The organism is Allobosea sp. P2_B12 (assembly GCF_056404835.1).
Genome location: NZ_JBFUDG010000006.1, coordinates 226189 through 335715, shown reverse-complemented (window position 1 = coordinate 335715; position 109527 = coordinate 226189). Strand labels below are relative to the sequence as shown.

The following is a 109527-nucleotide window of genomic DNA, read 5'->3' as shown; positions in this document are numbered from 1 at the left end:
GGGGCCCGAAGCCCAGCGAATTGCTGACCGAAACCGCCTTCCGCAATGCGCTGACCGTGCTGCAGGCGATCGGCGGCTCGACCAATGGGCTGGTGCATCTGGCGGCAATCGCGCGCCGTGCCGGGCTCTCGATCGATCTCGAGGAATTCGATGCGATCGGCCGCAAGGTGCCGGTGCTGATCGACCTCAAGCCCTCCGGCGACCATTACATGGAGCATTTCCACTGGGCCGGCGGCGTGCCCAAGCTGATGAAGGAGCTCGGCGACCATCTCGATCGCTCGGCCCCGACCATCGACGGCCGCACCATCGGCGAGGTCGCCGACGCTGCCGAGGACGTCCCCAACCAGACGATCATCCGCACCGCCGCGAGCCCGGTGAAGCCGACCGGCGGCATGGCGGTTCTGCGCGGCAATCTCGCTCCGGGCGGCGCGGTCATCAAGCATTCGGCCGCCTCCCCTGCCCTGCTGAGCCATACCGGACGCGCCGTGGTCTTCAGCTCGGTCGAGGACATGGTCAACCGCATGGACGATGCCGATCTCGACGTGAAGGCGGACGACGTGCTGGTCCTGACCAACGCCGGCCCGCGCGGCGCGCCCGGCATGCCGGAGGCCGGCTACATCCCGATCCCGAAGAAGCTGGCGCAGGCCGGCGTCAAGGACATGGTCCGGATCTCCGATGCCCGGATGAGCGGCACGGCCTTCGGCACCATCGTCCTGCACATCACGCCGGAATCGGCCGTCGGGGGCCCGCTCGGGCTGGTCCGCAATGGCGACATGATCCGGCTCGATGTCGAGGCGCGCGAGATCGCACTCTTGGTCGAGGATGCCGAACTGGAGCGGCGCAAGGGCGAATGGCAGCCGCCGGCCCATCTGGCGGAACCCTCGCGCGGCTACCGTCATCTCTATCTCACGACCGTGCTGCAGGCCGATGAGGGCTGCGACTTCGACTTCTGCTGACAAGGCTGCCGCGCGCGGCCCCTGAACCGTCGAGGCCGGATGAACCGGCCCGCCAACCCATCGGAGGAATTTCGTCCATGCTCAATTGCTCTGTCCTGACGGGCGCGCTCGCCGCGTTTTCGCTCGCGCTGGCCGGCCCTGCCTTGGCGCAGGCCTACCCGACCAAGCCGATCACGCTCCTCGTGCCCTATGCGCCGGGCGGCGCGACCGACATCATCGGTCGCGTCATCGCCGAGGAACTCTCGCAGATACTTCCGCAGCGCGTCGTGGTCGAGAACCGTGCCGGTGCGGCCGGCAGCGTCGGAGCCGCAGCCGTCGCCCGCGCCCCGGCGGATGGCTACTTCCTGCTGATGGGCGCACTCACCAGCCATTCGATCAATATGGGGCTACAGGCCAAACCCGGCTTCGACCTCAAGAAGGACTTTTCGCCGGTCACCATCGCCGGCACGGTCGGCCTCGCGCTCGTCGTGCATCCATCCGTCCAAGCCAAAACGATTCCGGAACTGATCGCGCTGGCCAAGGCCAAGCCCGACGAGTTCAACTACGCCTCTTCGGGCAACGGATCGCCGCAGCATCTGGCCGGGGAGATGTTCAACGCCAAGGCCGGCACCAAGCTCGGCCATGTGCCCTATCGCGGCTCGGGTCCGGCCATGACCGACATGATCGGTGGTCAGGTCAAGGTGATGTTCGACACGATTCCCTCGGTTTTGCAGCACGTCAATGCCGGCACTCTGAAGGCGCTCGCCACCACCGGCCGCGAACCCTCGCCCTTCATGCCGACCTATACAACCGCGATTTCGCAAGGGCTCGCCGATTTTGAGATCGGCTCCTGGTTCGGCGTGCTGGCGCCCGCCGGTACGCCCCAGCCCATCATCGACAAGCTCAATGCCGAGATCGGAAAGGCCCTGCAAAGCCCCAAGGCGCTCGAGGCGATGAAGCTCCAGGGCGTCACGCCCAAGCCGGGCACGCCGGCCGAAGCCGCAACCCTGATCGATAACGAGATGAAGAAGTGGAGCGACCTGATCAAGGCCACTGGTCTGAAGCCGGAATGAAAAGGCCGCGTAGCGCAGAGCCAGCGATGACCAACTCCGTCAGGCGCCTCGCCATCGTCGGCGCCGGCATGATCGGCGCCAGCTGGGCGGCGCTCGCCAGCGCGCATGGCGTCAGCGTCTGCGCCTATGATCCCAACACGGAAGCCGAGGCGCGCTTCCTCTCCCATGTCGAACGGGCGCGGGCGCAACTGGCCGAACTCGGTCTGACCGGGGATGGCGCCGTGTCCTTCTCCAGCAGCCTTGAGATCGCGCTGGATGGCGCCGGTTTCGTCCAGGAGAACGGGCCGGAGAACGAGGCGGTGAAGCGCGGGCTTCTCGCCGAGATCGACGCACTTCTCCCCGCCGACGCAATCATCGCCAGCTCGACCTCGGCGCTGGTCCGCAGTGCCATCGTCGCCGATTGCGCGAGGCCGGAGCGCATCATCGTGGCGCATCCGTTCAACCCGCCGCATCTCGTGCCGCTGGTCGAGATCGTCGGGGTGGATACCGAGGTTGTGGCGCGGGCGGCGGATTTCTATCGTTCGCTCGGGCGGCGCCCCGTGTTGCTGAACCGCGAGATGCCCGGCCATATCGCCAACCGGCTTGCCTCGGCGCTCTATCGCGAGGCCGTCCATCTCGTCGAACAGGGCGTGGCGAGCGTCGCCGACATCGATGCGGCTTTGTGCAACGGGCCCGGCCTGCGCTGGGCCCTGATGGGTCCGCACATGACCTATCATCTCGGCGGCGGCGAAGGCGGAATCGCCGGCTATCTCGCCCATCTCGGCCCGAGCCAGGTCCGGCGTTGGCAATCGCTCGGCAATCCGTCGCTGGACGCGGATGTCCAGGCGAAGATCGTCGCCGGCGTTGCTGAAGAAGCCGCCGGCCGCTCGATCGCTGAACTGGAAGCGCGCCGCGACGAAGGCTTGCTCGCCCTGCTCAAGGCGCGCAGGCTCGTCAGCGACTGACAAGGTTTTGCCTATGACTGACCCGATCGAACTTGCCCCGCGCATCGCGCTGATTCATGCGCTCGAAGAATCGGTGCTGCCGGCGCGGGCGGCTTTCGCCGCGCAGTGGCCGCAGGCGAAAGCCTTCGACCTGCTCGACACTTCGCTGGCCACCGATCTCGCCGCGCGCGGCAGCCTCGACCAGGCGATGACCAAGCGCTTCCTGACGCTGGGACGCTATGCGGCAGCGACTGAAGGCACGGAAGGGCCGGCGCAGGCGATCCTGTTCACCTGCTCGGCCTTCGGACCGGCGATCGACGCGGTCAAGCGTGGCTTGCCGATCCCGGTGCTTCGCCCCAACGAGTCGGCCTTTGCCGAGGCGCTGGCGCTCGGCGGACGAATCGGCCTGATCGTGACCTTCGCACCCTCCCTGCCTTCGCTGACACAGGAGCTCGCCGAGATGGCGGGCAAGCCGGTCGATGTGACCGGCATCGTGGTGGACGGCGCGCTGGCTGCGCTGAAGGCGGGCGACGGCGCGACCCATGACCGACTGGTGGCCGAGGCGGCGGCGCGCCTTACGGGGATCGATACGCTGATCCTCGGCCAGTTCTCGCTCGCCCGTGCCAAGTCGGCGATCGAGGCTGCGACGGGCCTGCGCGTCGTGACGACACCGGAGGCGGCGATCAGAGGGCTGAAGCGCGCTTTGCTGACAGAAGGTTCTGCTTCTCCGCAATAGAACATGATGGTGTGGAAACGCTACGTCATCCTGGACAAGCGGCGCAGCCGCGTAGCTCCGGGATCCATCATAGGGTGATGACGTTGCCTTATGATGGATCCCGGGACGACCTACGGTCGCCCAGGATGACGCGTGGTTCCGAGTCCCATCGTCTCGTCCCCTCAATCCTCGTCTTCGCGTGCTCGTCCGGTCTCGACGAGGATGTCGCGTTTTCCGGCGTGGTTTGCGGGTCCGACGATGCCTTCGTTCTCCATGCGCTCCATGATCGAGGCGGCGCGGTTGTAGCCGATCTGGAGGCGGCGCTGGATGTAGGAGGTCGAGGCCTTCTTGTCGCGCAACACCACCGCAACCGCCTGGTCGTAAGGGTCGTCGCTCTCGGCCTGGCCCATGCCGGTCTTGTCGAAGACGGCGCCGTCCTCGCCCTCGGCTCCGGCCTCTTCCTCCTCGGAGGTGACCGCCTCGAGATATTGCGGCCGGCCTTGCGTCTTGAGATGGGCCACGACCTTCTCGACCTCGCCATCGCTGACGAAGGGGCCGTGCACGCGGGTGATGCGGCCGCCGCCGGCCATGTAGAGCATGTCGCCCTGGCCGAGCAGCTGCTCGGCGCCCATCTCGCCGAGAATCGTGCGGCTGTCGATCTTGCTGGTGACCTGGAAGGAGATCCGCGTCGGGAAGTTCGCCTTGATCGTGCCGGTGATGACGTCGACGGACGGACGCTGCGTCGCCAGCACGACATGGATGCCGGCCGCGCGCGCCATCTGGGCAAGGCGCTGGATCGTGCCCTCGATCTCCTTGCCGGCGACCATCATCAGGTCGGCCATCTCGTCGACGATCACGACGATGTAAGGAAGAGGCTCGAGGTCCATGACCTCTTCCTCATAGATCGCCTCGCCGGAATGCCGGTCGAAGCCGGTCTGGACGGTCCGCGTGATGACCTCGCCGGCAGCCTTGGCCTCGACCACGCGCGCATTGAAGCCGTCGATGTTGCGCACCGAGAGCTTCGACATCTTCTTGTAGCGCTCCTCCATCTCGCGCACCGCCCATTTGAGCGCCACGACCGCCTTCTTCGGGTCGGTGACGACAGGGGTGAGCAGATGGGGAATGCCGTCATAGACGGAGAGCTCGAGCATCTTGGGATCAACCATGATCAATCGGCACTGCTCGGGGGTCAGCCGGTAGAGCAGCGACAGGATCATGGTGTTGATCGCCACCGACTTGCCCGAGCCGGTGGTGCCGGCGACGAGCAGATGCGGCATCTTGGCGAGATCGACGATCACCGGCTCGCCGCCGATGGTCTTGCCCAGCCCCAGCGCGAGCTTGTGCTTGGAGCTCTCGAAATCCTGGCTGGCCAGCAATTCGCGCAGGAAGACCGTCTCGCGGCGGGCATTGGGCAGTTCGATGCCGATGGCGTTCTTGCCGGGGATCACCGCCACGCGCGCCGAAATCGCGCTCATCGACCGCGCGATGTCGTCGGCCAGCGAAATCACGCGCGAGGACTTCGTGCCCGGCGCAGGCTCAAGCTCGTAGAGCGTCACCACAGGGCCGGGGCAAGCCTGGACGATTTCGCCCCGGACGTTGAAGTCTTCCAGAACACCTTCGAGGACGCCGGCATTCTGCTGGAGGATATCGACCGGGATCGCGGCATCGGCCTGTTTCACCGGCTCGGCGAGGATCGTGATGGGAGGCAGCTCGAACCCGGCCTGCAGTTGCGGTTCGGTAACGACGGCGGCGGGCGCGGCAATGCGGCGGCGCGGCTTCTCCGGTCTCGGAGCAAGTTCCGGACGGGTTCGTCGGGTGACATCGATGCCACTTCTGGCGACAGAACCATCGGCCGGTACGGCGCCAACCGCGACCGGCTGCGACACCGGACGTGCCGTCTGCGCGACAGCGTCGGGCCGAGGAGGCGCCGCGAGCCGCAGATCGACGCGATAGGCCGGCGCCCAGGAAAAACTCGGCTGAGTCAGCATCGTCGTGACGGGAACCGAGACCGGGATGGACATGGGCATCGCCGTCGCGAAACCATGCGACTTGACCGAAGGAGAGACTTCATCGTCGCCCGGCAGGTCGCGTTCGTCGGGCCCAGCCGCGCTTCGTTCGGCCTGGGACCCGAACTCCCAAAAGGCGGAATCGGACAGGAAGGCGAACGGCGTCGCAGGCGTCTCGGCGGCGGGTTCGACCGCGCTGACCACATCGACAGCCTTTGCCTCGGGCCAGGCGCCCTCTCCTGTCTCCTGAGCGAAATCGTCCTCTGGCTCGCCCGATGCCAGGGCGATCGGAGCCGGCGCATCGGTCGTGTCCGGCGCGACCCAGATCTGCTTCAGCAGATGGTTGGGCGTGCGGCCATAGCGGACGCGGCTCCCCGGTGAGGGCAACGCTGGAGACGGCACGGGCTCGGATGCGACGGGGGCGGCCGCCGCGTTTCGCAGCGCTTCCATCTGGGCCTGTCGAACCTTGTCGGGCGTGCGGACGAAGCGAACATCGGGCGGAAAGGACGGCGCCGACAGAGCCTCGGCCGGGGCAAGGGATCGACCATCCCGGGCCGTTGCCGGCTCGCCCGTTGCAGGACCGTCGACGAGGAAGGGTACGCTGAGCTTACGCATGGATTCGGACAGCACTGCAATCTGTTGGCCAGTGTCCGAGACCTATGGCGACAGGGTTAAGGCTCCCTGAATTCGCGAGCGGTTTCGCGCGCCGTGGCGCTTTCCCTGCAACGGCTTTTGAAGCGGGATCGCTACAGGGAGCCAACCCAGAGCACGCGGGTCTCGCCTTCGGCCGCATTGGCGAAACGATGCGGTCGCGAGGACAAAAAGCGGAAGCTGTCGCCCTCCTGCAGGGTCCAGCTTTCGCTTTCGACGCTGAGCGCCATCGCACCGCTCATCACCAGCCCGGCCTCCTCACCATCATGGGTGTAGAGTTCGTCCCCCGTGCTGGCTCCCGGCTCCATCTCGACGATATAGAGACTGAGCTTCGAGCCCTCGCTGTGCGGCGTCAGCAACTGCTTGCGAATCCCTGAGCGCCACAGCTGGAGTTCGCTGCGAGCCGCGCTGCGCACGATCGTCGCCGTCTGGTCGCCGGCAACGCCGGTCGGGGGAAAGAGATCGGCAAGGCCGACACCGAGCGCATCGGCCATGGTGACGAGCGCACGCAGCGTCGGCGAGGACTTGCCGCGTTCGATCTGGCTGAGGAAGCCGATCGAGAGGTTGGTACGGGCCGCCAGATCGACCAGCGACAGGCTGCGCTCCCGCCGCAGACGGCGCAGGCCCGCTCCAATCTCCCGATCGACCTCTGGCTGGGACGTCGTGGCCGCAGGGCTGCTCATGAAGGCTCCATTCGTCGCTTCTATTTCATGCACATGAAATCGCTTGCCGGCAAGATCGTCCTATGCTGGTATCTTCATGCTCATGAAAATCATGGTGGCCGCGCAGAGCGCGCGCAATAAGCAGGGGATCATTGCGATGGAACGTCGGACCTTTCTGTCCATGCTGGCGGGCAGCGCCGTGGCTGCCGGCATCCTGCCCGCCCAGGCGCAAGGCGTGCTCAAGGTCGGCTCGACGCCGACGGGCAGCCCGTTCACCTTCCTCGACACCAAGACCAACACGATCGAAGGCGTGATGGTCGATTTGATCAAGGCTATCGCCGCATCCTCCGACTTCAAGGTCGAGGTCGAGGGCATGCCGTTCGCGACGCTGATCCCGTCCCTGACCGGCAACAAGGTCGATATCGTCGCCGCCGCGATGTACATCACGGCTCCGCGCAAGGAGGTGATCGATTTTTCCGACCCGATCTACACCTATGGCGAAGGCCTGATCGTCCCGGCGACCGACACCAAGGACTATGTCTCCTTCGAGGACATGAAGGGCATGTCGATCGGCGTGCAGATCGGCACGGCCTATGTCGACGTGCTGCAGAAATCCGGCCTGTTTTCCGAGGTCAAACTCTACAAGACCCTGCCCGACATCCTCGCCGACGTGAACGCCGCCCGTGTTCAGGCCGCCGTTTTCGACCTGCCGATCATCGGCTACAACCTCTCACAGGGGCAGTTCCCGAAGGTCCGCATCGTCAAGTCCTACAAGCCGGTCATCTCGGGTTCGGTCGGCATCGGCGTGCGCAAGAGCGACGGCGAATTGCTGAAGAAGATCAACGTCGGTCTCGCCAAGCTCAAGGCCGACGGCACGGTCGACAAGATCCTGGCGAAGTGGGGCCTGGTCTGATCTCGCCTCGACGATCGATCACTCATGCCGTCATTCCGGGCGGAGCGAAGCGGAGGCCCGGAATCCATCGTAGGAAACTGAACTCCACGATGGATTCCGGATCGGCGCCGCTTCGCGGCTTGTCCCGGATGACGGCCTGGGGTTCGCAAGCCTCTTCCGAGACCCCTTTGACCGCCGGAGTTCCATGCAGACCTTCCTGAGGGATGCCACGCAGTTCCTGCCGCTGCTGCTGCAGGGCGTGAAGTTCACGCTGATCGTGGCGCTGGGCTCGCTGGCGCTGTCGACCGTGCTCGGCCTCGTCTGGGCACTGATGCGGGTATCGAGCATCGGTTGGCTCGGGACGATCGCCAAGGTGATCGTCAACACGCTGCGCGGCATCCCGATCCTGGTGCAGCTGTTCTACATCTACTTCGTGCTGCCCGAATTCGGCATCGCGCTGACCGCCCTGCAGGCGGCGATCATCGGGCTCGGCGTCGCCTATTCGGCCTACCAGTCCGAGAACTTCCGCGCCGGCATCGAGGCGATCGACCATGGTCAGGTCGAGGCGGCGCAATCGATCGGCATGGGCTGGGGCCTGACGATGCGCCGGGTGATCCTGCCGCAGGCGATCCGGCTGGTCCTGCCGCCCTATGGCAACATCATGGTGATGATGCTGAAGGATTCCTCCCAGGCTTCCACGATCACGGTCGCAGAGTTGACGCTGCAGGGCACGCTGATCGCCTCCTCGACCTTCAAGAACATGACGGTCTATTCGCTCGTCGCCCTGCTCTATCTGGCGATGTGCCTGCCGCTGATGGGCCTGGTGAGCTGGCTCGAACGGCGCTTCGGCAAGGGGACACGCCGATGAGCCAGGTCGAGCGCCACTCCATGATCGAGATTGCCGGTGTCACCAAGAGCTTCGGCGCCTTCCCGGTGCTCAAGGGCATCACGGCCAATGTCGACAAGGGCGAGGTGGTCTGCCTGATTGGGCCGTCGGGCTCGGGCAAGTCGACCATCCTGCGCTGCATCAACGGGCTCGAATCCTATGATGGCGGCGCCATCACCATCGACGGTGCCCGTGTCGAGCGCGACAAGCCCTCGATCATCGGCATCCGCACCGCGATGGCGATGGTGTTCCAGCGCTTCAACCTGTTCCCGCATCGCACCGCGCTGGAGAACGTCGTCGAGGGTCCAATCTTCGTGAAGAAGGAGCCCCCGGCGCAGGCGATGGCGCGCGGCCGCGAACTGCTGGCCCGCGTCGGCCTCGCCGACAAGGTCGATGCCTATCCGGGCCAGCTGTCGGGCGGGCAGATGCAGCGCGTCGCGATCGCACGCGCGCTTGCCATGCAGCCCAAGGCTATCCTGTTCGACGAGCCGACCTCGGCGCTCGACCCCGAACTCGTCGGAGAGGTGCTGCAGGTGATGAAGAGCCTCGCCGATGACGGCATGACCATGCTCGTCGTCACCCATGAGATGGGCTTTGCCCGCGAGGTCGCCGACCGCGTCCTGTTCCTCGACGGCGGCGTCATCGTCGAGCAGGGTCCGGCCCGTGAGGTTCTCAGCGCGCCCAGCCATCCGCGCACCCAGGATTTCCTGCGACGCGTGCTGCGCCCGATCTAAGCATCGGATTGATCCGATGCTGCACATGAGGAGGCCGCGATGGCCGAACCGTTCCCGCTCAACCCGTCGCTGTGGTATGCGACCGCGCCTGCCGCCGCCCCGACGCCGCCGCTGGCAACTGACGCCAGCGCCGATGTCTGCGTGATCGGCGCGGGCTTCGCCGGGCTCTCGACGGCGCTGCATCTGGCGCAGGCCGGTGTTTCCGTCGTCGTACTTGAAGCCCATGAACCCGGCTGGGGCGGCTCCGGTCGCAATGGCGGCCAGGTTATTCCCGGCATCAAATATGATCCCAGCGAAATCGTCGCGAAATTCGGCCCCGCCGCCGGCGAGGCGCTGATCCGCTTCGCCGGCTCGACGGCCGATCTCGTCTTCGACCTGATCGAGCGGCACGGCATGGATGTGCCGCACAAGCGCGCCGGCTGGATTCAAGGCGCGCACACGCCGGCCATGGTCGAGACGGTGAAGCGGCGCGCGGGGGAATGGCAGGCGCGCGGCATCGATGCGGCCTTCCTCGACAAGGATGCGATCGCAAGGCTGCTCGGCACCGATCGCTATCTCGCGGGCTGGATCGACCGGCGCGCCGGTGGCGTGCAGCCGCTGGCCTATGCGCGCGGGCTGGCCAAGGCCGCGCTGGATGCGGGCGCCACCATCCACGGCCAGAGCAAGGTCGTCTCGCTGAAGCGCAATGGGACGAATTGGACGGTCCGCACGGCGCAGGGCGCGAGCGTCTCCGCCCCGCGCGTCGTGGTCGCGACCAATGGCTATACCGGCGACCTGATCCCGAAGCTGCGCCAGACCGTGATCCGTCCGAACTCCTTCATCTTGGCGACGGAAGCCCTCTCGGACAACATCGCCGGTACGATCCTGCCCGAGGGCCAGGTCACCTCCGATACGCGGCAATTGCTGCTGTATTTCCGCAAGGATCATCAGAACCGGCTGCTGATGGGCGGGCGCGGCCCGTTTCGCGAGCCGAAGGATGCCTCCGACTGGGCCCATCTCGAGCGTGTCGTCGGCAAGATGTATCCCCAAGTGAAGGGCGTGCCCTTCGATTTCCGCTGGTGCGGGCGCGTCGCGCTGACCCGCGATTTCCTGCCGCATCTGCACGAGCCGGAGCCAGGTCTGCTCGTCGATATCGGCTGCATGGGGCGCGGCGTCGGCCTGCAGAGCGCCATGGGCAAGGCGATGGCCGAGTATCTCGTCAGCGGCGACAAAAGCCGCCTGCCCTTCCCGGTCGTGCCGATCACGCCGCTGCCGCTGCATGCGCTCAACGAGCTCTACGTTTCGGCGATCATCGCCTGGTACCGGCTGACCGATGGCGGCATGAAGGGCAAGGCGGCGTGAGGCTCGCGGCCGCACATACAAGCTTCGACCATGCAATCTATGATCGGAAACACACCGTCATCCTGGGCGACCAAAGGTCGACCGGGATCCATCCTAGAGCGCGACGGAGCCCTACGATGGATCCCGGATCTGCGCCGCTACGCGGCTTGTCCAGGATGACGCGGTGTCTCCGCGCGAAAACAGCGTGCTCGAAAAATTAGCGCGACCACGCGGACTATGGCAGGTCGATGATCTCGACCCAGTTCGGGTTCTTGCCGAGCGGATAGCGCTTCAGGTCCTTCAATGCACCGCTCGCGGCATCGATCGCGTAGAGCGTCGCGTGATCGGATTTCTGCCCGGCCGCCACCAGGAAGCGTCCGCTCGGGTCGATGTTGAAGCCGCGCGGCTGGGTTTCGGTGGCGAAATTGCCCGCCGGCGTCAGCGCGCCCGTCGCGCCATCGACGCGGAACGCCGCGATCGTGTTCGAGGTCCGCTCCGAGGCATAGAGGAAGCGGCCATCAGGCGTGATCCGCAATTCGGCGCTGGCTGGCGCCCCGCCCTGGAAGCCGGCCGGCACGACGCTGACGCTGCCGATTTCGGTCATCGTGCCCTTGCCGGCATCGTAACGGTAAGAATTCACCGTGCCGTCGAGCTCGTTGACGAGATAGGCGAATTTGTCGTCGGGGCTGAAGACGAAATGGCGGGGGCCTGCGCCCTTTTTGGTCTCGACGAAGGCGGGGTCATTGGGCGTGACCTTGCCCGTCGCGGCATCGAATTTGTACTGCAGCAGGATGTCGCCGCCGAGATTGCTGGCAAAAACATGCGCGTTGGCGCGGTCGGTCAGGATCGCATGCGCGTTCTTGCGGGTCGCGACAACCTGAACGGGCTCGGCCCCGACGATGCCCCCCGGCCCGATCGGATTGATCGCGATCTTGTCGCCGGAATAGGAGGCGCTGAGCAGGAAGCGGCCCGACCTGTCGGTCGCGACATAGGCCATGTTGTCGGGCAAGGGCACGGTTGCGAGCAGCGAAAGCCGGCCGGTCTTCGGGTCGATCGCGAAGGAGCTGACCGAGAAGGGCTGCGAGCGCAGCGAGACATGGAGGTGGCGCTTGTCGGGCGAGACCGCCATCGGCATCGCGTTACCGCTGACAGCGACCGTCTCGATCGGCTTCAGTTCCTTCGATTGCGCGTCGAGCTCCAGCACGCTGATCTCGCGGCTGTCGGCATTCGAGACATAGACGATGGTTTTCGCGGCGGCAGGCATGGCGGCCATCATGCCCGCAAGCAGCGCTGCCGCGCCAGTGGTCTTCGCAGGCGTCATGGTCGTCTCCCCCGATGGTCTTTTGGCCGCCGTTTGCCGGCGGCTCGACCTTTTGCTGAGGAGGCAGGTTAGAGGATCGGCATCGGCAGCGGACAGCTCAAAGGCCGTATCGACCGATCCAATCGACGCATCGCTGTCGCGTGCGGCTTCAACGAAAACGCTGCCGCACCGGGCGGGTGCGACAGCGTCGAGGTTCTCGCGGAGATCAGGCTCAGGCGGCAGCGCGCTCTCGGGTCGCGAACTCGCCCTTGTCGAGCTTGGCGACGAGGGCTGCGAGTTCCGCGATTTCGCTCTCGCCGAGATCGGTCAGGGGCGTCCGCACCGGGCCGGAATCGCGGCCGATGACCTTCATCCCCGCCTTGATGATCGAGACTGCATAGCCGCGCTTGCGGTTGCGGATCGCGATCAGCGGCAGGATGAAATCGCGCAAGCCGGCCTGGACCATCTCGCGGTCGCGGCGGCGCACGGCGGCGTAGAATGTGGTCGCGAACTGCGGAACGAAGTTGAACACCGCCGAGGAATAGGTGGTGACGCCCATTTCGAGATAAGGCAGCGCGAAGGTCTCGGCCGTCGGCAGGCCGCCGATATAGGTCAGGCGGTCGCCCATGCGCAGATGGATGCGGGTCATCAGCTCGATGTCGCCGATGCCGTCCTTGTAGCCGACGAGATTGGGATTGCGTTCACAGAGCTTCGCCAGCGTCTCCTCGGTGATGATGGCGTTGTCGCGGTTGTAGACGATGACGCCGAGCTTGGTCGCCTTGCAGACGGCCTCGATATGGGCGGCCAGCCCCTCCTGCTCGGAGAAGACAAGATAGGGCGGCAGCAGCAGGACGCCGTCTGCGCCGGCCTGCTCGACCCCGGCTGCAAGCTCGGTCGCGATCTGTGTGCCATGGCCGACGCCGGCGAGCACCGGCACGCGGCCCTTGGTCTCGGCCACTGCCGTTGCGACCACCTTCACAACCTCGGTGGGCGAGAGCGAGAAGAATTCGCCGGTGCCGCCGGCAGCGAAGAGGCCGGCGACGTCGTAACCGCAGAGCCAGTCGAGATTCGAGCGATACCGCGTCTCGTCGAAGAGATTTCCGGCTGCGAAGGGTGTCACCGGGAACGACAGCAATCCGTTGCCGATATGCCGTGCCATCTCCTGGGGGGTCATCTTGCTCATGATCGGCTCCTTCTCTGAATTGGGTTGAGCAGTAGACCAGGAACGATACCGGTGGAGACCAATCACTGTATCGGGCGATCCATTGATTGGATCGTTGCGTCCGATTTCGTCAGGTCCTGGGCCAGCCCCTTGGCCAGCGCCGCAACGATCGGCACGAGCGGATTGTCGTTGTCCTCGCGGCTGACGAAGAACAGCTCCGCCGGCCTTTGCCTCGGGAGGTCCACGGGGCGAAGCGCGACGCCGCTGAAATGCAGGTTCAGCGCGGCTTGCGGCACCAGCGCGACGCCGACGCCGGAATGGACCATGGCAAGGATCGAGTGAATCTGGGCGAGATGCTGGACATAGTTCGGCACGAGGCCTGCCCGTGAGAACAGCTCGACGAGCAGGTCGTGGAAATAGCGCGCCTCATAGGGCGCGTACATGACGAAGGGCTCGGCGGCGAGGTCGTCGATCGCGATCGTCTCGCGGCGTGCCAGCGCATGGCCGGCGTTCACCGCCGCGATCAACGGCTCGGCCGTCACGCGGAAGGCGCTGAGACCGGTGCGCGGGATCGGCGGGCGTAGCAGGCCGATGTCGATCTCGCCCGAATCGAGCCGCTTGAGCTGGTCGCCGCTGACCATCTCCTTGAGCGAGATCTCGACATCGGGCAGTTCGCGGCGACAGGCGGCGACGAGTTCCGGCACATAGGAATAGGCCGAGGTCGCGGTGAAGCCGATGTTGATCGAGCCGGCTTTGCCGTTGGCGACGCGCTTGGCCAGCAGAGCCGCGCTCTCGGCGAGCTTGAGCAGGCGACGCGCCTCGGCAAGGAAGCTCTGCCCCGCTGGCGTGAGCTTCACCGTCCGGTTGCTGCGCTCCAGCAGCACGACGTCGAGGACACGCTCGAGAATCTGGATCTGCCGGCTGAGCGGCGGCTGCGTCATGTTGAGACGCACCGCCGCCCGGCCGAAATGCAGTTCCTCCGCAACGGCGACGAAGCAGCGCAGCTGGCTCAGTTCGAACATCCCCAGCCTTCCCTCATGCCGTCTTTGTCTCGGGTATGGTCGTCTCGGGTATGGTCTTGGCCCGGCGCACCCGAGACGCGGCGTCAGTTCTGGATGGTGATACCGGCCTTGTCGATGATGCTCTTGAACTTGGCGATCTCGCTTTGCGCCTTGTCCTTCGCCTGCGCAGCGGTGGAGGGCGTCGCCGCCGCGCCCAGCTCCTCGAAGCGCGAGACCACCGTCGGGTCCTTCAGCACGGCCTGCATCTCGCCGACCAGCCTGTCGCAGATCTCCTTGGGCGTGCCCTTGGGCGCAATGAAGCCGTTCCAGGAGCTGATGTCGAAGCCCGGCAGCGTCTCGGCGAGCGTCGGCACCTCCGGCGCGATCTTCGCCCGCTCTGTCGTGGTGACGGCGAGTCCGCGCAGCGTGCCGGCCTTGTAGTGCGGATAAGGCGAGGTGAAGTTGTCGAACGAGACCTTGACGTTGCCCGCGATCAGATCCTGCACCAGCGCTCCGGACGAGCGGTAGGTCACATGCTGCATCTTCACCCCGGCGAGCTGCATGAACAGCTCGCCTGAAAGATGGATCGAGGTGCCGATGCCTGAGGAGCCGAAATTCTCCTTGCCCGGATTGGCCTTGAGATAGGCGATGAACTCAGGGACGTTCTGCGCCGGAATCGAGGGATGCACGCAGAGGAAATTCGGCTGCGACGAGGCCAGCGAGAGGAACTCGAAATCCTCGAACGGCTTGAAGGGCAGCTTCTCCTTGTAGAGGTTGGGATTGATTCCGTGCGTCGAGGGCGTCGTCATGCCGATGGTGTAGCCATCGGGCGTGGCGTGGGAGAGCGCGGCGACACCGGTGTTGCCACCGGCCCCGGCCCGATTCTCGATGATAAAGGACTTCCCCATCCGCTGGGTCAGCTTCTCGCAGATGATGCGGCCGACAAGATCGGTGGTGCCACCCGCACCGAAGGGCACGATCACCGTGACGGGCTTGGCCGGGTAGGCCTGGCCGAAGCCGCTGCGCGAAACCAGAGGCGCGGCAAGCGCGCCGCCGGCAAGACTGAGCGCCGCACGGCGCGTGATCGATCGGCTCATCGTTTCCCTCCCAGGAGCAGTCGCGGCTTATGCCGTCTGTCCGCCTAGATTAGGCGGCGGTGACGCTCGGGCAAGGTCCCAAGCGCTATCGTGCGATCCAAAAAAGATATCGTTCCATTGCCTTTCTAACTCACCAGCGCATCGTGCCTGACCTATCCTGCGGGGGACAAAGCAGCTTCCAAGACTGCCTGCGACCTCGGCTCACCGGCTGGTCCGCGCCCCACAGGAGGACATCATGACCCCAACCAAATTCCCGATCCGACTTTCCGCGACGCTCCTGAAAGGCCTCGCCGTCGCGGCGCTGGCAGGCGTCGCGCTCGCCGCCCCGCCCGCCGCCGCCCAGACTTTCGAGCGGCCCGTCCGGCTCGTCATACCCTTCGCGCCGGGGGGCACTTCGGACATCCTCGCCCGCCTGATCGGCCCCAAGCTGTCGGCCGCGATCGGCCAGCCCGTCGTGATCGAGAACAAGCCCGGCGCCGCCGGCAATCTCGGCGCCGACGCCGTCGCCAAGGCGCCGCCCGACGGCCATACGCTGCTGCTGATGGATGTCGGCTCGCTGGCGACGGCGCCCAGCCTTTTCTCCGACCTGACCTATGATCCCGTGAAGGATCTGGCGCCGGTCTCGATGGTGATGTTTGGCCCCTATGTGCTGGCCGTACATGAATCCGTCCCGGCCAAGACGGCCCAGGAGCTGATCGCCTACGCCAAGGCCAACCCGAACAAGCTCGCAATCGCCAATTCCGGCGTCGGCGCGGCCAACCACATCACCGCCGTGCAGATGGCCAAGGAACTCGGCATCACCTGGAAGAACGTGCCCTATAAGGGCGGCGCGGCCGCCTCGCGGGCCGTCGTCTCGGGTGAGAGCGGGGTCATCATCAACGGCTCGACCGCGACGCTGCCCTTCGTCTCCAACAAGCAGCTCGTCGGCCTGGCCGTCACCGGCGAGGAGCGCATCGCGGGCCTGCCGACCTTCAAGGAAGCCGGCCTGCCCGGTGGCGACGCCGGCACCTGGCAGGGCATCCTGACCCGCGCCGGCACGCCGCCCGCCATGATCGCCCGCCTCAACGCCGAGGTCGGCAAGATCCTGCAGGATCCGGAGATGAAGGCCAAGATCGCCGAGCAGGGCGGCGTGGTGAAAGCCGGCTCGCCGGCCGAGTTCTCGACCTGGCTCAAGGACGCCACCACGCGCTGGGGCGGCATCATCCGCGAAGCCGGCATCAAGGGCAGCTAGGGTGCAAAGCCCCGTGACCCGCTCCGGGATCGATTGGCGGGACCTGCTCTTCGGCCTCTTCCTCGTCGCTGTGGCGGCGGGCGCGCTGATTGCGACCCACAAGCTCAATGTCGGCAGCGCCGCCGATATGGGCGCGGGCTACATGCCCCGCGCCGTCTCGCTCGGACTGCTCGCCTTCGGCCTGTTCTTCTGCGTGCGGGGTGCCAGGCGGGCCGGCCTGGCGGAAGCCGCGCAGGCGATCGAGCCGGTGCAACCACGACCGCTGCTGGCGGTGCTCGCCGCGGTCGGCATCTTCGCATTGACTGCGGACCGTCTGGGGCTCGCCATCGCCTCGGTCGTCACCGTCGTCCTTGCGAGCTTTGCCACCCGCGAGGGACGGCTTCGCGAGACGGTGCCCTTCGCGCTGCTGCTCTCGGCCGCGGCCGTCCTTCTCTTCATCAAGGTTCTGGCGCTGCCGGTGCCTGTCTGGCCGCGCTGAAAGCTGTCCGCCATGGACTTGTTCGACAATCTGCTGCTGGGGCTCTCGACCGCCCTCGAGCTCAACAATCTCGGCCTGTGCCTGATCGGCGTGCTGATCGGCACCGCCATCGGCGTGCTGCCCGGTATCGGGCCGATCCCGACGGTGGCGCTGCTGCTGCCCTTCACCTTCGGGCTCTCGCCGCCGGGTGCCATGATCATGCTCGCCGGCATCTTCTACGGCGCGCAATATGGCGGCTCGACCACGGCCATCCTCGTCAATGTGCCCGGCGAGACATCGTCGGTTGTGACCTGCATCGACGGCCACGAAATGGCCAAGCAGGGCAAGGCCGGGACGGCACTGGCGATCGCAGCGCTGGCCTCCTTCTTCGCCGGCACGATGGCGACCGTCGTCATTGCAGTGCTGAGCGTGCCGCTCTCGGTGCTGGCGCTGAAGTTCACGGCGGTGGAGTATTTCAGCCTGCTCGTGCTCGGCCTGATCGCCGCCGTCGTGCTGGCGCATGGCTCGGTCGCCAAGTCGCTGGCGATGGTGCTGCTGGGCCTGCTGCTGGGCCTGATCGGCATCGATGTCTCGTCTGGCGCCGCGCGCATGACGTTTGGCGTCGCTGAGCTCTCGGACGGGCTCGACTTCGTCCCTGTCGCGATGGGCCTGTTCGGGCTCGGCGAAATCATCGCCAATCTTGAGCGGCCGGCAGAGCGGCGTGTGGTCAGCCAGTCCGTGCGCGACCTGATCCCGAGCCGTGCCGATCTGCGCGCTGCCTTCCCTGCGATGGTGCGCGGCACGATGCTGGGTTCCGTGCTCGGCGTGCTGCCGGGCGGTGGCGCGGCGCTGCCGCCCTTCTCCTCCTATGCGCTGGAGAAGAAGCTGGCGAAGGACCCCTCCCGCTTCGGCAAGGGCGCGATCGAGGGCGTCGCCGGTCCCGAGGCCGCCAACAATGCCGGCGCGCAAACGAGCTTCATCCCGCTGCTGACGCTCGGCATCCCCGCCAACGCGCTGATGGCGCTGATGATCGGCGCGCTGATGATGCAGGGCATCCAGCCCGGTCCGCAGATCATGACCGAACAGCCGAAGCTCGTCTGGGGCGTGATCGCCTCGATGTGGGTCGGCAACCTCATGCTGCTGGTGATCAACCTGCCGCTGATAGGGCTCTGGGTCTCGATGCTGAAGATCCCCTATCGCCTGCTCTTCCCGGCGATCGTGCTGTTCTGCTGCATCGGCACCTATGGCATCGCCAACAGCCTGTTCAATGTCTGGCTGATGATGGGCTGCGCGGCCATCGGCTACTTCTTTATCAAGATCGGCGTCGAGCCGGCGCCGCTGCTGCTGGGGCTGGTGCTCGGCCCGCAGCTCGAAGAGAATTTCCGCCGCGCGATGCTGCTGTCGGATGGCGATTTCCTGGTCTTCCTGTCACGCCCGATCAGCGCCGTGTTGCTGGGAGTCGTGGCGTTGCTCTTTTTGGCCATGCTGTCGCCGACGATCCTGCGCAACCGCAAAGCCGCACTCGCCGAGTCGAACTGACCGGCTGAACGCGGCCTTCCTGCCGGCCGCCATGGGAGGCCCTCATCCGGCCGGAGAGAATTTCACTCCGCCGGCGCTGATCTTTGAAAAGTCACTCTCTTGACCGGAAAGGGCGTCCGGAACAGTTAGAAGAACGATACGTCCCTTTAAAAGAACGACCTGAATGAGCGTCCGGTAGACCGCATCGATTGCGGCGATGGCCACGTCAGCCATGGCCAACGTCCGTGCTCGCGGGTTTTGATGGAATCCGGGTTTCCTCTCGCAGTCGGTCCATGTTGAGAGCAAGTCCGATGGCCGCACGGCACGGCTCCGATGCCAATCGACAGCATGAGCAGGACGTCGAGACGCGCCTGATCGCGGCGCGTGCGGCGTGTGGCGGCAGCATCGTGTTCACCACCAGCCTCGGGCTGGAGGATCAGGTGCTGACGCATGTCATCGCGCGGTTGGGCCTGGCGCGGGAGATCCTGTTCGCGACGCTCGATACCGGCCGGCTCTTTCCCGAGGTCTATGATCTGTGGGCTCTCACGGAAGAGCGCTACGGCATCGCCATTGCCGGCTATGCTCCCGAGGCTGGCGAGATCGAGCAGCTGGTGCTCGAGCAGGGCATCAACGGCTTCCGCAATTCGACCGACGCCCGCAAGCGCTGCTGCGCGGTGCGCAAGCTCGCGCCGCTCGATCGCGCCCTGCGCGGCGCCTCGGGCTGGATCACCGGCCTGCGGGCCGACCAGTCGCAGGCCCGCGCCGAGACCTCCTTCATGCAGCAGGATGCCGAGCGCGGGCTTCTCAAGATCAGCCCGCTGCATGACTGGTCCCGCGACCAGGCGCTCGATTTCGCGCGCCGCCACGACGTTCCCCTGAACCCGCTGCACGAGCGCGGTTTCGTCTCGATCGGCTGCGCGCCCTGCACGCGGGCGATCGCGCCCGGCGAGCCGGAGCGTGCCGGCCGCTGGTGGTGGGAACAGGACGCGGCAAAGGAATGCGGCCTGCATGTCGGGAGCGACGGGCGGCTCGTCCGCGCGGCTGCTGCGGAGGTCTCGCCATGATCGCGCTCAGCCATCTCCAGAAGCTCGAAGCCGAGGCGATCTTCATCCTGCGCGAGGTCGCGGCGACCTGCGATAATCCGGTGCTGCTGTATTCGATCGGCAAGGACTCGGCTGTTCTGCTGCATCTGGCGATGAAGGCATTCAGCCCCGGCAAGCCGCCCTTCCCGCTGCTCCATGTCGATACGACCTGGAAATTCCGCGAGATGATCGCGTTTCGCGACGAGACCGCGCGCCGGCTCGGGCTGGAGCTCATCGTCCACATCAACCAGGACGGGGTGAAGGCCGGGATCAATCCAGTCACATCGGGATCGCGCATCCATACCGATGTGATGAAGACGCAAGGGCTGAAGCAGGCCCTGGACACATACGGTTTCGACGCCGCTTTCGGGGGCGCCAGGCGCGACGAGGAGAAGAGCCGCGCCAAGGAGCGCGTCTTCTCGCTGCGCAGCGCCGATCACCGCTGGGACCCGAAGAACCAGCGCCCCGAACCCTGGTCGCTGTTCAACACCGCCAAGAAGCAGGGCGAGAGCTTCCGCGTCTTCCCGCTCTCGAACTGGACCGAGCGCGACGTCTGGGACTACATCGCGCTCGAAAGCATCCCGGTCGTGCCGCTCTATTTCGCCGCGCCCCGTCCTGTCCTGCGCCGTGGCGACGCACTGATCATGCGCGACGACGAGCGCCTGCCGCTGCTGCCGGGCGAGGTCGTCGAGACCCGCATGGTGCGCTTCCGCACGCTCGGCTGCTATCCGCTGACCGGCGCGATCGAGAGCGACGCGACCAACCTCACCGACATCATCGCCGAAATGCGAGCCTCCCAGAGTTCGGAGCGCCAGGGCCGGATCATCGACCATGACGGCACCGGCTCGATGGAGCAGAAGAAGCAGGAAGGCTATTTCTGATGACTGCCCTCAACGTCCGGCAGCGCGCCAGCGAGACGGCGCTGCCGGGAGACGGCCCGGCCAATGACGACGGCCTGCATGCGCGTTCCCTGCTGCGTTTCATCACCTGCGGCTCGGTCGACGACGGCAAGTCGACGCTGATCGGCCGCATCCTGTTCGAGACCGGCGCCGTCTTCGACGACCAGCTCGGGGCGCTGCAGCGCGATTCCCGCAAATTCGGCACGCAAGGCACCAAGGTCGACTACGCCCTGCTCGTCGACGGGCTCTCGGCCGAACGCGAACAGGGCATCACCATCGACGTCGCCTATCGCTATTTCTCGACGCCGCAACGTGCCTTCATCGTCGCCGACACGCCCGGCCATGAGCAGTACACCCGCAACATGGCGACCGGCGCCTCGACGGCCGATCTCGCCGTCATCCTGATCGATGCGCGGCTGGGCCTGCTGACGCAGACGCTACGGCATTCCTTCATCGTCTCGCTGGTCGGCGTCCGCCATGTCGTCGTGGCGGTCAACAAGATGGATCTGGTCGGCTACGACCGTGCGGTCTTCGACAGGATCTGCGCCGATTACCGGCGCGCCTCGGCCAATCTCGGCTTCACGCAAATCAGCTTCATCCCGATCTCGGCCCGCGATGGCGACAATGTCACCAGTCCCTCGGATGCGATGGAATGGTATCGGGGCGAGCCCCTGCTGGCCCATCTCGAAACGGTTTCGATCGAGGCCGGGCCCGATCTCCATCAGGGTACGGTGCTGCCGGTGCAATGGGTCAACCGGCCCGATTCCGGCTTTCGCGGCTATTCCGGCAATCTGGCGCTGGGGCATCTCAGGACGGGCGACGAGGTTGCCGTCCTTCCCTCCGGCAAAACCAGCCGCGTCGAGCGCATCCTGACGCCAGCCGGAGACACCAGCCACGCCGCCGTCGGCCAGGCCCTGACCGTCACGCTGACCGACAAGATCGACATCTCGCGCGGCGACCTGATCGTCAGCGCGGCACAGCGCCCGAATCTGCGGCGCAGCCTGCGCGCGCGGCTGCTCTGGACCGGCGAGACGCCGCTCGCACTGGGCGACCGCTACGGCCTGAAGCTTGCCAGCAGCCAGGTCAACGCCGTCGTCACGACCCTGCATCACAGCGTCGACGTCACGACCTTCGCGGAGATTGCGGCAACGAGTCTGGCGACGAACGATATCGGCGCGGTGACGCTCGAGCTCGACAAGGCAATCGGCACCCTGCCCTTCGCGGCCAGTACGGAACTGGGCGGCTTCATCCTGATCGACCGCATCAGCCATGAGACGGTTGCGTTCGGTTTCGTCGACGAGGACGCCCCGCCGCCGGCCGTCACGACCAGCAGCACGGCCGGCACGGTCGCCGTCCTGATGGCTGGCCTGCGCCGCCGCATCGGACCCGCCGGATCGCTGGCGCGGAGCGAGGTCGCGGGCCTTCTCCTTGGCAACCTGCTCGCCAGCCTGATCCCGGCAGGGCTCGTTTATGGCTTGACCGGAAGCCTGTCCTGGGCGCTGCTTGTCGTGGCAGCCGATCTGCTGCTTCGCCCGCTGGTTCTGGGCGGGGCATGGGCCGGGGCCCGCAGATTGTGGCGCCGGCGCCAAAGCCGGAACCAACTGGCTTCGGAAAATGTTCTGGGTGACGGAATTTGATGGTCCGCGACAACCGGAATCGGTCGGATTGACGGGAAAAGACAAGCTTTTCGAAACCGAGCCAAGCAGCAGCAGGGCCTTCTCCGGAACCGGCCAAGTTTGAAACACAGTGCTGCCTCAAACTGTTGTCCGCCGCGTTGCCACAGCATACGATTTGTTCTGTAAAAAGAACGCCCGATGATCCTGCCGGGCTGTTGGTCACAACGGAGAGCATGATGACTCGCCCCACCATTCGACGACTGGTCCAGGCCGGCCTCATCCTAGGAGCGTTCTCGGTGTGCTTCGGCGTCGTCGCCGGCGCGCGCGCGCAGACCGAACTGCTCAACGTCTCCTATGATCCGACCCGCGAGCTCTATCGCGAGATCAATGCCGCCTTCATCGCGGAATGGAACGCCAAGAACGCGAAAAAGATCACGACGATCCGCCAGTCCCATGGCGGCTCCGGCGCGCAGGCGCGCACCGTCATCGATGGGCTCAACGCCGACGTGCTGACGCTGGCGCTCGCGGGCGACATCGATGCCGTCGCCGAGCGCTCGAAGAAGCTGCCGCTCGACTGGCAGAAGCGCCTGCCGCAGAACTCCTCGCCCTATACCTCGACGATCGTGTTCCTCGTCCGCAAGGGCAACCCCAAGGCGATCAAGGATTGGGGCGATCTGGTCAAGCCCGGCGTGCAGATCATCACACCGAACCCAAAGACATCCGGCGGGGCGCGCTGGAACTACCTCGCCGCCTGGGCCTATGCCGAAAAGGCCTTCAACAAGGACGACGCCAAGGTCCGCGACTATATCGGCAAGCTGCTGGCCAACGTCCCGGTGCTCGACACCGGCGCGCGCGGCGCCACGACGACCTTCACCCAGCGCGGCATCGGCGACGTCTTCCTGTCCTGGGAGAACGAGGCCTTCCTGGCGCTGAAGGAGTTCGGCGAGGACAAGTTCGACATCGTGGTGCCGAGCCTCTCGATCCTGGCCGAACCGCCGGTCACGATCGTCGACGGCAATGTCGATGCCAAGGGCACGCGGTCCGAGGCGCAGGCCTATCTCGAATTCCTGTACTCGCCCAAGGGCCAGGCGATCATCGCCAAGAACTTCTATCGTCCGCGCAATCCGGAAGCCGCCGATCCGAAGGACATCGCCAACTTCCCCAAGGTCGACCTCGTCACCATCGACGCCGTCTTCGGCGGCTGGGCCAAGGCACAGCCGACGCATTTCGGCGATGGCGGCACCTTCGACCAACTCTACAAGCCGGCACGCTGAGCGATGGCAGCCAGCGCGGCCTCATCTAGCTGGCGGCAGCCGAGCGTCCTGCCGGGTCTCGGCCTGTCGCTCGGCATCACGCTGACCGCGCTGTCGCTGGTCGTCCTGATTCCGCTCGCAGCCCTGTTCATCAAGGCCGCGAGCGCCGGCCCCGCCGAGATCTGGGCCATCGCGACCTCGTCGCGCACCCTGGCGGCGCTGCGCCTCTCCTTCCTCGGCGCGCTCTTCGCCGCATCGGTGAACGCCGTGTTCGGCCTGATCCTGGCCTGGGTCCTGGTGCGCTATGAGTTCCCAGGCCGGCGTCTGGTCGATGCCGCGGTCGATCTGCCTTTCGCGCTGCCGACGGCCGTGGCCGGCATCGCGCTGGCTGCGATCTATGCCCCCAATGGCTGGGTCGGCAGCCTCCTCGCACCATACGGGATCAAGATCGCCTATACGCCGCTCGGCGTGATGGTGGCGCTGATCTTCATCGGCCTGCCCTTCGTCGTGCGGATGGTACAGCCGGTTCTCGAGGAATCGCAGGGCGACATCGAGGAGGCGGCAGCCCTGCTCGGCGCCAGCCGCCTGCGCACGATCTTCAAGGTGGTGCTGCCGCCGGTGATGCCGGCGCTGCTGACCGGTTTCGTGCTCGCCTTCGCGCGGGCCGTCGGCGAGTACGGCTCGGTGATCTTCATCGCCGGCAATGTGCCCATGGTCTCGGAGATCGCGCCGCTCCTGATCGTGATCAAGCTCGAGCAGTTCGACTATGCCGGCGCAGCCGTCATCGCGACGATGATGCTGCTGATTTCGTTTGCACTCATCCTGCTGGTGAACCTGATCCAGGCGCGCACGCGACGGAAGCTCGGCGATGTCTGAAGCCACCCTGCCCGATCGCGCCACCAACCTGGCCGCACCGGCGGCGCGGCCGCGCACAGCCCGCCGCACCGGTGCCGAGGGACCCGTCGTTCAGCTTCTGCTGATCACGGTCTCGCTCGCCTTCCTGCTGCTCTTCCTGCTGCTGCCGCTGATCTCCGTCTTCGTCGAGGCCGGGGCGCGCGGCTGGGCCGCCTATCGCGAGGCCATCACCGAGCCGGACGCGGTCGCCGCGATCCGCCTGACGCTGCTGGTCGCAGCCATCGCCGTGCCGTTCAACGTCGTGGTCGGCATCGCGGCTGCCTGGGCAATCGCCAAGTTCGAGTTCACCGGCAAGAACCTGCTGATCAGCCTGATCGATCTGCCCTTTTCGGTGTCACCGGTAATCTCGGGACTGGTCTATGTGCTGCTCTTCGGAGCGCAGGGCTATCTCGGCCCGTTCCTCAAGGCCAACGGCATCGAGGTCATCTTCGCGCTGCCGGGGCTCGTCCTCGCCACCGTTTTCGTCACCTTTCCCTTCGTGGCCCGCGAACTCATTCCGCATATGCAGGCGCTGGGCTCGGCCGATGAGGAGGCGGCGCTGACGCTCGGCGCCTCGCCTTGGCGCGTCTTCTTCTCGATCACGCTGCCGAACGTGAAATGGAGCCTGTTCTACGGCATCCTGCTCTGCAACGCCCGGGCGATGGGCGAATTCGGCGCCGTCGCGGTCGTCTCCGGCAAGATCCGGGGCCTGACCAACACCATGCCGCTGCATGTCGAGATTCTCTACAACGAGTACATGGGCGCCGCGGCCTTCGCTGTCGCCTCTTTGCTGGCGGGACTCGCGCTGGTGACGCTCGCCCTCAAATCCCTTCTGGAATGGCGCTATGGCGATGCGATCGCTGCCGCGCGCCGCCACTGATCGCGGGAACCGCTGATGTCCGTCGCTGTGACGATCGAAGCCATCGACAAACGTTTCCTCGCCTTCCAGGCGCTGCGGAACGTCTCGCTCGATATCCAGCCTGGCGAACTCGTCGCCTTGCTCGGCCCCTCCGGCTCAGGCAAGACCACTCTGCTGCGGCTGATCGCGGGCCTCGAGCAGGCGGATGCCGGCCGGGTCCTGTTCGGCGATGTCGATACCCGCGACCTGTCGCTGCGCGACCGGCGCATCGGCTTCGTCTTCCAGCACTACGCCCTGTTCAAGACGATGACGGTGGCCGAGAACATCGCCTTCGGCCTGCGCTCGCGACCGCGCGCGGAGCGGCCGGACGGCGCAGAAATCACAAGGCGCGTCAAGGCGTTGCTCGAACTCGTTCAACTGCCCGACCTGGAGCGGCGCTATCCGAGCCAGCTCTCCGGCGGCCAGCGCCAGCGCGTCGCTTTGGCGCGGGCGCTCGCCATCGAACCGCAGGTCCTGCTGCTCGACGAGCCATTCGGGGCGCTCGACGCCAAGATCCGCAAGGATCTGCGCGCCTGGCTGCGCGACCTGCACAGCCGGACCGGCCACACCACCGTCTTCGTGACGCATGACCAGGAGGAGGCGCTCGAACTCGCCGACCGGGTCGCGATCCTCAATGAGGGCAAGCTCGAACAGGTCGGCACGCCCGACGATGTCTACGACCATCCGGCGACGCCCTTCGTCTGCGAGTTCCTCGGCGAGGCGAACCGGCTGCCGGTCAAGATCGTCGGCAGCCAGGCCTTCCTCGGCGACAGGCCGGTTCTCGGCGGGCTGACCCAGAACCAGAGCGGCCCAGCGGCGCTCTATGTCCGGCCCCATCACCTCAAATTCGTCGATGAGACGCCGCTCTCGATCCCCGGCGTGGTCGAGCAATTGCGCCGGACCGGCGCGCTGCGGCGCGCGGAAATCGCCGTCGCCGGGCTGACCAAGCGGCTCGATCTCGATCTGACCAGCCAGGTCGCGCCTGCGATCGGCGAGCGGGTGCGGGTCAAGATCACCCATGCCACGGCTTTCGCCACCGCCTGAAATCCGGGGATGAGAAACGCGCGCTCAGGAGATCGGCCGAGAAATTCCTTTCACCGTGACAAAGCACGGGCTGGACGTGGAGTTTATTCTACTTCCAGGCTGTGAAAATTTGGCAAATCCATCCATTGGATGTGAATTGAACCGAAAGGCGCGATAGCCTAAATTCCGTTCGGAATACAGAACGGGAGCGCGATCCTTTGGCGACTCAGCATGTCATCGACAGCCCAGGCCCGGCGCCTGAGCGCAGGCCCGTCGCGGGCCGGCGAGTCGTCGGGCTCGCGTGATGGCAAGCTCAGCCACCCGCCCGCCCCTGCCGGCGATTCTGCTCGCCAACGACCTGCTCGATGGCGATGTCGTCTTCGCCATCGGCGAGGCCGATGGTTCGCTCGGCTGGACGCGCGATCCGGGCCTTGCGCTGGTCGCGACGGATGACGCCGCAGCGGTCCGGCTGGAAGGGTTCGCCACCGCCGAACTCGCGGCCCAGCATGTGGTCGACGCCTATCTGGTCGATGTGGAACTGGGCGCTGCCGGACCCGTACCCCGGCATTTCCGCGAGCGTTTCAAGACGCTGGGCCCAAGCAACCGCCCTGATCTGGGCAAGCAGGCCGGCGAAGGCATCGCCGCCCGCCGGAGCGTATGATTCATGTATCGCTATGATGAGTTCGACGAGCGTTTCGTGCGCGAGCGCGTCGGCCAGTTTCGCGACCAAGTTGCCCGACGCCTGGACGGCTCGCTGACCGAGGACGAGTTCAAGCCGCTGCGGTTGAAGAACGGCGTCTATCTGCAGCTGCACGCCTATATGCTGCGCATCGCCATTCCCTACGGCACGCTCTCGGCCCGGCAATTGCGCCAGCTTGCCCTGATCGGCGAGCGCTACGACCGCGGCTACGGCCATTTCACCACGCGGCAGAACCTGCAGTTCAACTGGCCGAAGCTGCGCGACGTGCCCGCCATCCTCGACCTGCTCGCCGATGTCGAGATGCACTGCATCCAAACCTCGGGCAACTGCATCCGCAACGTCACGGCCGATCATTTCGCCGGTGTCGCGCAGGACGAGATCGAGGATCCGCGCGCCGTCTGCGAGCTGATCCGGCAGTGGTCGACGGCCCATCCCGAATTCAGCTACCTGCCGCGCAAGTTCAAGATCGCCGCCACAGGCGCGCAGCATGACCGCGCCGTGATCAAGGCGCACGACATCGGCATCCGGATCCTGAAGCATCCGAAAACCGACGAGATCGGCTACGAAATCAGCGTCGGCGGCGGGCTCGGCCGCACGCCGATGATCGGCAAGGTGGTGCGCGACTTCCTGCCCAAACCCGATCTGCTCGCCTATCTCGAGGCGGTCATGCGGGTCTACAATCTCGAGGGCCGGCGCGACAACAAGTACAAGGCGCGGGTCAAGATCCTGGTCCACGAGATCGGTACGGATGAGTTTCGCTGCCGGGTCGAGGCCGAGTTCGCCCGGCTCGACGGCCCCTCGGTCAATGCCGACCCCGAGGAACTGGCCCGGATCGAGAGCTATTTCACGCCGCCGGCCTATCAGTCCCTGCCGGACGACAGCCAGGCGCTGGCCGTGGCGAAGGCAGCGAACCCCGATTTCGCCCGCTGGGTCGATACCAACCTGACCCCGCACCGCGTGCCCGGCTACAGCGCCGTGACGATCTCGCTGAAGCCGGTCGGTCTGGCCCCGGGCGATGCGACCTCCGAGCAGATGCGGCTCGTCGCCGATCTCGCGGAGCGCTACTCCTTCGACGAACTGCGCGTCACCCATGCGCAGAATCTCGTCCTACCGCATGTCCGCAAGGATGATCTCTTTGCGATCTGGCAGGCGCTGGTTCCGGTTGGGCTCGCCACCGCCAATCTCGGCCTGATCACCGACATCATCGCCTGCCCCGGGCTCGACTATTGCGCGCTCGCCACGGCCCGCTCGATCCCGATCGCACAGGCCATCGCGCAGCGCTTCGCCGATGTCGAGCGTCAGGCGTCGATCGGCGAACTCAACATCAAGATCTCCGGCTGCATCAATGCCTGCGGCCATCACCATGTCGGCCATATCGGCGTTCTCGGCCTGGAGAAGCGCGGCATCGAATCCTACCAGATCACGCTCGGCGGCGAGGCGACCGAGAACGCTTCGATCGGCGAGATCCTGGGCCCCGGCCTGCCGGCCGAAGAGGTGCCCAACGCGATCGAGGCGATCGTGGGCGTCTATGAGCGCCATCGCCATGACGGCGAACGCTTCATCGAGACCGTGAAGCGCGTCGGGCTGGTTCCCTTCAAGACTGCGTTCAAGGAACTGGCCGATGCTGCTGCTTGATCGCGACGGGGCCGCCACCGATGGCCGGACACGCACCGAGGGAGCCGCGATCGGCAACCTGTCGCGGGCGCTGGTCGGCTTCGACGCGCTGCCGGAGGCATTGGCCCAGCTTGCGCCGGATCAGCAGATCGGGGTGCTGATCTCCAATGCGCTGGCCGTCTCCGAGCTCGAACCCTTCCTGCCCCGGCTGTCGCTGATCGCCATCGGCTTTCCCGCCTTTGCGGATGGCCGCGGTTTCAGCCAGGCCAAGGCGATCCGGCGGGCGGGCTTCACGGGATCGCTGCGTGCGTCGGGGCCTCTGATCCCCGACCAGTTCGACTATGCCCTCGCCTGCGGTTTCGACGAGATCGAACTGCCGGACACCAGCGCCGACCGGCAGACCGTGCTGCAATGGCAGCAGGCGCGCGGGCGCCTGAGCCAGACCTACCAGCGCGGCTACCGCCGCGACGGCAACATCCTGGACCGTCGCAGGCTCGCCCGGAACGCTTCCGGCAGCACGGCACGCTGACGCGATGAGCGAGCGCGCCAGCGACAAGGAGACAGTCGAGATGGGCAAGGCGACAACCTGGGACGACGACACCTCACCGCGCGAGATCGCGGATTTCCTGCCGCGCAAGCCCGGCGAGCGTTGGCTCGACCTCGGCTTCCGGCTGCTGGTCGTCGCGCTGCTTTGCGGCTGGTTCTTCATGCCGCGACCGGCCGCCGATCCGACGCGATCGACGCCTCAGGCGACGACCCGGTAAGGGCTTTCGTCCAGACAAGCGACCTCGCAGAAGCGCGCGCCGGCCTGGTCCTTGGGCCCCGCGCGCCCTCGGCGGCATGGAGCTTGCTAGGCCTTCTTCGATTCCAGAATCGAGAGATCGTTTTTTATAAAGAACGACAGCGTTTGACCCATTGATCGGAACGTTTGGCGCGTCGCTGGCCGCCACCGCTCACGCTAGGCCCAGCTCATACGCAGGAGCCGGAGATAAATATTCCACTCTAGCCCCCGCCCTCAAAGGCTATCTACTCTTTAGATTGTTCTTTTAAAAGAACGTTTCATTGACGCGGTGCGTTTTGGAGGCGCACTGTCTCGGCCAATCGAAGCGACATCACCGCCGGAACGGCGCCGATGTAGCCACCGTCGATGCAACCATTCGGGAGCAGGATCATGATCAGCCGTCGCACGCTACTTCGGTCGGGGACAGCCGCCCTCCTGGCGAATTCCGTCGGCCGCTCGATCGCCGCCGAGCCTACCGGCGAGCCGATCTATCTCGGCGTCAGCGGGCCGTTGACCGGGCCCAATGCCCAATACGGCGCTCAGTGGAAGCAGGGCTTCGACCTGGCGCTCGACCAGATCAACGGCTCGGGCGGCATCAAGGGCCGGCCGCTGCGCTACATCTTCGAGGACACGCAGAGCGACCCGAAGCAGACGGTCGCCGTGGCGCAGAAATTCGTCGCCGACAAGCGCATCGTCGCCGAACTCGGCGATTTCGCCAGCCCCGCTTCGATGGCCGCCTCGCCGATCTATCAGCGCGCCGGGCTCGTCCAGTTCGGCTTCACGAACTCGCACCCCGCCTTCACCAAGCCCGGCGACTTCATCTGGAGCAATTCGGTCAGCCAGGCCGACGAGCAGCCGCTGAACGCGACATATGTCGTCAACAAGCTCGGCTTCAAGCGCATCGCAGTGCTTTACCTGAACACCGACTGGGGCCGCACTAGCAAGGACCACTTCGCCGCCAAGGCCAAGGAACTGGGCGCCGAAGTGGTAGCGTCCGAGGGCTACCAGCCCGACGAGAAGGATTTCCGCTCGACGCTGGTGCGGGTGCGCGACGCCAAGCCCGACGGGCTCTTCCTGGTGTCCTACTATGCCGACGGCGCCCTAATCGTGCGCCAGGCACGGCAGACCGGCGTCACCGTGCCGATCGCGGCATCGAGCTCGATCTATTCGCCCAAATTCATCGAGCTGGGCGCCGAGGCTTCGGAGGGCGTCTTCACCAATGCGCGCTTCTTCCCCGAGGATCCGCGCCCGGAGGTGCAGATTTTCGTTACGGAGTTCAAAGCCAAATACGGCAAGGAGCCCGACGCCTTCAACGCCTATGCCTATGACACGGTCGTCCTCTTCGGGCAGGTGCTGCGCGAGGCGCCGAACCTCGACCGCACCACCATCCGCGACACGCTGGCCAGGGTGAAGGACGTGCCCAGCGTGGTCTACGGCAAGGCGACCTTCGACCCGCAGACGCGCCGCGTGCTCGGCGCCCAGAGCGCACAGCTCGTCGTCCGCAACGGACGCTTCACGCTGTGGGACGGGGTGAAGACGAACTGACGCGGCAAACGCTCCGATGACCTCCTGGTTCGACCACACCATCAACGGCCTGATCATCGGCAACATCTACGGCCTGCTGGCGGTGGGCTTGGCGCTGATCTTCGGCGTCAGCCGCCTGATCAACTTCGCGCATGGTTCGGTCTATGTCGTGGGAGCCTATGTCGGCTGGGTCGCGGTCTCGGTGCTGCACACGCCGTTTCCGGTGACGCTTCTGCTGGTTGTGGTCCTCACCGCACTGCTCGGCATCGCCATCGAGCGCTTCGGCATCCGGCCGCTGGCTGGCGCGCCGCGCATCGCGCCGCTGCTCGCCACCATCGGCCTGAGCTTCGTGCTCGACCAGACGGTACAGATCCTGTTCAGCCCCGACCCGCGCGCCGTGCCGATGCAGCTCCCGAACTGGCGGCTCCAGATCGGCGGCGGCAGCATCGGCGTGCTCGACCTGCTGATCGGCGGCATCGGCATTACGGCGGCGAGCGCGCTCTTTGCCTTCCTCAAGCTGACGAAATGGGGCTGGGCGGTGCGGGCCACGGCGCTGGACCGCGAGGCCGCCCGCGTGGTCGGCGTCGATGTCGACCAGGTCAACCGCATCGTTTTCGCGATCGCGGCTGCGCTCGGCGGTGTCGGCGGCGTGCTGGTCGGCATGTATTACAATGTCATCACCCCGACGATGGGGTTTGAGGCGACACTGAAGGGCATCGTCGCCGAAGTCGTCGGCGGCGTCGGCAACGTACCCGGCGCGATCGTCGGCTCGCTGCTGCTCGGCATCATCGAGAGCTATGGCGTGGCCCTACTGGGCACGAGCTACCGCAACCTGTTCGCCTTCCTGCTGCTGATCGCGATCCTTGTGCTGCGGCCGAACGGCCTGTTCGCCAGCCGCCACCAGCTCCCGCCCGAGCCGATGACGGGCACCTTCATCGCGCCCAGCAAGCCCATCCGCCTGCCCGTGCCGCTGCTGGCAGCTCTTGCAGCCTTCGCCATCGCCCTGCCCCTACTGATCGACAACGGCTACCTGATCCAGACCCTGACCAATGCCTGGCTCTATGCCCTGCTGGGCCTGAGCCTGACGCTGGTCGCGGGCACCAGCGGGCAGGTTTCGCTGGGCCATGCGGCGCTGCTCGCCATCGGCGGCTATACCTCGGCGCTGCTGGCTGCCGATTACGGCTTCCCGGTCTGGCTGACCATCATTGCCGGCGGTCTGATGGCGGCGGGCCTGGGCACGCTTCTGGTCTCGCCGGCCTTCCGCCTGCGGGGGCACTATGTCTCGATCGCCACGCTCGGCATCGGCGAGATCGTCGCGCTCGTCATCCTGAACTGGGAGAGCGTCACGCATGGTCCGATCGGGGTTGCCGGCATCCCGCCGCTCGAATTCTTCGGGCGCCCCCTCTACGACACCAATGCGATCTACTGGGTGGCATTCGCAATCATGCTGGCGCTGGCGCTGCTGCAGGTCAGGCTGCTGAGCTCTCATCTCGGCCGCACCATGCGCGCGGTGCGCGACGACGACGTCGCCGCGCGCTCCTTCGGCATCAGCCTGAACCGCTACAAGGGGCTGGCCTTCGCGTTCGGGGGCTTCGTCGCCGGGATCAGCGGCGCCTTCACCGCCCATATGTACTCCTTCATCAACCACGAGACCTTCAACACCCACATCTCGGTGCTGGCGCTGACGATCGCCATCCTCGGCGGCATGGGCAATGTCGGTGGCGCGATTCTCGGCGCCGTCGCGCTGATCGGCCTGCCGGAGGTGTTCCGCATCGCCGCCGAATACCGGATCCTGCTCTACGGCATCGCCCTGCTGCTGCTCGTCCGTTTCCGGCCCCAGGGCCTGCTCGGCACCGTCTGACATGAACGCACCCGTGAACGCTTCACCGATCACCACTGCCCCCCTGCTTGAAGCGACCGGGCTGGTGCGGCGCTTCGGCGGCGTCACCGCCGTCGGCGGCATCGACCTCTCGGTCTTCGAGGGTGAGCTCGTCAGCGTCATCGGCCCCAACGGGGCCGGCAAAACAACCGCCTTCAACCTGATCAGCGGGCTCGACAAGCCCGACGCGGGCGCGATCCGCTTCGCGGGAGCCAACATCGCCGGGCGCTCGCCGGAAGGCATCGCGGCGGCCGGCATCGCCCGGACGTTCCAGCATGGCCGCGTCTTTGCCAATCTGAGCATCGCCGACAACGTCCTGATCGGGGCGCATGGCAGGCTGCGCGCCGTGCGGCCGGACTGGCCGATCATCGGGCCGCTGGCCGAGCTTGCCCTGGCGCTGGTCAGACCTGCCAGCGTAAGGGCGGAAGAGGCAGCGCTGCGCGACGAGGTGCGCGAGATCCTGACGCTGTTCGGCGACCGGCTGCTGCCGCGCATCGACCAGCCGGCGCACAGCCTGTCCTATGCCAACCGCCGCCGCGTCGAGATCGCCCGGGCGCTCGCGGCGCGGCCCCGCCTGCTGCTGCTCGACGAACCGACCGCCGGCATGAACCCGACGGAGACGGCGGAAATGCTCGAGATCATCGCCAGCCTGAAGGCGCGCGGCCAGACCATCCTGCTGATCGAGCACAAGCTCGACATGGTGATGCGTCTGTCCGATCGCGTGATCGTGCTCGATGACGGCCGCAAGATCGCCGAGGGCAAGCCCCAGGCCGTGCGCACCGATCCCGCCGTGATCGAGGCCTATCTCGGCCACGGCAACATCGGCGCGGCAGCCCCTGCCGGCAACGCCGCGACCGCCGCCCCGACGCTTCCTGTCACAGCCTGAGCCGCGCCATGACACAGACGCCTCCCATTCTCGAACTGCGCGACGTCGATACCTTCTACGGTCCGGTGCAGGCGCATTTCGGCCTGTCGCTGAGGGTCGAGCGCGGCGAGATCATCTGCCTGCTCGGCGGCAATGCCAGCGGCAAATCGACGACGATGAAGATCATCCTCGGGCTGGTGAAGCCCAGCGCCGGTGACGTGCTGATCGACGGCGTCTCGGTGCTGGGGCTGTCGACGCCGCGCATCGTGCGGCTCGGCGTCGGCACCGTGCCCGAGGCGAGGCGGCTGTTCGGCGCCATGAGCGTGCGCGAGAACCTGCTGATGGGCGCCTTCACGCGCGACGACAAGGCTGCGGTCGCGGCCGATCTGGAGCGCGTGCTGGCGCTGTTTCCGCGCGTGGCGCAACGCATCGGTCAGCAGGCCGGCACGCTCTCGGGCGGCGAGCAACAGATGGTGGCGATGGCGCGCGCCTTGATGGCAAGGCCCCGCATCATCATCATGGACGAGCCGACGATGGGCCTGTCGCCGCTCTGGGTGGACCGCGTGCTCGCGCTGATCCGCGACATCAACGGCGAGGGCGTCAGCGTCTTCATGGTCGAGCAGAACGCCAATCTGGCTTTGCAGATCGCCGATCGCGGCTATGTCCTGCAGACCGGGCGCGTGGTGATCGAGGCCGCGGCAGCCGACTTGCTTGTCGATGCGCGGATCAGGGACGCTTATCTCGGCGGAGCGGAAGCAGCATGAATACGAAACGACTGGGGTTCTTCACCCGCCTCCTCGACGATGCGCCGGCCGGCGAACGCTACCGGCTCGCCACGGAGCAGATCGTTCATGCCGAGAAGCAGGGCTTCGACTCGGCCTGGGTGGCGCAGCACCATTTCCATCGCGACGAGGGCGGCCTGCCCTCGCCGATGCCGTTCCTGGGCTTCGTTGCCGCGCGCACGTCGCGCATCCGGCTGGGCACGGGCATCATCATCCTGCCGATGGAGGATCCCATCCGCATCGCCGAGGACACGGCGGTCCTCGACCTGCTTTCGGGCGGGCGGCTCGAACTGGGCTTCGGCACCGGCGCGACGCCCGAGACCTTCCTGGCCTTCGGCCTCGACAAGGACCAGCGCAATGCCGCGTTCAACCGCAATTACGAGCGGCTGCACGAGGCCTGGAAAGGCGCGCCGCTCGGCCACGACGACAACCGGCTCTACCCCGAGGCCGGCTCGCTGGCGCAGCGGGTCTGGCAGGCGACCTTCTCGGCGGCCGGGGCCGAGCGCATCGGGCTGGCGGGATCGGGGCTGATGCTATCGCGCACCCAGCCGCGCAGCGCGGACGGGTCCTGGCAGACGCTGCCGGAAATCCAGCACCCGATCGTCGATGCCTATCTCGCCAACCTTCCACCGGGAATCGAGCCCCGCATTCTGGGCTCGCGAACACTGTTCGTCGCCGATACGCGCGAGGAAGCGCTGAAATATGCCGAGATCGGCCTCAACCGGGTGCTCGATCGCTTTATCGCCAACGGTCATCATGTTCCCGATCGCAGCCTGCCCGCGCTGATCAAATCCTTCGACGTTCATGTCGGCACGCCTGACGACGTAATCGCCTCGCTATCGGCCGACAGCGTGTTGCCGCGCGTCACCGATCTCGTCTTCCAGGCCCATTCCGTCGATCCGCCGCACAAGCTGATCCTGCGCTCGCTCGAACTGACCGCGCAGCATGTCGCACCGGCGCTGGGCTGGGCGCGCCAGCATTCCAGCCCCGGCATCAAGATCGCGGCCAGCGCAGGCTGACAGGCCGCCGGCACCTTCCCTTGAGAATTATGAGGCAAGACCCATGACCATCGAAACCACGCCCGACGTGCTCGACACGCTGGTCGGCGTCGTCCCCGGCACCGGGCTGGATCGGCTGCGCCGCGAGCGGCCGGTCACCCGGCTCAATATCCAGGCGAGCTACGAGGCGCTGTTTGCGGTCGGCGACCAGGGTGGCGTCAGCCAGAGCGAGCGGCTGGCGCTGGCGCTGTTCGTGACGCTGCTGCATGGCGACGTTTCCGGGGCAGCGCATTACGGCGTTCTCCTGAAAGAGCAGTCCGGCGGCCCGGAGCTCGCAGACCTGATCGCGCGCCAAGCGCAGTCGGCGCGCACGACAGGGCCATACGGGGCTTATCCGGCGGGGCCGCTCTCGGTGGAGGACGTCGCCGGGCCGACCTTCAGCGTCGAGGGCGCGGACAAGGGCGTCCTCGGACAGCGACTCGCAGCGCTCTTGGCGCATGCCCATCTGCTGGTCTTTCACCCGCGCGATGCAAGCCCCACAGCGCTGGCGGCCCTGCAGGCGGCCGGCTGGAGCACGCCCGAGATCGTGACCGTTTCGCAGATCGTGGCGTTTCTCTCCTTCCAGATCCGCGCGGCGCATGGCCTGCGCCTGCTCAGCGCCTGACCCCTGTTTTCGGAGCCACCTCGATGACCACCACCACTCTAGACACCGTCTCGACCGGCGCGCCGACGGTTTTCACCCAGGCGCATCTCGGCTGGAACGCCTGGATCGAGCCCGTCGCCGAGGACGCGCTGACCGAGCGGCAGAAGGACGGGCTGGTCGACATCGCGCGTGCCAAAAGCCCGTATTTCCGGCTGCTGGCGCATGATCCCGATATCCTGAAGACCCGTACGCTGGCCGACAAGGACATCTTCTACAACACGAAGGAGGGTCTCCCCCGCGCAGAGCGCGAGCTAGCGGCGGCCGCCGTCTCCCGCAGCAATGGCTGCATCTACTGCGCCTCGGTCCATGCCCGCTTCGCCACGACGTTCTCGAAGCGTCACGACGACGTCCAGCGCCTGCTCGACGAAGGCGTGGGCGCCGATATCGACCCGCTGTGGAATGCCATCATCGCGGCCTCGGTGGCACTGACGGCGACGCCGATCGCTTTCGGCCCGCAGCATGTCGCGACGCTGCGCGATCTCGGCCTCGCCGATCTCGCCATCGCCGACCTGATCCATTCCGCAGCCTTCTTCAACTGGGCCAACCGGCTGATGCTGTCGCTTGGCGAGCCGGAGCAAGCGGCCTGAACTGTCTGGCAACGACAGCCTGGATGCCGGGCCGGGGATGAGCGCGAATCGCTTTGGGCAGCGTCGCGCTTTTGCGCGCAAATGACGTTGCCACATGAGTGGCGCGACCTACGGGAGTCGAACCCGTCTCCCCAGCGTGAAAGGCTGGTGTCCTAACCGATAGACGAAGGTCGCGGGCTTCCGAACCGCGAGGGCTCGTGTCGAAGCGGGGCGAGGTATAGTGGCAGCTTTCCGGCTCCGCAAGCGCCAGTTTCCGGTTCCCTGTGAGCAATCGCCGCGCGAGCACGGATTTCCGCGCACCGGCCCACGATACCGGGCCTCGCCCTCAGCCCGACCGCGCCAGGTCGAGGACGCGCAGTTCGGCCGATTCGTTGCCGCCCCAGCGGTTGAGGGTCAGGGTCGCGGCGAGATGGACGCTCTCGCCGCGCGCCGCCATCAGCGCCTGGCCGAGCGGTTCCTGCGCGACGCGGAAGGCGATGCCGCCAATGGTCGCGCCATCGCCGCTGCGCAGCTTGACGCGGACATGGCCGCCGCTGCCGATCTCGACAACGTCCGTCAGCCGGTGCGCTGGAAAGACGAAGACCGGCTCGGGACTGCCGGCGCCAAACGGACCGGCCCGCTCGATCTCGGCGAGCAGACGCGGATTGGCGCCGCCGGCGCTGAGCGCGGCATCGATCAGCAGCGCCTCGGAGGCGCCGGCCTCGCCGACTTCGGCTGCCAGGCGCTGCGTCAGGAAGGCGTGGAAGGCCTCGCCTTGCCCGGCCGCCAGCGTGACGCCCGCCGCCATGGCGTGGCCGCCGCCCTTGACCGCGAGCCCGGCCTCGACGGCGGCACGCACGGCGCGGCCGAGATCGACCCCGGCGACGGAGCGGCCCGAGCCCGTGGCACCGCCCTCCCCGTTCAGCGCCAGCGCGAAGGCCGGCCGGCGGAAACGCTCCTTCAGCCGCGCCGCGACGAGCCCGACGATGCCGGGGTGCCAGTCCGGCGAGCCGGCGAGCAGCACGGCGGTTTCTGCATCGCGCATCAGGGCATGCTCGGCCTGCGAGGTCGCCTCCAGCACGGCCTGGCGCTCGATCTCCTGGCGCTCCTGATTCAATCGGTTGAGCTCGGCCGCGATGCCGCGCGCTTCGATCTCATCCTGCGTCAGCAGGAGACGCGCGCCGAGCGCCGCATCGCCAATGCGGCCGCCGGCATTGATGCGCGGACCGAGCAGGAAGCCGAGATGCCAGGGCTGTACCGGCCCGTCGAGGCCAGCAACATCCATCAGCGCCGCCAGTCCCGGCCGGGCGCGGCCGCGCAGGATGGCGAGGCCTTGGCGGACGAAGGCGCGGTTGAGGCCGCGCAGCGGCACGACATCGGCCACCGTCGCGAGCGCGACGAGATCGAGCGCCGCCAGCAGATCGGGCTCGGTTCCGCGCGCGGCCCAGATGCCCTGCTGGCGCAGTTCGGCGCGTGTCGCGACCAGCGCCAGGAAGACGACGCCCGCGGCACAGAGATGGCCGAGCCCCGAGAGATCGTCCTGGCGGTTGGGATTGACCAGCGCCTCGACCTCCGGCAGCCGCTCGGGCGCCTGATGGTGGTCGAGGACGACGACATCGAGCCCGAGGCGCCTGGCCTCCGCCAGCGGCTCATGGCTAGTCGTGCCGCAATCGACCGTGACCAGCAGCGTCGCGCCCTCGGCTGCGAGCTGGCGGATGGCCTCGCTGTTGGGGCCGTAGCCTTCGATCAGCCGGTCGGGAATATGGATGCGCGGCCGGGCACCGGCCTCGGTCAGGAAACCCGCCAGCAGCGCCGCCGAGCAGGCGCCATCGACATCGTAATCTCCGAAGATCGCAACCTGCTCGCGCGCCGTCACGGCCCTCGCGAGCCTGGCCGCGGCGGCGTCCATGCCGACCAGAGTGCCCGGGTCAGGCAGGAGATCGCGCAGCTTCGGTTCGAGATAGAGCGCGGCCTCGTTGGCCTCGACCCCACGTCCCGCCAGCAGCCGGGCGAGGATGTCGGGGATGCCCTCGAGCTGCGCCAGGGCCTCGGCGCGGCCAAGTCCCGCGGCATCGAGCCGGTCGCGCCAGGGCCTGCCCAGCACGGAACGGGTGACACCGAGAAAGGCGCGCGGGGGTTCGAGACTCATGGGCAGAGGGCGTCGCGCAGGCGCAGCCGTTCGTCAACCGTGGCGTTTGCAGGAGGCAAGGCGGACGGTGCCTCGACTTGGCGTCATGTTGGCGTCAGGCCGCCTTCGCGCGAACCAGATCGAGCGCCGAGCGGACCGCCACCGCATAGCCCTGCGCGCCGAGCCCGGCGATGATCGCAGTCGCGGCAAGCGAGACATAGGAGCGGTGATAGATCGGCTCGCGGCGGTGGATATTGGTGATGTGTAGCTCGATGATCGGACCAGGAAACATCTTCAGCGCGTCGAGGATCGCCATCGAGGTGAAGGTGAAGGCGGCCGGGTTGATGACGATGGCGCGGCCGCCGTCGATGGCCTCATGGATCCAGTCGATCAGCTCGTATTCGCGGTTCGACTGGCGGAATTCCAGCGGAGTGTCGCCGGCAGCCTCCCGGCACATCGCCTCGACCTCTGCGAGCGTCGTCGAGCCGTAGAGATGCGGCTCGCGCGTGCCGAGACGATTCAGGTTCGGGCCATTGAGGACGTAGATCGGCTTGGTCACGCGAGCACCTGTGATGTGTTCAATCGAATGCGCCGCCCGTCAGCCCTGGTAGCCCAGCAGGCGCGGCAGCCAGAGTGTGAGGTCCGGCAGGAAGGTGATCAGCGCGAGTGCCGCGATCATCGCGAAGAGGAAGGGCATGCACTCGCGCACGATGTCCCTGAGCGGCACGCCGGTGATGTTGTTCATGATGAAGAGCAGCAGGCCATAGGGCGGCGTGATCAGCCCGAGCATGATGTTGACGACCACGACGACACCGAAATGCACCATGTCGATGCCGAGCGCCTTGGCCGTGGGAATGAAGACCGGCACGACGATGAGCAGGATCGCGGTGCCTTCCAGCAGGCAGCCGAGCACCAGCAGGATGGCGTTGACGAGGAGCAGGAAGCCGAGCGGCGTCATGTTCCAGCCCGAGAGCAGCACCTTCAGGCTCTCGGGGATGTTCTCGATCGTGACGACGTAGTTGAACACCAGCGCGCCGGCGATCAGCATGCCGATCGAGGCCGTGGTGCGGGCGCTGTAGGCGAGCGATGTATAAAAGGCGCGTAGCGAAACGCTGCGATAGAGCAGAACCGAGATCGCCAGCGCATAGGCGGCAGCGACCGCCGCGGCTTCCGTCGGCGTCGTCGCGCCGCCATAGATGCCGCCGAGCAGGACGACCGGCATCATCAGTGCCGGGAAGGCACGCCAGGTGATGCCGGGCCATTCCCGCAGCGGGATCGGCGGCTCGACCGGGAAGTTCCGCTTTTTCGCGGTGAAGCCGACGATGCCCATCTGTACGCCGGCCATCAGCAGGCCCGGAATGACGCCGCCCAGGAAAAGGAAGCCGATCGACGCGTCCGAGACCAGCGCGTAGAGCACCATCGGGATCGAGGGCGGGATGATCGGCCCGATGACCGACGACACCGCCGTCAGCGCCGCGGCGAAGCTCGGCGGATATTTGCCGTCCTTGGTCATCATCGCCTGCATCATCCGCCCGGTGCCGGCGGCATCGGCGATGGCCGAGCCCGACATGCCGGCGAAGATGACGCTCTGGACGATGTTGACCTGGGCGAGCCCGCCCCTGAAGCGCCCGACCAGGGCATCGCAGAAGCGCAGCAGCCGCTCGGTCATCGAGCCGATATTCATCAACTCGGCGGCCAGGATGAACAACGGCACGGCGAGAATGACGTAGTTCGTGTACATGCCGTTGAGCAGTTGCTCGGCGGCGATGCCGAGGTCCTGACCGGCCAGCAGCAGATAGAAGATCGAGCCCGCGATCATGGCATGGCCGATCGGCAGGCCGAGCAGCGAGAGCGAGACGATCGCGAGGATGCAGAGCGAGAACGGGCTGGTCATACGCCTGATCCCGCCTTGGTCGGATCGAATGCCTCGGGCGCGGTCCCGCGCAGCGCCTGCCAGCCGAGCCAGAGATAGCGGGCGATCGCGGCGACGGCGAAAGCGAGATAGATCGAGTAGACCCAGTTGAACGGCAGCTTGAGATAGGCCGTGCGCTCGACCTTCATGAAGGTGACGTAGTCGGCCATTGCCGGCAGGGAGATCGTGTAGAGCACCACCAGCGCGGCGGCGGTCACCACGGCCATCAGCCGCCGGGCGCGTGGGCCAACCGCGCCATAGATGATGTCGAAGCGGATTTCCTCACTTTCGCGCGTGACGAAGGCCGAGCCGAACAGCACGATCCAGAGCCAGAGGATCACGCTGATCTCATGCGTCCAGCCGATCGGCAGGTTGAGCAGGTAGCGGAAGATGATCTGGAGGATGAAGACGGCGAACATCGCGCCGAGCATCAGCACCAGGAGATTCTCGGCCCGGCGGGACAACCACCCGCCGAGCGCTTTCAGGCGACCCATCATCCCGCTCCCTGCCCGGCCCGCTCAGAGCTTGTTGATCTTCTCGACCATGCCGGGCTTCCAGCTCTTGGCGAGATCGGAAGCGAGGTATTTCTTCTGGGCGAAGTCGCGGAAGGCGGCGACGTCGGGCTCATAGACTTCGAGCCCCTGCTTCTTGAAGAAGTCGACCAGTTCCTTCTCCTTGTCGAGGTGCTGCTTGGCGCTCCAGTCCATCGCAGCGTCGGCCGCCGCCTGGAAGGCAGCCTGCTTTTGCGGCGACATCGCCTTCCAGACCCGGTCGGTGACGCAGAGCAGGTCGAAGCCGACGAGGTGCGAAGTCAGCACGATCTGCGACGAGACCTCGTAGAACTTCATGTTCTGGACGTTGGGCAGCGGGTTGTCCTGGCCGTCGATCGCGCCGCTCTGCAGGCCGGTATAGACCTCGGCATAGGCCATCGGCGTCGGGTTGGCGCCGATCGACTGGCCGAGGAACTGCCAGGCATCGCCACCGGGCATGCGCAGCTTGATCCCGGCCATGTCGGCGGGGGTGGTGATCTTCTTCTTCGGCTTCAAACCGACCTGGCGGGCGCCGAAATAGGTCGGCCCGAGAATCTTGATGTTGAGCTTGTCCTCGGCGGCCTTCTTGAGGTCGGCGCCGACATCGCTGGCGAAGACCTTCTTCAGATGATCCGCGTCGCGGAAGAGATAGGCCGAGGTCACGATCGACCATTCCGGGATCTGGTTCGAGACATCCTGTGGCGCGATGTTCCCCATTTCGAGGTTGTTGCGCTGCATGGCGACCAGTTCGGTGCCCTGCTTGAAGAGGTTGCCGCCGTAATAGGGCTGGAGCGTGAAGTCTTCTTTGATCGCCTCGCCGAAGCGCTTCATCATCTCGGCGCGGATGTCCTGCTCCGAGAACACCGCCGAGAAGCGCAGATTGGGCTTGGCCTGCGCGAAAGCGCCGCCACTGAAGCCAGCCGCCGCGACGGCCGCGCCGCCAGCGATCAAAGCACGCCTGTCGATTGAAATGGCCATGACGAACCTCCCCTGTAGGCGGACTGCAACGCCGCCTTATGAGGCGCACTATTGCCGCGCGTAGCGCAGGGCGCAACATGGATTCTTAGATTCATATGAGATTTTTTGTTTTGCCATATAATTTGATCTCGTTGGCCGTTCCGCTATGATGGGTTGCCCGTCGCGACCGCGCCTCCGCCTGTTGGAGTGCGCAATCCAAGGCCAAGTCATGCTCAGCATCACGCCCCCGCCCCCTTCGATCGGCGAGACGGCCTATCGGCGCATCCGCGCTGACATCATCTTCGGTCGGCTCGCTCCGGGACAGAAGCTGAAGCTCGAGGTGCTCCGCGAAGCCTACGGAGCGAGCGTCAGCACGCTGCGGGAACTGCTCAACCGGCTCGCCTCTGAGGGGCTGATCGAGGCGGAAGGTCAGAAGGGCTTCGTCGTCACGCCCGTCTCAGCGACCAATCTGCGCGAGATCGCGGCGATGCGCCTGCTGCTGGAAGGGCACGCGCTGGCGCAGTCCTTCGAGGCCGGCGACATGGAATGGGAGGGTCGCGTCGTCGCCGCCCACCACAAGCTCGCCCGGATGGAGCGGCGGATGCTGGCGCAGGATCGCGGCGAGCCCGAGACCTGGAAGCGCTATGACTGGGAGTTCCATCACGCGCTGATCTCGGCCTGCGGCTCGCAGGTGCTGCTCGAGACCCATGCTGCGATCTACGACAAGTATCTGCGCTACCAGATGGTGGCGGTGATCTTCCGCGGCGAGATCGCGGCGCAGGAGCACCAGACCCTGCTCGATTGCGCGCTGCGCCGCGACACGGCGAGCGCGGTCGCCGTGCTGACGCGCCATGTCGATGGCTGCGTCGAGCACACGCTTGTCGGCGGCACGCTTCCGCATGGCGCCGACGAACCCTGAGTAGCCCGCTCTGTCCAAAAAGCGGCCGGGATGCCCGACCGCTCTTTGCTGATCCTCAGACCGACCGCAGGACGGCTGCAGCGGCTATCGTTGCGCTCAGTCGAGCTTGAACTTGCCGAAGTCGCGGTGCTCGCCATGGATGCGGCGGACCGTCCCGGTGATCGAGCGATAGACGATGGTCTCGGTCTCGATCACGTCGCGGCCAAACTTCACGCCCTTGAGCATGCCGCCATCGGTGACGCCGGTCGCGCAGACGATGGTGTCGCCCGAGGCCATCTCTTCCATGCTGTACTTCTTGTTGGGATCGGTGATGCCCATGGTGAGGGCACGCGCGCGCTTCTCCTCGGTGTCGAGGATGAGGCGGCCCTGCATCTGGCCGCCGACGCAGCGCAGTGCCGCCGCCGCCAGAACGCCCTCGGGGGCGCCGCCGATGCCGAGATAAAGGTCGATGCCGGTCTTGTGCGGCTCGGTGCAGTAGATCACGCCGGCGACGTCGCCATCGGTGATCAGGCGGATCGAGCAGCCGGTCTTGCGGACCTCCTCGATCAGCTTGGCATGGCGCGGACGATCCATGATCAGCGTCGAGATCTCGCTGGGCTTGACGCCCTTGGCCTTGGCGAGCGCATGGATGTTGTCGGTGGCGGAGGCGTCCAGATCGACGACGCCGCGGGCATAGCCGGGGCCGATCGCGATCTTGTCCATGTAGACGTCGGGCGCGTTCAGGAGCTTGCCGGCTTCCGCCATCGCCATCACGGCGATCGAATCGGGCATGTCCTTGGCACAAAGCGTGGTGCCTTCGAGCGGATCGACGGCGATGTGGACTTTGGGGCCCTGCCGCGTGCCGACCTTCTCGCCGATGAAGAGCATCGGCGCCTCGTCGCGCTCGCCCTCGCCGATGACGATCTCGCCGTCGATCGGCAAGCGGTTGAGCTCGCGCCGCATCGCATCGACCGCCGCCTGGTCCGCCGCCTTCTCGTTGCCATGGCCGCGCAGGCGCGCAGCCGAGACCGCCGCGCGCTCGGTGACGCGCACCAGCTCCATCGAGAGATAGCGCTCGATGATCTGGGAGGAGGAAATGCGGAGATCGTCGGACATGGGTGGGTTCCCTGGTTTTTGGCGGTCGGCGGCGTGGCGGCAGGCAATCGTCAGGCCAGCCGCGCTGATGGCCTACTCCCGTTCGATACGGATGACTTGCGGCGGTTCGGCGACATGGCCGTCTGCGGAGACCTTTTCCAGCGCGGCGCGGATCGCGGACTCGCTGGTGGCGTAGGTGATCAGCACGACCGGCACGGGCGCGCCCGAGCGGCCTGCGGGATCGCGCGCGGCGGCGGCCTCGGAGCGGCGCTGAACGATGCTTTCCAGCGAGATCTCGGCCTCGGCCATGCGGGTCGCGATGGCCGCGGCGGAACCCGGCCGGTCGATGACCGAGAGCCGGACATAGTAGCCACCCTCATGGCGCTGCATCGGCGCCCGCACTGCCGCTTCGAGGCGCGCGACCGGCAGGCCGAAGGGCAGCCCCGCGGTGCCGCGCGCGACATCGGCGATGTCGGCGACGACGGCCGAAGCCGTTGGGTCGCCGCCGGCGCCGGGGCCGACCAGCGTGATCTCGCGCACCGCGTCGGCATCGACGGTCACGGCGTTGAGCACGCCCATCACCTGCGCGATGGCCGAGGATTTCGGCACCATGGTCGGGTGGACGCGCTGCTCGATGCCGGTCTTGGTGCGCTCGGCGACGCCGAGCAGCTTGATGCGGTAGCCGAGTTCGTCGGCCATCTTCAGATCGAGCGGGGCAATCGAGGAAATGCCTTCGACATGAATCGCTTCGGCGTCGATCTTCGTGCCGAATGCGAGGCTCGTAAGGATAGCGAGCTTGTGGGCGGTGTCATAGCCCTCGACGTCGAAGGTCGGGTCGGCCTCGGCATAACCCAGGCGCTGCGCGTCCTTCAGGCAGGCCTCGAAGGTCAGCCCTTCGAGTTCCATGCGCGAGAGGATGTAATTGCAGGTGCCGTTGAGGATGCCGTAGAGCCGCGTGACATTGTTGCCGGCCAGCGCCTCGCGCAGCGTCTTGACGATCGGGATTCCGCCGGCCGACGAGGCCTCGAAGGCCAAGGCCACGCCGTTCTGCTCGGCAAGCGTCGCCAGTGCGACGCCGTGATGGGCGAGCAGGGCCTTGTTGGCGGTGACGACCGATTTGCCCGCAGCGAGCGCCGCCTCGACAGCAGCCTTGGCCGGGCCGTCAGAGCCGCCGACCAATTCCACCAGGCAGTCGATCTCGCCAGACTTGGCCAGTTCGATCGGATCATCGAACCAGGTCAGCCCGCCGAGATCGACGCCGCGGTCGCGCGTGCGATCACGGGCGGAGACGGCGGTGACGCGAATGGCACGGCCACAGCGCGCTGCCAGGGCATTCTCCTGCCGGCGCAGGATGCGCAGCACGGATGCGCCGACGGTTCCCAGGCCGGCAAGGCCGATCCGCAGGGGCTGGGAGGCGGTCTGGGCGGTCGCATGTGTCATGGTCGCGGCGTCGCATGAGGGGGGCCCGCGAGTCAACGGCGAAGCCCTTTTCAGCCTCAACCGAACCGGCAGATGACCTCTGCCGCCAGCCGCCGCAGCTTGCCGTCGCCGAAGGTCAGGTGGATCCGCAGCAGATTGGTGCCGAAGGCCGTCGTCTTGATGGTGCGCAGCGCTTCCAGCGTGTCGCCGGTCCATGTCGTGGCGGTCTCGGTGGACGGCGTCCAGAACCAGGGCCTGGGCGGGACGATCACGATCGACTCCAGAATCTTCTCCGCCTGGGCCTGCTCGATGCCGGCCGGCAGGTGGCGCGACACGATCTCGGTCGCGTCGCGGCCACATTCGCGGGCGACCGTCGCAGCCAGGACCTCGGAGACGAGAGCTGAATCCGTCTGCGGCACGCGGCCGCGCGAATAATCATAGGTGGTGACGAGGCAGATCAGCGCGAACATGCCGACACCGATCGCGACCATGCGGCCTTTGCTGAACATAGCGCGCCGGAGCCCCACACCGGACGAGCCTGTCCGTGCTGAGGGGTTCCCATGTTTTCGAGATGGGGTCCAGCGTTCTCAGGCACCACAGCGTCATTCCGGGCAAGCGTAGCGCAGACCCGGAATCCATCGCAGGGGTCCGAACTCTACAATGGATTCCGGAGCGGCGCCGCTGACGCGGCTTGTCCGGAATGACGGCGCGGGTAGGCCTTGGTCGAGAGACCCCTACCCCGCCTTCGGCATCTGGATGACGTTGTGGAGCCGTTCATCCGCCGTCTTCAGGAAGCGGCCGACATTGCGGGCGGCCTGGCGGATGCGCTGCTCGTTCTCGACGATGGCGATGCGGACATAGTCGTCGCCATGCTCGCCGAAGCCAATGCCCGGCGCGACGGCGACCTCGGCCTTCTCGATCAGCAGCTTGGAGAATTCCAGCGAACCGAGATGGCGGAACTTCTCGGGGATCGGCACCCAGGCGAACATGGAAGCCGCCGGCGCCGGGAACTCCCAGCCCGCCTTGCCGAAGCTCTCGACCAGCGCGTCGCGGCGCTTGCGGTAGGTGTCGCGCATCTCGCGGATGCAGTCGTCGGGACCGTTCAGGGCAGCCGCGGCGGCGACCTGGATCGGCGTATAGGCGCCGTAGTCGAGATAGGACTTCACCCGCGCCAGCGCCGCCAGCAAGCGCTCGTTGCCGACAGCGAAGCCCATGCGCCAGCCCGCCATCGAGAAGGTCTTCGACATCGAGGTGAACTCGACCGTGACATCGATCGCACCGGGCACCTGCAGCATCGAGGGCGGCGGGTCGTTCTCGTCGAAATAGACCTCGGCATAGGCCAGGTCCGAGAGCAGGATCAGATCGTGCTTCTTCGCGAAGGCGACGAGGTCGCGGTAGAAATCCAGCGAGGCGGTGTAGGCGGTCGGATTGGCCGGGTAGCAGGTAACCAGCGCGATCGGCTTGGGCACCGAATGGATCATCGCCCGCTCCAACGCCGGGAAGAAGGCCGGCGTCGGCTCGGCCGGGACGGAGCGGATCACGCCGCCTGCCATCAGGAAGCCGAAGGCATGGATCGGGTAGCTCGGATTGGGCACGAGCACGACATCGCCCGGCCCGGTGATGGCCTGCGCCATATTGGCGAAGCCTTCCTTGGAGCCCAGCGTGGCGACGACCTGCGTCTCGGGGTTGAGCTTCACGCCGAAGCGGCGCTCGTAATAATGCGCCTGGGCGCGGCGCAGGCCGCCGATGCCCTTGGAGGCCGAATAGCGGTCGGTGCGCGGTTTGCCGGCGGTCTCGATCAGCTTCTCGATGACATGCCTGGGCGCGGGCAGGTCCGGATTGCCCATGCCGAGATCGACGATGTCGACGCCCTTGGCGCGTTCGGCAGCCTTGATCTTGTTGACCTGTTCGAAAACATAAGGCGGCAGGCGCTTGATGCGGTGAAAATCGGCCATTTCGAACAGTTCCTTCGCCGGAGCCGGCACATCCAAGATATGGCGAGGTCGGTTTTCAGCACCCTTCCGGTGCCTTTCCTGTCCAGCGCTACTCAAAATCGTTGCGCCGCAGCTCCCTCACGCCGCATCTTTGGTCACGACAGCCGGAAAAACGCAAGATTCAATCGACGCCACGCGATGTCCGCGGAGCTCCGCGCGGCCGGCTTCGTCAGTTCGTCGGCAGCTGCGCGGGCTTGGGCGGCGGCGTTGCGCCGAGCGACTTGGCCTGGGTTCCAGCTGCCTCGTTCGCCGCGCGCTTGGCGTCCAGCTCGGCCTCGATCTTCTTGAAAGCTGCCCTGGGCTTGCATTCACCGGGCTTGGCAGCCGGCGTCGGAGGAAACGAGAAATGCGCTGCCTGCCCTCCCGGCACGTAGGGCGGCGGTGCGGTCTCGCCCTGACAGAGGGGTTCGACCGGGAACGTCCGTCCGATCGGCATGTAGTCGGGATTGGCCGGTCGGGTTTCCTGGACGAAGGGCTTGGCCTCCTGCGCGGTCGTCGCCATCCCGGCGGCCTCCGCCACCACCTTGCTCGTTTCACCGGCGCAGCCCGCCGCGGCCGTGCCCAGCGTGGCCAGGAGCAGCAGCAACGGGAACGGCTTTTTCGTCGGCTGGTCGAACGGCATGTGGTGATCCGGCGGCGTTGTGGAATTCTCTTTGTACTCGATATCCGCTACGTCCTTAATAGGACCAAAATGGGGAGCACACAGCATCCCCACAGAAGACTGCGACGGGGAGAACGCGATGAACCGGCGAGCGGACGAGAAGCCCGCGGACGCAACCGCCTCAACCGAGGTGCCCGTGCCGGATTTCGACCAATTCGCGCAGAACATGGGCCGCCTCGTCGAGGAATACGGCAAGGCCACGGCCGCCTATCTCAAGCCGATCGAGCGCGGCGAGGCCAAGGGCGGCCAGGCCGACGAGGCCAGCGAGATGGTCAAGACGCTCGGCCGCGTCGCGGAAAGCTGGGTCTCCGACCCCCGCAAGATCATGGAGGCGCAAGCGTCCATCACCGGCGATTTTCTGAATCTCTGGAGCACGATGCTCAAGCGCGCCAGCGGCGAGGAAGCCAAGGCCGTCGCAGAACCCGACAAGCGCGATGCCCGCTTTTCCGACCCCGACTGGTCCGGCCATCCGATGTTCGACTTCATCAAGCAGGCCTATCTGATCGGCTCGCGCTGGGCCGAATCGATGGTCGACAAGGCCGAGGACCTCGATCCGCACACCCGCGAGAAGGCGCGCTTCTACGTCAAACAGATCGCCAGCGCGCTCTCGCCCTCGAATTTCATCGCGACCAATCCCGAACTGCTGCGCGAGACGCTGCGACAGAATGGCGAGAACCTGGTGCGCGGCATGAAGATGCTGGCCGAAGACATCGAGGCGGGCCATGGCGAACTCAAGATCCGCCAGTCCGATCCGGGTGCCTTCCAGGTCGGCGTCAACATCGCCTCGACGCCTGGCAAGGTAATCTTCCGCAACGATATCATCGAGTTGATCCAGTACGCCCCCTCCACGGAGAGCGTGCTGAAGCGCCCGCTCCTGATTGTGCCGCCCTGGATCAACAAGTTCTACATCCTCGATCTCAACGCCGAGAAGAGCTTCATCCGCTGGTGCGTGGCGCAGGGGCTGACGGTGTTCTGCATCTCCTGGGTCAATCCGGACGAGCGTCATGCAGCCAAGGACTTCGAGAGCTACATGCGCGAAGGCGTCTTCGCGGCACTCGAGGCGATCGAGCAGGCGACCGGTGAGACAAGCGTCAGCGCGATCGGCTACTGCGTCGGCGGCACCCTGCTCGGCGTGACACTCGCCTACATGGCCGCGACGCAGGACACGCGCATCGAGAGCGCCACCTTCTTCACGACGCAGGTGGATTTCTCCAAAGCCGGCGAACTCTCCGTCTTCGTCGACGAGGAGCAGATCCGCTCGGTCGAGGAGCAGATGACCAAGAGCGGCTATCTCGACGGCGCGCGCATGGCCGGCGCCTTCAACATGTTGCGGCCCAACGACCTGATCTGGTCCTACGCGGTCAACAACTACCTCAAGGGCAAGGCGCCGACGCCGTTCGACCTGCTGTACTGGAACTCGGATTCGACCCGGATGCCGGCGGCGAACCACTCCTTCTACCTGCGCAACTGCTATCTCGAGAACAAGCTCTCGAAGGGTGAGATGACCATCGGCGGCAAGACGCTCGACCTCGGGAAGGTCACGATACCGGTCTATAATCTTGCGACGCGGGAGGACCATATCGCTCCGGCGCAGTCGGTCTTCATCGGCTCGCAATGCTTCGGCGGCCCGGTCGACTATGTCGTCGCCGGCTCGGGCCATATCGCCGGCGTGGTCAACCCACCGGCCAAGGTCAAGTACCAGTACTGGACCGGCGGGGCCGCCACGGGCACCTATGAGGACTGGATCGCGGTGGCCAGCGAGCATGCCGGCTCGTGGTGGCCGCACTGGGTTTCATGGCTGCAGAAGCAGGCGCCGGAGCGGGTGCCGGCGCGCGAACCGGGCGGCGGCAAACTGCCGGCACTGGAAGATGCGCCTGGGACTTACGTGCGTATGAAGGCGTGAAGCGGAGCCTGCGACGCCCTCGCCTCGGCCCTTCATCCCCACAAGACCTCATCCTGAGGAGCGCTCCGCAGGAGCGCGTCTCGAAGGATTCTCCAGATAGTTCGGGTGCCTGCTGAAACATCCTTCGAGATGCCGCTTCGCGGCTCCTCAGGATGAGGGCTGAGTTTGCCCGGGCGTCCAGCGTCCCGGCACAAAAAAGCCGGCCCGAAGGCCGGCTTTTCGTCGATCGGGTGGTGAGCCGTCAGAACTTGCGGACGACCGGCTGCACCGGAATCGTTTCCGCAGGGTTGTCCCAGCGATAGGTCAGGCCGGCCGAGAGGATGTGGATATAGGGCTTGGCCTCGGCGGTGTAGAACACGGCCGCCTGCTGCGGATGGGCGCCGGTGTAGCTCACCCGCGCCTTGTTGACGTGGATGTAGGTGTAGCCGAGATCGAGCTTCAGCTTGTCGGTGACCTGATAGCTGGCGCCGGCCGAGAGCCAGAGCCGGTCGTTGTCGGAGATGTAGATCGTCCGGTTCTGGTCATTCACCGCCGAGAGCTCGTAGGCGACGCCGGCCCGCAGCGTCAGGTCGCGGTTGTACTTGTATTCGAGACCGGTGCTGAAGAACCAGGAATCGTCATAGACGAAGTTCAGGCTGGGCAAAGCCGCGAGCGGACCTCCCGTCAGCTCGTTGACGATCGGGATGCGGCGGAAGCGGCTCCAGTTCGTCCACTCGACGCCAAGATGGGCCTGCCACTGATCGTTGATGACCTGCGACACACCAAACACCACCGAATCCGGCAGGTTGAGATTCGCCTTGATCGGGACGATGCCGAGAGGCGTGCGGAAGGTGCCCTCCAGCGTCTGCCGGATCGACGAGCGATAGGCGATACCGATGGTGGTGCCGTCCCTCGGCGTCAGCGTCGCGCCGATGCGGTAGCCGAAATCGATCGTATCGCCTTCAACGATCACGGGCGCCGCAGTCGGAGCGATGCCGGAGGCGGTCTTCAGCTTGGTGTCGAAATACTGGACCTGCAGCGCGGCGCCGACCGACAGCCAGTCACTGACCTTGTAGCCGATCGTCGGGGAGACGTTGATCGTCATCACCTTGGCCGAGCGGCCATAGACCTGCGCGGCGTGCGCCTGATTCTCAGGCTTCGAGCGCAAGCCGTAAGGCGCCCCCGTGGTCAGGCCGATCCAGAACCGATCGGTCAGCTGCCAGGCGGAATAGGAGGCCGGGATGCCGGCGCCGTCGCCACCGATATTGCCGGTGCCGTTCTGGACCGGGCTCGCCGGGCCGTTCGGCGCACCCAGGCGCGTCGTCGAGGTCGGATCATAGGACGCATTGGCGTTGAGATAGGTGTAGTTCCACTGGCTGTTGCGGCCGGGGAACATCGTGATCGTCGCCGGGTTCCAGGCCATCGCGCCCATGCCGATGCCGCCCGAGGCCGCACCCGCATAAGCCATGCCGAGACCCTCGGCGCTCTGGCCGCTGCGAATGGCGAAGGAACTCGCCTGCGCCGCGCCAGCAGCAAGGAGAGCGGCAACCGAGACCGTGGCGGCAGCAGCTGTGCGAACGATGCCCTTCATCAAATCCATCCCGTCTCTCGTTTCTTCGAGGCTTCAGCGCCCCGCTCGATTGGGAGCATGGCCCGAGCCGATTGCCGCCGCAATCCCGCCTTCAATGCCGCGATTCCGCCACGGCGAGGTCTCTTTCCGCTAGGGAACAGCCAAAATCGACCGAAATCGCAGGTTTTTTGTATTGCCGGCTCGAAGTGCGGCTGAAAAATATCGTTTATATAAGAACTATCGTGCTTTTTCCCGATTCTGGTTCGAAACGCGCCAGCGGCGCACAATTCGCAGGCATGCAGCTTTCGGCGCGCTCGTTGCATTCGCGCAACAATCGCACCGGGTGCGGGGTGCAGCAGCGCCATGCGCGCGAACAGGCTTGTCTTTCGCGGCGCCATCTTGTCAGGATCGCCCCCCAATTAGATCGTTTGAAACGGGGGAAACGACGTGAAACTGCTACGTTACGGTGCGCTGGGCCAGGAAAAACCGGCTTTGCTCGATTCCAAGGGCGTCCTGCGCGACCTCTCGGGCACCATTCCGGATCTGGCCGGCAAGGCCCTGACTGCCGCCTCGCTGGCTAAGATTGGGGCGCTCGACCCCGAATCGCTTCCCGTCGTCTCGGGCTCGCCGCGGCTTGGCGCCTGCGTCGGTGATGTCAGAAACTTCATCGCGGTCGGGCTGAACTTCGCCGATCACGCCGCCGAGACCGGCGCCGAGATTCCCAAGGAGCCGATTCTCTTCAACAAGGCGCCGAACTGCATCGTCGGCCCCAATGACGACGTCGTCATCCCCAAGGGCTCGGTGAAGACGGACTGGGAGGTCGAACTCGCGATCGTCATCGGCGATGGCGGCTCCTACATCCCGGAAGACAAGGCCATGGCAGCGATCGCCGGCTTCTGCGTCTGCAACGACGTCTCGGAGCGCGAGTTCCAGATCGAGCGCGGCGGGCAATGGGCCAAGGGCAAGGGCTGCCCGACCTTCGGGCCGCTCGGCCCCTGGCTGGTCACTACCGACGAGATCAAGGACATCCAGAACCTCGGCATGTGGCTCGAGATCGACGGCGAACGCGTCCAGAACGGCTCGACCAAGACGATGATCTTCGGCGCCGCCTATCTCGTCCACTATATCAGCCAGTTCATGCGGCTCGATCCGGGCGACGTCATCACCACCGGCACGCCTCCCGGCGTCGGCCTCGGCTTCAAGCCGCCGCGCTTCCTGAAGGGCGGCGAGGTCGTGACCCTCGGCATCGAGGGTCTGGGCACGCAGAAGCAGAACTTCGTCGCCTATAAGGCCTGACGGTCATTCCCGTTGAAAACGAAAAAGGGCCGCGCAAGCGGCCCTTTTTTATGGTCGGCGGATGTGGGCCAACGGTTCACGTCTCCGAAAGACCCAGCATCAGCCGGATGTTCTGGACGGCCGCACCAGAGGCGCCCTTGCCGAGATTGTCGAGCTTGGCGACCAGCACGGCCTGCTTCAGGTCGTCGTCGCCGAAGACCCGCAGTTCGAGCTTGTTGGTGTCGTTCAGCGATTCCGGCTCCAGCTTGCCGCCCGCCTGGGCTGCGGGGACGACGCTGACATAGGTCGAGCCGGCATAGTGCTCGGCCAGCGCATCCTCCAGATCGGCCGCCTTCGGCTTGCCGGGCAACAGGTCGAGATGCAGCGGGATCGAGACCAGCATGCCCTGCCGGAAATTCCCGACCGAGGGCACGAAGATCGGCCGCCGCGTCAACCGGGCGTATTCCTGCAATTCCGGCAGGTGCTTGTGCTTGAGGCCGAGGCCGTAGAGCTCGAAGGCCGGCGCCGTGCCGGCTTCATGGGCTTCGATCATGCTCTTGCCGCCGCCGGAATAGCCCGACACCGCATTGACGGTGATGGGATGGTCCTGCGCCAGCAGCCCGGCATCGATCAGCGGCCGCAGCAGAGCGATGCCGCCCGTCGGATAGCAGCCGGGGTTCGAGACCCGGTTGGCGTTGGCGATCTTCCCGGCATGGCCGGGCGCGAGTTCGGCGAAGCCATAGACCCAGCCCGGCGCGACGCGGTGCGCCGTCGCCGCATCGACGATCTTGGGCGCGTCGCTGCCGAGTTCATCGGCGAGCGCCACCGATTCCCGGGCCGCATCGTCGGGCAGGCAGAGCACGACCAGATCGACGCCCGCCATCATGTCCTTGCGGGCGGCCGGATCCTTGCGCTTCTCAGGCGCGATGCTCTTCACCATGACCTCGGGCACGGCCGCCAAGCGGTCGCGGATGCCGAGGCCCGTGGTACCGGCCTCGCCGTCGATGAAGATGGATTTCAGGTTCTGGCTCATCTGGACCCCCGATGGGTGCGAAAGCTGGATGTTTCGTCGGCTTCAGGCATAAAAAAACCGCGCTCGTGGCGCGGTCGCGGACATTCGGGCTAACAGCCGAGCGTCATCGCGGTCGCGCAAGGGCGGCCGGGTTCGGGCGACGTCGGGACAGGTTCGTGGTCATGAGGTGGATATGATGGAGGGAGGGCCTGCTGTCAATGATGCGATCTCCCCGTCGATAATAGCCGCGGGGAACCCCTCTCCTGCATCGAAGTCGGGTATACCCGACTTCGACACTCAGAGTGCTGAACTCGGGTATTACCCGAGTTCAGTGAGAGGGGCAGGGGTGAGGTGTAGGCCCCTGGACCAGTTGCTTGAGCAAAAGCAGCGGTGAGGTCACGACCAAGACGTCAAACGGCCGACCCCTCACCCTGCCCTCTCCCTATGGGAGAGGGTTCCCCGCGCGCTTGATTGCAACGTGATTGGAATCGGTTGGCCCGTTCTGCTGCCTGCCTGATTCAACCAGCCTTCTTCAGCGCCAGCCCCTGGATGTAGTGCTGCGCCACCGCCGAGCCGGCGATCGCGGTGGCGTCGGCGTGGTCGTAGGGCGGCGAGACCTCGACGATGTCCATGCCGCGAAAATCGAGGTCGCGGATGCCCCAGACCATGCGCAGCGCCTGATCCGAGGTGAAGCCTCCTGCAACCGGCGTACCCGTGCCGGGCGCGAAGGCGGGGTCGAGCGCGTCGATGTCGAAGGTGAGATAGGCCGGCCCCGCGCCGACGCGCTGCCGGATCCGCGCGATCGTGCCGGCGACGCCGAGTTCATGCGCGGCATAGGCGTCGAGCACCTCGAGCCCGCAATCGCGCGGCGCGACCGTGCGCAGGCCGATCTGGATCGACCGCTCGGTGTCGATCAGCCCCTCGCGCACGGCCTCCAGGACGAAGGAGCCGTGGCTGATCGCGCCGACGCCGTCATCCCAGGTGTCCTGATGGGCGTCGAACTGGACCAGCGCCAGCCGGCCGTGGCGGGCGACATGGGCGCGCAGCAGCGGCAGCGTGATGAAGTGATCGCCGCCCAACGTGACGAGATGGGCACCTGAGGCGATGATGCCGGCCGCCTCGTGCTCGATCGCCCGGGCGCAGCCCTGCAGGTCGCTGCGCGGCAGCAGGCAGTCGCCATAGTCGACAGCGCTCAGCCGCTCGAACGGGTCGATGCGCGAGGGATATTGCGCGTCGCCATCGAAGATCACGCTGGCGCGGCGCAGAGCCTGCGGCCCAAAGCGCGTGCCCGGACGGTTCGAGACGGCGAGGTCGAAGGGCACGCCCCAGATCACCAGGTCGCAGCCGGAGACATCCTTGGAATAGCGCCGCCGCATGAAGGAGAGCGCGCCGGCATAGGTCGGATCCTGCGCCGGCCCTCGCCTGTCGCCGGTGAAGGCGTGGTCGATCGGCGGCGTATCGGCGGGCTCGGTCATGTCAGGGTCCGTTGCGAGTCAGCGGCGCGCGCCGGCGAGCCAGACATAAAGGCACCAGGGCAGGATCAGGGCGAGGCCGGACAGGACGAGCCGCAGCGTCGTCCATGCGACCGGGTTCTGGAGCGCGCGGCCATCGAGTTCCGGCACGCCATGGATCAGCCCAAGCGCGACGGCCGGCGCGAGGAAGATCGCCAGCGCGTTGCCGATGCGGCGGCCACGCGGCAGGTCATGGCGCGCCAGCGCAAGCAGGGCCGGCACGGCGATCATACCGAAGGCGATCAGGATCAGGAGGACGCGCATGAGGGAGCCGGACGAGAACGATTCGGCCCCTGTAGCATGAACCGCGTCGGCCTCAAGCTCGGCACTGCCGCAAAGCCGCGATCGGAGGCCGGCCGGTTCAGACCAGAACGCCGGCCGCCACGGACGCGCCGACATCCAGACCGGCGAAGATGCCGACGGCGACGCCGAAGGCCCCGGCACTTTTGAGTGCATCCGAGATGGTGATACTGCCGCCAGTGATATTGGTGCCGAACAGCACGAGCGCAAAACTTCCGCCGCCGGGCGCGCCCGGAAAGTTGGAGGACGCGGCGATGATCGAGGTCGCGCCCTTGAGGTCGTTGCGATTGTTCATCGGCCGGCGCGACATGATGCGCGACCCCGTGCTCGGAAAGCTCGCAGGCGCTACGTTCAATCCGAAGGGGAACGGACCCTTGCCCAGCGTCACGCCCGCGAAGTCGAACAGATGCTGCTCCGGGTCGCCATCCTCCAGGATGAAGAACCGCGCCAACGCGCCTCCGGTCGGCCCTACGCTGAACGAGATGCTTGCATTGCCGTCGATCACGAAGTTCGTCGCGGAGAAGCCCAGGATGCGTATGACAGCGGGTGTCGGCGGCGGCGGCGGGAGCGGCTTCGGCACCGGCTTCGGAGGATCGATTGGATCGACCGGGAACGGAAAGGGATCGACCGGGAAGACGCTGCGGGCGAGTTCGTTCAGCTTGCCCAGCGTAAAGCCATGGGGATCGACGCGACCGTCTCGAAACTTCAACGGCACATTCTTGTTCTGAAACTTGACGATCGCCGCGATCACCTCTTTCGAGGCCTGCCCGTTGGCGGTCGGAGGCGGCAGGATCGTGCCGGTGCCGCCGTCTTCCGGTAGAATCCGGTGCAGCAGCGTGATGATCGTTTGCTGATCCTTGACTGAGTTCAAGGCCGGCTGCCGGCCCACGGCCGAGCCGATCGTCTTCTGTGGCTTCTTGACGACATCCGGCATGACTAACCCCCTCAATAGAACAAGCGGATTCACTCGGCAGGCTTGGCCAGTCCAGAAACGTACCATAGCAGAGCCAAAGTGCCAGCCCCCCGCAGTACAGAAACCGCTGTGCCTCAGCGCCCGCCGCCGACGCGCAGGATCGAACCGACCACATAGGACGCCGCGCCCGACAGTGCGAACAGCACCACCTCGGCGATTTCCTCAGGCTGCGCGGCGCGCTTCACCGGGATCGACGGTGCGATGCGTGCGACGCGGCCAGGCTCGCCCGACGAGATCGCGTGGATGTCGGTCTCGGTCATGCCCGGCGCCACCGCGTTGACGCGGATGCCGGTCGGCGCCAGTTCCTTGGCAAGGCCGAGGGTGAAGGAATCGATCGCGCCCTTCGAGGCCGCATACCAGACGAACTCGTCGGCCGAACCGAGGCCCGCCGCGATCGAGGAGATGTTGACGATCGCCCTGTCCTTCGCCGCGCCATTGGCGAGCAAGGCGCGGGCGGCCTCGCGCGCGACCAGGATCGCGCCGGTGACGTTGACGTCGATGCAGGTGCGGATCACCTGCGGGTCGGCATCCGCCAGCTTGCTCGCCGGCCCGGTGATGCCGGCATTGTTGACGACATGGGTCAGCGGGCCGAGCGCCGCGGCGGCCTCCGCGAAAACGCGGGCGATGTCGGCGTCCTTGGCCATGTCGCCCTGGAGCGCCACGGCCTTTGCACCCGCCGCCTCGCAGGCCGCGACGACCTTTGCGGCCGCATCGGCATTGGCTTGGTAGTTGACCGCGACGTCGTAGCCGCGTTGCGCCGCCATGATGCAGATGGCAGCGCCGATGCCCCGGCTACCGCCGGTGACGAGGAGAACGGGTCGGGACATGGGCGGCTCCTTGGACGATGGCACTTCACACTCAAGCCCTCATCCTGAGGAGCGAGCCGAAGGCACGCGTCTCGAAGGATGCTTCGGGAGGCTCCTGAACCATCTGGAACATCCTTCGAGACGACCGCTTCGCGGTCTCCTCAGGATGAGGGCTGAGGGAGAGCAATGAATACGAAAAGGGCGGCTCTTGCGAGCCGCCCTTTCCACATACCGGGTGATCGAGAAACGATCAGCGCTTCGAGAACTGGAAGCTGCGGCGGGCCTTGGCCTTGCCGAACTTCTTGCGCTCGACGACGCGCGAGTCGCGGGTCAGGAAGCCACCCTTCTTGAGCGGGCCGCGAAGCTCGGGCTCGAAGAAGGTCAGGGCCTTGGAGATGCCGTGACGGACAGCGCCGGCCTGGCCAGAGAGACCGCCGCCCTTGACCGTGACGACGACGTCGTACTGGGTCATGCGCTCGACGAGCTGCAGCGGCTGCTGCAGGACCATGCGCAGCACGGGACGGGCGAAGTAGACTTCCTGATCACGGGTGTTGACCGTGATCTTGCCGGTGCCCGGCTTGATCCAGACGCGGGCGATGGCGTTCTTGCGCTTGCCGGTGGCATAGGCGCGGCCCTGGGCGTCGATCTTCTTGACGTGGACGGGAGCATCCGGCTGCGCGGCCTTGGCGGCGCCGCCGAGATCGGCGAGAGACTGGAGAACTTCAGCCATGGTCAGACCCTCGCATTCTTGCGGTTGAGCGCGGCGACGTCGAGCGCCTCCGGCGACTGGGCTGCGTGAGGATGCTCGCCGCCCTTGTAGACGCGCAGGTTGCCGAGGATCTGGCGGAACAGCGGGCCACGCGGGAGCATGCGCTCAACAGCCTTCTCGACGATCCGCTCCGGGAAGCGACCCTCGAGAATGAACTTGGCGGAACGCTCCTTGATGCCACCGGCATAGCCGGTGTGGTGATAGTAGACCTTCTGGTCGCGCTTGCGGCCGGTCAGGACGATCTTGTCGGCATTGATGACGATGATGTTGTCGCCGCAGTCGACATGGGGCGTGTAGGCAGCCTTGTGCTTGCCACGCAGACGCAACGCCACAACAGCGGCGAGACGGCCGACGACGAGCCCGGAGGCGTCGATCACAACCCATTTCTTTTCGACATCGGCGGGCTTGAGCGAGATGGTCTTCATCGCGGGCACCCCTTCGGTGGCTGGAGAAAAATGACAAGCCGCCGGAGACCGGCGGCGATGTGAGGCGGGGATAGAGAGCCGACGGCCGGGTGTCAAGCATGGATACAGCGCACGAAATCCAAAAAACGTCTATTTTTCAATTCCCTGCTGGAAACGGTATCCTGATACCGTAGCGCTCTCCCGCGCTGCTCTTGCGCCTCGCGCCGTGGTCGCGCGATCATTGGTGAGGAGGAACCATTCCATGGCCAAAACCACGATGCCCAACAGCACAATCATTCCCGCCGCGTTGACCGCTCTCACCCTCGCCTTCGCGCAGCCAGCCCTGGCCGATGTCCATGTCATGAGTTCGGGCGGGTTCACGGCGGCGTACAAGGATCTCGTCGCCGGCTGCGAGGTGAAGATCGGCCAGAAGATCGTGAGCGCCTATGGCGCCTCGATGGGCGCGGCGCCCGATGCTATCCCCAACCGCCTCGCCCGCGGCGAACCCGCCGACATCGTCATCCTTGCAGCCGAAGCCTTCGACAAGCTGGCATCCGAGGGCAAGGGCATACCGGGGAGCCGGGTCGATCTGGTGCGCTCGGCGATCGGCCTCTCGGTCAAGGCCGGCGCGCCGAAGCCCGACATCTCGACGGTCGCGGCCCTCAAGAAGACGCTGATGGAGGCCAAGACGATCGCCTATTCGGCCAGCGCCAGCGGGACCTATCTCTCCGAGGAACTCTTTCCCAAGCTCGACCCGAGCGGCGCGGTGATGGCGAAAGCCAAGAAGATCTTCAGCGAGCGCGTCGGCACGGTGGTGGCGCGCGGCGAGGCCGAACTCGGCTTCCAGCAGGTCAGCGAGCTGGTGACGATCGAGGGGCTGGATTTCGTCGGCACGCTGCCGGAAGAGGTCCAGCGCGTCACGGTGTTCTCGGCCGGGCTCGCCGCCGGATCGAAGGAGCCCGAGGCCGCCAAGAAGCTGATCGCCTGTCTGGGTTCGCCCGAATCCGCGCCGGCGATCCGGAAGACGGGGCTGGAACCCCTGCCGGTCAAGCAATAGGGGGCTCTGCCATGCCGTCATGCTCGCCCTTGTGGCGAGCATCCACGTCTTAGGCATAGAGCTCGACGAGCGAAGGCGTGGATGGTCGGGACAAGCCCGACCATGACGGAAGAGGTCAGCGCTCGGCGGGGATCGAATAGGTTCCCGTCGCATGCGCGACCATCTCGCTCTCGCCCTGCGAGAACAGCGCGACCTCGCCCACTGCCAGGCGCTTGCCGAGCTTGAGCAGCTTCGCCTGCCCAATCAGCGCCGTGGGACCCGGCTTGCGCAGGAAGTTGAAATTCAGGCTCGTCGTGACCGCGAGCGCGACCGGGCCGATCTGGCCGAGGATCGCGGCATAGAGCGCGAGATCGGCGAGTGCCATCATGGTCGGGCCCGAGATCGTACCGCCGGGGCGCAGATGCTTCTCGTGATAGTCGCAGCGCATCCGGGCGCTCATCGGCCCGACCTCCTCGACGAAATATGTTCGGCCGCCGAGATGGAGCTGCGGAAAGACCTGGTCGAGATAGGCTTCGAGCTCGGAGGCGGTCATGGCGATGGTCATGTCGGGCGGATGCTCGTGTCGGGGGTCGGCGCAGGCCCAGGTGAGGCCATGCCCCTTGCAGCATGAGGGAGCGCGGCCGACAATACGGCAAAAGGCAAAGGGAAACGCTGAAGGTGACGTCATGAATGCCCATCACAGGCCCGATGCCGCGCCGGCGCTGCGGCGCGAGGATGCGGAAGGCGTCGCGACGCTGACGCTCGACCGGCCACAATCGCGCAATCCGCTGAGCGAGGCGATGCTGGCGGCGCTCAGTGACGCCTTCGCCGCGATTGCGACTGACCGCACCATCAAGGCGGTCGTTCTGGCGGGTGAAGGGCCGGTCTTCTCAGCCGGTCACGATCTCAAGGAAATGAGCGCGCATCGCACTGACGCCGACCGGGGCCGCGCCTATTTCACCGATATCCTCGGGCGCTGCTCGAAGGTGATGCAGCAGATCAGCGCCCTGCCCCAGCCCGTGATCGCGGCGGTGGAGGGCACGGCGACGGCGGCCGGCTGCCAGCTCGTGGCGAGCTGCGACCTCGCCGTTGCGAGTGAGGCCGCGCGCTTCTGCACGCCCGGCGTCCATATCGGCCTGTTCTGCTCGACGCCGATGGTGGCGCTGTCGCGCAACCTCTCGCCCAAGCACGCGCTGGAGATGCTGCTGCTGGGCGAGATGGTGCCGGCCGGCGAGGCGCACAGGATGGGGCTGGTCAACCGCGTCGTGCCGGCGGGCGGCGCGCTGGCGGAGGCGCAGCGGCTCGCCGGCGTCATCGCTTCCAAATCACCGGCGACGATCCGCATCGGCAAGCGCGCCTTCTACGAGCAGCGCGAGATGGGACTTGCGGCGGCCTATGATCACGCCAGCGCGGTGATGGTCGAGAACATGCTCGCGCGCGATGCGGAGGAAGGCATCGGGGCGTTTGTGGAGAAACGCGCTCCGGTGTGGGAGGCGTAGGTCCGACTGCGCCGTGGTGGCGCGGGGAACCCTCTCCCATAGGGAGAGGGTAGGGTGAGGGGTCGGCCCCTCGACCAGTGACGCCGTGACCCAACCGCTGCCAAGTGCCAGCCAACGATATTTGGCCTACACCTCACCCCTACCCCTCTCCTTACAGGAGAGGGGGTCCCCGCGCCCTCGCCTTCCAGACCTGAGCCTAACATGACCCACGACGCCTACCCCGACAGCCTGATCCGCGACATCCTGAAGAGCGTGAAGCGCATCGCGCTGGTCGGCGCCTCCGCCAGCGAAGCGCGGCCGAGCTGGATCGTGACGAAATACCTGATCGATCGCGGCTATGACGTCGTCCCGGTCAATCCCGGCCTCGCCGGCCAGACCCTGCTCGGCCGGACGGTCTACGGCTCGCTCAAGGAGATCCCCGGCGTGATCGACATGGTCGAGATCTTCCGCAATTCGGAAGCCGCGGGGCCGATCACCGATGAGGCGCTGACGCTCGATCCGCTGCCCAAGGTCATCTGGATGCAGCTTTCGGTGCGCAATGACGACGCGGCGGCGAAGGCTGAGGCGAAGGGCGTCACCGTCATCATGAACCGCTGCCCCAAGATCGAGTATGGCCGGTTTTCCGGCGAGATCGGCTGGCAGGGCATCAATTCGCGGCTATTGTCATCGAAGAAGCCGGTCCTGGCCGGCAAGGGCTTCCAGAAGCTGACGATCCACCGGCCGGGGACGTGAGCGTAGAGGCACGCGACTGCTCGCCGTTATTGCGTGCCCGACTAAGCCATCCAGCCGGTTCGCGCCTCGCCCCTGAATTGACGGCCTTCGGAGCGTTCGTTAAAACGAACGCCATGTCTCGCATTCAGAAGATCGCAGGGAGTAGGCCATGACCGACCGGGCACCCGGATTTCACACGCTCGCCATCCATGCCGGCGCCGCGCCCGATGCGGCGACGGGCGCCCGAGCCACGCCGATCTACCAGACGACGTCCTTCGTCTTCGACGATGTCGACCATGCCGCCTCGCTGTTTGGGCTGCAGGCCTTCGGCAACATCTACACCCGCATCGGCAACCCGACGAATGCGGTGCTCGAAGAGCGCGTCGCGGCGCTTGAGGGCGGCACGGCGGCGCTCGCCGTCGCCTCCGGCCATGCGGCCGAATTCCTCTGCTTCCACGCGCTGATGCAGCCGGGCGACGAGTTCGTCGCGGCCCGCAAGCTCTATGGCGGCTCGATCAACCAGTTCAACCATTCCTACAAGAACTTCGGCTGGAACGTGATCTGGGCCGATTCCGACGATCTGGAATCCTTCGCCGCGGCCGTGACGCCGAAGACCAAGGCGATCTTCATCGAGTCCATCGCCAATCCCGGCGGCGTCATCGTCGACATCGCCGGCATCTCGGCGATTGCGAAAAAGCACAACATCCCGCTGATCGTCGACAACACGATGGCGACGCCCTACCTGATCCGGCCGTTCGAGCATGGCGCCGACATCATCGTGCATTCGCTGACCAAGTTCCTCGGCGGACACGGCAATTCGATCGGCGGCATCATCGTCGATGGCGGCTCGTTCAACTGGGTCGGCGATGCGCGCTATCCGATGTTGTCGAAGCCCCGGCCCGAGTACAACGGCATGGTTCTCGGCGAGACCTTCGGCAATTTCGCCTTCGCCATCGCCTGCCGCGTGCTTGGCCTGCGCGACATGGGCCCGGCGCTCTCGCCCTTCAACGCCTTCATGATCCTGACGGGGATCGAGACGCTGCCGCTGCGCATGCAGAGGCACTGCGACAGCGCGCTGTGGGTCGCGTCGCATCTGGCGAAGCACCCGGCGGTCGAGTGGGTCAGCTATCCCGGCCTGACCGGCGACAAATACCATGAACTCGCCAAGCGCTATTCGCCCAAGGGCGCCGGCGCGGTCTTCACCTTCGGACTGAAGGGTGGCTATGACGCCGGCGTCAAGCTCGTCACCGAGCTGAAGCTGTTCTCGCATCTGGCCAATATCGGCGACACGCGCTCGCTGGTGATCCACCCGGCCTCGACCACACATCGCCAGCTCAGCGACGAGCAGAAGACGGCGTCCGGTGCCGGCCCGCAGGTCATCCGCCTGTCGATCGGGCTGGAGGATGTGCAGGACCTGATCGACGATCTGGATCAGGCGCTGGCGTAAGATGAGCCGTAATTCTCGGGCGAAGCGAAGCGCAGACCCGAGAATCTCAAGCCGTAGACGCACGGGAAGCGGCGCAATCTCGTCACGAGATGCTCGGGTCAAGCCCGAGCATGACGGCGCGATTCAGGCGCGCGCCGCGCCTTCCGTCCGCGTCACATGCACCACGCCCATCGCCAGCACCATGAAACCCAGCGCCTGATGGGCCAGGCCGGCCCAAAGCGGCACGACCAGCAGCAGCGTGACGACGCCGAGCGCAGCCTGCGCGAGTGTCAGGCCGGCGATTGCGGTGACGCGCTTCGCGGGGCCTGAGCCCGGCGCGGTCCGACGCAGCGAGACCGCATGCCAGAGTGCCAGCGCCAGCAGCATATAGGCGCCGAGGCGGTGGTTGAACTGCACCAAAGCGGCGTTGTCGACGAAGTTTTCCCAGAATGACGGACGCACGAACAGCGTCTGCGCGCCCGGAACCAGCGCACCATCCATCAACGGCCAGGTGTTGTAGGTGAAGCCGGCGCGCGAGCCAGCGACGAGGCCGCCGAGCGCGATCTGGCCGAAGAGCAGCGCCAGCAGGAGCCAGGCGATCCCGCGTCCCCTCGCCGGCTCGACCCGCCGCGGCGGCGTCAGCCAGGTGGCGAAAGCGACGACGGAGGCGAAGAACAGCCCGGCGAAGGTGAGATGCAACGTCAGCTTCACGGGCGCAACGGCGACCATGCCGGGCTCCAGCCCCGAGGCCACCATGATCCAGCCGATCGCGCCCTGCAGGCCGAGCAGCAGGCCCATGCCGAACAGGATCAGCGTCTGGCGCCAGGGCAGCAGGCGGCGAACCGCCACGACAAGGAAACCGGCGAGATAGACCAGCCCGATGAAGCGGCCGAGTTGGCGGTGGCCCCATTCCCACCAGTAGATGAACTGGAACTCGCCGAGGCTCATGCCTTCATTGAGCAGCCGGTATTGCGGGCTCTCGCGGTATTTGGCGAACTCGTTCGCCCAGGCCTGGCCTGAGAGCGGCGGCAGCGCGCCGGTGATCGGCTTCCATTCGGTGATGGAGAGGCCCGAGCCTGTCAGGCGGGTTGCGCCGCCGACCACGACCATGACGAAGACCAGTGCCGCGACGATCCAAAGCCAGCGGCGGATGCCGGCATGCCTGCCACCCTGCAGAATGATCGGAGCGGGTTTTTCGAGGGCTATCGTCACGGAAGCGGGGCCTTCGGTCGCATCGGATACGCTTCACAAGCGCGGGCGCAGGTGACAGATAGTCCGCGCGCCGGGGCGGAGACAACGCCCGCATTGCCGCAGGCTGGCCCGCATTGCCGCAGGCCGGCAGGCGCTCAGGAGAATTCAGGATGAGGCAGACCCACCGCAAGCTGATCGGCACCATCTCCATCCTGGTCTTCGTCTGCGTCTATGCGCTCATCGCCATGGCATTGGCGCAGGGGCGGATCACCGAGGCGCCCAAGCTCGTGCAGACTGTCGCCTATGTCGTGCTGGGGCTGGCCTGGGTGCTGCCGCTGCTGCCGCTGATCCGATGGATGGAGCGGAAGGACGAGGTTTAGCCGCCGTCATTCTCGGGTCAAGCCCGAGCATGACGTGCTCTGGCTACCCCACGTTCAGCCGCCGCCGGCGATTCCAGAGCCAGAACGGCAGGCCCGACAGCAGCGCCCGCACGGCCGCTTCGCTCTGATGCAGGCCGTTGAGCGAGACGCGCGGCAGGGCGTGTGGATGGGCCGCATGCTCCGCGAAGAGATGCCCTGGCCGCGTCGTCACCGCACTCTTGAAACCCGCCTCGGCCGCGAGCGCGAACTCGCGCGGCCCCGCCGAGCTCGGATCGCCGACCGGATAGGCGAAATGGCGGATGGGCATGCCGAGCTCGGCCTCCAGCCGGGCCTTGCCGTCCGCCATTTCCATCTGCGCAAACGCGGCATCATGCTTCGCCAGCATCGGATGGGTCAGGGTATGCGCCCCGATGCTCACGCCGGGCGCGCCGGACAAAGCGCGCAGCGTTTCCCAGGGCAGGCATTCGCGTTCGACCAGCGCGGCGGCATCGACGCCGGCCTGGCCGGCGAGATCGGAAATCGCTGAGAGCAGAATCGCTTCCGGCTGTTTGCGCAGACGCCAGTAGAGCGACTCAAAAGCGCGCTGCTTCTCGTTGTCGCTTCCGGCGCGCGCCGCGAAGGGGCCGTCCGGCAGGGTCAGCGCGATCTGCGGCAGCGCGCGGATCGACTCCTCCAGCTCGAGCCACCAGAGCCGCGCAGTGCGGTCGGCAAAGCCCGTCGTGACGAACAGCGTCCAGGGCGCGCCATGGCTGGCCAGCACCGGCCAGGCATGCTCGACATTGTCGCGATAGCCATCGTCGAAGGTCAGCGCGACAAAGAAGCGGCCCTTGCGCGGGGAAGCCAGGCGCGCGACCGCCTGATCGAGCGAGACCAGATCATAGCCCTCGGCGCGGATCAGCATCAGGGTGCGATCAAGGAATTCGGGCGTGATCTCGAGCAGGCCGTTGGGGGCGAAGCCGCCCTGCCGTTGTGGCCTGACATGATGCAGGGTCAGGACGACGCCGGCGCCCTGCGCAAGCCCCCTGCCCCAGCGGTCGGCACGCGTCGCCGCGATCGCCGCGAAAGCGGCAGAGAAGGCCTGATGGCGCAAGTTCTTAGCGCGAAAGCTCATCGTCGGGATCCGCGGCAACCGCTCGCTAACGCTGTTCGCCGATCGTCTCGGCCAGGAGCCGTGATCTTGCCCAGTCCGTTCACAATAGCGGGTTAAGGAAGCAAGACTTATCCGTTTCCGAGAGCCGGCCATCCATGTCCGCCGTTGCCGAACATGCCCCGACCGAGCGCCTCTCGGCCTCGCTCCCGAGCGAGAGCCGCAGCAGCGTCGCGCGGCCATGGCACAGCATCGCGATCAGTGACGACATCGCAGCCGTCGCGGCGGATTGGCACGCGCTCGAAGCCAGCGCGCTGGTGACGCCCTATCAGGCCCATGGCTGGGTCGCGCCCTTCGTCGAGACGGTCGGTGCATCCGAGGGCATGGTCTTCCGCCATGTCGTGCTGCGCGACGCCTCCGAGCGGCCGCTGGCGATCCTGCCGCTGGTGATCACCCGCCGCAACGGCATCCGCTTCGCCGAATTCATCGGCGGCAAGCACGCCAACTACCATATGGGCCTCTATGAGCCCGGTTTCGCCGCCGCGCTGGACGCCGCTTCGGCACGGCTGATGCTGGACGAGATCGGCGCCACGATCGGCGGGCTCGACGCCTTCATCTTCGTCAACCAGCCGACGCATTGGCAGGGCGTCGCCAATCCGCTGGCCGCGCTGGCGGCCGGGCCGAGCCCGAGCGGGGCCTACAAGCTTGCCCTCGTCGCCGGCGATTGCGACGGCTCGCTGCGGCGCTCGATGAGCAGCCACGCCCACAAGAAACTCAAGAACAAGCGCAACCGCTTCACGAGCTTCGGTCCATCGGAACTGGTGCGGGCCCGCGAACCGGCCGAGATCGCGCGCGTGATCGATGCGTTCCTGCTGCAGAAGGCCGCGCGCTTCGCGATGATGGGCGTACCAGACCCCTTCGCGCCACCCTCGGTGCGCAGCTTCCTCGAGCGCGCTGCGCAAGCCCAAGGCGATGCCGCGCCTGTGCTCGAACTCTATTCGCTCGATGTCGCCGGCCGGTCGGTCGCGACCTATGTCGGTGCGGTACAGGCGCAACGCTTCTCCGGCATGGCGACCTCCTTCGACATGGAGAGCGAGGTCGCCAAGACCAGCCCAGGCGAAATCCTGCTGGTCGACCTGATCAGGCTGAAATGCCGCGAGGGGATCACGACGTTCGATCTCGGCGTCGGCGAAGCCCGCTACAAGACGACGATCTGCGACGAGCGCGACGAACTGGTCGACAGCTTCCTGCCGCTGACCGCCAAGGGACGCGCCTTCGCAAGCATCGCCCGCGCCAAGCGCTGGGCCAAGCGCCGGATCAAGGCCTCGCCGATCGCGCTGAAACTGGCGCAGCGGGTCTCGGGCTGGCTGAACCGCGGCCCCGCCCGCGCGATCGAGGATTAGGCCGGAACCTCAGACCGGCGCGGCGTCGCGCTCGAGCAGGTCGCGCATCGGCGCGGTCTCGGGCGAATCGAGCATCAGCGTCACCGGCGCCTTCGTCATCTCGGCCAACCGATAGGCCGCCTCGACGGCGTGGCCATTGCCGAGCTGACCGGCCATGACCAGCCCGCCCTGCGCACGATCCGCCAGCGGGGCCAGCACCGACGCCTCATCGTTCGAGGCGGCAGCGACCAGAACCCAGTCATAGGTCTCGCAGAGCGCATCCAGCGCGACCTCGACAAGGTCGGAGGCGGCCAGGACCGCGTCCCGCCCGGCCCGGCCGGGGCCGATGCGGTGCAAGCGCGAATTTGGCTCGCGGGTGATGATGTCGGAGAACAGCGCTTCGCCGGCGAGCAGTTCGGAAAAGCCCACCTCGCTCCGGCCCCGGTCGGCGGCGAGGTCGACGATGATGCAGCGGCAGCGCTGCGACAGAAGCTCGGCAAGGTCGGTCGGCGTCGCCGCGCCCTCGCCGGCTCCGTCGAGCACGAGCACCAGCGGCGCCATGCCGCGCACCGGCTCCTCGATCCGCTCGGCGAGATCGGCCAGCGTCTGCTCGGGATGGGCGAGATCGAGCGTGATCTGGCCGAGACGACCGCCATGCGTCAGAAGGCCGGCGACACGCTCGCGGCGCGAATCGGCCGAGGCACCTTCAGCGCGAGGCGGCGCCCTGGTGGCACCACCGGCCCAGCTCGGGGCGCGGCGCGGCTGCGGCGCGGGCGCGTCGCTGCGGCCGTTGAGGAGTTCGCGCGAAACGACCGTGGCGAGCGCGCCCAGGAAGGTCGCGAGCGTCGCCACCAGGACGGTCGGCAGCTTCTTCGGGAAGGAGGGTTCGGTCGGCTCGACCGCGCGCGAGATCACGCGGGCGTCGGCCGGCGTCGCGTTCTGGCCGTCGCGGGCGACGGCCTCGCGATAGCGCAGCATGTATTGCTCGAGCTGCTCGCGCAGCGTGCGGGCCTCGCGTTCAAGCGCGCGCAGCTGCACCTCGCTGTCATTGCCGGTGGAGACGTTCTTCTTCTGGCCGTCGAGAGCGGCGGTGAAGCTCTCGACGCGCTGGCCGGCGATCTTCGCCTCGTTCTCCAGCGTTCGCACCGTGCGCTCGGCGGCGGCGCGAAGCTGGCCTTCGAGGTCGGCGAGCTGGGCGTTCAGCTCCTTGATGCGCGGATGCTCGGAGAGGAGGTTGCGCGATTCGAGGGCGATCTGGGCGCGCAGGTTGACGCGCTGCTCGATCAGCCGGCGCACCAGCTCGTTGTTGGCGACATCGGGAATCTCGAAGGTGCGGCCCTGCTTGATCGCATCGCGGATCAGCCCGGCCTTGGCCTGCGCCTCGGCCTGCTGGCTGCGAGCGGCGGACAGCTGCGTCGAGAGATCGCCGAGCTGCTGGGCATTGATCGTCGTGTTATTAGCGCCGACCAGCAGGCCGTTGCGCGAGCGGAACTCCTCGACCTTGGCCTCGGATTCGGCGACGCGTTTGCGCAGCGGCTCGATCGTGGTCGAGAGCCAGGAGGATGCGCTGCGCGCGGTATCCTGCTTGGCCGCCTCCTGCGTCTCCAGATAGGTGTTGGCGATGATGTTGGCGCCCTTGGCGGCGAGCGCCGGGTCCTGCGAGGTGAACTCGACGGAGACGATGCGCGAGCGTCCTACGGGATAGACCAGCAGGCGATCGTAATATTTTTCCAGCACCCGCTCTTCGGGAGAGCGGTCGGCGGGGTGGCCGCCAATGCCGATCAGCACGCCGAGCTTCTTCAGCGTGCTGAGGGCACCCGCCCCTGAGTCGAATTCGGAGTTGCCGACCAGGCCGATCCGCTTGATCGCCTCGCGCGCCAGGTCGCGTGACATGACGACCTGAACCTGGCTCTGGACGGCCTCGGAATCGAATTGCTGGCCCGAGCTCTCGCCGCCGGTCTGGCCGGGACGCGTATAGAAGCTGTCGCGGTTCTCCAGCAGGATACGGGCCTCTGCGGTATAGCGCGGCGGGATGACGTTGACAGCGACGAAGGACAGCCCGAACACGACCAGCGTCGGCCCTATGATCCAGGCCTTGCGCCGCTTGATCGCGACCCAGAGCGCGGAAAGATCGAGCATGTCGCCACGAGCCTCAGCGTTCCGCGCAGTCTGCTCGCGAACCTGCTCCCTGACATGGCTCTCGGTGTGAGCGGTCATGACCCATCCATTCACGCAAAACTCTCGCGCCCAGGACAGGACGCAGCGTCAATGAAAGCGCAGCAAGGTTAGTGCGGGGTTAAGAACGGGCGTAAAGGTTGCGCCGGCACGAGCGGAGCCCCGCCTCCTGAAGCCTTTGTTAACCATATCGCGCCAATGCTTCGGCAGGGTTCCGCATGGGTATCGCTTGTGATGAGTCGACGTCTCGCCTCTCTCGCCTTGGCTGTCGCCATGACGGCGGGCGCCTGCACGCCGCGCTATGCGGCCTCCGATTATGCACTCGCGCAGGCGAGTGGCCCCTACAGGCTGGCGAGCGGCGACAAGCTGCGCATCATCGTCTTCGGCCAGGACAATCTTTCCAACATCTATGCGGTGGATGGCAGCGGCCGAATTTCGATGCCGCTGATCGACTCCGTCGAGGCGCAGGGGCGCACGACCCAGCAGCTGGAGAAAGCGATCGAGGCCAGGCTGCGTAGCGGCTTCCTGCGCGAGCCGAAGGTCTCGGTCGAGGTCGATGCCTACCGCCCCTTCTTCGTGCTCGGAGAAGTGACCAATTCCGGCCAGTTTCCCTATGTGAACGGCATGACGGTGCAGACGGCCGTCGCGATCGCCGGTGGCTTCACGCCGCGCGGCCAGCGCGCCTATGCCGAGGTGACGCGGCAGGTCGAGGACCAGCTCGTCACGGCGAGCGTGCCGATCACCTATCCGGTCCAGCCCGGCGACACGATCGTCATCAAGGAACGCTGGTTCTAGAGCTGCGCGGAGACCGCTCGATGACGGACGCCTCGCCGCCGCGGCTGCGGATCCTGCATGTCTTCCGGGCCCCGCTCGGCGGCCTGTTCCGGCATGTGCTCGACCTCGCGCGCGGCCAGGCGCAGCGCGGCCATGATGTCGGCATCTTCTGCGATTCCACGACCGGCGGCACCCGCGCCGACGATGTCTTCGCCGAACTCTCGGGCCTGCTGACGCTCGGCATCACGCGCGTGCCGATGTCGCGCTATCCGAGCCTGACGGATGCCAAGGCGCAGATGAGCGCGATCTCGGTGCGCTCCCGGCTCGACCCCGACGTCGTCCATTGCCACGGCTCGAAGGGCGGGCTCTACGGCCGCCTGCCGGCGCTCGTCAGCCCCGGCCGCCGCTACGTCACGGCCTATACGCCTCATGGCGGCAGCTTCAACTACAAGCCGGGCGGCACGGAGCATAAGGTCTATATGGCGGTCGAGCGGCTGCTTGAGCGCGCCACCGACATGTTCCTGTTCGAGAGCCGCTTCATCGCCGGCCGCTTCGAGGCGCATATCGGCCATTTGCCGCGCACCGACCACCGGATCGTACTGAACGGCATCTCAGAGCCGGAATTCGAGCCGATCGACCATGCGGACGCGACGTTCGACCTCGTCTATCTCGGCGAACTGCGCTCGGCCAAGGGCATCGACACACTGATCGACGCGCTCAGCCTGCTCAAGAGCCGCGACGCCTTGACGCCGCGCATCCTGATCGTCGGCTCGGGACCGGACGAGGCGGCTCTGCGCGCGCTGACCGTGTCACGCGGCATCGCGGAGCAATGCGTCTTCGAGCCTCCGGGCCCAATCCGCAGGGCCTTGTCTCGCGCTCAGGTCATGGTCGTGCCGTCGCGGGCCGAATCGCTGCCCTACGTCATCCTGGAGGCGGCTGCGGCGGCGCAGCCGTTGGTCTCCACCGATGTCGGCGGCATCAACGAGATCTACGGGCCGCGCCACAGGGACCGGCTGATCCCCACCAACGACCCCGTCATCCTCGCCGACGCGATCGCAAAAGCGCTCGCCACGCCCGATGCCGAGCGGGCGGCCGAGGCGACGGATCTGGCGCGGCATGTCCGCGAGAACTTCCAGCTCGATGCGATGATCGACGGCGTCATCACGGCCTATCACGACGCGATGGCGAAGCGGGCCAGGGCCTGATCGGCCAAGTCCCCTCAAACACTCCGCTCAAAGCAGCTTGAGGGCGACCACGCCCACGATGACCAGGCCGATGCCGGCCCAGCCCACCGGCCTGATGCGTTGCCCGAAGGCCAGCGCGCCGACAATCGCGGTGACGACCAGTCCCGCCCCGCCCCAGACCGCATAGGCGACGGAAAGGTCCATGCCGCGAATGGCCTGGGCCAGCGCGGCGAAAGCGCCGATCACCAGGACAATGCCGAGCAGACCCGGCAGGCGCAGGCGCATGCCGTCGGAGAGCTTGAGCAGGCAGGAGCCCGAAACCTCGAGCACCACGGCCAGAGCCAGCCAGGCGATGGCAAGCGTTTGGGGCACCATGGGGTTGGTCATCAGGGGACCGATCACGCCAGCCTCCCGTTGATCCCGGTATTTCGAGGCTCACCAGCATGCTCGTCGCCGACGCCGCGTTCGAGCAGAAGGATGCCGGCCAGAATAGCGGCGAGCGCCAGCATGCGCCCGGCGGTCAAATGCTCGCCGAAGAGCAAGTGGCCGGCGGCGGCGATGCCGACGATTCCAAGCCCCTCCCAGACCGCATAGGCGACAGCCAGAGGGATGACGCGCAGCGCGATGCTGAGCAGCGCGAAGGAGAGGCCGATCAGGGCCAGCGGCAGAAGCGCGACCAGCCAGGGAGCGGAGACGACCGACTTCAGCGCGGCCGTCGCGACGATCTCGACGGCGATGGCCGCGAACAGAAAGAACCAGTGGGAAGGCATGTTGCACACGGGGCAAGCCGGCAACGGGCATCGCGGGGGCGATGCCAGGCAGCTCAGCAAAAGTTCGAGTTGAAAATCAGAGTCCGGATAAAAAGGCTCTCTGTGGCGACCACCACGAAAGCAGCACGGCAATCACATCCCGGCCGCCAGGGCCGAAAACTTGATCGCGCAGAAATGTGCTTCTCAGACACTCATCGCCGAAACACATAGCCCGATCGTTGCTTCCAGTCAACTGAAAACAACTTTTCAGCGATTTCCATCATGGCAATTCGAGCGAAATCGGCGCGATTTCGACTGCATCAATACCTTGATCGGCCGAGGAAAAATCGTGTTTTCGATCGCAGGCCGTGATCGCCCTGAACGAGCGCGCCAAACGCGCCCGAAGGCACATTCCTCCTGCCGAAACAGCGACCTGTCCGATTAAGCCTTCCGTGAGCATTTTCGGCTACGCCAGAGGCAAGATCAGCGGGCTGGCCAAGGCAACGGGCCCGGCCTCGCCGACAGCGACCACGGTTGCAGCGACCAGGGATTTGACGTCATGGGTGCCTTCGATGTCCGCGATCTGATCAAGGCGGACGCGGCTGCCTCGGCAACGCCCGAGATGTTCGGGCCCGCCAGCAGCGGAACGCGCGTCTTTCACCCGCTGGCGGAGCGCATCGCCGCCATGCCGGTCAAGCCGACGCTCTCGCCCGTGATGATCGAGGGGCTGGTGCGCGTCCTCGACGTGCTGGCCGTGATCGGCACGGGCGGGCTGATCTACTGGCTTTATGCTGCCGGCAATGTCGACAGCACCCTGCCCTACCAGGTTACCATCGCCGCGCTGTCGGTCGGCGTGCTCGCGGTCTTCCAGGCACTGCATCTGTATCATGTCGGGGCGCTGAGAAACTTCATCGCCATGGCGGTCCGGCTCGCGAGCGGCTGGACCTTGCTGTTCCTGGTCACGCTGGCCACCTTCTTCTTCCTCAAGATCGGCGATCAGGTCTCGCGCGGCTGGCTGTTGGGCTTTTACGGCGTCGGCGCCATCGCGCTGCTCACCGAGCGCCTCATCATCATGCTTGGCGTGCGGCACCTGACGAGGACCGGCCGACTGGAGCGGCGCACGGCGATCGTCGGCGGCGGCGAAGGCGGCGAGGCCCTGATCCGCGCGCTGGAAGCGCAGCGCGACACGGGCCTGCGCATCTGCGGCGTGTTCGACGACCGCAACGACGACCGCTCGCCCGATCTCGTCGCCGGCTATCCCAAGCTCGGCACGATCGACGATCTCGTCGAGTTCGCCCGCCGCACCAAGCTCGATCTCGTGATCTTCACCCTGCCGATCTCGGCGGAGGCGCGGCTGCTCACCATGCTGCGCAAGCTCTGGGTGCTGCCGATCGACATCCGGCTCTCGGCGCATATGTCGAAGCTGCGCTTCCGGCCGCGTTCCTATTCCTATTTCGGCGCGGTTCCGGTGCTGGACGTGTTCGACCGGCCGATCGCGGACTGGGACATCGTCGTCAAATGGGTCTTCGACAAGGTCGTCGGCATGCTGGCGCTCCTCGTGCTGTCGCCGGTGATGCTGGCCACCGCGATCGCGATCAAGCTCGACTCGAAGGGGCCAGTGCTGTTTCGCCAGAAGCGCTACGGCTTCAACAACGAGCAGATCGAGGTTTTGAAGTTCCGCTCGCTCTACCACGAGATGACCGACCACGCCGCCGCCAAGCAGGTGACGAGGAACGATCCGCGCGTCACCCGCGTCGGCCGCTTCATCCGCAAGACCTCGCTCGACGAACTGCCGCAGCTGCTCAACGTCGTCCTGCGCGGCGATCTCTCGCTGGTCGGCCCGCGCCCGCATGCGGTCCACGCCACGGCCTCCAACCGCGCCTATGAGCAGGTCGTCGACGGCTATTTCGCCCGCCACAAGGTCAAGCCCGGCATCACCGGCTGGGCACAGGTCAATGGCTGGCGCGGTGAGACCGACACCGAGGACAAGATCCAGCGACGCGTCGAGCACGACCTCTATTACATCGAGAACTGGTCGGTGCTGCTCGACCTCTACATCCTCGTGAAGACGCCGTTCTCGCTGATGACGAAGAACGAGAACGCCTATTGAACACGCTCGCAGACCCTGCTGTCGAGCGAGGATCGGGCCGCCGCCGCGGCCTCGCGATTTCCTATGCCTCGATCACACGCGGCGCGCTTTGGCTCCTGACCGCCTCGAGCTGGGTCGCCCTGATAGAACCGTCGCCCTACGAGATCTCGTTCCTCCTCGTTCTCCTGGTTTTCGCGGTGACCGGAATCCGGTTTTCGCAGAGGCTGTTGCCCCTGGCGTTCCTGCTGCTGGCCTTCAACGTCGGAGGCCTGTTCTCGCTGATCCCGTGGATGAGCGACCCCGATGCCGTCCGCTTCATCGCGGTTTCGCTTTACCTGATGATCACGGCCGTGGTCCTCGCGGCGATCATCGCCGAGGATTCCCTCGGACGGCTGGAGACGCTGCGGAAAGGCTATCTCTTCGCGGTCTGGTGCGCGAGCATTGCCGGCCTTCTCGGCTACTTCAACGTCGCAGGCCTCGGCGACAGCTTCACGCTCTATGGACGCGCCTCGGGCACCTTCAAGGACCCGAACGTGCTCGGTCCCTACCTGGTGCTGCCGATCGTTTTCGGTATCCAGCATATCCTGATCGGCCGATGCGGGCTGCTGCGCGGCCTGCTCTCGATCAGCGTCCCGCTGGCGGCGCTATTCCTGACCTTCTCGCGCGGTGGCTGGGGCAATCTCGCGGCCTCCGTGCTGATCATGGTGACACTCTCCTTCCTGGTCGCGCCCAGCGCGTCGCGCCGCGCGCGGATCGTTGCCCTGACGCTGGCGACGCTGCTGCTGGCAGCCCTGGCGCTGATGGTCGCCTTGTCCTTCGACGACATCCGCGCGGTCTTCCAGGAGCGGGCCAGCCTCGACCAGAGCTACGATCAGGGCGTGACCGGCCGCTTCGGCAGTCAATTGCGGTCGATACCGCTGCTGCTGGACGCGCCCAACGGCTTCGGCCCGCTGCGCTTCCGCTGGATTTTCAATCAGCAGGATCCCCACAACGTCTATGTCAACGCCTTCGCCTCCTATGGCTGGCTCGGAGGCTTCGCCTGGCTCGCTCTGACGATGGCGACGTTTTACATCGGCTGGCGCCTCGTCTTCCGGCGAGGCCCAACCCAGAATCACGCCATCGCGCTCTGGTCGGTTCTGTTCGTCACCATCCTGCAGGGCATTCAGATCGACACCGATCACTGGCGGCACTTCTACCTGATGCTTGGACTGGTCTGGGGGCTGGCCGCACTGCCGCGAGCCCAAGGCCCGGCGCGATAGGCCGCGGAAAGCGCAATGACCGTCGCGAAACAGAATTCCAACATCCAGGCGCTGCGCGCCGTTGCCGCGCTGCTGGTGGTCGTCGGGCATGCCTTGCATGAGACCGAGACGATCTCCGCGCTCGTCGGCCGCGCCGCGCCCGACCTGTCGTTCATTTACTGGGGCTTCGGCGTCGACATCTTCTTCGTGATCTCCGGCTTCATCATGGCCTATACGTCGGCAGACCTCTTCGGCCAACGCGGAGCCTGGCGCGTCTTCCTGACACGCAGGCTGACGCGGATCGTGCCGCTCTACTGGCTACTGACGACCGTGCTGCTGGTCGGGGGTGCCATCGCGCCGCGCCTGCTGAACGTGCCGATCGACGACTGGCAACATGTGCTGGCATCCTATGCCTTCATCCCGAGCCTGCGGGGCCCCGGCGAAATCCGGCCGGTGATGGCGCTCGGCTGGACGCTGAACATGGAGATGTTCTTCTACGTTCTGTTTGCAGGCGCGCTCACCCTGCCCTTCCGCAGTGGCATGACCGCGCTCGCACTGGTCATCGGCGCGCTTGCCCTGTTCGGGCTGATCGTCCGCCCCGAGCAGGTGCAGCTCGCATTCTGGACCCAGTCGATCATCCTGGAATTCCTGATGGGCTGCCTGCTCGGCGCCGCCTATCTGAAAAGCGCCCGGCTGACGCCCGTCGCGGCAGTCATGGTCGCTGCCGTCGGGATTCTGGGGATGGTCAAATTCGCCGGGCCCGAGGTCGAATCAAGCGTACCCGATGCCTTGCGCTGGGGCATTCCGGCGCTCCTGATCGTCGCAGCCGCCGCGCTCGCGAAGAGCGTGACGTCACGGGTCATGCTCTGGCTCGCGGCGCTCGGAAACGCATCGTACAGCCTTTATCTGGTGCATCCGTTCGTACTGCGCCCGATGCGCAACATCTGGACCCATTTCGTCGGCGTGGCCCTGCCGCTGACGGCCTATGTCGCGGCGGCAGCCCTGCTCGCGACAGTCGTGGCGATCCTGACCTACCGCTTCGTCGAGCGGCCGCTGCTGCGCTGGGCGCAGGGCGGAAGGAAGGATGCGTCGAAGCCGGGTCCGAGGGTCGCAGAACGGGCGGCGACGCTGTCCTGACTGCTCCGTTCGGGCTTTGCGATGCCCGGGCTCAGCTGCGATCCTTGCGCACCACGACATAGGCGTAGGTCGTCACGAAGTCCCAGCCGATCTTCGCGGCGAGCGCGTTGAAGGCATGGTCGGCCTGCTTCAAGCCCGGCATGCGGTCGAAATAGCCGTGCCCCCAGAAGCGCTGGATGTGCACGTCGCCAAAGCCGGCGCGATTGAGCATCGGCGTCAGCTGGGCGCGGCTGCCGCGGCACCAATCGTAATGGGCCGGAAACTTCGGATCGCCGCCGCCATCGCGCCGCAGCGGGAACAGCGCATGCACTATGGCGCGCGAAGCCTTCTCCGGCAGCAGGTGGTTGAGCGCGAAGACCGGCGCCCACAGCGTCGGGAAGAAGGCGAGTGCGACGCCGCCCGGCGCGAGCAAAGCGTGGATGTTGGTCCAGGCGCGTTCGACGTCGCCGACATGCTCGAAGACCATGCGCGACACCATCAGGTCGTAGCCGCCGCGCGCGATATCGGGCTCGGAGAGGTCGCCAGCGATATCGAAGCGGGCGGTCTTGAGACCGGCCGGTGTCAGCGCCAGTTCGCCGGCGTCGATGTCGTTGACGATGAGGTCGATGTTGCGGCGCCTGGCCTGCTCGGCGGTGAACATCGGATCACGCCCGCCGCCAATCTCGCAGACACGGCGCAGGCCGAACTGCTGCGTCAGCGCAAGAATGGTGGATTCGTAGTTGTCCCAGGCCCATTGCGAGTGCCAGTCCGGAGCGAGTTCGCGGAAGAAGCCCTCGACCGAGCCTGACGGATGCGCCGATGCGCGCATCGCGGGCCGTGCCTGGGTCTGCGTGACTGTCGCCAGTGACATGGTCTTCTCCGCCTGCGTGACCGCCCCGTCCCGAGCAAAACCATGCTGGCATCAGCCAAACGCCGCAATCGAAGACTTAATCGAGGGTTAATGGGCCCCGGGGCGGACTGTGTCGCATCGGCGCATTTCCTGGCGGTGCAGAAGTCCGTGCAACAAGCGAGCGAAGCGGATTGCATCCGCGGCGCCCCGCCCCTATAAGCCCAACCGTCGGAGCGTAGCGCAGCCCGGTTAGCGCACTTGTCTGGGGGACAAGGGGTCGGAGGTTCGAATCCTCTCGCTCCGACCATAAATCCCACGAAAATCAAAGAGTTGGCAGCCCCTCGGCACAAGGGGTCCGCAACTGCTTTGTGCTGGGGTTCAGCGGGGTCAAAGGATCCCGCATGGCACGGCCCGCGTCTTCCGAAATCCGGAACCACTTCAGCAGATCTCCGTTTTGTGAGCATCGGCAACGATTAGCCACTCACAGGAGAAGCGCGTCATGACACGCACGATCACTCGATCCTATGATGACTATGAAACGGCCAGCGCGGTGGTGGACGATCTGGAGAACGCCGGCTTCGCCAACGACAATGTCAGCCTCATCGGCCGCCGCGACGACATCGACGACAGCAATGCGGATGACAGCAATGCAGGCGAAGGCGCAGAGATCGGCGCCGGCGTCGGCGGAGCTGCCGGCCTCCTGGCCGGCCTGGGCATGATCGCCATCCCGGGCATCGGGCCGGTCGTGGCGGCCGGCTGGCTGGCGACGACTGCCGCGGGCGCCGCCGCTGGTGCGGTTGCAGGCGGCGTCATCGGCGCCATGACCAGCGCCGGCGTCGATGAGCAGGACGCCCATCTCCATGCCGAGAGCGTCAGGCGCGGCGGCTCCGTCGTTTCGGTCCACGCCCCCGACAGCCGCGCCGCCGAAGCCGAGGCGATCATGGTCCGGGCGGGTCCGATTGATCTATCGGCGCGACGGGCCGCTTATGAGCGCGAAGGCTGGACACAGTTCGACGCCAACGCGACGCCCTATATCCGCCCCGGCATCTGATATCGGACTGGTCTTCCATCGCTCTGCCAGGCTTTTCGTCTGGCGGGGCTTTTTTGGGGGACCTCACGCTCCTTGGAAGCACCGGAAGTTGTCCACAGGGCTGGCAGCCGCGTTCGCTTGCCGGGCACAGCGTTATGACGCAACGTCATCCCGTCGCGTTGTCGGGAGTCGTTTCATGCGTGCCCTGTCGCGTTCCGTCGAATTCCGTGTCTCGGGGCAACGGGCCGTTCTGGCCCGCGCGCTGGTGGTGCTGGTGATTGCAGCCGGGATCCTCATGCCGCTCATCGACTGAGCCGGCTTGCCGAGCACGGCCTCGTTCCGGGTCGTGCGATGTGGCTCGTATCCGCGTCGTTTCGCGCGTAAGCTCGGGGCTCGCAGCGTGTGACGGAAGGAATTCAGCAATGGCAGGGGACAACCGGGGAACACGCGCCTGGCACGATGTGAACAGCGTCCAGGAGGCACCTCGCGAAAAGCAGAAATCGAGCGGACGCATTGCGGCTGACGAGGCTGCTGCCCGCAAAAAGATCGAGGCGCTGAAAGCCTTGCGCCTCGCCAAGCAGGCGGCCGAGCCACCCGCCCCGCCTGCCGCGGCCAAGACCACGAAGCGCAAGGCGACCGCCGCCGCGACATAAGACGCCGAAACGGCGGCGCTGTACGCGCCGCCGTTCTGCTTTCACAACGCCAGTCTGGTTTCGTCAGGCCCCGAGCAGCCAGCCCTTGAGCAGACCGATATCGGCCTGAGACAGGCCATGCCCGGCCGGCAGCACGCGGTGGTCGACGCTGGCGCCGTTGCCCGAAAGCGTTCGCGCAAGGCGTTCCGCATTCTGCGCTGGGATGATCGGATCCATTGCGCCCGACAGCATTAGCACGCGCTTGCCTGCCAGATCCGCCTGCGGCGGCTTGGCGAAAGGCGACATCGCCCGCAGCAGCGTTGCCCCGGCCAGAACCTCCGGACGCAGCAGCATGAGGCTGGCGGCAATGTTGGCTCCGTTCGAGAAGCCGACCGCGACCGGGGCCACGATGCCATAGCGCTGCCGGGCATGCGCGACGAAATCCGCCAGGTCATGGGTGCGACGGCGCAGATCGTCCTCGTCGAAGACGCCCTCCGCCAGCCGCCGGAAGAAGCGCGGCATCGCGCCTTCCAGCACCTGGCCGCGCGGCGAGAGCAGGCTGGCGCCGGGCGCGGCGGTCTGGCCGAGGCCGAGCAGGTCGTGCTCATCGCCGCCAGTGCCGTGCAACAACAGCAGCGGCGGGCGGCTCGTGTCGGAGCCAGGCTCATAGACATGGTGGAAATCGGCGGTCGCGACGGTGTCCATCGCTGTTCTCCTTTAGAACGAGGGCGGTACCGCCCTGCCCGGCCCGAAGGCAGGCAGGGCGGAGGCGCGGGTCAGGCGAGTTCGGGAAGCAGGGCTTCGATCCGCTCGCGCTGCTTCTCCAGCCCGGCCGGGAGCTTCAGCGCCTGGCCGAGGCTCGCGGTGGGCTCGTCGACGGCAAAGCCCGGGACGTCGGTCGCGATCTCGAAGAGCACGCGGCCGGGCTCGCGGAAGTAGACGGAGCGGAAGTAGTTCCGGTCCCTCTGCTCCGTGGTGCGGATGCCGTGGTTCTCCGCAAGCTTGCGGACCATCTCCTCCTGCGCCGCGTCGTCGGCGGCGCGGAAGGCAACATGGTGGACCGATCCCGCGCCCTGGCGTGCCGGCAGGAAGCCGCCGGCCACGCGCAGGTCGATGATGTTGCCGAGCGGCGCGCCATCCGCGTGGTAGCGGATGAGCGTGTCGTCGCGGCCGATCTCACGGAAGCCGAAGACATTGCTCAGGATCGCGCCGGTCGGCGCCGCATCGTCGAGCAGCAGGCTGACGCTGTGGAAGCCGCGGATCTGATGCTCGACCGGGACCTCGCTATCGCTCCAGGCGGGTTCGGCCTCGATGCCGGGCACGCCTACGAGCGCAAGGCGCATCCCGTCGCGATCCCGGAACGAAAGCACCGTCTCGCCGAAGCGCTTGACCGGGGCATCATGCGGCACGCCGTGCTCGACGAGCCGATGCGTCCAGTAGCCGATCGCGGCGGCCGGAACTCGGAACACCGTCTCCTGCGTCTCGCCGACGCCGAGCCGGCCCGGAGCGGCATGCTCCCAGGGGAAGAAGGTCAGGATCGTGCCCGGCGCGCCCGCGGCATCGCCATAATAGAGGTGATAGGTGCCGGGATCGTCGAAATTGACGGTCTTCTTGACCAGGCGCAGGCCGAGCACGCGGCCGTAGAAGTCGAGATTGCGACGCGCCGGGCCGGCGATCGCGGTGACATGATGGATGCCATTGATCTGCATGGCTGAGGTCCTTCCGAGGCTGTGATGCAAGGGCGGCGATGCCAATGCCGTCGCCCCGTTGGCCAGGAAGATCGATCTCGGAAGGTCAAAGCGCCAGAGGCAAATCATTGCGCAGACGCAATGTCATGATTGGTATCTCGCCATTTGCATTGCGGATCAGCGAGAGCGATCTCTTGTGGCGAGACCAGCCCGGTCCCGTTTCTGGAGACTGCCATCATGATCGACAATCGCCTCGCCCCTTATGGTGCCCTCGGCCTGCGCGTCGCGCTTGGCCTGATGTTCATCGCCCACGCCTATCTCAAGCTCGTGATCTTCACCCCGGCGGGCTTTGCCGGCTTCCTCGGCCAGGTCGGCCTGCCGGCCTTCCTCGCCTGGCCGATCATCCTCGCCGAACTTCTCGGCGGGCTGGCGATCCTGACCGGCTTCTACGGCCGCTATGTCTCGATCCTGCTGCTGCCCGTGCTGCTGGGCGCCCTGATGATCCATGCCCCCAATGGCTGGGTCTTCAACGCCCCCAATGGCGGCTGGGAATATCCGGCCTTCCTGGCGCTCGCTGCGCTGGCCCACGTCCTGATCGGCGATGGCGCGCTCGCCCTGAAGCCCGCTCGCCTGCCCGTGCTCGGCACGCCCGCCACGGCCTGACCGGCAGAACCAACAGGCTGCCTCTTCGCCGTCGTCGAGGTCCACGGACCTTGATGGCGGCGAAGCCATGCCCGACAGTGCCGCCATGAAACCGCCGACCAAGATGCAGCCGACGAAAACGTTGCCGACCAAAACCCTCGCCTGGGACGATTTCCGCCTGATCAAGGCGATCGCCGACCGGCGGGCCCTGCCGGCAGCCGCGACCGCGCTGGGGCTGAACCATTCGACCGTCTTCCGCCGTCTCGGCCAGATCGAGGAGGCGCTTGGCGTCAAGCTGTTCGAGCGCCATCGCAGCGGCTATGTCGCGACACCAGCCGGCGACGAGATGGCGCAACTGGCCGAGCGCGTCGACAGCGACATCAGCGCCTTTGCACTCAAGCTCGCCGGGCAGGACATCAAGCCGGCCGGCGAATTGCGCGTCACCACCAACGACACGCTGCTGGTCGATCTGCTGACGCCGGTCTTCGCCGCCTTCCTCAAGCAGTGCCCCGACATTCGGCTGGACATTCTGCTCAGCAACCAGTCGCTCAACCTGTCGAAGCGCGATGCCGACGTCGCGATCCGCGCGACCGACAACCCGCCGGAGACGCTGGTCGGCCGCAGGGCTGCCCGCATCGCCTGGGCGCTCTATGGCCGCGCCGCCGATTTCAGCGATGCCGGCGCTATCGGGATTGAGAGCCTGTGGGAGCGGGCCTGGGTTTCGCTCGGCGAGCAGTTCAGCGCGCTGAAGGCGGTGCGCTATCTCAGCCAGCATGTCGCGGCTGAGCGCATCGTCTACAAGGTCAACACCGTGCTCGGCCTTTCCGAGGCGGTCGAGGCGGGAATCGGCATCGGTTTCCTGCCCTGCTTCATCGCCGACACCAAGCCTGGGCTGACGCGGCTAGCGGCGCCCGATCCCGGCTTCTCGGCCGATCTCTGGCTGTTGACCCATCCCGATCTGCGACACTCGCCGCGGGTGCGCCTCTTTCTCGACTTCATGGCGGTGGAGCTTGGGCGGATGAAGCCGCTGATCGAAGGGAGCCTCGCCATGTCACCGCGCCAGCCTGCGCCAGACGCCCTCTCCGGGCCGGCGGCATGAGCGGCGACTGGAGCTTCCTGCCCTGGCTACTGCTGGCGTCGATCCCGGTCGGGCTTGTGCTCGCGGGCTATTGGGCGCGCGGCCGTTTCACGGAGAAGGTCCCCAAGGTGCCGCCGGGCGACCCCGGCAATCCGACCTGAGACACGCAAACACCCGCGACGGCGAACCATCGCGGGTGTCTTCAGACTTTGTCTGGCTCGGGATCAGGCCGCTTTGCGGTTGATGCCCGATTCCGCCAGCTTCGAAAGCTTGTCGTCGGCGGCGTATTCCTCGTCGAGATTCTGCTGCAGCAGCGCGGCGCAATCGGCGCGGCCGAGTTGCTTGGCCCAGGCCGCCAGCGTGCCGTAGCGCGTGATCTCGTAGTGCTCGACAGCCTGAGCGGCGGCGATGATCGCCGCATCCAGCACCTGCTTGTCGGCGACCTCGCCCGCGACCTCGTCGGCTTCCTTGAGGATGCCGTCGATCGCCGGGCAGTTGACCGCCTTCACCTCGGCGCCATGCTGCTTGAAGACCTGCTCGAGCCGCACGATGTGGTTCGCGGTTTCGGTGCGGTGCGCCTCCAGGCCCTGCTTGAGCTTGGCATCTGTGGCCTTCTCGATCATCTTCGGCAAGGCTTTGTGAATCTGCTTTTCGGCGTAGTAGACGTCCTGGAGCTGATGGACGAAGAGATCATCCATCGTCTTGATGTCCTTGGAAAAAAGTCCCATGTCGTTCTCCTGTCGCGTAGCGTTTGATGAGACAGGCCGGCATGCCCTGAGGCGATGCGCTTCCCCTGTGCATCGAACGTCCGCGGCCGGGATGGGTTCCGCTTCTCCAACATCTTCGTCCGCCCTCTTGCCCGTCCGACAGGCAGCCGGTTTCGTCCCGGCGCGGCTTGCTTTAGGCTGAGCGTGATGGAGCTGTTCGTCCCCCTCTTGATCGGCCTGACCCTGATCTGGCTGGTCGGCCGTGGCGTGCCGTGGAACGCCAAGCTGCTCACGCTGGCGGTGACGCTCGCCGTGATCGTGCTGATCGTCCTGGCTGAGCGCAATGGCTACTGGCCCGAGGGCTGGCAACGGCGCTGAACAGTTCGACTCAGGCGACGAGCTTGAGCCCGACGATGCCGGCGACGATCAGGCCGATGCAGGCCAGCCGAAGGGTGGTGGCAGGCTCGCCGAGCAGGACGACACCAAGCGCAGCCGTACCCACCGTGCCGATGCCGGTCCAGACCGCATAGGCGGTGCCGACCGGCAGGCTTTTTAGCGCAAGCCCCAACAGGCCGAGGCTCACCGCCATGCTGGCGAGCGTCAGTGCCGTGGGCACCAGCCTGGTGAAGCCTTGCGTGTATTTCAGGCCAATCGCCCAGCCGACCTCGAACAGACCGGCGATGAAGAGATAGAGCCAGGCCATGACGGCGCTCCTTGTGAAAGGGGCGAGGTCGTCCACGCCTGAACAGGGACGCGATGGACACAAGATGCGCCGCGCCGAGGTCGTCCTCTGCGGTCGATCTAGGGCTCGGCGCCCTGGCTTTCAAGACGCCCGTGTCAGGCGGTTTCGGCCGGCGGCTGCAGTGCCCGGTCGAGGATGCGCTTGCATTCGCCGAGTTCGGCCAGCACGGCTGTCAGGAGCGTGACGTCGTCGAGGCCGGGAGGCACCGGGGCGCGTATCGGCCCTTGCGGCCTCGGCGCCGCCTCAGTGTCCGAACGGGCTGAGCCGTCCGCAGGCGGCAGGCTGATCGGGCCTCCCCGGCCGATCGCCTGGACATGGCGCGGCCCCTGCTCCTTGAGGATGCGCTGGAGTCCCTTGATCGTGTAGCCTTCGCCATAAAGCAGGCGACGGATGCCCTTCAGCAGCGCGACATCGTCGGGGCGGTAATAACGCCGGCCGCCGCCGCGCTTGAGGGGCTTGATCTGGGAGAAGCGCGTCTCCCAGAAACGCAGCACATGCTGAGGTATGTCGAGGTCCTCAGCGACTTCGCTGATGGTCCGGAAGGCATCTGGGCTCTTGGTGTCCAATTCGGCCTCGGTGTTGCCGGTGTGGAACGCCCCACTCACTTATCTCGGCTCACTCGTCTTCGCCTTCACCCAACTGCCCGTTGATGCGGGCCTTCATCACATTCGAAGGCTTGAACACCATCACGCGCCGCGGCTCGATGGGAACCTCGACGCCCGTCTTGGGATTACGCCCGATTCGCTCGCCCTTGTCGCGCACGACAAAAGATCCGAACGAGGACAGCTTGACGTTCTCGCCGCGGGCAACCGCATCGCAGATCTCGTCGAGCACGGCCTCGACGAGCTTCGAAGACTCGGTCCGAGACAGGCCGATCTTCTGATACACGGCCTCGCACAGATCGGCTCGCGTAACCGTTTGCCCCGCCATTCATATCCTCCAAGGCGTTATCTCGGCTGGCGGGTATGCCACCTGCCTTTCGCCATTACGGACGATGAACGCTAGGCGTAGCCGCAGGCCGGGTCAATGCTCGAACGGACGCGCATGCGCCCGCCATATAAAAATTGCATGAAAACGGCGAGAAAATCGGTCAAATCCGATGGAATTCTCGCTTCTGGCTGTCTACCAGCGGATCAGCGCCGAGCCCCAGGTGAAACCGCCGCCCATCGCCTCTATCAGGACGAGCTGGCCGCGCTTGATGCGGCCGTCACGATGCGCCTGCGCGAGCGCCAGCGGGATCGAGGCCGCCGATGTGTTGCCGTGCTGATCGACCGTGACCACGACGCGCTCATGACCAATGCCGAGCTTGTCGGCGGTCGCGTCGATGATGCGGCGATTGGCCTGGTGCGGTACGAACCAGTCGATATCCGCGCCGGTCAGGCCGGTCTCCTCGAAGGTGTGGCGCACCGTTTCGGCGAGCTTGACGACGGCGTGCCGGAAGACCTCCTTGCCCTCCATGCGCAGGAAGCCGACCGTCTTGGTCGAGCCGGGCCCGCCATCGACATAGAGCTTGTCCTTGTGACGGCCATCCGAGCGGATATGCGTGGTCAGGACGCCCCGATCGGCGAGCGTGCCCTCGCCCGGCGCGGCCTTCAGCACGACAGCGCCGGCGCCGTCTCCAAAGAGGACGCAGGTGGTGCGGTCCTCCCAGTCGAGGATGCGCGAGAAGGTTTCGGCGCCGATGACGAGCGCAGCCTTCGCTGCCCCTGTGGTCAGGAATTTGTCGGCGGTCGCGAGCGCGAAGACGAAGCCGGAGCAGACGGCCTGGAGGTCGAAGGCCACGCCGCCCTCGATGCCGAGCGCCGCCTGGATCTGCGTCGCGGTTGCCGGGAAGGTGTGGTCGGGCGTCGCGGTCGCCACGATGATCATGTCGATCTCGCTGGCGTCCATGCCGGCGTCGGCCAACGCCGCCTGCGCTGCCTTCAGGCCGAGCGTCGAGGTGGTCTCGTCATCGGCCGCGACATGGCGCTGGCGGATGCCAGTGCGCTGGACGATCCACTCGTCGGTCGTGTCGACGCGCAGCGCGAGTTCGGCATTGGTGACGATCCGCGCGGGAAGATAAGAGCCGCAACCGACGATCTGAGAACGCAGAATAGACAAGTAACGCTTCCCTATTGGATGGCGGCCGCCTGCGCAGCCGCTTCCTGCTGCGCCGACGCCTCCTGATGCGTCGAGGCTGCAACCATCTCGCGGACCTTCGCCATCAGGTTCTCGCGCGCCATCTCATAGCCAAGTTCGGTTGCGCTGGCGAAGCCCACGGCATCCGTACCGCCATGGCTCTTGATGACGATGCCCTCGAGCCCGAGAAACACGCCGCCATTGACCTTGCGCGGATCCATCTTGTCCTTCAGCGCGGCGAAGGCGCCGCGCGCGAACAGATAGCCGATCTTGGCCATCAGCGAACGGCTCATTGCAGCCTTCAGATAAGCACTGATCTGGCGAGCGGTACCCTCTGCGGTCTTCAGCGCGATATTTCCGGTGAAGCCCTCGGTCACGACGACGTCGACCGTGCCCTTGCCGAGATCGTCGCCCTCGACGAAGCCGTGATAGTTCATCTGCGGCAGGTTGAGTTCGCGCAGGATGCGGCCGGCCTCCTTGACCGCCTCGACACCCTTGATCTCCTCGACGCCGACATTGAGCAGACCGACGGTGGGGCGGTCGAGATCGAAGACGACACGGGCCATGGCGGCGCCCATCACCGCGAGATCGACGAGATGGCGGGCATCGGCGCCGATGGTCGCGCCGACATCGAGCACCACGCTCTCGCCGCGCACGGTCGGCCACAGGCAGGCTATCGCCGGGCGATCGACTTCGGGCATCGACTTCAGGCAGAACTTCGACATCGCCATCAGCGCGCCGGTGTTGCCGGCGGAGACGGTGACGTCGGCCTCACCTGTCTTGGTCGCGTCGATGGAGCGCCACATCGAGGATTTGTAGCGGCCATAGCGTAGCGCCTGGCTCGGCTTGTCGTCCATCTTCACCGAGACTTCGGTGTGGTGGAAGGTCGTCACGGCCTTGAGCTTCGGGTGCTGGTCGATGAGCGGCAGCACCTGGCCTTCGTCGCCGAAGATCACGAAGCGCGCATCGGGGCGGCGCTCCAGCGTCAGCGCGGCGCCAGGAATGACGATGGCAGGACCGTGGTCCCCGCCCATCGCATCGAGCGCGATTGTAACCGGTCGTGTCATGGAGTGATGGTTGATCCCAGGAGCGGCCGACCTTCAATCCGGGGCGGCTCGATGCGGGCCGGACAATAGCGACTTGGGCGTGCGCCGCAAGCCACTGCGAGGCCGCCTAAAGCCGTCATTCTGTACGCTTCAGCCGCGCCAGGGCCGCAAAGGGCGATTCGGGCGGCAACTCGGGCGCCGGCTCCGCAAAGGCGGCGCCTGGCTTGCGCGGATAGGGATCGAGCCCCAGGGCGAGGAATTCCAGCGTCACCGCACCAAGATCAATCCCGCCATCCACGATCGGCTCGGGCGGATCGTCCTCGTTCAGCCGGACCTCGATATCGATCTTGCCGTCCTCATCATCAGCGCTCTTGCGCCGGGGATTCTCGGGCGCCTCGGGCGCGAAATCGAGCTTCAACGGCACCGCGATCGCGACCTGGAACGGATCGAGCGTGACGATGCAGGTCTGGTGCAGTGCAGCCTTGATCTCGCCCTCCAGCTTGACCCGCTCGCCGCTGCGCGTGAGCACGTAGCGCGCTTCGAGCGACTCCACTGACGGCAGGTCGAGCATGCGGGCGATGCCGGCAAGTTCTGCGGCTTCCGCCCGGATGGTGATGTGAGAGCCGCGCAGCTTGATCTCGTCGACCCGGATGGGCCGGTGCAGCGGCAGGGTCGATCCCGTGTCAGGCGTCATTGGCTTGCTTCCAGTTCGACCAGTGCCGGAAACAGCGTGTCCACGCGCAGGATGGCCTCGAGATCGAGACCGGCCAGATGCGCCTTGGCGCGGTCGGCATAGGCTGCGAGTACGGCTGCGCCCTCGCCCGGGCTCGCATTGCGGCGCAGCGCCTCGACGAGGTCCTGCGACTGGTTCGTCTCCAGCGCCGTCTCATAGGCCCGGATGCGGCCATAGAACATCTGGCCGATCTTCTTCATCCGCTTGGGCACCGCGATGTCGCTGATCCCCGCGTTGCGGAAGCCGAGTTCGAGATAGGCGAAGCAGGCATCGACCAGTTCCTGAGCGAGATCGGCTGCCGGAGCCGGCAGCTCGCGCAGGCGGCGCAGAACCAGGAAGACATGCAGCGTCAGCGATTCGAAGCGGCCCTCGAAGCTGTCGGGAATGCCGCCGCCGAGATAAAGGGCGGGCTGGCGCGACGCCTCGGCGATACGCGCGAACAGCGTATCGACCGGTGCCTGCCTGTCCCCACGCTTGCCGAACAACCCAAACATCAGGCTCGCATCTCCGGCCGGCGGCTCGGACGGCGTCCTTGCCTTGCCAAAGCCATTCTCGGGCGTTACGCCAACCTCCACCCGTTTGACAAGCGGCTTGGGCTTTCGCCCTTTGCCGCAGCGCCACTGGATGCTGTCCGAATGATCGCCGTCTCCCGCCGTACAGCCCTCCTTGGCCTCCTCGCGACGACCTCCCTGGCCCTTGGGGCTTGCGGCCCCAATGCAAGTGGCTTCAAGCTCGCAACGTCGTCGGGCTTGAATGAGGAATTCCACCGCGGCTTCGTCGCGGATGAGACGCTGATCGCGCAGGTCAAGGTCGGCATGGATGTGCAGCAGGTGCTGTCGACTCTCGGCACGCCCTCGACGACATCGACCGTCGGTAACCGGACCTTCTACTACATCAGCCAGACCGTATACCGGCGCTTCCAGTTTCAGGATCTGACGGTCGTCGACCAGAAGGTGCTGGTGGTCTATTTCAACAAGGGCTTCAAGGTCGAGCGCATCGCCCATTACGGCCTGCAGGACGGCGTGATCTTCGACTTCATCAGCCGCACCACCACGACCGGCGGCGAAGAACAGAGCTTCCTGCGCAACCTCTTCCGTGGTGTGACCAAGTTCACGCCGTTCGGGGCGTAAGGCGGCGACGCTGCCCCATCAGATGGCAAAACCCGCGGCTCGCGCCGCGGGTTTTTTCTTGGCTTTCTTGGCTTTCTTGGCTGCAGCGCTCAGAGCGGTCCGTGCTTTCGCACCGGCAGCGTCATCGCCAGCACCCCGCCGACGACGAGGATGAGCCCGGCCCAGGCCGTGGGAGCCAAGGCCTCGCCGAGGAAGATCATGCCGATCAGGACGCCGGTCGGAACGCGCAGATAGGCGACCGAGGTCGTCGCGACAGAGCCGAGCCGCGCGATCAGCCGGAAATAGATCACGAAGGCCAGCGCGGTGGACAACAGCGACAGCGCGATCAGGGCCTGGATCGAGGCGACCGAGGGCGCCAGCGTCCAGGGGCGATCCAGCACCAGGCTGAGAGGAAGCAGGACGACCGCTCCACAGATCAGCGAGCCGGCCGCCGGCATGATCGGATCGAGCCCCTTGAAGTTGCGCCCGAACAGGGCGGCGCCTGCATAACAGAGACTGGCCGCGATCAGCGCGAGTTGAGCCCCCAGCTGTTCGCCGAAACCTGTTACCGCCTGCGCGCCGACGATCAGGAGGGTGCCGGCGAGACCGGCCGCGATCCCCGCAAGCCTCAGGCGCGGCAAGCGCTCAGCCGTCGACGACAGGCAAGTGAGCAGGACAACGAAGATCGGGCTGGTCGAACTGAGGATGGTCGCAAGCCCAGCCTCGACGCTGCGCTCGGCCCAGGCGATCAGCGTGAAGGGTACGACGCTGTTCAGGCAGGCCTGAGCCAGGAAGAGCCGCCAGGTCGCGAGATCACGCGGCAGGCGAAGGCCGCGCCAGCGGATCACCATGAGCAGGATCGCCCCGGCGAGCAGCGTGCGCGCGGCGATCAGGGTCAGCGGCGGAATCGTTTCGACGCCGATCCTGATGAAGCTGTAGGAGCCGCCCCAGAGCGTGGCGAGGACGAGCAGCAAGGCAAGATCGGTGAAACGACCTGCCTTGGGGTGAGAAGCGGCAACGGCATGCGTGGTCATGATGGTCTCCCTGTTGGGGAGGTCATGCCAGCGGGCGTGCGGAATAGCTTGCCGGAACGCTACGGTGCCGACCGTAGCTTCATGGTTCGATTCAAACAGCCGGCATCCTGATTCAAGAACCGGTCGCAAGCGTCTCCTCGACAACGATAAACCCCGCGGATCGCTCCGCGGGGTTCGGTCTCATGCGCGGGGCGCTGGTTGCTCAGCTATGCGCGAGGATGGCCAGCAGCAGGAGCGCAATGATGTTTGTGATCTTGATCGCGGGGTTCACGGCGGGGCCCGCCGTGTCCTTGTAGGGGTCGCCGACGGTGTCGCCGGTCACCGAGGCCTTGTGCGCCTCGGAGCCCTTCATGTGGCGCACGCCGTCCTTGTCGACGAAGCCGTCCTCGAAGGACTTCTTGGCGTTGTCCCAGGCGCCGCCGCCCGAGGTCATCGAGATCGCGACAAAGATGCCGGTGACGATGACGCCCATCAGCATGGCACCGACCGCCGCGAAGGCCTGATTCTTGCCGGCGATGGCGTTGATCGCGAAATAGGTCACGATCGGCGCCAGCACCGGCAGCAGCGAGGGTACGATCATCTCCTTGATCGCGGCCTTGGTCAGCAGATCGACGGCGCGGGCGTAATCGGGCCGCTCCGTGCCGTCCATGATGCCGGGCTTCTCCTTGAACTGGCGCCGGACCTCTTCCACCACCGAACCGGCGGCACGACCAACCGCGGTCATGCCCATGCCGGCGAAGAGGAAGGGGATCAGGCCGCCGAGCAGCAGGCCGACGACGACGTAAGGGTTGGACAGCGAGAAATCGACGACCACGCCCTTGAAGTACCGGAAGGTGGTCGAGCCCGCCTTGTTGGCCTCGCCGATGAAGAAGTTCAGGTCCGAGGTATAGGCCGCGAAGAGCACCAGCGCGCCGAGACCGGCCGAGCCGATCGCGTAGCCCTTGGTGATCGCCTTGGTCGTGTTGCCGACGGCGTCGAGCGCGTCGGTGGAGTGGCGGACCTCCTTGGGCAGGCCCGCCATCTCGGCGATGCCGCCGGCATTGTCGGTGACCGGGCCGAAGGCATCGAGCGCCACGACCACGCCCGCCAGCGCCAGCATCGCTGTGGTGGCAATGGCGATGCCGAACAGGCCAGCCAGACCGTAGGAGACGATGATGCCAGCGACGATCACCAGCGTCGGCAGCGCCGTCGATTCCAGGGAGACCGCGAGGCCCTGGATGACGTTGGTGCCGTGGCCGGTGACCGAGGCCTGGGCGATCGAGACGACCGGACGCTTGCCGGTGCCGGTGTAATATTCAGTGATCACGACGATCAGCAGCGTCACCGCAAGACCGACAAGCGCGCAGGCGAACAGGCCGCCCGAGGTGAAGCTGACGCCCTGCACCGTGGTGAAGGAGGCCGAGAAGCCGCCGAACATCAGGTAGTTCACCGCCGCGATCGCGCCGACAGAGAGCACGCCGGCAGCGATGAAGCCCTTGTAGAGCGCGCCCATGATCGACTGGTTGGCGCCGAGCTTGACGAAGAACGTGCCGATGATCGAGGTCACGATGCAGGAGGCACCAATCGCCATCGGGTAGAGCATCATGCTGCCGAGCGTCGCCTGTCCGGCGAAGAAGATCGCCGCCAGCACCATGGTCGCGACCAGCGTCACCGCATAGGTCTCGAACAGGTCGGCTGCCATGCCGGCGCAGTCACCGACATTGTCGCCGACATTGTCGGCGATGGTGGCGGGGTTGCGCGGATCGTCCTCGGGGATTCCGGCCTCGACCTTACCGACGAGGTCGGCGCCGACATCGGCTCCCTTGGTGAAGATGCCGCCGCCGAGACGGGCGAAGATCGAGATCAGCGAGGCGCCGAAGCCGAGCGCGACCAGCGAATCGATCACGGTGCGGCTCGACGGGGCAAAGCCGAGCATCGAGGTCAGGATGCCGTAATAGACGGCCACGCCCAGCAGGGCGAGACCCGCCACCAGCATGCCGGTGACCGCGCCGGCCTTGAAGGCGACGTCGAGGCCGTCGCCGAGCGACTGCATTGCGGCCTGGGCCGTGCGGACATTGGCGCGCACCGAGACGTTCATGCCAATGAAGCCGGCGACGCCGGACAGCACCGCACCGATCAGGAAGCCGACGCCAACCCATTTGCCGAGCAGGTAGATCAGGACCACAAACAGCACGGCACCGACCATGGCGATGGTGACATATTGGCGCTTGAGATAGGCCTGTGCGCCCTCGGCGACAGCGGCGGAAATCTCCTGCATGCGCTGGTTGCCGGCGTCTCGTTTCATGACGTCGGCATAGGCCCAGACGCCATAGGCGATCGACAGGGCGCTGAGTAAGATGATGATGAGCAGAGCTGACATTCGATTTCCTGACCTTGAGCTTCCGACCCGCGGGAGCGCTGTCGCTCCTCATTTGTCGCTTTGGACGTCAGGCGCATGAAAATGCGGGCCGTAGACTTCTAGGCCCGCCTCGCGTCGCCGGTGTCAGGCGAATTTGTGGCAAGTTTCGCGGGCGAGCGCAACGCGACGATGCGCGCATTATCGATTGTCGGATCGTTTCAGGCTCGGGTCATCGGCGCGTTAGAGCGCCACGTCGCGGTTGACGTTCTTGTAGAGCAGGTAGCAGGCATCGTCGAAGCCAGTCGGGTAGAATTGCTGCGGGCAGTAGCCGCCCATCCAGATGAAGTCCTGCGCCCAGATTTCGTGCCAGTCCCGGCCTAGGAAATAGAGCCCGTGCCCTTCCAGCATGTAGAGCCCGTGCTCCATCACATGCGTCTCGACATCGGGGAAATAGGCGCCCGGCTTGAACCACATCAGGTTCATCTCGAAATCGAAGCGCGGATCGCCATAGGGCAGCAGGAACTGGAAGCCGCGCCCCTGCATGCCGGTGTGGTTGGTGACCGGGATCGCGTCCCGGTGCGACAGGATCGGCTCGGGAACGGCCAGTCCCGGCGCCGGCTCGTAGCGCTTGCGCAAGGCCAACACGCGAACGGGCGCGGCGCTGTCATTGCGCAGGCTGAAGAGCGTTCCGGGCGGGACATAGGCGAAGGCCCCGGCCGGGAAGGCGGAGGCTGCGGCGCCGTCGATGGCAAAGGCCGCCTCGCCCGACAGGCCATAATAGAAATGCTGGACGCCCTCCTCGGCGAAGGGCGCGCGCGTGCCGCCGCCCGGCTCGATCTCGAGGACATACTGCGCGAATCGAGCGCCCAGCACAGGCGCGGCGAGAATCCGGGCGATCGTCTTCTCGAAATGCGGCAGGCGGCTGACGAGAACGCCTTCGGGCGGCATGAAGGCGTAGTTGGGCGCCACCACGCCACGGTTATGGCCGATCGCGCCGACAGCAGGCCGGCCGGGGATTTGCGGAAGCTGGTGGGCGCGCATCGGCTTATCTCCTGCGGGTCAGGCCGTTCTGGCAGGGATCAGGCCGGAACGGCGGGCTTCTGAAAAGCCTGCCAGGCGACCATCACCAGCGCCACCGCGACGGGCGGGAAGACCAGCCAGTTGACGCTCGTCCAGCCACCGGCATGGAGCAGGCCACCCGATGAGAACGAGGCGATGGCGACGGAGCCGAAGACCAGGAAGTCGTTGGCCGCCTGCACTTTCACGCGCTCCTCGGGCCGATAGCAGTCCGTCACCAGCGCGGTTGCGCCGATGAAGCCGAAATTCCAGCCCACACCGAGAATGACGAGCGCGATCCAGAAATGCGCGACGCTGAGGCCCGACAGGCCGACGATCGCGGCGAGCGCCGTCAGGATCAGCCCGGTCGCTGTGACCTGCGCCTTGCCGAACCGGGCGATCAGGCGGCCGGTGAAGAAGCTCGGCCCGAACATCGCCAGCACATGCCATTGGATGCCGAGCGCGGCGTCTCCCACCGAATGGCCGCAGCCGACCATGGCGAGCGGGGCCGCGGTCATGACGAAGCTCATCAAACCATACGCGACGAGCGCGGCGGTGACCGAGGCGATGAATTTCGGCTGGCGCATGATCTCGCCCAGCGGGCGGCCGCCGCCGGATGCGACCTTGGCCACGGGCGGCGCCCGCAATTGCAGGATCACCAGCATGGCGATGAGCGCGAGGCAGCCCTGGGCGAGGAAGCTTGCAGCGAAGGGCGCGTCGGGGGTGAGATCGCGCGTCCAGTAGACCGATTGCGGGCCGATGACGCCAGCAGCGATGCCGCCGATCATGACCCAGGAGATGGCGCGGGGCCGGAAGCTCTCGGTCGCGGCATCGGCCGCCGCGAAGCGGTAGCTCTGCACGAAGGCGCCATAGAGCCCGCAGGCGAAGGTGCCCAGGCAGAACAGCCAGAACAGCCGCGTGCTCGCGCCGGCCGCCGCAACACTGGCGGCGGCCGCGCCGATCAGCGCACCCAGGAGGTAGCCGTTGCGACGCCCGAAGCGCCGCATCAGCATCGCGGCCGGGATGACGCCGACGGCGATGCCCAGCTGCATCAGGCTGACGGGAACGGTCGCGAAGGTCTGATCCGTGACAAGCTGCGAGCCGACGATCCCGCCGAGCGAGATCACGATCGAGGGGCTGGCGCCGCCAAGCGCCTGCGCGCAGGCCAGAACCACGGAATTGCGCTTGGCGAGCGCATCGCCGTCGCCGACCGGAATATGCTGGTTCATGCGTCCGCCGCCCCGAAACGAGGCGGCTCTTCAAAGGCCGCCTTCAAAAATGAGCGAAGGAGCCCTGCGCGAAGCTGCGCGCCTTGCCCTGTTCGCGATATCTCGCCTCGCCCGCCTCGGCCGTCACGCGACCGATCGCGGTCAACGCCATTCCGGCAGACTCGGCAGCCGCCACCAGAGCAGGATATTCCCTTTCCGAGGCCGTGCAGAGAATTTCGTAGTCGTCCCCGCCGGTCCAGGCCAGTTCCGCCAGCGCAGGATCGGCCATGATCGCAGCGCGCGCCGGCATCGACAGGGGAACGGCGTTGAGGTCGATTTCGGCGCCGACAGCGGAGGCTTTCAGCAGCTTGGCGAGGTCGCCGACGAGCCCGTCGGAGATGTCCATCGCAGCCGAGGCGTGGCTCTGAAGCCCACCGGCCAGCGCAAGCCGCGGCTGCGGATGCAGATAGCGATCGGCAAGGAAGGCGCGCCCGGCCTCGTCCAGCGCGGAGATCCAGCCCGGCTTGGCCGGCCCATGCACCTTCAGCCCGAGCGCGCCATCGCCGATCGTGCCCGAGACCAACACGAGATCGCCCGGCTTTGCGCCCGAGCGCGTCACCATGCGCCCCGCCGGCACGCTGCCGAAGGCGGTGATCGACAGGGTCAGCGGCCCGGAGGTCGAAACGGTGTCGCCGCCGATCAGCGAGCAGCCGTTCTCGGCGGCCATGCCGGCCAGGCCGGCGGCGAAGTCCGCAAGCCACGCTTCCGTCCAGCCTTTCGGCAGCACCAGTGACAGCACGAAACCTTCCGGCTTCGCACCCTTGGCGGCTAGATCGGAGAGGTTCACACCCAGCGCCTTGCGGGCGATCGAGGCCGGCGGATCGTCCGGGAAGAAATGCACGCCGGCAACCAGCGCATCGACGGTCACGACGATCTCGTAGCCCCGCGCGGGGCGCAACAAGCCGGCATCGTCGACGAGACCCAAGCCCCCCGGCCCCGCGATCGGAGCGAAATGGCGGGCGATCAGTTCGAATTCGCCGGGTCTCGTCTCGCCTGCCATCGCGTCCATCCTCAGCCCTCATCCTGAGGAGCCGCGAAGCGGCGTCTCGAAGGATGGTCCAGCGGTCTCCGGCGCCTTCTCGACCATCCTTCGAGACGCGTTCCTGCGGAACGCTCCTCAGGATGAGGGCTGACGAGATCCATAGACCATCACGCCGCCGGCGCGTCGAACTCGTCGGAGCGGAAGTCGCGGGCGAGCTTGTCCAGCACGGCGTTGATCATGCCGATCTCCTCGCCCTCGTAGAAGGCCCGCGCCACCGCGACATATTCGGAGATCACGGCACGCGCCGGCACATCCTTGCGGAAACCCAGCTCATAGGCCCCGGCTCGAAGGATTGCGCGGACGACAGCCTCGACCCGCTTCAGCGGCCAGCCCGAAGCCAGCGTGTCATCGACCGAGCGATCGACTAGGCGCTGTTCGCGCACGACACCGCCGAGCAGGTCACGGAAGAAGGCGATCTCGGCCTTGGGGAGGTCGATGTCCTCGACCTGCTTGCCGATCCAGTGCGCCTCGAACTCGGCCATGGCCTCGACCACGCCGCGTCCGCCGATCTCCATCTCGTAGAGCGCCTGCACCACGGAGAGCCGCGCGCCGCGCCGCAATTCGGCCCGGCTCACTTCGATTGCTCCCCGAGCGAGCGCTTATAGCGCAGCACGGCGAGCGCCGCCTCGGCCGCGCCGCCACCCTTGTCCATCTCTGAACGGTTGGCGCGGGCCCAAGCCTGCGCCTCGGTCTCGACGGTGAGGATGCCATTGCCGAGCGGCAGGGCAAAGGCGACGGAAATATCCATCAGCGCGCGCGAGCTTTCGCCGGCGACGATATCGTAATGGCCGGTCTCGCCGCGGATGACGGTGCCAAGCGCGATGACCGCCTCGTAAGGGTCGACGGCCTCGTCGGCCGCGCGCATGCCGATGATGATCGCCGAGGGGATTTCGAGCGCACCGGGCACGGTGACGACATCGACGCGGCAGTCGGCTTTGTCGAGCACGGCGAGCGCACCTTCGAGCAGTTCGTCGGCGAGTTTGTCGTAGAAGCGCGCCTCGACCACGAGCACGCGCGCGCCGTCCAGCGGGACGGCAGGAGTTGCGGCCTGTTCAGCCGAGATCTGCCGGGGTCCGGCCATGGTTCTTGTCCTTGTCTAAAGTATGAGGGCGCTGGTTAGACCTAGCCGCGCGCCTCCGCAAGCCGCGCGGCATAGCGGGCCATCAGATCGACCTCGACATGGACCGGATCGCCCTCCTTGCGCTGCCCCCAAGTGGTGACGGCGAAGGAATGCGGGATCAGCAGCACGGTGAAGACGTCGTCCTCGACCGTGTTGACCGTCAGCGAGGTGCCGTCGAGGCAGATCGAGCCCTTGGCGGCGATGAAGCGCGGCAGACCTTCCGGCGCGCGGATGTGGAAGCGCGCCGTCGCGCCCCAGGGCTCGTCGGGATCGGGCGCGATCGGCTCGATCTTCAGGATGGTGCCGACGCCATCGACATGGCCGGTAACGAGATGGCCGCCGAGTTCGTCGCCGACCTTGAGCGAGCGTTCGAGGTTGATGGCAGTGCCCGGCTCCCAGGCGCCGACTTCAGTCTTCGACAGCGTCTCGGCGGCCGCCTCGACCTGGAAGATGCAGCCGGGCTGCCCATCCTCGCGCGGCCGCAGCGCCGTCACCGTCAGGCAGACGCCGCCGCAGGCGATCGACGCGCCGATCTCGATGCCGGCCGCCTCAAAGGGGCTGGCGATGGCGAGCCGCTTCAGGCTCGGCCCCTTGCGCTCGGCCTCCACGACTTTGCCGATGGCGGTGACGATGCCGGTGAACATCAGATGGTCCTCACGAAATGCTCGAAACGGTCGTGACCGATCAGCCCGATCTCGGCAAGGGCGTAGAGATCGGGATCGGCGAGCAATGCGGCAAGGGCCGGGCGCACGGCAACAATGCCGGCCTGCCCCAGCGCATTCGGCGAGGTCGAGACGATCACCTCGTCGAGCAGGCCGGCCTGAGCGAGCTTTTCCGCAACGGTCGGGCCACCTTCGGAGAAAATCCGCGTGAGGCCGCGCGTGCCGAGCAATTGCAGCGCTTCCGCGAGATCGAGATGGCCGTCAGCATCGGCCGAGACGCGCATCACCTCGACGCCGGCCGCGACCAGTTCCAGCTCGCGCTTGACCGGTGCAGCCTCGGTGGTGATGACCCAGACCGGGACCTCGGCTGCGGTTTTGACGAGTTGTGACGTCCGCGGCAGGCGCAATTGCGAATCCAGCACGATCCGGATCGGCGAGCGCTGGGCCATGCCGGGCAGGCGCACGGTCAGAAGCGGGTCGTCGGCAAGCACCGAGCCGATGCCGAGCATGATCGCATCGTGATGGGCACGCTGGAGATGGACCCAGCCGCCAGCCGCCGGGCATGAAACCGCTAGCCGTGCACCGCCCGGCCCACCGGCATAGCCATCAGCGGTGCGTGCAACCTTGAAGGTCACCATCGGCCGCCCTTGCGTGACGCGCAGCACATAGCCGCGATGAATGCGCTGCGCCTCTCGTTCGAGCACGCCGGTCGTGACCGCGATGCCCGCCGTTCGCAGCAGCGCGAAGCCGAGCCCCCTGAACCGCGGGTTGGGATCGGCCATCGCCGCAACCACCCGCCTGACGCCGGCGAGGATGGTGCGTTCGACGCAAGGCGTCGCAGCCCGGATCGTGCGGTGCGAGCAGGGTTCGAGGGTGACGTAGAGCGTGCCGCCGGCCGCGGCGTTAGGGGCGCCGCGATCGAAGGCATTGGCTTCGCCATGGGGCCGGCCGCCGGGCTGGGTGTGGCCACGCGCGACGATGACCGGGCCGTCGGCCGTGTCCTGGGTTACGATCGCGCCGACGCAGGGGTTCGTGCCGGTCGTGCCCTGCCCGCGCGCGCCGAAATCCAGCGCCTGCCGCATGAAGGCGGTATCGATCGCGGCCTCCCGCCGCCCGATCTCAGTCACGGGTCGGTGCGGGGCGGGCTTTCGCCCTCCTCCTCATCGGCGCTGAGCTGGCCGAGAAGCTCCTCGAAGTCGCGGGCCTCGCGGAAGTTCTTGTAGACCGAGGCGAAGCGGACATAGGCGACGTCGTCGAGGGCCTTCAGCCCCTCCATCACCAGTTCGCCGATGGCCGAGCTCGCGATCTCGGCCTCGCCGGAGCTTTCGAGCTGGCGCACGATGCCGTTGACCATGCGCTCGATGCGCTCGGGCGCGACCGCGCGCTTGCGCAGCGCGACCTCGATCGAGGTCTGGAGCTTGTCGCGATCGAAGACGGTGCGCCGGCCGGAGCGCTTGACCACCGTCAGCTCGCGCAGCTGCACGCGCTCGAAGGTGGTGAAGCGACCGCCACAATCGGGGCAGACGCGCCGGCGCCGGATCGAGGCGGAATCGTCGGTCGGGCGCGAATCCTTCACCTGCGTGTCGAGGGAGCCGCAATAGGGGCAGCGCATCATGCGTATCCTTGGACCAGCCTGCGGGACGATGCCGTCGGGCGCTTCATTGCCTCAAGCTCCCTGTCGCCGGCCAGCGAAAAAGATTCCCGGCACCTTGAACCCCGGCGCGCCTCGCGACGACCAACCCGCAGATTTCCGCACTCGACGAAGTCGAGCTTCTACCATGGCAGATGGCCGGGGCAATGTGGGCAACGCCTCGGCGGGCAAGCCTTCGGCCGGCTCGTCACTCGACTGACGCACCCCCTCGCCAGGCACGACAGCTGCCCCGAGCAAAGACGAACAGGACGCGCACCATGTCAGACGACGCCGGGAGTCCAGCCGATGCCTTCGGTGGCTTGGTCCTGCTGGCCTTCGACCTGCTCGATTCCGAGATCCATCGGTCGCCAGAACGCCTGATCCAGACCTTCAAGAGCCCGACGCTGCTGCAGGCAGCCGAGAAGGCGATGCTGGACTTCGCCAAATCGCGCGGTCCGTTCGCGACCTCGCAACTGACGCCCGAGGAAATCAACAAGCTCCAGTCCTCCGTCGTCGACGGCGTGCGCTCGGCTGCGACCGACGCCTATCTCAAGCAGATCAAGGCGTCGTCCAAATTCAAGGCGCTGGAAACCCAGCTCAAGAATTTCGAGGAGGCGGCAAAGTCGTCCGCGATCGGCGTCTGGGTCGACCACAACAAGGGCATCCTCTACGTCGTCGGCGCGGTGCTGACGGTCGGAGCCGGCGTCGCCCTCTACATCACCAAGCCGACCGGCCCGGCCTACAAGATGGGCATCAGGGAGCTGGAGAAACTCAAATTCGAGGTGCTCAAGGTCGGTGCCCTGAAGCTCGGCGTCGGCGGCGTCGTCTTCGACCCCACGGCCGATCGCTATGGCGGCAAGGTCACCGGCAAGCTCGAATGGGAGCAGCTCAAGATCGATCTGTCGCTGCAGATCGTCGCCACGGTCGGGAAAGCGACCGAAGTCAACGGCGAAGTCGCGGTGAAGTATGGTGTCATCAGCGTGAGCGGCTTCATGAAGCAGGACCTCATGAAGCCCAAGGTCGACCTCACCCTGAGGGTCGGCGCCAACAAGGATCGCTTTGGATTATCCGTCGCCGCCCATCTCAAGGACGACAACATCACCGGCAGCGCCTCGGCCTCCTACAAGCTCAACGAGAGCCTGAAGCTGGGCGTCGACCTCAGCCGCCAGAACCGGGCCGACATGAACAACCAGACGGAGAACCTGATCATGTTCCAGCTCAAGGGCACGTTCCCCTGAGCTGGAAACCGTCAGTACGCCTCAATAGATCGGGAAGCGCCCGGTCAGCTCGTGCGCCTTGGCCTTGACGGCCTGCTCGACGGCGGCATTGCCCTCCTCGCCATTGGCTGCGAGCCCGTCCAGAACCTCGGCGATCAGCTCGCCGACCTTCTTGAACTCGGCGACGCCGAAGCCGCGCGAGGTCGCGGCCGGCGTGCCGAGCCGGATGCCCGAGGTCACCATCGGTTTCTCGGGGTCGAAGGGAATGCCGTTCTTGTTGCAGGTGATGTGGGCGCGGCCGAGCGCGATCTCGGCGGCCTTGCCGGTGACCTTCTTGGAGCGCAGGTCGACCAGCATCAGATGGTTGTCGGTGCCGCCGGTGACGAGGTCGAAGCCCTTGGTCTTGAGCGTTTCGGCCAAGGCCTTGGCATTCTCGACCACGGCGCGGGCATAGATCTTGAACTCCGGCTGCAGCGCCTCCTGGAAGGCGACGGCCTTGGCGGCGATAACATGCATCAGCGGCCCGCCCTGGATACCCGGGAAGATCGCCGAGTTGAACTTCTTCGCCAGCGCCTCGTCATTGGTCAGGATCATGCCGCCGCGCGGGCCGCGCAGCGTCTTGTGCGTGGTCGTGGTCGCGACATGGGCGTGCGGGAACGGCGAAGGATGGGCGCCACCGGCAACAAGGCCGGCGAAATGCGCCATGTCGACGAAGAGATAGGCGCCGACCTCGTCGGCAATCGCGCGGAAGCGGGCGAACTCCCAGTGCCGGGCATAGGCCGAGCCGCCGGCGACGATGACCTTGGGCTTGTGCTCGCGGGCGAGGCGTTCAAGCGCGTCGTAGTCGATCATCTGATCGACGACGCAGACGCCATAGGACACGACGTTGAACCATTTGCCGGACTGGTTGACCGGCGCGCCATGGGTTAGGTGCCCACCGGCGGCGAGATCGAGGCCCATGAAGGTGTCGCCGGGCTGCATCAGCGCCATGAACACGGCCTGGTTGGCCTGGCTGCCTGAGTTCGGCTGGACATTGGCGAAGCCGCAGCCGAACAGACGCGTGGCGCGCTCGATGGCAAGCTTCTCGGCGATGTCGACGAACTGGCAGCCGCCGTAGTAGCGCCGGCCCGGATAGCCCTCGGCGTATTTGTTGGTCATCACCGAGCCCTGCGCCTCTAGCACGGCGCGCGAGACGATGTTCTCCGATGCGATCAGCTCGATCTCGTCGCGCTGGCGACCGAGCTCGAGATCGATGGCGCGGGCGATCTCGGGATCGGCATCGGCGAGCGAGGCGGCGAAGAACGAGTTCGAAAGATGCGTCTGGGCGGCGGCGTCGGTCATGTCCGGCTCCTGCTGAAAAAGGCGGCCGCTCATGGCCCGACCCTGTCGCGGCGTCCCGTATCATGGGGTGGAAGTCTGTCCAAGCGATAGATGGACGCGGCCGACAGGATTGGCGGCCGCCGCTCGGTGGACTTCAACGCCGCGAGGCCGGCTTCAACCCTTGCGCCGCCTGCTTTCGCGACGGGCGATATGCGAGTGTGCCCCGCGTGGCCGACTTCAGGAGTCCGCGAAAGGTCGGGCATTCCAGATGCGTCGGCGCCGGACAGTCGGCGATATGGCGCAGCATATCGCGTAGCGAACCCAGATCGCGAATCTGGCGTTCGAGTTCGTCTGCCTTGGCGCGAAACCGGTCGCGGGGCAGATCAGCCCGGCCATTCCCGCCAAAGATGGCGGCGATCTCGACCAGCGAGAAGCCAGCCGCCTTGCCGAGGCCGATAAGCGACAGCTTCAACAGGACATCGGCATCGAATTGCCGGCGCAGGCCGCGCCGCCCGAGAGACTCGATCAGGCCGATGTCCTCGTAATAGCGCAGCGTCGAGGCCGGCACGCCCGAGCACCCGGCCACCTCGCCAATATCCAGCACAGGCATGCTTGACCTCAAGTTGACTTGAACTTGTACGGTCTCCCGAACGCTCGATTTTAGCAAGAGGGAGACCATGCAAAACCAGCAGAATACGACGCCGACACCGGTCTGGCGGGACCGGCGCGCCATCGCGCTCCTGATGGCGGCATCGCTGACGACGATGGCCAATGCCACGATCAGCCCGGCCCTGCCCGGGCTCGAGCACCTGTTCGCGGACGATCCGAATGCTGCGCTGCTGACGCGGCTGCTGGTGCCGGCACCGTCGCTCAGCGTGGCGCTCTGCGCGCCCTTCGCCGGGCTCCTGGCCGACCGATTCGGGCGACGCACGATGTTGCTATCAGGCATGTTGCTGTTCGGGATCGCCGGATGCGCCGGCCTTATCCTGCCCGACCTGCCGACGATCTTTGCCAGCCGCGTCGTGCTCGGCGTCGCGGTCGCCCTGATCATGACGGCGCAGACCGCCCTGATCGGCGACTATTTCACGGGCAGGGACCGAAACGCGCTGACGGGTCTGCAGATTTCGGCCCGCAATTTCGGCGGCCTGATTTTCATCTCGCTCGCAGGCTGGGTCGCGACGATCTCGCCGCGCCTGCCCTTCGCGATATACGGTCTCGCCGCCGCCTTCCTGCCGCTGATGTGGATCGCGATCGTCGATCCGGTCCGGCCGGTGCAGGCGGTCGCGGCCCATCCGGATGCTTCTGCGGCGGATCGCCCGTCCTGGCGGGTGCATCTCGCTCTGCTGATTCTCCTGCAGGGCGTCACCAACATGATCTTCTTCATCATGCCGACCCAGTTGGCGTTCTTCTTCAACGCGAAGGGCTACGACAGCGCGATGATGACGGGCACGGCTCTGGGCGCCCTGATGCTGACGGGCGGCGGTTTCGCGCTGCTCTATCCGCGGCTGCAGCGCGCAGTCGGCCATGCCGGCCTTTTTATCCTGGGCTATGCTGCGATGGCGCTCGGCTTCCTGATGCTGCCGCTGGCGACTGGCGCGCTTGCCTCCTTCGCGGCGACAGCGGCGATCGGCGCAGGCTACGCGCTGGTCTCGCCCGGCTTCATCGCGCTGGCATTGGGTCTCGCACCGACCCGGAACCGAGGGCTGGCGGGCGGTTTGCTGACCGCCTCGATCTTCATCGGCCAGTTCTGTTCGCCGCTCCTGAGTACGCCTGTGGTCATCGGCTACGGCTTCGACGCGCTGTTCCACGGCACCGCCCTGCTGCTTGCGACGATGACGGTCGCCGCGGCAGTGGCGGGAGCTGCAATCTGGCAGCGCCGGCACGCCGCCCGCGCCTCGCAGCGTGTGCCGGCGTCGCGCTGAGCGGCGGCCTCCAGCACCTTCACCACCTCGGCAAAGGTGCGGCAGTGCATCGGGGTGCTATCGACATCGCTTTGTTGCACGGTGCGGGCGATATGATCGGGCGACGGGAGGAGCGACGCGCCATGGAAGACCAAACCGAAACCTGGCCTCCGACGCGCCGATCGCCGCTTCACATCTTCTTGGAGAGTGGTGCCGCCGGTGGCGTGCTGCTGTTTGTCGCCGCGGCCAACGCGCTGGTCATCGCGAATTCACCGCTCGGGATCGCCTATTTCGCGATTCTTTCGGCGAAAATCGCCGGGCTGAGCGTCCAGCACTGGATCAATGACGGGCTGATGGCGGTGTTCTTCCTGGTCGTCGGCCTGGAGATCAAGCGGGAGTTCGTCGAAGGCCAGCTCGCGACCTGGACGCGCCGCGCCCTGCCCGCCATCGCGGCGCTCGGCGGCATGGTCGCGCCGGCCGCGATCTATGTCGCGCTCAACCTGAACGATCCTGCGACGCTGCGCGGCTGGGCGATTCCCGCCGCCACGGACATCGCTTTCGCGCTCGGTGTGCTGGCTCTGCTGGGCTCGCGCGTGCCGGTCTCGCTCAAGGTGTTCCTGACGGCGCTGGCGATTCTCGACGATCTCGGCGCGATCCTGATCATCGCGCTATTCTACTCCAGCGGGCTTTCGCTGCCGATGCTGGCCGGAGCCGCAGCCTGCATTGCTGTGCTGACGGCGCTCAACCTCGGCGGCGTCAAGCGGCTGGCGCCCTATCTCATGGTCGGCGCGGTGCTTTGGTTCTTCGTGCTGCAATCGGGCATCCACGCCACGCTGGCCGGCGTCGCCCTGGCGCTGACGATCCCTCTGCATGGCCGTGGCGCCGAGAGCGACGAGCCGGAGCATTCGCCGCTGCACCGGCTGGAGCACTGGCTTCACCCTTACGTCGCCTACGCCATCGTTCCGATCTTCGGCTTCGCCAATGCCGGCGTGTCGATTGCAAATATGTCGCCATCGCTGCTGCTGCAGCCCCTGCCGCTCGGCATCATGCTCGGGCTTTTCCTCGGCAAGCAGATCGGCGTGTTCGGCTTCGCCTGGCTTGCGGTGAAAGCCGGGCTCGGGACCATGCCGGCGAAAGCGACATGGGCGCAGCTCTACGGCGTCTCGCTGCTCTGCGGCATCGGCTTCACGATGAGCCTGTTCATCGGCGCGCTGGCCTTCGCCGGCAATGACGCGCTCGGCGACGCGACCAAGATCGGCGTGCTGGCCGGTTCTCTCGTCTCCGCGGTCGCTGGCTATGTCGCCCTGTTCGCGGGGGCCGGGCTGGTCAAGCCCGATGTCGCGGACATGGTCGCGCAAACCGCACGGCCCAAGCCGCGCCGATGAATACAAAAAGCCCCGGCCATTCCGGCCGGGGCTTTTGCGCTTGTTCTTTGTGGTTGTTCTGGCCGAGGCCCGGCGAACGCCCTCAGATATCAGACCTCAGATGTCCTGCTCGCCCTGCAGAGAGGCGACCGGCGCGGGTCCGAGGCCATCCTTGTTGTAGATGTCGTCGCGGAACTGCACGCCGCCATCGGGCGTCGCCCAGGCCGTGACATAGACCCAGTAGCACGGCACCGGATTGCTGATGCGAGCATTGATGCGCTCGCCCGAAGCGATGACCTGGTCGATCTTGGCGCGATCCCAGCCAGGCGTCTCCTTGAGCAGCCAGGCGATGTAGTCGCGCACGTTCTGGACGCGGATGCAGCCCGACGAAACGAAGCGGAAATCGTCGCCGAAGATGCCCTTGGCCGGGGTGTCGTGCATGTAGACGCCGTGCGGGCTCGGGATGTTGATGCGCACGAAGCCGAGCGAGTTGAACTCGCCGCCCGGATCCTGCCGGAAGGTGTAGCGTGTCGCCTCGTCGGAGTTCCAGTTGACGCGCTCGGGCGGGATCTCGCCGGCGGGGCCGATGATGCGGATCTTGCTCTCGGTCAGGTAACCGGGCTCCTTGCGCATCTTCGGGATCAGGTCCTTGCGGATGATCGAGGCCGGTACCGTCCAGGTCGGGTTGAAGTTGATCTCCGGGATCTTGGTCTGCAGCAGCGGCGACTGGCGGTCGATCTTGCCGACGCCGGCGGCATGGCGGGTCGCGACGACGCCACTCTCGACGGTCTCAACCATCGCGGCGGGAATGTTGGCGACGACATAGCGGCCGCCGAGATTGCCCGACCAGGAGCGCAGGCGGACGACATTGGTCTCGAGCTGGCGGATGCGGCGCTCGATGGGAACGTTCAGAGCGTTGACCGTGGCGCGGTTGATCGAGCCTGTGGTCGACAGGCCGACGCGGGCCTGGAAATTCCTGACGCCGGCTTCGACATAGGAATCGTAGACGTTGCTGTTGCCGGCATTGGCGTCGAGGTCGCCGGTGATGATCAGCCGCTGGCGCAGGGCCACGACGCCCGGACCACGCGTTCCGACGCCCATCTTCTCGCCGAGCTGCACGCTGGGCCAGCCGCCGCGAGCCGCCAGGTCGCGGTAAGCGACGATCGCGGCTTCCGTCGCCTGAAGCGATTCCGGCGAGAGCATCGGGGTATGGGAGCGTGCGACTGCGTTGCGTGCGCCCGAATCATAGCTCTGGCGCCATTCCGCCTGCTGGGCGAAGGCCGGCACGGCCGTGGTCGCAGCGGCGCCCGAAAGCAGCGCGAGTACTGTTTCACGGCGGGTCAGGCTCATCGTCGACATCGCTTCCCTCTTGAACTCGTCCGGCTGGTCCGGGCGCAAACAAACGCCGTAGGGACACGCCCCACCCGCTCCGCGGGTGGCGTCGTATCCAGGCGACGCTGCCGTAGCACGGTTAACGTCGCGTGATGAGAGCGGCGAATTTAGGGCATGGCGACGATCCTGCCCGTGCATGGCGGCTTGGCGCCGGCAGTGCGACACGAAAAGCACGGCGAAGCTCCCGGGCATGAGCCAGGGAGCTTTGCTGAGAGCCGGAAACCCTGAAGAGCGTCGCAGGCCTGCGGATTGGCAGGCCCAGGCGCCGTTTTCAGAGCTTGTAGCGGATCTGGTCGGTCCAGAAGCGCTCCAGGCGCAGCAGCGCGTTGTTCATGCGCTCGAAATCGTCGGCCGCGATGCCGCCGATCTGCTCGACCGTGCGGACGTGCTTGTCGTAGACGCCCTTCACGAGATTGTGCACTTCGGCGCCCTTCTCGGTCAGGCTGATGCGCACGGAACGACGGTCGATGCGCGACCGGGCATGATGGAGGTAGCCGAGCTCGACCAGCTTCTTGACGTTGTAGGAGACGTTCGAGCCGAGATAGTAGCCGCGCGTCCGCAGTTCGCTGGCGCTGAGCTCGGCATCGCCGATGTTGTAGAGCAGCAGGGCCTGAACGCTGTTGACGTCGTCACGGCCGCGCCGCTCGAACTCGTCCTTGATGACGTCGAGGAGGCGACGATGCAGCCGCTCGACGAGAGTGAGTGACTCCAGGTAGAGAGGCTTGACCTTGAGATCAGCTTCTTCAGACCTGTCGACAACCGAAGTCTTGACGCTCGCTTTCATGGTATATCCCGCCTGTTGACTGTCGGTCAGGATTGTTCTCCCGATCCGCTTCTGAGAAACACCATAGGCCGGCCGGATGAAAACGAGTTTAAATATCAGGATGAATCGGAGATTTACCCCTTTGGGTGAATGCAAGGTGAAGCCAGAAACGCTTAAGCTAAAGCGTTTGTTACCGTGACTCGGCGCAATCGAGTGATGCGCCCGCTCAGGAGCCCTCGTTCTCCGCTGCCCATGTCGCCAGGAAATAGGTGAGGATGGCGGCGACGTAGGCGCCCACGAGCCATGTCGTCATCGGCAGCAGGCGCGGGAAGAAGAAGGCGAGCAGCAGCTGGCTGATCGCGGCCAGCAGCCAGAGCACGCCGCCCCAGGTCGAGGTCAGCCAGAGGCCGACGGCCGCGACGAGATCGATCACCGCGAAATAGACCGTGATCGCCTGGAAGGAGAGCAGGCGCGCCTCGAAAGGCGGCGCATCCTCACCGACCAGGCCAAAAATCACCGCCCAGGCGAGCAGGCCCTTGGCCATCCAGAGCACGGAAAGGATGCGCAGCATCCAGACCAGCATGGTGCGCCAGCGCGTCGAGGCTGTCTCGACTCCGCCGGAGGCGTCTTCGGACCGGGCACCGCGCAGGACGTCCCCATCTCCCCCGATGCCCAAGCTCAGGACTCCAGCATGAGTTCGTCAGCGCCCAGCGGCGCGAAATAGGCCTCGATCGCAGCGGCATCGAGCGCGTCGATCGTGGCCGGCTGCCATTGCGGCGCCTGGTCCTTGTCGATCAGCACCGCCCGTACGCCCTCATAGAAGTCATGGCCCTGGATGACGCGCGAGACGATGCGGTACTCCGTGCGCATCGCCTCCGCGAAATCCATCCCGGCGCCGCGCCGCATCTGCTCGAAGGCGATGGCCACACTGGTCGGCGACTTGACAGCGAGCGTCTGACGCAGCTTGCCGGCAAAGGCGCTGCCGCCGGCGGCGGCCCTGTCCAGGCGCGCCAGCAATTCGGGCAGGTTCGCGGCGCCGAAGCACTCCGCGACGGTCGCCCGATCGGCGGCGAGCTTCTGCGGGCCGGGGTCGAGGGCGAAGCCGGCAAGAATATCGTCCAGCGCCTCGCGCCGCGTCAGCGCATCCGCCAGTTCCGCCATGCGCGCGCTCGGAACGGCATGGGTGGCCAGCCCGATGGCCAGCGCATCCGCCGCCCCGACGCGGTCCCCGGTCAAGGCGAGGTAGACGCCCGTCGCGTCCGGCAGTCGCGGCAGCGCATAGGTCGCCCCGACATCGGGGAAGAAGCCGATCGAGACCTCGGGCATGGCGAAAAGGTAGCGGTCGCCGGCAATGCGGTGGCTGCCATGCAGCGAGATGCCGACGCCGCCCCCCATGACGATGCCGTCGATCAGCGAGATATAGGGCTTGGGATAGTGCTTGATGCGAGCGTTGAGGACGTATTCCTCGCGCCAGAAACACAGCATGTTCGCATAGTCGCCGGCGCGACCCTGATCGTGCAGGACGCGAATGTCGCCGCCGGCACAGAAAGCCTTCTCGACTGCGCTGACCAGGACGACGCGCTCGATCTGCGGATCGTTCTCCCAGTCCTTGAGCGCGCGCATCAGCGACAGGACCATCGGCCGGTTCAGCGCGTTCAGCGCCTTGGGGCGATTGAGGATGACCATGCCGGCCGCCCCGCGCTGCTCGCAGGTGAAATAGGCCTCATCCGACATCCGGCATCCGTCCCCGATCGCTATGACGTGGCCGGTTCTGGGCTGTGGCGGCGGCGCTTGTCAACGCGGCACAGTTTGGCTCTCGGCCGCACGCTGCGGATCGGCATTGCGACCACACGCCTCTTTTGGAACTGTTCCGATGTGATAAGAGCTTAAGGCCGGCCCCGCTGGCACCCAAGATCCGGCATGGCCGGAAGCAACAGGCCGACGGAGGCATTCTTGGACACCCGGATCGTGCGGCCCTTCCCAACCCCGCAGGCACGCCAGGACACGGCCGCCCCCTCGCTCGGGCTTAGCAAGCGCATGCGCCGCAACCGCAAGGCGGAGTGGTCGCGCCGGCTGGTGCGTGAGACGCGGCTGAGCACGGACGACCTGATCTGGCCGATTTTCCTGATGGATTCGAGCGAGGCGCGCACGCCCGTCGACTGGATGCCGGGCGTGGACCGCCTCAACATCGACGAGGCGGTGCGCCAGAGCGCTCATGCGGCTTCGCTGGGCATCCCGGCGATCGCGCCCTTCCCCTTCGTCGAGAAATCGC

General features: G+C 66.3%; 112 protein-coding genes and 2 tRNA genes (2 of these 114 cut by a window edge). 55 read left to right on the top strand and 59 right to left on the bottom strand.

Annotation, left to right across the window (positions count from 1 at the left end; all coding sequences use genetic code 11):
• The 4 genes from AC1DYU_RS17070 to AC1DYU_RS17055 form a co-directional block, all read left to right on the top strand.
• A protein-coding gene (locus AC1DYU_RS17070; RefSeq protein WP_476792664.1) for an IlvD/Edd family dehydratase crosses the window boundary here: on the top strand, positions 1 to 956 show its 3' portion. Its footprint begins 766 nt before the window's first position; the window shows 956 of its 1722 coding nt (coding positions 767-1722); its start codon lies beyond the left edge, outside the window; it ends in the stop codon at positions 954 to 956.
• A 77-nt stretch (positions 957 to 1033) separates the two neighbouring features.
• Positions 1034 to 2008 (top strand): Bug family tripartite tricarboxylate transporter substrate binding protein, encoded by a 975-nt coding sequence (locus AC1DYU_RS17065; protein ID WP_476792663.1) that lies wholly within the window; start codon positions 1034 to 1036, stop codon positions 2006 to 2008.
• 26 nt (positions 2009 to 2034) lie between these two features.
• Positions 2035 to 2952, top strand: coding sequence for a 3-hydroxyacyl-CoA dehydrogenase family protein (locus AC1DYU_RS17060; RefSeq protein ID WP_476792662.1), 918 nt, complete (start codon positions 2035 to 2037; stop codon positions 2950 to 2952).
• A gap of 13 nt (positions 2953 to 2965) precedes the next feature.
• Complete coding sequence (locus AC1DYU_RS17055) at positions 2966 to 3667, top strand: aspartate/glutamate racemase family protein (RefSeq protein ID WP_476792661.1); 702 nt, start codon at positions 2966 to 2968, stop codon at positions 3665 to 3667.
• Positions 3668 to 3828: 161 nt separating this feature from the next.
• Here AC1DYU_RS17055 and AC1DYU_RS17050 read toward each other — a convergent pair whose 3' ends face one another.
• On the bottom strand, positions 3829 to 6267 hold the full coding sequence (locus AC1DYU_RS17050; protein ID WP_476792660.1) for a DNA translocase FtsK: 2439 nt from the start codon (positions 6265 to 6267) through the stop codon (positions 3829 to 3831).
• A 131-nt stretch (positions 6268 to 6398) separates the two neighbouring features.
• On the bottom strand, positions 6399 to 6986 hold the full coding sequence (locus AC1DYU_RS17045) for an XRE family transcriptional regulator (RefSeq protein ID WP_158487166.1): 588 nt from the start codon (positions 6984 to 6986) through the stop codon (positions 6399 to 6401).
• A gap of 136 nt (positions 6987 to 7122) precedes the next feature.
• On the opposite strand from AC1DYU_RS17045, the gene AC1DYU_RS17040 reads away from it, so the two are divergent.
• The 4 genes from AC1DYU_RS17040 to AC1DYU_RS17025 all read left to right on the top strand — a co-directional run bounded on the left by AC1DYU_RS17040 (position 7123) and on the right by AC1DYU_RS17025 (position 10818).
• Positions 7123 to 7878 carry an ABC transporter substrate-binding protein gene (locus AC1DYU_RS17040; protein ID WP_476792659.1) on the top strand — a complete coding sequence of 252 codons (756 nt, stop codon included), beginning with the start codon at positions 7123 to 7125 and terminating at the stop codon, positions 7876 to 7878.
• Between the two features lie 184 nt (positions 7879 to 8062).
• The gene (locus AC1DYU_RS17035; protein WP_476792658.1) at positions 8063 to 8725 is read left to right on the top strand and encodes an amino acid ABC transporter permease; all 663 of its coding nucleotides are present in this window, start codon (positions 8063 to 8065) and stop codon (positions 8723 to 8725) included.
• A 20-nt stretch (positions 8726 to 8745) separates the two neighbouring features.
• A complete protein-coding gene (locus tag AC1DYU_RS17030; RefSeq protein WP_158487230.1) occupies positions 8746 to 9477 on the top strand; it encodes an amino acid ABC transporter ATP-binding protein in 732 nt (243 codons plus the stop codon).
• A 39-nt stretch (positions 9478 to 9516) separates the two neighbouring features.
• Positions 9517 to 10818, top strand: coding sequence for an NAD(P)/FAD-dependent oxidoreductase (locus AC1DYU_RS17025; protein ID WP_476792657.1), 1302 nt, complete (start codon positions 9517 to 9519; stop codon positions 10816 to 10818).
• A gap of 214 nt (positions 10819 to 11032) precedes the next feature.
• Here the strand turns inward: AC1DYU_RS17025 and AC1DYU_RS17020 are convergent, their stop codons facing one another.
• The 4 genes from AC1DYU_RS17020 to AC1DYU_RS17005 form a co-directional block, all read right to left on the bottom strand.
• Positions 11033 to 12118, bottom strand: coding sequence for a lactonase family protein (locus tag AC1DYU_RS17020; RefSeq protein WP_476792656.1), 1086 nt, complete (start codon positions 12116 to 12118; stop codon positions 11033 to 11035).
• Between the two features lie 211 nt (positions 12119 to 12329).
• Positions 12330 to 13280, bottom strand: a complete 951-nt coding sequence (gene kdgD / locus AC1DYU_RS17015; RefSeq protein ID WP_476792655.1) for a 5-dehydro-4-deoxyglucarate dehydratase — start codon at positions 13278 to 13280, stop codon at positions 12330 to 12332.
• Between the two features lie 62 nt (positions 13281 to 13342).
• Positions 13343 to 14281 carry a LysR family transcriptional regulator gene (locus tag AC1DYU_RS17010; protein ID WP_476792654.1) on the bottom strand — a complete coding sequence of 313 codons (939 nt, stop codon included), beginning with the start codon at positions 14279 to 14281 and terminating at the stop codon, positions 13343 to 13345.
• A gap of 83 nt (positions 14282 to 14364) precedes the next feature.
• A complete protein-coding gene (locus tag AC1DYU_RS17005) occupies positions 14365 to 15357 on the bottom strand; it encodes a Bug family tripartite tricarboxylate transporter substrate binding protein (protein ID WP_476792653.1) in 993 nt (330 codons plus the stop codon).
• A gap of 235 nt (positions 15358 to 15592) precedes the next feature.
• Here AC1DYU_RS17005 and AC1DYU_RS17000 point away from each other — a divergent pair, with 235 nt between their 5' ends.
• From AC1DYU_RS17000 to AC1DYU_RS16990, 3 genes are read left to right on the top strand one after another with little or no spacing between them, the layout of a single operon-like run.
• Positions 15593 to 16588: a Bug family tripartite tricarboxylate transporter substrate binding protein gene (locus tag AC1DYU_RS17000; protein ID WP_476792652.1), complete on the top strand. Its 996-nt coding sequence runs from the start codon at positions 15593 to 15595 to the stop codon at positions 16586 to 16588.
• 13 nt (positions 16589 to 16601) lie between these two features.
• A complete protein-coding gene (locus AC1DYU_RS16995) occupies positions 16602 to 17066 on the top strand; it encodes a tripartite tricarboxylate transporter TctB family protein (protein WP_476792651.1) in 465 nt (154 codons plus the stop codon).
• Positions 17067 to 17078: 12 nt separating this feature from the next.
• A complete protein-coding gene (locus AC1DYU_RS16990) occupies positions 17079 to 18584 on the top strand; it encodes a tripartite tricarboxylate transporter permease (RefSeq protein ID WP_476792650.1) in 1506 nt (501 codons plus the stop codon).
• 42 nt (positions 18585 to 18626) lie between these two features.
• On the opposite strand, the gene AC1DYU_RS16985 is transcribed toward AC1DYU_RS16990, so the two are convergent.
• Positions 18627 to 18797, bottom strand: coding sequence for a hypothetical protein (locus AC1DYU_RS16985; protein WP_476792649.1), 171 nt, complete (start codon positions 18795 to 18797; stop codon positions 18627 to 18629).
• Between the two features lie 77 nt (positions 18798 to 18874).
• Here AC1DYU_RS16985 and AC1DYU_RS16980 point away from each other — a divergent pair, with 77 nt between their 5' ends.
• The 18 genes from AC1DYU_RS16980 (at position 18875) to AC1DYU_RS16895 (ending at position 36661) form a co-directional block, all read left to right on the top strand.
• Positions 18875 to 19627: a phosphoadenylyl-sulfate reductase gene (locus AC1DYU_RS16980; protein ID WP_476792648.1), complete on the top strand. Its 753-nt coding sequence runs from the start codon at positions 18875 to 18877 to the stop codon at positions 19625 to 19627.
• Positions 19624 to 20526: a sulfate adenylyltransferase subunit CysD gene (cysD, locus tag AC1DYU_RS16975; protein WP_476792647.1), complete on the top strand. Its 903-nt coding sequence runs from the start codon at positions 19624 to 19626 to the stop codon at positions 20524 to 20526. The genes AC1DYU_RS16980 and cysD overlap by 4 nt, the downstream gene beginning before the upstream one ends.
• Entirely contained in the window at positions 20526 to 22181 is a 1656-nt protein-coding gene (locus tag AC1DYU_RS16970) for a sulfate adenylyltransferase subunit 1 (RefSeq protein WP_476792646.1), read from the top strand. The genes cysD and AC1DYU_RS16970 overlap by 1 nt, the downstream gene beginning before the upstream one ends.
• 215 nt (positions 22182 to 22396) lie before the next feature.
• Complete coding sequence (locus AC1DYU_RS16965; protein WP_476792645.1) at positions 22397 to 23434, top strand: sulfate ABC transporter substrate-binding protein; 1038 nt, start codon at positions 22397 to 22399, stop codon at positions 23432 to 23434.
• Positions 23435 to 23437: 3 nt separating this feature from the next.
• Positions 23438 to 24289 carry a sulfate ABC transporter permease subunit CysT gene (gene cysT, locus AC1DYU_RS16960; protein ID WP_476792644.1) on the top strand — a complete coding sequence of 284 codons (852 nt, stop codon included), beginning with the start codon at positions 23438 to 23440 and terminating at the stop codon, positions 24287 to 24289.
• The gene (gene cysW / locus AC1DYU_RS16955; protein WP_476792643.1) at positions 24282 to 25187 is read left to right on the top strand and encodes a sulfate ABC transporter permease subunit CysW; all 906 of its coding nucleotides are present in this window, start codon (positions 24282 to 24284) and stop codon (positions 25185 to 25187) included. The genes cysT and cysW overlap by 8 nt, the downstream gene beginning before the upstream one ends.
• Positions 25188 to 25202: 15 nt before the next feature.
• Positions 25203 to 26249: a sulfate/molybdate ABC transporter ATP-binding protein gene (locus AC1DYU_RS16950; RefSeq protein ID WP_476792642.1), complete on the top strand. Its 1047-nt coding sequence runs from the start codon at positions 25203 to 25205 to the stop codon at positions 26247 to 26249.
• 283 nt (positions 26250 to 26532) lie between these two features.
• Positions 26533 to 26889 carry a DUF2849 domain-containing protein gene (locus AC1DYU_RS16945; RefSeq protein ID WP_158487183.1) on the top strand — a complete coding sequence of 119 codons (357 nt, stop codon included), beginning with the start codon at positions 26533 to 26535 and terminating at the stop codon, positions 26887 to 26889.
• 3 nt (positions 26890 to 26892) lie between these two features.
• Positions 26893 to 28563, top strand: a complete 1671-nt coding sequence (locus AC1DYU_RS16940) for a nitrite/sulfite reductase (protein WP_476792641.1) — start codon at positions 26893 to 26895, stop codon at positions 28561 to 28563.
• On the top strand, positions 28550 to 29071 hold the full coding sequence (locus tag AC1DYU_RS16935; protein ID WP_476792640.1) for a DUF934 domain-containing protein: 522 nt from the start codon (positions 28550 to 28552) through the stop codon (positions 29069 to 29071). The genes AC1DYU_RS16940 and AC1DYU_RS16935 overlap by 14 nt, the downstream gene beginning before the upstream one ends.
• A 4-nt stretch (positions 29072 to 29075) precedes the next feature.
• On the top strand, positions 29076 to 29306 hold the full coding sequence (locus AC1DYU_RS16930; RefSeq protein WP_476792639.1) for a hypothetical protein: 231 nt from the start codon (positions 29076 to 29078) through the stop codon (positions 29304 to 29306).
• Positions 29307 to 29713: 407 nt separating this feature from the next.
• Complete coding sequence (locus AC1DYU_RS16925) at positions 29714 to 30868, top strand: ABC transporter substrate-binding protein (RefSeq protein ID WP_476792638.1); 1155 nt, start codon at positions 29714 to 29716, stop codon at positions 30866 to 30868.
• Positions 30869 to 30884: 16 nt separating this feature from the next.
• Positions 30885 to 32708 carry an ABC transporter permease gene (locus AC1DYU_RS16920; RefSeq protein WP_476792637.1) on the top strand — a complete coding sequence of 608 codons (1824 nt, stop codon included), beginning with the start codon at positions 30885 to 30887 and terminating at the stop codon, positions 32706 to 32708.
• 13 nt (positions 32709 to 32721) lie between these two features.
• Positions 32722 to 33612 carry an ABC transporter ATP-binding protein gene (locus tag AC1DYU_RS16915; protein ID WP_476792636.1) on the top strand — a complete coding sequence of 297 codons (891 nt, stop codon included), beginning with the start codon at positions 32722 to 32724 and terminating at the stop codon, positions 33610 to 33612.
• Between the two features lie 8 nt (positions 33613 to 33620).
• A complete protein-coding gene (locus AC1DYU_RS16910; RefSeq protein WP_476792635.1) occupies positions 33621 to 34355 on the top strand; it encodes an ABC transporter ATP-binding protein in 735 nt (244 codons plus the stop codon).
• A complete protein-coding gene (locus tag AC1DYU_RS16905) occupies positions 34352 to 35392 on the top strand; it encodes a putative FMN-dependent luciferase-like monooxygenase (protein WP_476792634.1) in 1041 nt (346 codons plus the stop codon). Before AC1DYU_RS16910 ends, AC1DYU_RS16905 begins: the two co-directional genes overlap by 4 nt.
• Positions 35393 to 35435: 43 nt before the next feature.
• Positions 35436 to 36035: a CMD domain protein gene (locus tag AC1DYU_RS16900; RefSeq protein WP_476792633.1), complete on the top strand. Its 600-nt coding sequence runs from the start codon at positions 35436 to 35438 to the stop codon at positions 36033 to 36035.
• A 23-nt stretch (positions 36036 to 36058) separates the two neighbouring features.
• Complete coding sequence (locus tag AC1DYU_RS16895; RefSeq protein ID WP_476792632.1) at positions 36059 to 36661, top strand: alkylhydroperoxidase domain protein; 603 nt, start codon at positions 36059 to 36061, stop codon at positions 36659 to 36661.
• A gap of 99 nt (positions 36662 to 36760) precedes the next feature.
• On the opposite strand, the gene AC1DYU_RS16890 is transcribed toward AC1DYU_RS16895, so the two are convergent.
• The 6 genes from AC1DYU_RS16890 to dctP all read right to left on the bottom strand — a co-directional run bounded on the left by AC1DYU_RS16890 (position 36761) and on the right by dctP (position 42188).
• Positions 36761 to 36835, bottom strand: a tRNA-Glu gene (locus AC1DYU_RS16890).
• 151 nt (positions 36836 to 36986) lie between these two features.
• Positions 36987 to 38789, bottom strand: coding sequence for a single-stranded-DNA-specific exonuclease RecJ (recJ, locus tag AC1DYU_RS16885; RefSeq protein WP_476792631.1), 1803 nt, complete (start codon positions 38787 to 38789; stop codon positions 36987 to 36989).
• 94 nt (positions 38790 to 38883) lie between these two features.
• The gene (locus AC1DYU_RS16880; RefSeq protein ID WP_476792630.1) at positions 38884 to 39327 is read right to left on the bottom strand and encodes a type II 3-dehydroquinate dehydratase; all 444 of its coding nucleotides are present in this window, start codon (positions 39325 to 39327) and stop codon (positions 38884 to 38886) included.
• Positions 39328 to 39366: 39 nt separating this feature from the next.
• Positions 39367 to 40662, bottom strand: a complete 1296-nt coding sequence (locus AC1DYU_RS16875; RefSeq protein WP_476792629.1) for a TRAP transporter large permease — start codon at positions 40660 to 40662, stop codon at positions 39367 to 39369.
• Positions 40659 to 41174 carry a TRAP transporter small permease gene (locus tag AC1DYU_RS16870; RefSeq protein ID WP_476792628.1) on the bottom strand — a complete coding sequence of 172 codons (516 nt, stop codon included), beginning with the start codon at positions 41172 to 41174 and terminating at the stop codon, positions 40659 to 40661. Before AC1DYU_RS16870 ends, AC1DYU_RS16875 begins: the two co-directional genes overlap by 4 nt.
• A gap of 24 nt (positions 41175 to 41198) precedes the next feature.
• On the bottom strand, positions 41199 to 42188 hold the full coding sequence (gene dctP / locus AC1DYU_RS16865) for a TRAP transporter substrate-binding protein DctP (protein ID WP_476792627.1): 990 nt from the start codon (positions 42186 to 42188) through the stop codon (positions 41199 to 41201).
• A gap of 208 nt (positions 42189 to 42396) precedes the next feature.
• On the opposite strand from dctP, the gene AC1DYU_RS16860 reads away from it, so the two are divergent.
• Positions 42397 to 43086, top strand: a complete 690-nt coding sequence (locus AC1DYU_RS16860) for a GntR family transcriptional regulator (RefSeq protein WP_476792626.1) — start codon at positions 42397 to 42399, stop codon at positions 43084 to 43086.
• Positions 43087 to 43182: 96 nt separating this feature from the next.
• On the opposite strand, the gene glpX is transcribed toward AC1DYU_RS16860, so the two are convergent.
• The 5 genes from glpX to AC1DYU_RS16835 form a co-directional block, all read right to left on the bottom strand.
• Complete coding sequence (gene glpX / locus AC1DYU_RS16855; protein WP_054208891.1) at positions 43183 to 44181, bottom strand: class II fructose-bisphosphatase; 999 nt, start codon at positions 44179 to 44181, stop codon at positions 43183 to 43185.
• Positions 44182 to 44253: 72 nt separating this feature from the next.
• A complete protein-coding gene (locus AC1DYU_RS16850) occupies positions 44254 to 45600 on the bottom strand; it encodes a homoserine dehydrogenase (RefSeq protein ID WP_476792625.1) in 1347 nt (448 codons plus the stop codon).
• Between the two features lie 56 nt (positions 45601 to 45656).
• On the bottom strand, positions 45657 to 46070 hold the full coding sequence (locus tag AC1DYU_RS16845) for a hypothetical protein (protein WP_476792624.1): 414 nt from the start codon (positions 46068 to 46070) through the stop codon (positions 45657 to 45659).
• A 243-nt stretch (positions 46071 to 46313) separates the two neighbouring features.
• Positions 46314 to 47534: an LL-diaminopimelate aminotransferase gene (locus AC1DYU_RS16840; protein ID WP_476792623.1), complete on the bottom strand. Its 1221-nt coding sequence runs from the start codon at positions 47532 to 47534 to the stop codon at positions 46314 to 46316.
• A 208-nt stretch (positions 47535 to 47742) separates the two neighbouring features.
• Positions 47743 to 48195, bottom strand: coding sequence for a hypothetical protein (locus tag AC1DYU_RS16835; protein ID WP_158487203.1), 453 nt, complete (start codon positions 48193 to 48195; stop codon positions 47743 to 47745).
• A 118-nt stretch (positions 48196 to 48313) separates the two neighbouring features.
• Here AC1DYU_RS16835 and phaC point away from each other — a divergent pair, with 118 nt between their 5' ends.
• The gene (gene phaC, locus AC1DYU_RS16830) at positions 48314 to 50137 is read left to right on the top strand and encodes a class I poly(R)-hydroxyalkanoic acid synthase (RefSeq protein ID WP_476792622.1); all 1824 of its coding nucleotides are present in this window, start codon (positions 48314 to 48316) and stop codon (positions 50135 to 50137) included.
• 241 nt (positions 50138 to 50378) lie between these two features.
• Here phaC and AC1DYU_RS16825 read toward each other — a convergent pair whose 3' ends face one another.
• Positions 50379 to 51707, bottom strand: a complete 1329-nt coding sequence (locus AC1DYU_RS16825; protein ID WP_476792621.1) for an OmpP1/FadL family transporter — start codon at positions 51705 to 51707, stop codon at positions 50379 to 50381.
• 426 nt (positions 51708 to 52133) lie between these two features.
• Between AC1DYU_RS16825 and AC1DYU_RS16820 the strand changes: the two genes are divergently transcribed.
• Positions 52134 to 52982 (top strand): fumarylacetoacetate hydrolase family protein, encoded by an 849-nt coding sequence (locus AC1DYU_RS16820; RefSeq protein WP_476792620.1) that lies wholly within the window; start codon positions 52134 to 52136, stop codon positions 52980 to 52982.
• Positions 52983 to 53058: 76 nt separating this feature from the next.
• Here the strand turns inward: AC1DYU_RS16820 and argC are convergent, their stop codons facing one another.
• From argC to rplM, 7 genes are all read right to left on the bottom strand, one after another.
• A complete protein-coding gene (gene argC, locus AC1DYU_RS16815; RefSeq protein ID WP_476792619.1) occupies positions 53059 to 53994 on the bottom strand; it encodes an N-acetyl-gamma-glutamyl-phosphate reductase in 936 nt (311 codons plus the stop codon).
• Between the two features lie 497 nt (positions 53995 to 54491).
• Entirely contained in the window at positions 54492 to 55448 is a 957-nt protein-coding gene (gene speB / locus AC1DYU_RS16810) for an agmatinase (protein ID WP_476792618.1), read from the bottom strand.
• Between the two features lie 18 nt (positions 55449 to 55466).
• Complete coding sequence (locus AC1DYU_RS16805) at positions 55467 to 55748, bottom strand: hypothetical protein (protein ID WP_476792617.1); 282 nt, start codon at positions 55746 to 55748, stop codon at positions 55467 to 55469.
• A gap of 97 nt (positions 55749 to 55845) precedes the next feature.
• Entirely contained in the window at positions 55846 to 56718 is an 873-nt protein-coding gene (locus AC1DYU_RS16800; RefSeq protein WP_158487210.1) for a hypothetical protein, read from the bottom strand.
• 113 nt (positions 56719 to 56831) lie between these two features.
• Positions 56832 to 57584 (bottom strand): SDR family oxidoreductase, encoded by a 753-nt coding sequence (locus AC1DYU_RS16795; RefSeq protein WP_476792616.1) that lies wholly within the window; start codon positions 57582 to 57584, stop codon positions 56832 to 56834.
• Positions 57585 to 57813: 229 nt separating this feature from the next.
• Complete coding sequence (gene rpsI / locus AC1DYU_RS16790) at positions 57814 to 58293, bottom strand: 30S ribosomal protein S9 (RefSeq protein WP_476792615.1); 480 nt, start codon at positions 58291 to 58293, stop codon at positions 57814 to 57816.
• 2 nt (positions 58294 to 58295) lie between these two features.
• Positions 58296 to 58757: a 50S ribosomal protein L13 gene (gene rplM / locus AC1DYU_RS16785; protein ID WP_158487213.1), complete on the bottom strand. Its 462-nt coding sequence runs from the start codon at positions 58755 to 58757 to the stop codon at positions 58296 to 58298.
• Positions 58758 to 58998: 241 nt separating this feature from the next.
• On the opposite strand from rplM, the gene AC1DYU_RS16780 reads away from it, so the two are divergent.
• Positions 58999 to 59793 (top strand): substrate-binding domain-containing protein, encoded by a 795-nt coding sequence (locus AC1DYU_RS16780; protein WP_476792614.1) that lies wholly within the window; start codon positions 58999 to 59001, stop codon positions 59791 to 59793.
• A gap of 115 nt (positions 59794 to 59908) precedes the next feature.
• On the opposite strand, the gene AC1DYU_RS16775 is transcribed toward AC1DYU_RS16780, so the two are convergent.
• On the bottom strand, positions 59909 to 60337 hold the full coding sequence (locus AC1DYU_RS16775) for a PaaI family thioesterase (protein ID WP_476792613.1): 429 nt from the start codon (positions 60335 to 60337) through the stop codon (positions 59909 to 59911).
• A gap of 121 nt (positions 60338 to 60458) precedes the next feature.
• On the opposite strand from AC1DYU_RS16775, the gene AC1DYU_RS16770 reads away from it, so the two are divergent.
• The 3 genes from AC1DYU_RS16770 to AC1DYU_RS16760 all read left to right on the top strand — a co-directional run bounded on the left by AC1DYU_RS16770 (position 60459) and on the right by AC1DYU_RS16760 (position 63429).
• A complete protein-coding gene (locus AC1DYU_RS16770; protein ID WP_476792612.1) occupies positions 60459 to 61271 on the top strand; it encodes an enoyl-CoA hydratase in 813 nt (270 codons plus the stop codon).
• 201 nt (positions 61272 to 61472) lie between these two features.
• Complete coding sequence (locus AC1DYU_RS16765) at positions 61473 to 62003, top strand: CoA-binding protein (RefSeq protein ID WP_476792611.1); 531 nt, start codon at positions 61473 to 61475, stop codon at positions 62001 to 62003.
• Between the two features lie 148 nt (positions 62004 to 62151).
• Positions 62152 to 63429 (top strand): O-acetylhomoserine aminocarboxypropyltransferase, encoded by a 1278-nt coding sequence (locus tag AC1DYU_RS16760; protein WP_476792610.1) that lies wholly within the window; start codon positions 62152 to 62154, stop codon positions 63427 to 63429.
• A gap of 123 nt (positions 63430 to 63552) precedes the next feature.
• Here AC1DYU_RS16760 and AC1DYU_RS16755 read toward each other — a convergent pair whose 3' ends face one another.
• A complete protein-coding gene (locus tag AC1DYU_RS16755) occupies positions 63553 to 64620 on the bottom strand; it encodes a COX15/CtaA family protein (RefSeq protein ID WP_476792609.1) in 1068 nt (355 codons plus the stop codon).
• A gap of 149 nt (positions 64621 to 64769) precedes the next feature.
• Here AC1DYU_RS16755 and AC1DYU_RS16750 point away from each other — a divergent pair, with 149 nt between their 5' ends.
• The gene (locus AC1DYU_RS16750) at positions 64770 to 64979 is read left to right on the top strand and encodes a DUF2842 domain-containing protein (protein ID WP_476792608.1); all 210 of its coding nucleotides are present in this window, start codon (positions 64770 to 64772) and stop codon (positions 64977 to 64979) included.
• Between the two features lie 43 nt (positions 64980 to 65022).
• On the opposite strand, the gene AC1DYU_RS16745 is transcribed toward AC1DYU_RS16750, so the two are convergent.
• On the bottom strand, positions 65023 to 66090 hold the full coding sequence (locus tag AC1DYU_RS16745) for a polysaccharide deacetylase family protein (protein WP_476792607.1): 1068 nt from the start codon (positions 66088 to 66090) through the stop codon (positions 65023 to 65025).
• A 134-nt stretch (positions 66091 to 66224) separates the two neighbouring features.
• Between AC1DYU_RS16745 and AC1DYU_RS16740 the strand changes: the two genes are divergently transcribed.
• Positions 66225 to 67469 (top strand): GNAT family N-acetyltransferase, encoded by a 1245-nt coding sequence (locus tag AC1DYU_RS16740; protein ID WP_476792606.1) that lies wholly within the window; start codon positions 66225 to 66227, stop codon positions 67467 to 67469.
• A gap of 9 nt (positions 67470 to 67478) precedes the next feature.
• Here AC1DYU_RS16740 and AC1DYU_RS16735 read toward each other — a convergent pair whose 3' ends face one another.
• Positions 67479 to 69665 (bottom strand): GumC family protein, encoded by a 2187-nt coding sequence (locus AC1DYU_RS16735; RefSeq protein ID WP_476792605.1) that lies wholly within the window; start codon positions 69663 to 69665, stop codon positions 67479 to 67481.
• A gap of 192 nt (positions 69666 to 69857) precedes the next feature.
• Here AC1DYU_RS16735 and AC1DYU_RS16730 point away from each other — a divergent pair, with 192 nt between their 5' ends.
• Together AC1DYU_RS16730 and AC1DYU_RS16725 are read left to right on the top strand one after the other, a co-directional pair.
• Complete coding sequence (locus AC1DYU_RS16730) at positions 69858 to 70418, top strand: polysaccharide biosynthesis/export family protein (protein WP_158487222.1); 561 nt, start codon at positions 69858 to 69860, stop codon at positions 70416 to 70418.
• A gap of 20 nt (positions 70419 to 70438) precedes the next feature.
• Entirely contained in the window at positions 70439 to 71602 is a 1164-nt protein-coding gene (locus AC1DYU_RS16725; RefSeq protein WP_476792604.1) for a glycosyltransferase family 4 protein, read from the top strand.
• Between the two features lie 27 nt (positions 71603 to 71629).
• Here AC1DYU_RS16725 and mdtI read toward each other — a convergent pair whose 3' ends face one another.
• Together mdtI and AC1DYU_RS16715 are read right to left on the bottom strand one after the other, a co-directional pair.
• Entirely contained in the window at positions 71630 to 71983 is a 354-nt protein-coding gene (gene mdtI / locus AC1DYU_RS16720; RefSeq protein ID WP_476792603.1) for a multidrug/spermidine efflux SMR transporter subunit MdtI, read from the bottom strand.
• Positions 71980 to 72351: a DMT family transporter gene (locus AC1DYU_RS16715; protein WP_476792602.1), complete on the bottom strand. Its 372-nt coding sequence runs from the start codon at positions 72349 to 72351 to the stop codon at positions 71980 to 71982. The genes mdtI and AC1DYU_RS16715 overlap by 4 nt, the downstream gene beginning before the upstream one ends.
• Before the next feature lie 538 nt (positions 72352 to 72889).
• Here AC1DYU_RS16715 and AC1DYU_RS16710 point away from each other — a divergent pair.
• From AC1DYU_RS16710 to AC1DYU_RS16700, 3 genes are read left to right on the top strand one after another with little or no spacing between them, the layout of a single operon-like run.
• Positions 72890 to 74440: an undecaprenyl-phosphate glucose phosphotransferase gene (locus tag AC1DYU_RS16710; RefSeq protein WP_476792601.1), complete on the top strand. Its 1551-nt coding sequence runs from the start codon at positions 72890 to 72892 to the stop codon at positions 74438 to 74440.
• Positions 74437 to 75678 (top strand): O-antigen ligase family protein, encoded by a 1242-nt coding sequence (locus tag AC1DYU_RS16705; protein ID WP_476792600.1) that lies wholly within the window; start codon positions 74437 to 74439, stop codon positions 75676 to 75678. Before AC1DYU_RS16710 ends, AC1DYU_RS16705 begins: the two co-directional genes overlap by 4 nt.
• A gap of 15 nt (positions 75679 to 75693) precedes the next feature.
• Complete coding sequence (locus tag AC1DYU_RS16700; protein ID WP_476792599.1) at positions 75694 to 76794, top strand: acyltransferase family protein; 1101 nt, start codon at positions 75694 to 75696, stop codon at positions 76792 to 76794.
• 31 nt (positions 76795 to 76825) lie between these two features.
• Here AC1DYU_RS16700 and AC1DYU_RS16695 read toward each other — a convergent pair whose 3' ends face one another.
• The gene (locus tag AC1DYU_RS16695) at positions 76826 to 77644 is read right to left on the bottom strand and encodes a class I SAM-dependent methyltransferase (protein ID WP_476792598.1); all 819 of its coding nucleotides are present in this window, start codon (positions 77642 to 77644) and stop codon (positions 76826 to 76828) included.
• Between the two features lie 208 nt (positions 77645 to 77852).
• On the opposite strand from AC1DYU_RS16695, the gene AC1DYU_RS16690 reads away from it, so the two are divergent.
• The 3 genes from AC1DYU_RS16690 to AC1DYU_RS16680 all read left to right on the top strand — a co-directional run bounded on the left by AC1DYU_RS16690 (position 77853) and on the right by AC1DYU_RS16680 (position 79306).
• Positions 77853 to 77930 (top strand) — tRNA-Pro (locus tag AC1DYU_RS16690).
• Positions 77931 to 78122: 192 nt separating this feature from the next.
• Entirely contained in the window at positions 78123 to 78674 is a 552-nt protein-coding gene (locus AC1DYU_RS16685) for a general stress protein (RefSeq protein WP_476792597.1), read from the top strand.
• A 401-nt stretch (positions 78675 to 79075) separates the two neighbouring features.
• Entirely contained in the window at positions 79076 to 79306 is a 231-nt protein-coding gene (locus AC1DYU_RS16680) for a transcriptional regulator (RefSeq protein ID WP_476792596.1), read from the top strand.
• A gap of 63 nt (positions 79307 to 79369) precedes the next feature.
• Here the strand turns inward: AC1DYU_RS16680 and AC1DYU_RS16675 are convergent, their stop codons facing one another.
• Together AC1DYU_RS16675 and AC1DYU_RS16670 are read right to left on the bottom strand one after the other, a co-directional pair.
• Positions 79370 to 79990: an alpha/beta hydrolase gene (locus tag AC1DYU_RS16675; RefSeq protein WP_476792595.1), complete on the bottom strand. Its 621-nt coding sequence runs from the start codon at positions 79988 to 79990 to the stop codon at positions 79370 to 79372.
• 71 nt (positions 79991 to 80061) lie between these two features.
• Complete coding sequence (locus AC1DYU_RS16670; RefSeq protein ID WP_476792594.1) at positions 80062 to 80994, bottom strand: ring-cleaving dioxygenase; 933 nt, start codon at positions 80992 to 80994, stop codon at positions 80062 to 80064.
• A 216-nt stretch (positions 80995 to 81210) separates the two neighbouring features.
• Here AC1DYU_RS16670 and AC1DYU_RS16665 point away from each other — a divergent pair, with 216 nt between their 5' ends.
• From AC1DYU_RS16665 to AC1DYU_RS16655, 3 genes are all read left to right on the top strand, one after another.
• Positions 81211 to 81636 (top strand): DoxX family protein, encoded by a 426-nt coding sequence (locus AC1DYU_RS16665; RefSeq protein WP_158485086.1) that lies wholly within the window; start codon positions 81211 to 81213, stop codon positions 81634 to 81636.
• An 85-nt stretch (positions 81637 to 81721) separates the two neighbouring features.
• Positions 81722 to 82714, top strand: a complete 993-nt coding sequence (locus tag AC1DYU_RS16660; protein ID WP_476792593.1) for a LysR family transcriptional regulator — start codon at positions 81722 to 81724, stop codon at positions 82712 to 82714.
• A complete protein-coding gene (locus AC1DYU_RS16655) occupies positions 82711 to 82854 on the top strand; it encodes a hypothetical protein (protein WP_476792592.1) in 144 nt (47 codons plus the stop codon). Before AC1DYU_RS16660 ends, AC1DYU_RS16655 begins: the two co-directional genes overlap by 4 nt.
• 63 nt (positions 82855 to 82917) lie before the next feature.
• Here the strand turns inward: AC1DYU_RS16655 and AC1DYU_RS16650 are convergent, their stop codons facing one another.
• Positions 82918 to 83421: a ferritin-like domain-containing protein gene (locus tag AC1DYU_RS16650; protein WP_158485087.1), complete on the bottom strand. Its 504-nt coding sequence runs from the start codon at positions 83419 to 83421 to the stop codon at positions 82918 to 82920.
• A gap of 186 nt (positions 83422 to 83607) precedes the next feature.
• On the opposite strand from AC1DYU_RS16650, the gene AC1DYU_RS16645 reads away from it, so the two are divergent.
• Positions 83608 to 83778 (top strand): hypothetical protein, encoded by a 171-nt coding sequence (locus AC1DYU_RS16645; RefSeq protein WP_476792591.1) that lies wholly within the window; start codon positions 83608 to 83610, stop codon positions 83776 to 83778.
• Positions 83779 to 83788: 10 nt separating this feature from the next.
• Here AC1DYU_RS16645 and sugE read toward each other — a convergent pair whose 3' ends face one another.
• From sugE to AC1DYU_RS16610, 7 genes are all read right to left on the bottom strand, one after another.
• Positions 83789 to 84103 carry a quaternary ammonium compound efflux SMR transporter SugE gene (gene sugE / locus AC1DYU_RS16640; RefSeq protein ID WP_158485088.1) on the bottom strand — a complete coding sequence of 105 codons (315 nt, stop codon included), beginning with the start codon at positions 84101 to 84103 and terminating at the stop codon, positions 83789 to 83791.
• Between the two features lie 134 nt (positions 84104 to 84237).
• Entirely contained in the window at positions 84238 to 84747 is a 510-nt protein-coding gene (locus AC1DYU_RS16635) for a MerR family transcriptional regulator (protein WP_476792590.1), read from the bottom strand.
• 10 nt (positions 84748 to 84757) lie between these two features.
• The gene (locus tag AC1DYU_RS16630; protein WP_069691132.1) at positions 84758 to 85072 is read right to left on the bottom strand and encodes an integration host factor subunit alpha; all 315 of its coding nucleotides are present in this window, start codon (positions 85070 to 85072) and stop codon (positions 84758 to 84760) included.
• A 192-nt stretch (positions 85073 to 85264) separates the two neighbouring features.
• The gene (locus AC1DYU_RS16625; RefSeq protein ID WP_158485090.1) at positions 85265 to 86242 is read right to left on the bottom strand and encodes a beta-ketoacyl-ACP synthase III; all 978 of its coding nucleotides are present in this window, start codon (positions 86240 to 86242) and stop codon (positions 85265 to 85267) included.
• 11 nt (positions 86243 to 86253) lie between these two features.
• Positions 86254 to 87327 (bottom strand): phosphate acyltransferase PlsX, encoded by a 1074-nt coding sequence (gene plsX / locus AC1DYU_RS16620; protein ID WP_476792589.1) that lies wholly within the window; start codon positions 87325 to 87327, stop codon positions 86254 to 86256.
• Between the two features lie 115 nt (positions 87328 to 87442).
• Positions 87443 to 88000, bottom strand: a complete 558-nt coding sequence (locus AC1DYU_RS16615; protein WP_476792588.1) for a YceD family protein — start codon at positions 87998 to 88000, stop codon at positions 87443 to 87445.
• The gene (locus AC1DYU_RS16610; RefSeq protein ID WP_476792587.1) at positions 87997 to 88533 is read right to left on the bottom strand and encodes a ubiquinol-cytochrome C chaperone family protein; all 537 of its coding nucleotides are present in this window, start codon (positions 88531 to 88533) and stop codon (positions 87997 to 87999) included. Before AC1DYU_RS16610 ends, AC1DYU_RS16615 begins: the two co-directional genes overlap by 4 nt.
• 141 nt (positions 88534 to 88674) lie before the next feature.
• On the opposite strand from AC1DYU_RS16610, the gene AC1DYU_RS16605 reads away from it, so the two are divergent.
• Positions 88675 to 89169 (top strand): outer membrane protein assembly factor BamE, encoded by a 495-nt coding sequence (locus tag AC1DYU_RS16605; RefSeq protein WP_158485094.1) that lies wholly within the window; start codon positions 88675 to 88677, stop codon positions 89167 to 89169.
• Positions 89170 to 89258: 89 nt separating this feature from the next.
• On the opposite strand, the gene AC1DYU_RS16600 is transcribed toward AC1DYU_RS16605, so the two are convergent.
• The 10 genes from AC1DYU_RS16600 to nrdR form a co-directional block, all read right to left on the bottom strand.
• Complete coding sequence (locus AC1DYU_RS16600; RefSeq protein ID WP_476792586.1) at positions 89259 to 90182, bottom strand: DMT family transporter; 924 nt, start codon at positions 90180 to 90182, stop codon at positions 89259 to 89261.
• 202 nt (positions 90183 to 90384) lie between these two features.
• Positions 90385 to 92541: a sodium-translocating pyrophosphatase gene (locus AC1DYU_RS16595; RefSeq protein WP_476792585.1), complete on the bottom strand. Its 2157-nt coding sequence runs from the start codon at positions 92539 to 92541 to the stop codon at positions 90385 to 90387.
• Between the two features lie 219 nt (positions 92542 to 92760).
• Complete coding sequence (gene allE / locus AC1DYU_RS16590) at positions 92761 to 93561, bottom strand: (S)-ureidoglycine aminohydrolase (RefSeq protein WP_476792584.1); 801 nt, start codon at positions 93559 to 93561, stop codon at positions 92761 to 92763.
• 38 nt (positions 93562 to 93599) lie between these two features.
• Positions 93600 to 94805 (bottom strand): MFS transporter, encoded by a 1206-nt coding sequence (locus AC1DYU_RS16585; RefSeq protein ID WP_476792583.1) that lies wholly within the window; start codon positions 94803 to 94805, stop codon positions 93600 to 93602.
• 43 nt (positions 94806 to 94848) lie between these two features.
• A complete protein-coding gene (gene thiL, locus AC1DYU_RS16580) occupies positions 94849 to 95844 on the bottom strand; it encodes a thiamine-phosphate kinase (RefSeq protein WP_476792582.1) in 996 nt (331 codons plus the stop codon).
• A 149-nt stretch (positions 95845 to 95993) separates the two neighbouring features.
• Positions 95994 to 96461 carry a transcription antitermination factor NusB gene (nusB, locus tag AC1DYU_RS16575; RefSeq protein WP_158485100.1) on the bottom strand — a complete coding sequence of 156 codons (468 nt, stop codon included), beginning with the start codon at positions 96459 to 96461 and terminating at the stop codon, positions 95994 to 95996.
• The gene (ribH, locus tag AC1DYU_RS16570) at positions 96458 to 96967 is read right to left on the bottom strand and encodes a 6,7-dimethyl-8-ribityllumazine synthase (RefSeq protein ID WP_476792581.1); all 510 of its coding nucleotides are present in this window, start codon (positions 96965 to 96967) and stop codon (positions 96458 to 96460) included. Before ribH ends, nusB begins: the two co-directional genes overlap by 4 nt.
• A 41-nt stretch (positions 96968 to 97008) precedes the next feature.
• Complete coding sequence (locus tag AC1DYU_RS16565; RefSeq protein WP_476792580.1) at positions 97009 to 97650, bottom strand: riboflavin synthase; 642 nt, start codon at positions 97648 to 97650, stop codon at positions 97009 to 97011.
• The gene (gene ribD / locus AC1DYU_RS16560; protein WP_476792579.1) at positions 97650 to 98795 is read right to left on the bottom strand and encodes a bifunctional diaminohydroxyphosphoribosylaminopyrimidine deaminase/5-amino-6-(5-phosphoribosylamino)uracil reductase RibD; all 1146 of its coding nucleotides are present in this window, start codon (positions 98793 to 98795) and stop codon (positions 97650 to 97652) included. The genes AC1DYU_RS16565 and ribD overlap by 1 nt, the downstream gene beginning before the upstream one ends.
• Positions 98792 to 99280, bottom strand: coding sequence for a transcriptional regulator NrdR (gene nrdR, locus AC1DYU_RS16555; RefSeq protein WP_476792705.1), 489 nt, complete (start codon positions 99278 to 99280; stop codon positions 98792 to 98794). Before nrdR ends, ribD begins: the two co-directional genes overlap by 4 nt.
• A gap of 296 nt (positions 99281 to 99576) precedes the next feature.
• On the opposite strand from nrdR, the gene AC1DYU_RS16550 reads away from it, so the two are divergent.
• A complete protein-coding gene (locus AC1DYU_RS16550) occupies positions 99577 to 100536 on the top strand; it encodes a hypothetical protein (RefSeq protein WP_476792578.1) in 960 nt (319 codons plus the stop codon).
• Positions 100537 to 100557: 21 nt separating this feature from the next.
• On the opposite strand, the gene glyA is transcribed toward AC1DYU_RS16550, so the two are convergent.
• A complete protein-coding gene (gene glyA / locus AC1DYU_RS16545; protein WP_476792577.1) occupies positions 100558 to 101856 on the bottom strand; it encodes a serine hydroxymethyltransferase in 1299 nt (432 codons plus the stop codon).
• Between the two features lie 133 nt (positions 101857 to 101989).
• Complete coding sequence (locus AC1DYU_RS16540) at positions 101990 to 102445, bottom strand: helix-turn-helix domain-containing protein (protein ID WP_158485143.1); 456 nt, start codon at positions 102443 to 102445, stop codon at positions 101990 to 101992.
• A gap of 67 nt (positions 102446 to 102512) precedes the next feature.
• Between AC1DYU_RS16540 and AC1DYU_RS16535 the strand changes: the two genes are divergently transcribed.
• Together AC1DYU_RS16535 and nhaA are read left to right on the top strand one after the other, a co-directional pair.
• Positions 102513 to 103757: an MFS transporter gene (locus AC1DYU_RS16535; protein ID WP_476792576.1), complete on the top strand. Its 1245-nt coding sequence runs from the start codon at positions 102513 to 102515 to the stop codon at positions 103755 to 103757.
• 122 nt (positions 103758 to 103879) lie between these two features.
• A complete protein-coding gene (gene nhaA / locus AC1DYU_RS16530; protein WP_476792575.1) occupies positions 103880 to 105121 on the top strand; it encodes a Na+/H+ antiporter NhaA in 1242 nt (413 codons plus the stop codon).
• A 96-nt stretch (positions 105122 to 105217) separates the two neighbouring features.
• Here nhaA and AC1DYU_RS16525 read toward each other — a convergent pair whose 3' ends face one another.
• The 4 genes from AC1DYU_RS16525 to AC1DYU_RS16510 all read right to left on the bottom strand — a co-directional run bounded on the left by AC1DYU_RS16525 (position 105218) and on the right by AC1DYU_RS16510 (position 108989).
• A complete protein-coding gene (locus AC1DYU_RS16525; RefSeq protein ID WP_476792574.1) occupies positions 105218 to 106459 on the bottom strand; it encodes a L,D-transpeptidase family protein in 1242 nt (413 codons plus the stop codon).
• Positions 106460 to 106763: 304 nt separating this feature from the next.
• Positions 106764 to 107276: a transcriptional regulator LdtR gene (gene ldtR / locus AC1DYU_RS16520; protein WP_158485108.1), complete on the bottom strand. Its 513-nt coding sequence runs from the start codon at positions 107274 to 107276 to the stop codon at positions 106764 to 106766.
• A gap of 205 nt (positions 107277 to 107481) precedes the next feature.
• On the bottom strand, positions 107482 to 107931 hold the full coding sequence (locus AC1DYU_RS16515; RefSeq protein WP_158485109.1) for a DUF6163 family protein: 450 nt from the start codon (positions 107929 to 107931) through the stop codon (positions 107482 to 107484).
• Positions 107932 to 107933: 2 nt separating this feature from the next.
• Positions 107934 to 108989 carry an enoyl-CoA hydratase/isomerase family protein gene (locus AC1DYU_RS16510; protein ID WP_476792573.1) on the bottom strand — a complete coding sequence of 352 codons (1056 nt, stop codon included), beginning with the start codon at positions 108987 to 108989 and terminating at the stop codon, positions 107934 to 107936.
• A gap of 219 nt (positions 108990 to 109208) precedes the next feature.
• Here AC1DYU_RS16510 and hemB point away from each other — a divergent pair, with 219 nt between their 5' ends.
• Positions 109209 to 109527, top strand: the 5' end (the start) of a protein-coding gene (gene hemB, locus AC1DYU_RS16505; RefSeq protein WP_476792572.1) for a porphobilinogen synthase. 734 nt of this gene lie beyond the right edge of the window; 319 of the gene's 1053 nt are visible here — the first part of the coding sequence; its start codon is at positions 109209 to 109211; the stop codon falls past the right edge of the window.

What these genes read in the sequence shown, in the direction of transcription:
- AC1DYU_RS17065 (WP_476792663.1), top strand. Translation starts at nt 1,034, where the DNA reads ATGCTCAATTGCTCTGTCCTGACGGGCGCGCTCGCCGCGTTTTCGCTC.
- AC1DYU_RS17060 (WP_476792662.1), top strand. Translation starts at nt 2,035, where the DNA reads ATGACCAACTCCGTCAGGCGCCTCGCCATCGTCGGCGCCGGCATGATC.
- AC1DYU_RS17055 (WP_476792661.1), top strand. Translation starts at nt 2,966, where the DNA reads ATGACTGACCCGATCGAACTTGCCCCGCGCATCGCGCTGATTCATGCG.
- AC1DYU_RS17050 (WP_476792660.1), bottom strand. Translation starts at nt 6,267, where the DNA reads ATGCGTAAGCTCAGCGTACCCTTCCTCGTCGACGGTCCTGCAACGGGC.
- AC1DYU_RS17045 (WP_158487166.1), bottom strand. Translation starts at nt 6,986, where the DNA reads ATGAGCAGCCCTGCGGCCACGACGTCCCAGCCAGAGGTCGATCGGGAG.
- AC1DYU_RS17040 (WP_476792659.1), top strand. Translation starts at nt 7,123, where the DNA reads ATGGAACGTCGGACCTTTCTGTCCATGCTGGCGGGCAGCGCCGTGGCT.
- AC1DYU_RS17035 (WP_476792658.1), top strand. Translation starts at nt 8,063, where the DNA reads ATGCAGACCTTCCTGAGGGATGCCACGCAGTTCCTGCCGCTGCTGCTG.
- AC1DYU_RS17030 (WP_158487230.1), top strand. Translation starts at nt 8,746, where the DNA reads ATGATCGAGATTGCCGGTGTCACCAAGAGCTTCGGCGCCTTCCCGGTG.
- AC1DYU_RS17025 (WP_476792657.1), top strand. Translation starts at nt 9,517, where the DNA reads ATGGCCGAACCGTTCCCGCTCAACCCGTCGCTGTGGTATGCGACCGCG.
- AC1DYU_RS17020 (WP_476792656.1), bottom strand. Translation starts at nt 12,118, where the DNA reads ATGACGCCTGCGAAGACCACTGGCGCGGCAGCGCTGCTTGCGGGCATG.
- kdgD (WP_476792655.1), bottom strand. Translation starts at nt 13,280, where the DNA reads ATGAGCAAGATGACCCCCCAGGAGATGGCACGGCATATCGGCAACGGA.
- AC1DYU_RS17010 (WP_476792654.1), bottom strand. Translation starts at nt 14,281, where the DNA reads ATGTTCGAACTGAGCCAGCTGCGCTGCTTCGTCGCCGTTGCGGAGGAA.
- AC1DYU_RS17005 (WP_476792653.1), bottom strand. Translation starts at nt 15,357, where the DNA reads ATGAGCCGATCGATCACGCGCCGTGCGGCGCTCAGTCTTGCCGGCGGC.
- AC1DYU_RS17000 (WP_476792652.1), top strand. Translation starts at nt 15,593, where the DNA reads ATGACCCCAACCAAATTCCCGATCCGACTTTCCGCGACGCTCCTGAAA.
- AC1DYU_RS16990 (WP_476792650.1), top strand. Translation starts at nt 17,079, where the DNA reads ATGGACTTGTTCGACAATCTGCTGCTGGGGCTCTCGACCGCCCTCGAG.
- AC1DYU_RS16985 (WP_476792649.1), bottom strand. Translation starts at nt 18,797, where the DNA reads ATGGCTGACGTGGCCATCGCCGCAATCGATGCGGTCTACCGGACGCTC.
- AC1DYU_RS16980 (WP_476792648.1), top strand. Translation starts at nt 18,875, where the DNA reads ATGGCCGCACGGCACGGCTCCGATGCCAATCGACAGCATGAGCAGGAC.
- cysD (WP_476792647.1), top strand. Translation starts at nt 19,624, where the DNA reads ATGATCGCGCTCAGCCATCTCCAGAAGCTCGAAGCCGAGGCGATCTTC.
- AC1DYU_RS16970 (WP_476792646.1), top strand. Translation starts at nt 20,526, where the DNA reads ATGACTGCCCTCAACGTCCGGCAGCGCGCCAGCGAGACGGCGCTGCCG.
- AC1DYU_RS16965 (WP_476792645.1), top strand. Translation starts at nt 22,397, where the DNA reads ATGACTCGCCCCACCATTCGACGACTGGTCCAGGCCGGCCTCATCCTA.
- cysT (WP_476792644.1), top strand. Translation starts at nt 23,438, where the DNA reads ATGGCAGCCAGCGCGGCCTCATCTAGCTGGCGGCAGCCGAGCGTCCTG.
- cysW (WP_476792643.1), top strand. Translation starts at nt 24,282, where the DNA reads ATGTCTGAAGCCACCCTGCCCGATCGCGCCACCAACCTGGCCGCACCG.
- AC1DYU_RS16950 (WP_476792642.1), top strand. Translation starts at nt 25,203, where the DNA reads ATGTCCGTCGCTGTGACGATCGAAGCCATCGACAAACGTTTCCTCGCC.
- AC1DYU_RS16945 (WP_158487183.1), top strand. Translation starts at nt 26,533, where the DNA reads ATGGCAAGCTCAGCCACCCGCCCGCCCCTGCCGGCGATTCTGCTCGCC.
- AC1DYU_RS16940 (WP_476792641.1), top strand. Translation starts at nt 26,893, where the DNA reads ATGTATCGCTATGATGAGTTCGACGAGCGTTTCGTGCGCGAGCGCGTC.
- AC1DYU_RS16935 (WP_476792640.1), top strand. Translation starts at nt 28,550, where the DNA reads ATGCTGCTGCTTGATCGCGACGGGGCCGCCACCGATGGCCGGACACGC.
- AC1DYU_RS16930 (WP_476792639.1), top strand. Translation starts at nt 29,076, where the DNA reads ATGAGCGAGCGCGCCAGCGACAAGGAGACAGTCGAGATGGGCAAGGCG.
- AC1DYU_RS16925 (WP_476792638.1), top strand. Translation starts at nt 29,714, where the DNA reads ATGATCAGCCGTCGCACGCTACTTCGGTCGGGGACAGCCGCCCTCCTG.
- AC1DYU_RS16920 (WP_476792637.1), top strand. Translation starts at nt 30,885, where the DNA reads ATGACCTCCTGGTTCGACCACACCATCAACGGCCTGATCATCGGCAAC.
- AC1DYU_RS16910 (WP_476792635.1), top strand. Translation starts at nt 33,621, where the DNA reads ATGACACAGACGCCTCCCATTCTCGAACTGCGCGACGTCGATACCTTC.
- AC1DYU_RS16905 (WP_476792634.1), top strand. Translation starts at nt 34,352, where the DNA reads ATGAATACGAAACGACTGGGGTTCTTCACCCGCCTCCTCGACGATGCG.
- AC1DYU_RS16900 (WP_476792633.1), top strand. Translation starts at nt 35,436, where the DNA reads ATGACCATCGAAACCACGCCCGACGTGCTCGACACGCTGGTCGGCGTC.
- AC1DYU_RS16895 (WP_476792632.1), top strand. Translation starts at nt 36,059, where the DNA reads ATGACCACCACCACTCTAGACACCGTCTCGACCGGCGCGCCGACGGTT.
- recJ (WP_476792631.1), bottom strand. Translation starts at nt 38,789, where the DNA reads ATGAGTCTCGAACCCCCGCGCGCCTTTCTCGGTGTCACCCGTTCCGTG.
- AC1DYU_RS16875 (WP_476792629.1), bottom strand. Translation starts at nt 40,662, where the DNA reads ATGACCAGCCCGTTCTCGCTCTGCATCCTCGCGATCGTCTCGCTCTCG.
- AC1DYU_RS16870 (WP_476792628.1), bottom strand. Translation starts at nt 41,174, where the DNA reads ATGGGTCGCCTGAAAGCGCTCGGCGGGTGGTTGTCCCGCCGGGCCGAG.
- dctP (WP_476792627.1), bottom strand. Translation starts at nt 42,188, where the DNA reads ATGGCCATTTCAATCGACAGGCGTGCTTTGATCGCTGGCGGCGCGGCC.
- AC1DYU_RS16860 (WP_476792626.1), top strand. Translation starts at nt 42,397, where the DNA reads ATGCTCAGCATCACGCCCCCGCCCCCTTCGATCGGCGAGACGGCCTAT.
- glpX (WP_054208891.1), bottom strand. Translation starts at nt 44,181, where the DNA reads ATGTCCGACGATCTCCGCATTTCCTCCTCCCAGATCATCGAGCGCTAT.
- AC1DYU_RS16850 (WP_476792625.1), bottom strand. Translation starts at nt 45,600, where the DNA reads ATGACACATGCGACCGCCCAGACCGCCTCCCAGCCCCTGCGGATCGGC.
- AC1DYU_RS16845 (WP_476792624.1), bottom strand. Translation starts at nt 46,070, where the DNA reads ATGGTCGCGATCGGTGTCGGCATGTTCGCGCTGATCTGCCTCGTCACC.
- AC1DYU_RS16840 (WP_476792623.1), bottom strand. Translation starts at nt 47,534, where the DNA reads ATGGCCGATTTTCACCGCATCAAGCGCCTGCCGCCTTATGTTTTCGAA.
- AC1DYU_RS16835 (WP_158487203.1), bottom strand. Translation starts at nt 48,195, where the DNA reads ATGCCGTTCGACCAGCCGACGAAAAAGCCGTTCCCGTTGCTGCTGCTC.
- phaC (WP_476792622.1), top strand. Translation starts at nt 48,314, where the DNA reads ATGAACCGGCGAGCGGACGAGAAGCCCGCGGACGCAACCGCCTCAACC.
- AC1DYU_RS16825 (WP_476792621.1), bottom strand. Translation starts at nt 51,707, where the DNA reads ATGAAGGGCATCGTTCGCACAGCTGCTGCCGCCACGGTCTCGGTTGCC.
- argC (WP_476792619.1), bottom strand. Translation starts at nt 53,994, where the DNA reads ATGAGCCAGAACCTGAAATCCATCTTCATCGACGGCGAGGCCGGTACC.
- speB (WP_476792618.1), bottom strand. Translation starts at nt 55,448, where the DNA reads ATGACCGAGCCCGCCGATACGCCGCCGATCGACCACGCCTTCACCGGC.
- AC1DYU_RS16805 (WP_476792617.1), bottom strand. Translation starts at nt 55,748, where the DNA reads ATGCGCGTCCTCCTGATCCTGATCGCCTTCGGTATGATCGCCGTGCCG.
- AC1DYU_RS16800 (WP_158487210.1), bottom strand. Translation starts at nt 56,718, where the DNA reads ATGCCGGATGTCGTCAAGAAGCCACAGAAGACGATCGGCTCGGCCGTG.
- AC1DYU_RS16795 (WP_476792616.1), bottom strand. Translation starts at nt 57,584, where the DNA reads ATGTCCCGACCCGTTCTCCTCGTCACCGGCGGTAGCCGGGGCATCGGC.
- rpsI (WP_476792615.1), bottom strand. Translation starts at nt 58,293, where the DNA reads ATGGCTGAAGTTCTCCAGTCTCTCGCCGATCTCGGCGGCGCCGCCAAG.
- rplM (WP_158487213.1), bottom strand. Translation starts at nt 58,757, where the DNA reads ATGAAGACCATCTCGCTCAAGCCCGCCGATGTCGAAAAGAAATGGGTT.
- AC1DYU_RS16780 (WP_476792614.1), top strand. Translation starts at nt 58,999, where the DNA reads ATGGCCAAAACCACGATGCCCAACAGCACAATCATTCCCGCCGCGTTG.
- AC1DYU_RS16775 (WP_476792613.1), bottom strand. Translation starts at nt 60,337, where the DNA reads ATGACCATCGCCATGACCGCCTCCGAGCTCGAAGCCTATCTCGACCAG.
- AC1DYU_RS16770 (WP_476792612.1), top strand. Translation starts at nt 60,459, where the DNA reads ATGAATGCCCATCACAGGCCCGATGCCGCGCCGGCGCTGCGGCGCGAG.
- AC1DYU_RS16765 (WP_476792611.1), top strand. Translation starts at nt 61,473, where the DNA reads ATGACCCACGACGCCTACCCCGACAGCCTGATCCGCGACATCCTGAAG.
- AC1DYU_RS16760 (WP_476792610.1), top strand. Translation starts at nt 62,152, where the DNA reads ATGACCGACCGGGCACCCGGATTTCACACGCTCGCCATCCATGCCGGC.
- AC1DYU_RS16750 (WP_476792608.1), top strand. Translation starts at nt 64,770, where the DNA reads ATGAGGCAGACCCACCGCAAGCTGATCGGCACCATCTCCATCCTGGTC.
- AC1DYU_RS16745 (WP_476792607.1), bottom strand. Translation starts at nt 66,090, where the DNA reads ATGAGCTTTCGCGCTAAGAACTTGCGCCATCAGGCCTTCTCTGCCGCT.
- AC1DYU_RS16740 (WP_476792606.1), top strand. Translation starts at nt 66,225, where the DNA reads ATGTCCGCCGTTGCCGAACATGCCCCGACCGAGCGCCTCTCGGCCTCG.
- AC1DYU_RS16735 (WP_476792605.1), bottom strand. Translation starts at nt 69,665, where the DNA reads ATGACCGCTCACACCGAGAGCCATGTCAGGGAGCAGGTTCGCGAGCAG.
- AC1DYU_RS16730 (WP_158487222.1), top strand. Translation starts at nt 69,858, where the DNA reads ATGAGTCGACGTCTCGCCTCTCTCGCCTTGGCTGTCGCCATGACGGCG.
- AC1DYU_RS16725 (WP_476792604.1), top strand. Translation starts at nt 70,439, where the DNA reads ATGACGGACGCCTCGCCGCCGCGGCTGCGGATCCTGCATGTCTTCCGG.
- AC1DYU_RS16715 (WP_476792602.1), bottom strand. Translation starts at nt 72,351, where the DNA reads ATGCCTTCCCACTGGTTCTTTCTGTTCGCGGCCATCGCCGTCGAGATC.
- AC1DYU_RS16710 (WP_476792601.1), top strand. Translation starts at nt 72,890, where the DNA reads ATGGGTGCCTTCGATGTCCGCGATCTGATCAAGGCGGACGCGGCTGCC.
- AC1DYU_RS16700 (WP_476792599.1), top strand. Translation starts at nt 75,694, where the DNA reads ATGACCGTCGCGAAACAGAATTCCAACATCCAGGCGCTGCGCGCCGTT.
- AC1DYU_RS16695 (WP_476792598.1), bottom strand. Translation starts at nt 77,644, where the DNA reads ATGTCACTGGCGACAGTCACGCAGACCCAGGCACGGCCCGCGATGCGC.
- AC1DYU_RS16685 (WP_476792597.1), top strand. Translation starts at nt 78,123, where the DNA reads ATGACACGCACGATCACTCGATCCTATGATGACTATGAAACGGCCAGC.
- AC1DYU_RS16680 (WP_476792596.1), top strand. Translation starts at nt 79,076, where the DNA reads ATGGCAGGGGACAACCGGGGAACACGCGCCTGGCACGATGTGAACAGC.
- AC1DYU_RS16675 (WP_476792595.1), bottom strand. Translation starts at nt 79,990, where the DNA reads ATGGACACCGTCGCGACCGCCGATTTCCACCATGTCTATGAGCCTGGC.
- AC1DYU_RS16670 (WP_476792594.1), bottom strand. Translation starts at nt 80,994, where the DNA reads ATGCAGATCAATGGCATCCATCATGTCACCGCGATCGCCGGCCCGGCG.
- AC1DYU_RS16665 (WP_158485086.1), top strand. Translation starts at nt 81,211, where the DNA reads ATGATCGACAATCGCCTCGCCCCTTATGGTGCCCTCGGCCTGCGCGTC.
- AC1DYU_RS16660 (WP_476792593.1), top strand. Translation starts at nt 81,722, where the DNA reads ATGAAACCGCCGACCAAGATGCAGCCGACGAAAACGTTGCCGACCAAA.
- AC1DYU_RS16655 (WP_476792592.1), top strand. Translation starts at nt 82,711, where the DNA reads ATGAGCGGCGACTGGAGCTTCCTGCCCTGGCTACTGCTGGCGTCGATC.
- AC1DYU_RS16650 (WP_158485087.1), bottom strand. Translation starts at nt 83,421, where the DNA reads ATGGGACTTTTTTCCAAGGACATCAAGACGATGGATGATCTCTTCGTC.
- AC1DYU_RS16645 (WP_476792591.1), top strand. Translation starts at nt 83,608, where the DNA reads ATGGAGCTGTTCGTCCCCCTCTTGATCGGCCTGACCCTGATCTGGCTG.
- sugE (WP_158485088.1), bottom strand. Translation starts at nt 84,103, where the DNA reads ATGGCCTGGCTCTATCTCTTCATCGCCGGTCTGTTCGAGGTCGGCTGG.
- AC1DYU_RS16630 (WP_069691132.1), bottom strand. Translation starts at nt 85,072, where the DNA reads ATGGCGGGGCAAACGGTTACGCGAGCCGATCTGTGCGAGGCCGTGTAT.
- plsX (WP_476792589.1), bottom strand. Translation starts at nt 87,327, where the DNA reads ATGACACGACCGGTTACAATCGCGCTCGATGCGATGGGCGGGGACCAC.
- AC1DYU_RS16615 (WP_476792588.1), bottom strand. Translation starts at nt 88,000, where the DNA reads ATGACGCCTGACACGGGATCGACCCTGCCGCTGCACCGGCCCATCCGG.
- AC1DYU_RS16610 (WP_476792587.1), bottom strand. Translation starts at nt 88,533, where the DNA reads ATGTTTGGGTTGTTCGGCAAGCGTGGGGACAGGCAGGCACCGGTCGAT.
- AC1DYU_RS16605 (WP_158485094.1), top strand. Translation starts at nt 88,675, where the DNA reads ATGATCGCCGTCTCCCGCCGTACAGCCCTCCTTGGCCTCCTCGCGACG.
- AC1DYU_RS16600 (WP_476792586.1), bottom strand. Translation starts at nt 90,182, where the DNA reads ATGACCACGCATGCCGTTGCCGCTTCTCACCCCAAGGCAGGTCGTTTC.
- AC1DYU_RS16595 (WP_476792585.1), bottom strand. Translation starts at nt 92,541, where the DNA reads ATGTCAGCTCTGCTCATCATCATCTTACTCAGCGCCCTGTCGATCGCC.
- allE (WP_476792584.1), bottom strand. Translation starts at nt 93,561, where the DNA reads ATGCGCGCCCACCAGCTTCCGCAAATCCCCGGCCGGCCTGCTGTCGGC.
- AC1DYU_RS16585 (WP_476792583.1), bottom strand. Translation starts at nt 94,805, where the DNA reads ATGAACCAGCATATTCCGGTCGGCGACGGCGATGCGCTCGCCAAGCGC.
- thiL (WP_476792582.1), bottom strand. Translation starts at nt 95,844, where the DNA reads ATGGCAGGCGAGACGAGACCCGGCGAATTCGAACTGATCGCCCGCCAT.
- ribH (WP_476792581.1), bottom strand. Translation starts at nt 96,967, where the DNA reads ATGGCCGGACCCCGGCAGATCTCGGCTGAACAGGCCGCAACTCCTGCC.
- AC1DYU_RS16565 (WP_476792580.1), bottom strand. Translation starts at nt 97,650, where the DNA reads ATGTTCACCGGCATCGTCACCGCCATCGGCAAAGTCGTGGAGGCCGAG.
- nrdR (WP_476792705.1), bottom strand. Translation starts at nt 99,280, where the DNA reads ATGCGCTGCCCCTATTGCGGCTCCCTCGACACGCAGGTGAAGGATTCG.
- AC1DYU_RS16550 (WP_476792578.1), top strand. Translation starts at nt 99,577, where the DNA reads ATGTCAGACGACGCCGGGAGTCCAGCCGATGCCTTCGGTGGCTTGGTC.
- glyA (WP_476792577.1), bottom strand. Translation starts at nt 101,856, where the DNA reads ATGACCGACGCCGCCGCCCAGACGCATCTTTCGAACTCGTTCTTCGCC.
- AC1DYU_RS16540 (WP_158485143.1), bottom strand. Translation starts at nt 102,445, where the DNA reads ATGCCTGTGCTGGATATTGGCGAGGTGGCCGGGTGCTCGGGCGTGCCG.
- AC1DYU_RS16535 (WP_476792576.1), top strand. Translation starts at nt 102,513, where the DNA reads ATGCAAAACCAGCAGAATACGACGCCGACACCGGTCTGGCGGGACCGG.
- nhaA (WP_476792575.1), top strand. Translation starts at nt 103,880, where the DNA reads ATGGAAGACCAAACCGAAACCTGGCCTCCGACGCGCCGATCGCCGCTT.
- AC1DYU_RS16525 (WP_476792574.1), bottom strand. Translation starts at nt 106,459, where the DNA reads ATGTCGACGATGAGCCTGACCCGCCGTGAAACAGTACTCGCGCTGCTT.
- ldtR (WP_158485108.1), bottom strand. Translation starts at nt 107,276, where the DNA reads ATGAAAGCGAGCGTCAAGACTTCGGTTGTCGACAGGTCTGAAGAAGCT.
- AC1DYU_RS16510 (WP_476792573.1), bottom strand. Translation starts at nt 108,989, where the DNA reads ATGTCGGATGAGGCCTATTTCACCTGCGAGCAGCGCGGGGCGGCCGGC.